Origin of the sequence: Pseudarthrobacter sp. NCCP-2145, assembly GCF_023708005.1 — a bacterium.
Classification (GTDB): domain Bacteria; phylum Actinomycetota; class Actinomycetes; order Actinomycetales; family Micrococcaceae; genus Arthrobacter; species Arthrobacter oxydans.
Genome location: NZ_BRCG01000018.1, coordinates 1 through 92,992, shown reverse-complemented (window position 1 = coordinate 92,992; position 92,992 = coordinate 1). Strand labels below are relative to the sequence as shown.

Sequence of the window (92,992 nt, the reverse complement as noted above, 5' to 3'; positions counted from 1 at the left end):
GGTTCCCACACTGAGAAAGGCTCCGTCCCGCTTGGGACGGAGCCTTTCCGTGAAAAGCCGATCACTGCCCGCTAGAGTGAAGATCTCACAAATTCGAGAGTCCAACTTTCGGGGACCAGTTCAAAAGGGGCCCGGCCCTTTTTGCACGCCGCCCCGCGCAGGCACGTCGAGGAAAACTTTCCCGCCCAAGAATGCGTTAGGCAGCCACCCTTATGTTGATTAGTTATCGTCGGTGGGAAAAGGGGTTTGAAAAGAGAATTTTTCATTCGGTTTGCCCCGAACCGATAACGGGTTTCTGTGCAATGACCGGGGCTACGCTCCCCCCGCAGGTCCGTTTGGGTTCCCTGACCGGACCCTTGGTCGACATGGCTGGAGACCACTCCTCTCTTCCGCGGTACCGGGAAAACGTCCTGTCTCTGCTCCGGGCCCCCAGCCCGGCGAAGGAGTCTCTTGTTGCGGCGCAGGAGCATTGATATTGGACTCTTGGTCTGGGGGTCGCAGTCATTGCCCGTTGCTGGGTTAATGCGTGAATACTATCTTTCCCATCAGGTTGCCGCCGAGCATCTTGCTGAATCCTTGGGCGGCGTGGTTTAGCGGGAGTACGGAGTCGATAGTTGGGCGTATCCCGGTTCCTACAAGGAAGCCGGTGAGTCTGTCGAGTTCGTCCCGGGTTCCCATGGTTGAGCCGAGGATTTTCAACTGGGTGAAGAACACGCGATTCAGCTCAGTCACTGCGGAGCTGCCTGAAGTTGCGCCGCAGGTAATGACGGCTCCGCCCGGCCGAACAGATTTCAGTGTGTGGTCCCACGTGGCCTGCCCGACTGAGTCAAAGACTGCGTCGACCCGCTTCGGGAGGCGGGTACCGGGGTCGAATACTTGATCGGCCCCGAGCGTCAGCGCGTGGACTTGCTTTTCCCTGCTGCGGCTGGTCACCCATACTCGAAATCCGGTGGCGGCAGCCATGGCGGTCAGCGCTGTGGACACCCCACCGCCTGCTCCTTGTATCAGGATGGTGGATCCTGGTTGCGCCGGGGAGACGGAGAAAAGCATCCTGTAGGCGGTGAGCCAAGACGTGGGAAGGCAGGCGGCCTCCTCCCAGCTCAGCTCTGCTGGTTTAGGGACAGTGCTGCCGGCGGGCACCCAGACATGGTCGGACATGGTTCCCGGATGGCGCTCCGAAAGTACGGTGCGTGTCGGGTCAAGGGTTTCGTCGCCGCGCCATCCAGGGCTTGCGATTACGGGATGGATAATCACCTCGTTGCCGGCCGCGTCCACTCCCGCGCCGTCACAGCCCAGCACCATCGGCAGATCCTCTTTGTCGAGTATGCCTTTGAGGGAGAACAGGTCGTGGTGATTCAGGGCGGAGGCTTTGAGCGTGATCTTCTCCCAGCCGTTGGCTGGAGCTTCTGTGTCCGGCAGGTCCCCGATCTCGAGTCCGGCAAGTGGGTCGTCAGGGGCGAGCGATGTTGCATAGACTGCACGCATTCTTGTCTGCCTTCTCGGGCTGAGTCTCTACCCGCCCCGTTTTGGGTAGGCATCTTGTGTGAGGGTTTAACGGTACGGACCAGCCACGGTCCGGGGGCACCGTGGATCAGGCGGGCAGCAGATCCAGAGGGTTCCGTTCCCTCCGGTCCCGCCTGATCCGTGCTCGGCGCATCCTGTCGTTCCGTCGTTGGTGCGCTTCCCGGAAGCGCCTCCTTTCGATGGTGTCGGAGGGCTTGAATTCGGGCACGGGCGTGGGTTTGTTGTTGTCGCCGATGGCCACCATGGTGAAGTACGAGCTGTTTGTGTGCCTGACGCTTTGCTCGTGGAGATTTTCGCTGAGCACCCGGATTCCGACTTCCAGTGACGTGCGGCCGGTGTAGTTGACGGAGGCCTGGAACGTTACGAGTTCACCGACCTGGATGGGGGCGATGAAGTCCACGCGGTCCACGGAAAGGGTGACGACGTAGGTGCCGGCGTAGCAGGTCCCGCAGATGTATGCGACCTGGTCGAGGTACTTGAGCAGGACTCCGCCGTGGACTTTCCCTGAAAATTAACCATGTCCGGCGTCATGAGTACCCTCATGGACAGCCTGCCCTTTTCGTCGACGACCTCCTCAAGAGGGTTTTCCGTGCGGTTCATTTCGTCGTCCTTGGATGTGTGGGCGTGCAGTATGGATTGTTGCGCGGACCCGGGCTGGAATCTGCTGGTGATGGTTTCGCGTCCCGGGACCGCGGCCGCGGGTGGATCGGTTGTCGAGACGCTGACGGGCGCCGCGCGAATACCACCATTCGGGTGTGTGGAAGCCATCCTGGGTTGCTACGGGGCTCGGGACCGGACCGCCGCCGGGAGCGTTCCCAACGGAGGTCCGATCCCGAGCCCGGTTGCCTGACGTGGGCAGGATTTTCGGACGTGCGGCTACGCGCCGGTAGGGGTTTCGGTTGGCCGGCCGGTCTTCCAGGAGGGCATGTAGGAGCCGCCGTGGCCGTCCTTGGCGAATGCGTTGACCAGTCGGCGTCCGAGCATTGTTTCGTGGATTTCGCTGGTGCCGTCGAAGATCTGGGTTGCTTTGGCATCCCGGTGCATCCGTTCGACCCGAGAATAGGCGATGAGGCCTGATGCGCCGAAGATCTGCATGGCCTGGTCCGTGTGTTCCCGGGCGAGGTCGCTGGCGGTCATCTTAGCTATCGAGATGATGTCCTGATCTCCCCCGGTGCCCTGCATGTAGGTTTCGGTGGCGCGCATCGCGAGTTCCCTGGCGGTGTGGTAGGCAGCGCGCATGCGGCCGAGCTTGATCTGGATGCTGGGCAGGTCGCCGATGCGCTTGCCGAATGCGGTGCGTGTAGCTGCTCGTTCCACGCTGACTTCCAGGGCGCCGCGCAGCAGACCGCAGGCGTAGGAGGCGGCGTCAATGCGTGCCATGTTCAGGCCGTCCATCATGCCGGCGAAGCCGTCCACCTGGAGGGCATTCCCCGCGGGGACCACGACGTTGTCGAAGCGGAGGGCGCCGTTGGTCAGGCCGCGGAAACCCGAGAGCTCGGGGCCTGGCTCGCCCGAGGCTCCCTTGCTGGACATGTCGACCACGAGCGCGATGGTGGGGGCGTCTCTGTCGGTGGACTCCAGCTTGCACAGAACGATGGCGTAGGAAGCTACGGGAGCGAACCCGACCCAGCATTTCTGTCCGCTGAGGATGTAATTGTCACCGTCCCTGCGCGCCACGGTCAGCATGCCGCGAAGGTCCGTTCCTGCCTGCGGCTCCGTGAGGGCGAAGGAGCCGTAGGCGCGGCCTTCGATGGTGGGCCGCAGCCAGCGTTCTTTGACGGCCGGAGGTGCATACCGCGAGAGCAGATAGGCCACGAGCCGCATGACGCCAAGTTCCATGGCTACAGGGGGGCAGATACTGGCGATGCGCTCCGTCACGTCATGAACCAGCGGCATCCGCGACAGGTCCAGGTCCAGATTCTCGTCGAAGATCAGTTTCACGAGGCCCAGCGCTGCGCCTTCGTCCAGAATCTGCTTGTCGAATTTGGCGTTTCTATCCATGGTCTCTGCCCGCTCGGCCAATTTGGTGGCGAAGTCTTCGACGTGGGCCAGGACCTGCTCGGTGGCGAAGGCGGTCGCGATGCTCATGCGCCTGCTCCGATGCCGCGGGTACCGGGGGTTACGGTGGTGATCGTTGTCATTTGTCTCTCTCCTGGATAGTTCGATTCATGTGTGATGGCCGGGCTCGTCGTGGATCCCGGATGCGTAGTCAGATTGGTCATTGGGCGGCCGGTCCATGGCTCTGCGGGTCCGCCCTGCGCTCAGGGACGACGGCCGCCGGGCTGTGGCTCCGGATTTCGGTGCGGAAGGACGTTTCCCAGAAGCGGGCAAGCTCGCCGGCCAACTGCTGGGTCAAAGCACTGCGGCGGATTTTACCCACGCTTGTGGAGGGCATCTCGGATCCGAAGATGACGACTTTCGGGCACATGTGCGGCTCGAGCCGTTCGGCGCACCAGGCAAGAAGCTCTGCTTCGGTCAGGTCCCCGCTGGCGATCACGAACACGGCGATTTCCTCGCCCTGCCAGCGGTTGGCGAAGGGAACCGCTGCGGCGCTCTGGACCAGCGGGTGAGTTGCGACGACCTCGTCGATCAGCTGGGGCGCGATATTCAGGCCGCCACGGACGATACTTTCCTTCAGGCGTCCTTCCAGGAAATACCAGATCTTTCCATCGGCCGCGCGTTCCCAGTATCCCCGGTCGCCGGTGTGGAACCAGCCGCCACTGAATGCTTCGGCGTTCGCGGTGTCATTGTTGGCGTAGCCGGTCATGAGCATGCCGCCGCGTGCCACTATTTCCCCCCGCACGCCTTGGCCGCACGGGATCCCGTCGGAGTCTACGACGTCCACCTGGGCGTGAGGAACGGCCGTGCCGATGGATTTCCGAAGCCCGGGCTCAAGATATCCGCCCGTCCGTGGCGGTGTGGCGGTCAAGACGGCAGTGGTCTCCGACAGGCCGTACAGCTGCCGAACCGGCATCCCGAAACGCTGCTCGAATTCGGATGCGGCAGTGGAGCGCAGCGGACCGCTTCCGGAGATCACCTCCTTCATCAGCGGCGCAGGGTGGTCCCCGGCCTCACCGGCGAGCAGATATTCCAGCACGGTCGGCACGATGCTGCTTGTCGTGGCCCGTGTTTCAGCGGCGATGGGCCAGAACGTGCTTCCTCGGAACTTGTCAACCAGCACCGTCGATCCCCCGACAAACCAGGGCAGGAAGCTGTTGATGAGCAAACCGTTGGCGTGGCTTATGGGCAGCACGGTCAGCACCCTCGTTTCCTGCGTCCAGCCGAACGCTTCCTGCATTGCATGGCAATTGAGCAGAATGCTGCGCATCGGGATGACGATTGCTTTGGGGCGGCCACTTGTTCCGCTGCTGTGCATGCGCAGGGCCGGAGCGTCCAGCGGTCCCCCGATCACGGAGGGACGTTCCCGCCGCTGAGTGGACATCAGACCGCCAACAACGATCGCGTCCGCAGACGCATGGCGACCCACCCGGGCAACCGATTCCACACCCGAATCCACGCCTATCCATCGCGCCCCGCACTCCTGCAGGATTTCCTCATGTCTCTCGTCGCCGTCCCGCGGGTCAAGAGGTACCAGGCAGCCGCCGAGCAGCCAGACCGCGAAGGTCAGGGCCAGCGTCTCGGCGGAGTTGTGGGCCAGAACGGCCACACTGTCACCGGCCCTAACGCCATGCCGGGTCAGCTGGTCGGCCACGTTGTAGACCGCATTCCGCCACTGACCTACGCTCCATTCCGCCCGCGTTCCCTGGCCTCGGCTGACAGCGATCAGGAACGTCCGGTCATCGTCCTTCCGGCTGCGGAAGAACGCCGCAAAATCCGCCCAGGGCGGCGTGTAATCGTCGATATCGCGCCGTGCAACAGGTTCGGCTGCCGTCGGCCGGCAGCGCTGCTCAGTCATCATGTGGAACCTTTTCTGAATGCGGAACACTGGTCGCGTTGATCGCGCCCGAACTGCAAATAGTCGTGAAATCAGAGTGCTCGAAAGTGGATTTCCCCCCGCCGCGTCTGACATATCGATCAGTGAATGATATGTAGAACGCTAGCGTGGGTTCGATCACGTCGCAAGTGGGCGGCCGACCCTCACGGCAGGAATCTGTGTCCGGGAAGTCACCGACCGGCGGGCCTCGCTGGTGTCAGACTTTGCAGTCTGGGTTCTGAAGTCGGCCGTCTACCCTGCGGGGGATGCGCAGGGGGTTGGTGTCCTGCAGCTGGCTTGGCAGGAGGTGCTGGGGCAGGCCCTGGTAGGCGACGGGTCGCAGGAAGCGGAAGATCGAGGCGGTTCCGACGGACGTGGATGTCACTGCGGTGGTCGCCGGGTAGGGGCCGCCGTGTTGCTGGGCGTGGGTGACCGACACGCCGGTCGGCCATTGGTTCCACAGGATGCGCCCGGATTTGCGGGCGAGCAGGCGAACCAGTTGCGGGGCGATGCCATCGTCGTCTTCCCCGTGCACGGTGGAAGTCAGCTGTCCGTCGATGATCCGGGCGATCTGGAGCAGTTCGGATTCGTCCTCATAGGTGACCACGAGGGCTGCCGGGCCAAAGCACTCTGCGAGGAGTTTCTCGGGTTCGGCCAGTACACGGGCTGCGGTTGTGAGCAGGAGGGTCGGCGTCGGCGGGTTCTCATACGCTGCCGGCCCCAGGACCAGGGGCTCGACGTCTTCGTGTCCGCTGAGTGTCTGCAGGGCTTCGACGTAGCCGGACTGGATGCGCTCGTTCAGAAGCATGGCGGCGGCGGGGTGCGGGGCTGCAGCGAGGGTGCCAGCGATGTCTGATTCGGCAGGTACGAGCAGGATGCCCGGTTTTGTGCAGAACTGGCCCGCTCCGACCGTGTAGGAGTTCACGAAGTCGGTCACGATCTGTCCGCTCCTCTTTTGGGCGGCCGCGCGGGTGATGAAGGTGGGGTTGACGCTGCCCAGTTCTCCGTAGAAGGGAATCGGGTCAGGCCTGGAGTTCGCCAGGTCGAACAGTGCCCGCCCGCCAGGGATGGAGCCGGTGAATGAGCTGGCCTTCACCCTTGGATCAAGCAGCGCATCGCGTCCGGCCTGGGTGCCGAAGATGACGTCGAAAAGCCCTGCGGGGGCTCCGGCATGCGCGAGGGCGGCTGCCACGACGTCTCCCGTTCGCTCCGAGAGCCGGGGATGACCCGAATGTGCTTTGACGATGACGGGGCAACCTGCGGCCAGAGCGGAGGCGGTGTCCCCCCCTGCGACGCTGAAGGCAAACGGAAAGTTGCTGGCGGAGAACACGAGAACGGGACCCAAGGGCTCCAGAGTGCGCCGGATCTCGGGCCGCGGCCCCATGCCCCAGGCCGGATCGGCCTGATCGATCCGTGCGTCCAAGTAGCTTCCTTCATTCAGGACTTCGCCGAATAGCCGGAGCTGGAAGGTGGTGCGTTTCAGTTCGCCTTTCAGCCGTGCCTGGGAGAGGTGGGTTTCCTCGTGGGCGATCTCGATGAGCTCGTCCGCCGCGCTGTCCAGGTGGTCGGCAACGGACAGGAGTACTACGGCGCGCTCCTGGGGCGTGGTCTCAGCCCAGATGACGGCCGCGTCTGCTGCCCGGGCAAGAATGCTGTTGAGCCTGTCGGTGCTGGTGGGGGCGGGTGTGGTGCTAGTCAGTGCCATGGGTTCCTCGATGGTCATTGGCGGGAGTCGGCGCACCGCAATGCACGGCGCTCCGCGGGGGATTTGGACTGGATAGTTTGCCGGTTCCGGTTTACAGGGGCGGCCAGCTGAGGCCGGTGACGGCTGTGCGTTCGCTCTGGGCCGCGACCCTGGCTGCCAGTTCAGGGTCAAGACCCTGACGGACCAGCACCTTTTCGGTGCGCGGCTCCATGTCGGTCTGCCGGCGTTCCGGACCGTCCTGGAACGCGGGAATCACGGGTACCGAATCCAGGGTGAAGCCGGGATCCCGACTGATGATCTGTTCAAACGATGCCAGTTCATGTGGCTCCAGGACGGGGGTGACGCAGGCGTCGACCTCGGCGAAGATTCCGGCCCACTCCCCCATCGTTTTTGTGCCGAATGCGCCAGTGAGTGACTCTTCTATGGACGGCCACGTTGCCCTGTCGAAATGGTCCGGCACTGCCCCCAGGTCAAGCGTGTTCCACAGTTCCGCGAAGAAGGCCGTTTCGAGGGCTCCGACCGCTACATAGCGGTTGTCTGAGCAGCTGTAGCACCGGTAGAACGGTGTGGTGCCTGTCAGGACACCCTCGCCCCGGCGGGGCAGGGTCGGTGTGTGCCAGTCAGCAAAGTTCATCGCCATCATGGACAGGACACCGTCCACCATGGCCGAGTCGATGTAGCGGCCCTTGCCCGTCTTGGACCGCTCGTAAAGGGCGCTGACGATGCCGAAGGCAGAGAGCATGCCTCCGCCGCCCAGATCGGCGACAAGATTCAGCGGCGGAACCGGCGGCTGGTCGGACGGCCCAAACGTGCCCAGGGCACCGGCAGCGGCAAGGTAGTTGATGTCATGACCGGCGCGCTGGGCCAGCGGTCCGGTCTGGCCGTAACCCGTGACGCTGCAGTAAACGAGGCCGGGATTGATTTCGGACAGCTCCTCGTAGCCTGCACCCAACCTGTCCACCACCCCTGGACGAAAGCCCTCCATGAAGACATCGGCTTCTGAGACGAGCTGCCGCAAGGCCTGCCGACCGTCGTCGCTCTTGAGGTCAAGGGCGATGAATTCCTTCCCCCGTGACAGTGACGGAACGGGGAGGCCGGAGCGGCCGCCGCCGATGACGATAACTTCAGCGCCCAGGTCGCCAAGAAGCATGCTCGCGTAGGGCCCGGGCGCGAGACGGGTCATGTCCAGCACCCGGATTCCGGCCAAGGGGCCTGCCGGGTCGCTGATTTCCGCGCCGCTAATCTGTGGGCTGTCGATTGCTCGTGTGGATGCTTCAATCACGTGGTTACTCCTTGTTCATGCGATGTCTGGTCGCGGGCGCGGATGCTTTGCCCGCGCTGGCGGCGGCTGCGGGGGGCGTCTGTGCCGGGTTTCGGTGCCGCGGTGGTTTCTAGCTGGCGGTTTTTAGGTGCTGGCTGGTTGTGTCGGCGTGGGGCGTGCTGTCCGCGTCGGCGGCCGGGGGCTCCTGGTCGTATTTCTTGCCGAGTTCGGAAAGATCCAGCCGGTTGGTCTCCTTCATGGCGATCACGCAGATCACCGAGATGACGCACATGGCCATCATGAACAGGGCCACACCCTCGTAGGATCCGGTCTCGGCAATCACCCATGCGGCCACAATGGGCGTCGGGGCGCTGGCGGCCAGGGTGCCGATCGTGTAGCCGAAGGAGATTCCGGTGTAGCGGATTTTCGTCTCGAAAGCCTCGGCGAAGAACGCGGCCAGCGGTCCATAGGACGTGGAGAATGCGAGGCAGAAGACCACGAACCCGAGCAGTGCCAGCACGTAGGACCCGGTGTTGACCAGCCAGAACCACGGGAAGGTAAAGAGGAGCATGGCGATGACGCCGCCGAGAAAGACGGGTTTGCGGCCGAGTTTGTCCGAGAGCCTTCCGAACAGCGGCAGGGCGAAGAACGTGACGCCCATGGAAATCAGGACGATGCCCAGCATTTCGTTGCGCGAGAAACCCACGGTCTGGACACCGTAGCTGAGGCCGAACACCGTGGCTCCGTAGAAGGTGACGCCGATTGCGAAGTAGGATCCGCAGATCAGGAGAATCTGCTTCGGGTAGTGGCGAAGGACGACGGCGATGGGCATCTTCTCGGTCTTTTCCTGCTTTTTCAGTTGATCAAATACCGGGCTTTCCACGACCTTCAGCCGAACAACCAGACCGATCACGACGAAGACGCCGCCAACCAGGAACGGGATGCGCCATCCCCAGGCGAGGAAGGCCTCGGACGACAGGCCTGCCATGAGAAGGAAGACAGCGTTGCCCAGCATCAGACCGGCGGGAACGCCCATCTGCACCCAGCTGCCGTAGTAGCCGCGCTTGTTGGCAGGGGCGTGCTCCACGGTCATCAGGATGGCACCGCCGACCTCGCCGCCCAGCGCAAGTCCCTGCACGAAGCGCAAGGAGACCAAGATAATGGGCGCCGCGACGCCGATGGTCTGGTAGGTGGGAAGAAGGCCGATGGCCAGGGTGGTCAGGCCCATCAGCGTCAGGGTGATGATGAGCATGGACTTCCGGCCGATCCGGTCCCCGAAATGCCCGAACAGGACCCCGCCCAAGGGGCGCGCTACGAAAGCCGCGGAAAACGTGGCGAACGCCAGCAGCGTCCCGACCAACGGGTCAAAATCGGGGAAAAAGATCTTGTTGAACACAAGCCCTGCGGCCGTGCCGTAGATAAAGAAGTCGTACCATTCGACCGTGGTGCCCACACCACTGGCCAAACCGACTTTCTGCATTTGGGACATTCTGGACATGTGATGGCCTCCTTGCCATTTGGGTGGGAAGGCTTAGAAATCTGCGTTCCCGAAAAATCCACCGAACCGCTCGTCTCATATTTCAGACGGGTTCTGGTATATGGACAAATCGTTGCATGGGGCGAGTCGTGAGGTCAACCCCCTCGTCTTGCTTGTCGGTAGGCGGCGACATGGAAGAGCCGAGCGGGGGGCAGGCGGGATTACGCCGACCCCCGAAGTGCTTGACGGCGCCGGGAATGATTACTAGGCTGTTTGTTATTCCAGACACTGTCTGAAATTTCGTACATAATCGGGAAAGGCCCGATTGATCCGGGCGACTGTGGATGGGGACGCAGAGTTGCGGAACCAACTAACCACAGCGTAGGGACGCACCAGAGGGGCCAGAGGCATGAACCGCAAAGCGGTGCCACTCTGGCCGCCGGAACGATCCACACCACGAGGAGACCACCATGAAAGCAGCCGTCCTATTTGAGGCCAGGACCCCGCTCCGCATCGAAGAAGTAGATCTGGAGCCTCCCCGCCGAGGCGAAGTCAGGATCCGCATCCAGGCGGCGGGGGTGTGCCACAGCGACCTTCACTATATGAACGGGGACCTGAACGGGAAGCTTCCTGCCGTCCTGGGGCATGAGGGGGCTGGCATTGTGGTAAGCGTCGGTGAAGGCGTGACACGCGTTTCCCCCGGGGATTCTGTCATCACTACCTGGCGTCCCCGCTGCGGCGACTGTGAATTCTGCACCAGCGGGCGCCCCGCCTTGTGCGTGGCCGGCAAGGTGCAGGCAACCACGGGCGGGCTCGTGGACGGAACTTCGCGCCTGAGTCTGAACGGGCAGAAGGTCCACCACCTCATGGGCGTTTCGTGTTTCGCTGAAGAATGTGTGGTCTCCGAGCGCTCCGTGATCCGCATTTCATCGGAGATACCGCCGGAAATCGCCGCCATTACCGGATGCGCCGTCATTACCGGTGTTGGAGCAGCACTGAATCTGATGAAGGACTCCACCGGGGAGGCGGCCCTCGTCATCGGAGCCGGCGGAGTCGGACTGAGCGCCATCATGGGCCTGAACCTTATCGGTGCGCATCCCATCATCGCGGTGGACACCGTCGACGCCCGGCTCGACCTTGCCCGCGAGGTCGGCGCTACGCACACGATCAACTCCGTGACGCAGGATCTGGAAGCGGAGATCGCACGAATCTGCCCAAGCGGGCTCAAATGGGCGCTGGATGCCGTGGGAATCCCCGCCACTCTCTCCCAGGCAGTGAACAACGTCGGAACCTCCGGCACCGTAGTGGCCGTGGGCCTGGGCCGGGCTGGAACATCCTTCGAGGTTCCCGTCAACGCCCTCGTCCAGCAGGAAAAGCGCATCATCGGAAGCCTCTACGGGTCATCCAACACCCTGGTGCAGGTACCGAAGATCCTCGAGCTGTACACGGCGGGCAAGCTGCCGCTGGAGCGGCTGGTCGGCGACAGGTTCGACCTTTCGCAGATCAACGAAGCGTACGAAGCGCTGTCCACCGGGGCCACGGGACGCGCCGTCATCCTGCCCTCGGCCGACGCTCCGGACTATCGTGTGGACAGCGACCCCAGGTTCGTCGAAATCTCCCGCGCCCCCTTGACGACCAGCTTGACGTAGTCTTCCTTCTGCTTCTCGCCCCACCGCAGGGTGGGAGTGGAGATGCTCATCGCAGCAACGCAGGCGCCCGAGCGGTCATAGATGGGAGCGGCCACGCAGGCGACATTCTCATTGGATTCACTGTTCTCCTCGGACCATCCCCGTTCCCGCGCCGTCGCCAGCTCAGCCAACAGACGCTTCTTGCTGTTAATGCTTTGCGCAGTCATGGCAGGAAGAGCCGCATCATCAGGGAACAGGGCGTCCAGCTCCTCCGAGGGCAGTGACGACAGCAGCATCTTGCCTCCGGCGGTGCAGTGGGCGGGGAGGCTGCTTCCCACGTCGGAGACAAGGCGAATGGAATGCGTACTGTCAATGCGCACGATGAACACAGCAAACCGTCCCTCCCTGATGACAATCTGCACGGTCTCCCCGCACTCCGCGGCGATCTTGCGGGCACTCTCACGGCCCAGGGCAGCCAGGTCCAGCCCGCGTTCGTAGGCACCACCCAGACGGAATGCGCGGACTCCGAGGACGTAACGGCTGGGCGGTTCCGAAACTGCCTGAAGGTAGCCGCGTTCCGCCAGGGCACCAACCAGCTCGTGGGCGCTGGCCCGGGGAATGCCGAGTTTCTCGGTGATCTCGGGCACGCGAAGCCCGTTATTGCGTTCGAGGAACAGTTCGAGAATGTCAAGGCCCCGGCGAAGCGCGGGGGCGGTGGTGCGGTTCATGGCTTTCCAATCCTGAGTCGGCACCGCCGGCCGGTAGACCCTGCACCGGCCAGACAGTAAACTTTATAAATATCGGACACCGTCTGAAGTATCAGACAGAATCATACACCCGTTCACAACCAACAGACGGTACCAGACACGATCTAACCGACTGGACAAAGGAGTTGCATGTCGTCGTCACAGTTTTTGGAAGCTCAGTCGCGGATGCTCACACGCATTCAGGCCACCAGAGACTCCGGGCGGCCCGGTGTTCCGCACTGGGCCGACACAGAGACCGGAGAATGGACCACCACCCCCGACGGGGACTGGACCGGTGGCGGCTGGGTTGGACAGCTGTGGCTGGCCCACAGCATCGACCCGGTCAGGTTCAGCCTCACGGACGCACACCGCGCCCTTGAGCTGATCACACCACGGATGTTCAAGCAGACCGTCTTTAAGGGGTACGGCTTCTACTGCGGTGCCGCAATAGGACACCTCCTCACCGGCGATCCGCACGCCCGCGAAACAGCCCTGCAGGCGGCAAAGTCCCTCGCCGAAATGTTCGATGAACGGCTCGGACTCATACCCTTGGGCGAGGATGCCGAGGAGGCATCCTCGACCGGTGCGGCTGAAAGCAGCATCGACTCTCTTCTGGCCAGCCCCCTCCTGTTCTGGGCAGCATCCGAACTGGGCGATGACCGCTTGGAGGAAGTTGCCATCCGCCACACTCAAAGAGTGCTCGAGAATCACGTGAGGGAGGACGGATCGGTCGTCCAGTCATCCACCCTGGACCCCTCGACAGGTGCAGTCCTGAAAACCCACACCCATAAGGGCTACAGTGACACCAGCACCTGGGGCCGCGCCCAAGCGTGGGCCATGATTTTCAGCGCCCACGCTGCGGTCGTGCGCCCCACTGAACCCATGTGGCGCGAATACGCACGTCGCACGGCTGACTGGTGGATCGCCAACGTTCCGGCGGACAAAATTTCCTTCTGGGATTTCGCGGACCCGGCCATACCGGACACAAGCCGCGATACGGCCGCCAGCGCCATCGCCACTGCGGCCTTCCTCCGGCTCAGTCATGCCCTGGGGGCAAAGGACGGCTCACGCTACGCACAAATGGCCCGCGAGACGGCGTCAGCACTCGTCTCCGGCTACCTGACGCCCTGCCGCCCGGACGACACCCGGCCCAGCGGCATCCTGACCGGAGGATGCTTCACCCGCAGGAGCACAGTCAGAAGCGTAGACGCCGCAACCGACGTTGAACTCATCTTCGGCAGCTACTTCCTGTTCGAATCGTTGGCCGTTCTCGCCGGGTCAATCCCCGCCGGCCGCATATAACCCCGCCCCGAAACCCAGGCACAGGAGCAGAACCACCATGACCGCTATCCGATCACTCCCGCTGGCAGGCATCCGCATTCTGGACTTCAGCCAAGTGCAGTTCGGCCCGATGGCAACGCAGATCCTCGCCGACTTCGGCGCCGAGGTAACAAAGGTCGAGCGTCCGAAGCTCGGTGACATAAGCCGTACCATCGACGTCCGATCCAGCGGCATTGAAGACAGTGCCAGCTTTCTGGCAGTCAACCGCAACAAACGCTCGCTCGTCCTCGACATGAAGAATCCACGTGCCATGGGCATCGTTCACGAGCTGCTGGAGAAAACAGATGTCATCGTCATGAACTTCCGCGCAGGCGTGGCCGAACGCATGGGCCTCGGCTACGACTCCCTGGAGGAGAAGTACCCGGGCCTGATCTACGCCTCGGGAACAGGCTTTGGCGAGAGCGGTCCCATGAAAAACATGGGCGGACAGGACATGGCGCTCCAGTCCTTCAGCGGATCCACCTGGCACAACAGAGACGACACAGGCCGCCCGGGAATATTCCCGATCCCCTTCGTCGACTTCGGCGCAGGCATGGCCCTCGTGCAGGGGATCCTGATGGCCCTCGTCGAGCGATCTGTCTCGGGCAAAGGTCAACGAGTCGACGTATCCCTGCTGGACACCGCGCTGTTCGCCCAAATGAACGAATACACCCAGTGGATGATGAGGCGCTTCGAGATCAACTGGGAAAGGGACAACCTCGTCGGCTCATTCAAAACCTCCGACGGATGGGTCAACATCGTCGGCCTCTTCCGCCCGGACCCCCTCGAAGCCGTATGTGATGCTCTGGGCATCGACAACCTCACCACCCGACCCCAATTTGCAACCTCGGAACTCCAGATGCAAAACAGGGAAGCCCTGTGGTCGATTCTGGACCACGAACTGAGCAGGTTCACCACCGACGAAGCCGTCCAGAAACTCAGCGCCCGCAGCGTCCTCTGCGCACCGGTGCTGGACTACGACGAAGTACTGGCCCACCCCCAGGTCATAAACAACGACATCATCCGGACAGTGGACCACCCAACCGCCGGACCCATCAAAGTCATCGACAACCCGATCCGCCTGTCCGCCGCAGGCAGCAGGGAGTACTCCCCCGCACCACTGCTCGGACAACACTCGGAGGAAATCCTGGCCGAGCTCGGCTACTCATCCGCCGAGATCGATGAACTTCGCGTCGACGGCCTCATAAGCAGCCCCTCCCGACCCAGCTTCGCTTAAGGCAACAACGCCATGCCCCCGGCAAGAACTGCCCGGGCAGCGCTCCGCCAACGCCGACGCCGATGGCAGATCCCACGAACGTCGGAGCATCTATGGGGAACAGCAAATCGCTGTAAACCGGAAAGGCTTCGATGGCGGCGCATACGCCGTCATCGACGCCTCCACAACGCCAACCAGAGCATGCGAACAATAGAACCAGGAACGCCAATGAATCCCCAGTCGTCATCCTTTCCTGCTCCGGTTTTTATCAGCAGCTGTGACATCCAAAGGGCTGTCCCTTTCCCGGATGCCGTCAAATTGCTCGAGAGTTTCCTCTTGGCAGGCTTTGATCCTGAACGTGATGGCCTGCGTTCGAGTCTAAAGACCGACCGGGGGCTTTTCCTACAGATGCCCTCCACCTCGGGAAACTACACAGGAACGAAGCTGCTCACCATAAGCCCCGAAAATGCATCCTCCAACCGGCCCGTGATTCAAGGCCTCTACGCACTTTTCGGCGGCGCGGACCAGCGCCCGCTGGCGGTCCTTGATGGTACGGCACTGACAAATATTCGCACTCCCGCCGTATCTGCCTTAGGCGCCTTACGACTGACCTCACCAGGGCCCAAGAATCTCCTGATTTTCGGTACCGGACCACAAGCCTGGGAACACATCAAGGCCTTCAGCACCGTACTAACACTGAACCATGTCGGCATCGTAGGGCGGAACCCAGGTGCTGCAAAGTCATTGTCTGCCCGCGCAGCCGGACTCGGGCTAAAGTCCAAGGTCTGCAGCACCGAAGAGGTCGCGAATGCCGATCTGATCATCTGTTGCACCGGCTCAGCCGAGCCACTCTTTGACGGTTCACAGGTAAAAGAAACCGCAGTCGTCATCGCCATAGGCTCACATGAACCGGCACGACGCGAACTGGATGACGCCCTCATGGCACACGCGAGCATCTGCGTCGAATCACTACGCACTTCACAGCTCGAAGCAGGCGACATCATCCAGGCGATGGAATCTGGCGCGATCGAAGGCCCGGAAAGCCTCATCACACTGGCGGACATCGTGTCCGGCCTTAAGCACATCCCACATGGGCGACCCGCCGTGCTAAAGACCACCGGCATGCCCTGGCAAGATCTAGCCATCGCCACCGCTGCCTACGAGGCAATCGCCTCGGAAGTCAGCGACTCTGTCTTGGTTTCATGACAGTTCATGAATGCGCCCCGTACAGGGTGGCGCACGACACTCCAGGTCTTTGGCTACTCGTGTGGCCTGTTCTCCGCTGTCTGTTGCCATCGGCGGCCCAGGTCCTTGCCGGCGGCACGCTTCTTCCTCAGGTTGTCGTTGATCCGTTCCCGCTTGATCGCCAGCTCCATATACGCCAACGCGGCCATGGCGGTGAACGCTATGCTGCCCATCGGAGTGCCGGTGTCGACGTTGCCGCCATCGAGGTTCAAGACACGGAGATTGACGCCCCGCCTGCGCAGCTCGTCGGAGAAGCCGATCATTGCTCTGGCTTCCGCAGCGTCCACAGCAAAGCAGATGTAGCAGGAAGCGGTGAACTGCAGCGGGCATCCTCTCTGACGGAACCATGGGAGACGCTTGCACGTTTGGCGACTGCCTTAAAGGACCTTGATCGTAGCTCCCGGCTCTTTCTTATTTCCCTGGCACTGCTCGCATTGGCAGGGGCCGCTCTCGGCGTTGACAGCATCAGCGACGCGGTCAGAGACGCCATTCCCGCCGCCGGCTGAGTCAGATCTGCCCTTGGTGCAGCCAGGCAAACAGCTACAGACGCCGGCAGCCACACTGCGCGGAGTCACAGGGCCCCTCTTAGCTCGCCTGCTTTCAAAGGTCGCCGTTCGGTTAGAGCGAGGGTCTATCCGGCCCCAATTCCCGGTTGCAGGCTGTCTGTTTGAGCTACACCCAGAGCTGACCCGCGGCTCCTTGCTGTGGTCCTCGGAACAACCGGAATTTATCCACGTTTGAACGAGAAGTCCGGTCCGCCCGCCCACAGCCGGGGACAATTCTTGTAGGTTATCCACCGCTACTGCTGCCAGGGAGCTACCCCAACGGCTCCTACTTCCAGCCGTGGATAACCTGAATTGACCCCAGCCATGTACGGATCAGAGCCACCAGCAGTTCCGGCCGCGTGATCAGCAAGCACGAGTCTGCTCTGCTGAGGCAGGTTGACGGAATATCCATTATCGGCTGACGCCGTGGCCCGTGGCGGGGACGGCGGCCACCTCTATCGGGAGCCGATTGGGGAATCATCGTCTTCAAAGTTTATTCAGCGCTTCCACGGGGGTCCCGGTACCAGATGACCACCGCGCATCTTCTTCCGGCACGAGAATCAGGTCGAGGTAGCCCTTGAGGATGCCGGGCACGTCCACATTGTCAGGGTTCAGGAGCCACTCGGTTTGGATTCCTTCCCAGAGGGCTACGATGGTGGGTCCCGCCACGTCCGGGTCGACGCCTGGCCGGAGCCGGCCAATGCTCGCGAGGTAGCGCAGCTCCCCACTATATTCATTCCGAAGCCGGGCGAAGCGCTGGACGAAGTAGTCGCGGGCCGGGTGGTCCTCGGTGGTTGCTTCTCCGGAGAGTACGGAGTAGAGCTCTACGAGGTGGGGTAGGCCCTCGTTGTGCTCCGCCTGCCGCACGATGGTTTCCGCAAACCGCTCGCGCGTGCCCGGGGTGCTCGTGGAGATACGGTCGCGGTATTCGAGTACCGCCACGAGCAGCTGAGCCTTGGTGGGGAAATGGTGGAGGAGCGTGGTCTGGTTGATCCCTGCCCGGTCCGCGACGTCCTGGATGCTGCCGCCGTTGTAGCCCCGCGACCCGAAGACCTCTATAGCGGCTTCAAGGATTTGCCGTTGACGCTCAGCGGTCTTGGCATACGGGCCGCGCGTGCCGGAGCGTGCCGTCGCATTGTTGGTCATGGATTCCAGTCTAGTTTCATTAAAAACTGAGTAGGTACTCAGCTTTTATGTTAGCCTTGTCACGTCGGGCCATACAGCCCCGGCGCCGTATCCGCGGCGCTGACCATAACGAAGTGGGACTCATGCCATCTTTGACACGACGACAACTCCTTTGCGGCGGCCTTGGCGCCTCCGCCTTTGCCCTTCTCACCGGTTGCGCCACTCCGGGCACTGTTTCCGTCAATGCCGCACCTGCCATTCCCGCAGTCAGCACCGGCGAAAAAGTGACCCTTACGTACTGGTCCTGGCTCAAGAACGTTCAGAAGGTTGCCGACATCTGGAACGCGAGCCACCCGAACGTCCAGGTTGAGACCGTATGGATCCCCAGCGGCAACCGTGGCGGGTACTCCAAGCTTTACGCCGCGCTAGCGGCGGGCGGTGGCCCTGACCTAGCACAGGTTGAAATGCGTACCGTCCCTGAGTTCATGCTCGTCAACGGGCTCGTGGATCTCTCTCGCTACGGTGCCCGTGAATACGCGCACCGTTATGACCCCGCACTTTGGAGCCAAGTGAGCTTCTCCGGGGGCGTCTACGGCATTCCCCAAGACTCGGGGCCGATGGCCACGTTCTACCGCCCCGACGTCCTGGCCAAAGTAGGCGCGGCGGCACCTGCGACTTGGCAGGAGTGGGCAGCCGTCGGGAAGGAGCTCCGCGGTGCCAACGCCTACATCGACTGCTTCTCTCTCGCGGACACCTCTTACTTTGTCTCTTTCGCCGCGCAGGCTGGCGCTTGCTGGCTGCGCCCGGCCGAGGACGGATGGGTTATCAACATGACCGATGACTCAACGCTGAACGTCGCGCGGTTCTTTGACCGGGCGATCGACGACGGCATCGTCACCACCGCCTATGGACCCTTCACCCCCGGCTGGTACGCTGCGGCTGCGAAGGGGGAGCTCGCGTCGCTCACGAGCGGCAGCTGGGCGGATGCCCTTGTGCAGAGCGTCAGCGGCGGAGCGGGCAAGTGGCGCGTGGCGCCCATGCCCATTTGGGACTCCAGAGGATATGGCTCGAGCTACCTCGGGGGGTCCACCGCGGCGGTCCTGGCTAACAGCAAGCACCCCCGCGAGGCCCTCGAGTTCGCTGTCTGGATGACGTCCACGCAGGCCGGCATCGACGCCGAGATCGCCAACAGTGGCATCGGATGGTCCCCCGTGCCGGGCATGATCGGTACAAAACGCGAGGAGCCCTCCGACTTTTTCGGGGGGCAGAACTACAACCAGGACGTGATCGTGCCGGCGAGTAAGTCGCAGAACATGGACTGGTCTTGGTGGCCGGTCACCACGCAGTCTTTCAACATCCTGGGCGACGGGTTCCGCCGTAAGGCATCGGGCACGAGCCTCGTCGACACCGTAGTAGACGCCGAACAGCAGATCATGACCGCCTTCAGGAACAAGGGTCTGACGATTAGGAAGGAGCAGGCATGAGCGCCACCGCAGGTACCGCACGTCCGTCAGCACTCCAGCGGGAGGGGGGCGGACGGGCAAGGCAGCAGCGCCGTGCCGTCACCCGTGCACCCTGGATCCTGCTTGCGCCCTTCCTGGCGCTCTTTGCCCTCACGTTCATCTTCCCGATCATCGCTGCTGTCGGTTCCAGCTTCACGAAAGTGACCCGCAGTGGCCTCTTCGGCGAGACGGGCGTCCACTCCGGGTTTGCGGGGTTCGAGAACTATGCCCGCGCTCTCGGGGATGGAAGCTTCCTCGCCTCGATCGGCCGCGTGCTGCTCTTCGGGGTGGTCCAGGTTCCTGTCATGATCGCCCTATGTACAGTCCTCGCACTCCTGCTGGAGTCGGCCTCGGCTAAGTGGCCCGGGTTCTTCCGCGCGGCATACTTCATGCCGTATGGCGTGCCGGGCGTCATCGCGACCATTCTCTGGTCTTTTCTCTACGTCCCGGGCCTGAGCCCACTGGTGGACGCCGCCAAATCCGTAGGCCTCACCGTGAACTTCCTCGGCCCCGACACCGTGCTGTGGTCGATCGCCAACATCGTTACGTGGAGCTACACCGGCTACAACATGCTGATCATCATAGCCCAGCTCAAGTCCATCCCCAGTGAGATATATGAAGCTGCGCGCGTGGACGGTGCCGGACCCTTCCGTGTCGCGTGGACCATTCAGCTGCCCCTTATCCGGCCCGCCCTCGTGCTCACCACGGTGTTCTCGATCATCGGCACGCTTCAGCTGTTCGCCGAGGCACAAGTTCTCCAGACCGTTGCGCCGGCCGTCGACAGCCAGTACACCCCGAACCTCTCCGCCTACACCACGGCCTTTGCATACAACGACTACAACGTCGCCGCAGCCCAGGCCGTGCTCATCGCCCTCGCGGCCTTCATCCTCTCCTTCACCTTCCTCCGGTTCACGAACAGGAAGTCCTCATGACTGCCACCCCCACCCTTAGCCGGCCCAAGAACATCGCCGAGAATCCGCCTGTGCCCCGGCGCCGGCGCCCCGGCTCCACAACAATTCTCGTCACCGGGCTACTTGTAGTCGCCGCGCTCTACTTCCTGGTCCCCGTCTATTGGGTGGTGGTCGCCGCGACAAAGACCAGCGGGGACCTGTTCGCGACCAACGGGTTCCTGTTCGCCCCGCAGGTTGTCCTGTGGGACAACCTTGCGAACGTCCTCGCATACGGGAACGGCGTGTTTGTGCGCTGGTTCCTCAACTCGATTCTGTATGCAGGGGTGGGCGCACTCGCCGCGACTTACTTCGCCGCCGCGGGCGGCTACGCGCTGGCCAAGTACCGTTTCCGGGGCAACAGTCTCATCTTCGGGCTCATCCTCGGCGGCGTCCTCGTCCCCGGCACCGCCACGGCCCTGCCCCTGTTCCTGTTCTTCAGCCAGCTCGGCATCGCCAACACCTACTGGAGCGTCCTGCTGCCCTCCCTCGTCTCGCCGTTTGGCCTGTTTCTGTGCCGGGTTTACGCGCAGGCAACGGTGGATCCGGCGCTACTGGAGGCCGCGCGCATCGACGGCGCGGGCGAGCTGCGCATCTTCCACTCCGTGGGGCTGCGGGTTCTCACTCCCGCCCTGGTGACAGTGTTCTTGTTCCAGCTCGTGGGCATCTGGAACAACTACTTCCTGCCGCTCGTGATGCTCTCCGACTCGAAGCTGTTCCCCATCACGGTGGGTCTGAACAACTGGCTTAGCCAGGCCGACCGGCTCCCAGAGTTCTACGAGCTGACCACCGGCGGCGTACTGCTGTCTGTCATCCCGCTCGCCATCGCCATGATCGTCCTTCAGCGCTTCTGGCGCGGAGGCCTCACAGAAGGAGCCGTCAAATGAGCCCCCGCGCAGCGGAGGCCGCGGCCTCCACCGCCTACGTCACAGACCCGGGCCCCGGAGGGGGGCGGCGAATGCCGGCCCGTTCCTGGCTTCGCACCGACGCCCCGTCCCTGTCCCTCGACGGGCAATGGCGATTCCGGCTCCTCAACGGAGTCCCCGGGACACCCGGCGGGCGCGGGGTGCTGCCCCGAGGGGAAGCCGCGGAGGCGATGGCCGCTGCGGAGTACGACGACTCTACGTGGGAGGCGCTCCCCGTGCCCTCCCACTGGGTGCTCCAGGGCAACGGCTTGTACGGCCGCCCGATCTACACGAACGTGCAGTTCCCGTTCCCAATCGACCCGCCGTTCGTCCCTGATGAGAACCCCACCGGAGACTATCGCCGCACGTTCGAGCTGCCCGGCGGCTGGAAGGAGGCCGGCGGCACAGCGGGCACGGGCCGCGTCGTCTTGCGCTTTGACGGCGTCGAATCCAGGTACAAGGTATGGGTTAACGGCACAGAGATAGGCTGGGGTACCGGCAGCCGCCACGCCCAGGAGTTCGACGTCACTGACGCTGTCAGCGCTGGCACCAACACCATCGCAGTCCGTGTCCATCAATGGTCCGCTTCCAGCTACCTCGAAGACCAGGACCAGTGGTGGCTGCCGGGCATTTTCCGATCCGTGACCCTCTTGTCCCGGCCGGCCGGCGGCATCGAGGACGTCTGGCTCCGGGCCGGCTACAACAGCGGGGCGGGGACCATAGAACCCGAAGTGAAAGCGTCAGCATCGTCCTACCCTGTTCGCCTCCGCGTACCCGAGCTCGGCATCGACGTCGAGTGGTCCAACTCCGGTGATGTTGCACCGGTACCTGTTTCTGACGTCGAGCCCTGGACCGCCGAAACCCCACGGCTCTACGATGCGACCGTGGCCAACAAGGCCGAGACCGTGTCACTGCGGATCGGCTTCCGCACCGTAGAAATCGTCGGAGACCAGTTCCTGGTCAACGGACGCAAAGTTGTGTTCCACGGAGTCAATCGCCACGAGACCCACCCCACGCTCGGCCGCGTCTTCGACGAGGACTTCGCCCGCGAGGACCTCGCGCTCATGAAGCGCTCCAACGTCAACGCAATCCGTACCAGCCACTACCCGCCCCACCCGAGACTGCTCGAACTCGCAGACGAAATGGGCTTCTGGGTAATCCTCGAGTGCGACCTCGAGACGCACGGATTCGAGCGGCACGGCTGGGCCCGGAACCCGAGCGACGAGCCGATGTGGCGCGAGGCGCTCCTTGACCGGATCGAACGGACCGTGGAGCGGGACAAGAACCGACCTTCGATCGTCATGTGGTCCCTCGGCAACGAGTCCGGCACAGGACAAAATCTCGCCGCTATGTCCGCGTGGGTGCATGCACGGGATACGGGCCGACCAGTCCACTACGAAAACGACTACGCCGGCGCGTACACCGACGTGTACTCCCGTATGTACGCGACGCTGCCCGAGGTGGAGACGATCGGGCGCGACGGCGACACAACACCGCTGCTGGGCTGCTCCCCTGCCGAGGGGGCGCGGCAGCGGACCAAGCCGTTCCTTCTATGCGAGTACGTCCACGCCATGGGCAACGGGCCCGGGAACATATCGCTGTACGAGGACCTCGTCACGAAATACCCGCGGCTGCACGGCGGGTTCGTCTGGGAATGGCGCGACCACGGTATCGCCGCCCACGCTGCGGACGGCACCGAATTCTTCGCCTACGGCGGCGACTTCGGTGAGGAGATCCATGACGGCAACTTCGTGCTCGACGGCCTCGTCCTCTCCGACTCGACGCCCTCCCCGGGACTATATGAGTTCAAGACCGTCGTGGCGCCCGTGGGGCTTGCCTTTGAGGGGCTCGAGCCGGGCGGCAAGCCCCTTGTACGGGTGACAAACCTGCGACACAGCGCGGATCTGGGAGACCTGGTCTTTCGCTGGCGGATCGAGGACGACGGCGAACCAGTCGCCTCCGGTGAGCTCACCGTCGAGGGGCTCGACGGTGGGCCGCTCGCCCCTGGCGCCTCGGCCGCAGTCCCCCTTCCAGTGTCCGCCGAGGGATGCACTGGAGAGGTATGGGTGACCCTCGAGGCAGTCCTCGAACACGATGCCGGGTGGGCACCTTCCGGGCACGAAGTCGCCTCAGCACAGGGCCGTCTCGCGCCGCCCAAGAAGCACCCGCTGCCCTTCGCAGCCGGGCTCCCGGGCGGTGATTGGCGGCCGGGAGAAGGCGCTGGCCTCCTCGAGCTCGGCCCAGCAGTCTTCGACGAAGGGCGGCTCGTTAAGCTCGCGGGCCTCCCTGTGGACGGGCCCCGGCTAGAGCTGTTCCGGGCGCCCACGGACAATGACCGCGGCGAATCCCGGGGCGGCTACATCAACACCGACCCCTGGGCACCAGACGCAGACGGCATCCCGGGCGTAGGAGCTCCCGGGCCGTCGTCGGCAGCGCGTTGGCACACGGCCGGACTCGACCGGCTGCACGGGCGCGTTGAGACCGTCGATGTACTGGATGACCGTGCCCTCCGCGTGCGCACCCGGTACGCCGCGGCGGACCAGGCCCGCACCGTCACCGTCGAGGAGCAATGGCTCCTCGACCCCGAAGGTCTGTGGTTGCGGGTGGACATTCTGCCATCCTCCGATTGGGACGGCGTGTGGCCCCGCGTCGGCGTCCGATTCGGGCTGCCCACCGACGTGGACGCAGCGTCATGGTTCGGGCTGGGCCCGCACGAATCCTACCCGGACAGCCTCGAAGCCGCGCATGTAAGACGGTACGTAGCCGCGATCGATCAGCTCGCCGTGCCGTACGCGCGCCCGCAGGAGACCGGTCACCGCGGGGGCATGCGCTCCCTCGACCTGCTCCGCGGCTCAGAGCCGTGGGTACGGATCGACGCGTACCCGGACGCACGGGGCCGCCTGCCGGGCTTCACCCTGAGCCGCTACACGGCCCAGGAGCTAGCCGCAGCCACACACCCGCACGAGTTGCCTCCCGCCACGCGTTCATGGTTATACCTCGACGCGGCTCAGCACGGACTCGGCACCCGCTCGTGTGGCCCGGATGTCTGGCCGGAGTCCGCCTTGGCGCCGGAGGCGCGGACGCTCACCTTCCGCCTGGCGGCCTCCGAATGACCAGCCTCGTGATGTCCAGAATGAGCACCAATACCGTCCCGATCTCAGGTAGACAGACCACGCTGCGCTGCGGCCCCTACACCGCCGAAATAGCCAGCGTCGGTGCATCGTTGCGCTCCTTGCGCCACACCGGCAGGGACCTGATTCTCCCCTTTTCGGAACATCAGGTCCGCCCCGCCTATCGAGGGGCAGTCTTGGCGCCGTGGCCTAACAGGGTTATCGCGGGACGGTATGAATTCGAAGGCGTGGAATACCAGCTCGGTATCAACGAACCGAGCCGGGGCCATGCACTCCATGGACTATTGGCCTGGCAAGACTGGTGCCCCGTGCAATCCGACGAGTCATCGACCACTCTGTCCACCGTCGTTCAAGCGAGAAGCGGTTACCCCTTCCGTTTGGACGTACAGGTGTCCTACCAGCTGGATCATTCCGGGCTGCACACCACTGTTACAGCCACCAACACCGGCCCCGGATCAGCACCATACGGGGCCGCCGCGCACCCATACCTGGTCGCCGGCGAGGGCCGGGTCGACGACTGGATTCTCGAGCTGCCCGCACGAAAAGTTCAGCAAGTCACCCCGGACCTTCTGATACCTACAGGCGTTAACGACGTTTCAGAGGATCGACACTATGACTTTGTTGCCCCCCGACCCATCAGTTCCACAACGCTCGATCATGCCTTCACTGATCTCATACGTGACAACGAAGGTCACTCAACCGCACGCCTGACGACATGGGACGGGTCCGGAACTTCGATGACATGGGGTCGTGACTGTCCCTGGGTTCAGATACACACAGCCGACCTCCCGGATGCGGAATCCAGCAGAGCTGGCCTGGCAGTAGAACCAATGACCTGTCCGCCTAATGCCTTCAACACTAGGACAGACCTCATAGTCCTCCTTCCGGGGCAGAGTCATACCGCGAGCTGGAACATCGAAGCGATCCCAGTCAACCCAGCCCACACTCGCTCATGAAAATCTTGGTCACAGGGGGCACGGGCTACATCGGTTCCCACACTGTTCTTTCCCTGCAGGAAGCCGGCCACGACGTGGTCGTCATCGACAACCTGGTCAACTCCAGCGAGGAATCGCTGCGCCGCGTAGCCGAACTCAGCGGCAAGACCGCGGAGTTCCATCACGTAGACCTGGTGAACGAGGCAGCCGTCGAAAAGGTCTTCGCCGGCAACGCCATCGACGCTGTCATCCACTTCGCGGGCCTCAAGGCCGTGGGTGAATCGGTACAGGAGCCGTTGAAGTACTACTACAACAACCTGGTGGGCACCCTGAACCTGATCCGTGTGATGGACAGGCATGACGTCCGCTCCATCGTCTTCAGCTCCTCAGCCACCGTTTACGGCGAACACAACCCCATCCCCTACGTGGAAAAGATGGAGATCGGCGCCAACAACCCCTATGGGCCCACCAAGGAACAGATCGAGGACATCCTCTCCGACCTCGGCGCGGCTGACTCCCGCTGGCACATCGCCCTGCTGCGCTACTTCAACCCGGTGGGCGCACACCCCTCAGGCCGCATCGGCGAGGATCCCGGGGCATCCCCAACAACCTGGTCCCGTTCATTGCCCAGGTGGCCGTGGGCCGCCGCGAGAGGCTCATGGTCTTCGGCGGCGACTACGACACCCCCGACGGCACCTGCCTGCGCGACTACATCCACGTGGTGGACCTCGCCGAAGGCCACGCCGCGGCCCTGAACCACATCGCGGACCGCACCGGTGTCTTCCGCTGGAACTTGGGCTCCGGCAAGGGCTCCTCCGTCCTGGAGGCCCTGCGCTCCTTTGAGAAGGCCGTGGGCAAGCCTATCCCCTACGAGATCACAGGCCGCCGCGCCGGAGACCTTCCCGCCTTCTGGGCCGATGCCACTTCCGCCCTGGCGGCCCTGAACTGGTCCACCACCAAGTCCGTTGACCAGATGTGCGAAGACCACTGGCGCTGGCAGAAGAACAACCCCCAGGGCTATATATCCCACCGCGAATGAACTGTAGGAGCAGTGGATAAATGCAGACAGAGAATTCCACCTGCACGGATTTTCATGAGCATGAACGCACGCAACACAATTCCATCACCATCCACGCGCACACGCGATCCCATTTGGAGGCCGCCGTGGAGGCCGCCGTCCAAGAACTCTCTGTTTGTGCGAGGTATGGGAAACAGGGAATTCTGGTAACCCGGACGGCTCCGGGAACGGTCATCGTAAGCCTTGACCCAAACGTTCCCTGCGGCATGAGCTACGAACGAACAACCTGGTAGTACACGAAGGCGATAGGGCGAAATCAGCCTTATGCCTGTCTTGGGTTTTTCTGATGGCCCCTTTCCAACATGGCAACTGAACCTAGGAATTACGCATGAAAATTGGAATCCTTACCAGCGGTGGCGACTGCCCCGGACTGAATGCGGTTATCCGCGGAGCCGTGCTCAAGGGCATTGCCATCCACGGCCACGAGTTCGTCGGTTTCCTCGACAGCTGGCGCGGCGTTGTTGAGGGCGACATCATCGACATTCCCCGCACGATGGTCCGCGGCATTGCCAAGCAGGGCGGCACGATCCTGGGTACCTCCCGCACCAACCCGTTCGAAAACGGCGGCGGCGCCAAGGTCATCAAGGCCCACATGGAGCGCCTGGGCATCGATGCCATCATCGCCATCGGTGGTGAGGGTACGCTCGCGGCGGCCAAGCGGCTCACCGACGCCGGGCTGAAGATCGTCGGTGTTCCCAAGACCGTTGACAACGACCTCGACGCCACCGACTACACCTTCGGTTTCGACACCGCCGTGCAGATCGCCACCGAAGCCATCGACCGCCTCCGGACCACCGGCGAATCCCATCACCGGTGCATGATCGCCGAAGTCATGGGCCGGCACGTGGGCTGGATCGCGCTTCACGCCGGCATGGCCGCCGGCGCCCACGCCATCCTCATCCCCGAACAAAAAGTCAGGATCGAGCAAATCACCCAGTGGGTAAAGGAAGCCCACCACCGTGGCCGCGCACCCCTCGTGGTCGTCGCCGAAGGCTTCATTCCCGAACATATGGACGGGGCTTATTCCGATCGTGGCCTCGACACCTCCGGCCGGCCCCGCCTGGGCGGCATCGCCGACCAGCTCGCCCCGGACCTGGAAGCCCGCACCGGCATCGAAACCCGTTCGACGATCCTGGGCCACATCCAGCGGGGCCGGCGTCCCGTCCGCCTACGACCGTGTCCTGGCCACCCGGCTCGGCATGGCCGCCATCGACTCCGTGGTCGAAGGCTACTGGGGCACCATGGTGGCCCTGAAGGGAACGGACATCGAACACGTGGGCTTCCATGAAGCCCTGGGCCAGCTCAAAACCGTCCCGCAGAACCGCTACGACGAAGCGGCCGTCCTGTTCGGGTAAACGCCGAAAAGACAAACATCATTCGCGAACGCTAGCGCTCCCCGTCACAAATTTGCTCAGGGTTCTGCTGCCATGAAACTCGAGGACGACTTGCCAACAAGCACCACGCCGAATCAAGCCCAAACAAACGTCCACTCTTTCGCACTGTGGCAGCCTGTTGACGACTGGACTGTGCTGACCGACCAGGACGTCGAAGTTCATACTCAGGGCAGCGTGACCGACCGCGGGCGGGTCGAAGCTGTCATGGCCGACGGATCACTCCTGTGGCTGATACAGGACGGACCCCACAGCAGGCGCGTCGTAGAACAACAACCAGGAACCTACATCCGCCGTACCTGGAACTGATAGCGATCGTGTCGGGGGGAACTAGACCTGCGCACTCAAGCTTCAACGGCCAGCGGCTCCCACCCCATGGAGTCCGGATGATATAGCTCCGAGGGCATCTCGTCATTGAAGGGCACACCCCAACCTGACGTTGGAGCCGTCCGACATGGGAAGACTCGCCCCGTGCACGGTGAATGGGTCTGACGCCCTGTGCCGGCAGAGCCGCAACAGGTGGCATCGCGCCGTTCGTCCCGAGTGGGTGTCATCATTTCCTGATGCTTTGGCCTGTTTCGACCGTTCTCGAGCCGATGGACGTGCTTGCGTTGGTTGCGGACTGTCAGCTTGAGATCTGAGATGATCCGCAGCACCTGTCAGTACATCGATTCTGGACATTATTCTTACGCAATGCACCGCTTGAGGCGTCAGATATGCCCTTATTTTCAGCTCGTCAGGGCGGCTGCCCAGGCAATGGCGTTCCGTTGCCGGTAGTCCAGCACATCGATGTCCTGATCGCTCTGGACAAGGGCCAAGTCGATCGATGCCAGCCGCTGCTGCAGAACTACTGGGTCAATCAGCCGGGCGTCCACCAGTGCTCGAACGAACTCGAAGTCCTTTTCGCGGTGTGCCATGAGTTTCGCAACGCATAGGTCATGGGGGTCCAGGCAGAGCCCTGTGGCGTTGTTTGTGGCTTCGCTGCGCACTCCGACCAGACGGTATTCCCAGTCGGGAGGCAGGATCGCGGTTCTTTTGCCGACCCCTTCGATGTAGAAGCCGTAGGTTGCATGGAACTCCGACCACTCCCCCACGTCGAAGCTGAGCTGATCACTCAGGGCATCGGCGTCCGCATCACGCATCGGCGCGATGTCAATCTCCGGGGACATCGTGGCCTCGGCGGGCAGCTGATCCTCAGTGTAGGAACCGAGGATCGACTGGCTGCCGATGATGATGACCTGGTCATCTTTGATGATCTGCGTCGCGGCACGGATTGCGTGCTCGAGTTCATCCCTTCGCAAGTAACTGCGCCTTCTTCATCGCAACCAGCCTGTCCTCGGGGCTTAGTGCCCCGGCAAAGGGGCTGATCTGGCGCAGGTCCCTTCCCTCCTCGTCATCGGCCAGCATCGCCTTCTCCAGCTCGTCATCAGGCAAGCGAAGAAGTTCTTCCCACCGGTCCAGCCACCGCTCAGCGACAGCCGCCCGCGGAGTGCGACGCAGACGTTCAAGATTCTCCCGCGCGAGGCTCCGCAGCCGCGACGGATTCTCCCGCAACCTCATCCCCAGCATGACATGCAGTTCAAACGGGAACCGCTCCTCACGCCGCGCTTGCGGATGCCGTCCCTTGGCTGTGCGGATCGCGTCCTGGATCACCGAAGCACTGCTTCCCAACCGCTCGGCGATTCCCCGCACCGACAGGCCCGAGGCGTGAAGACCCAGAATGCACTCCTGCCGGCCACGGGCCAGGACCAGCATCCGCTGCCGGGCCACCTCCGACTCCTCAGCCAAAGCCCTGGCCTCTGCCGATAGCCGCGTGATCACATCATCCATACATGTATGGTACCCCCATACAGTCGCTTCCAGCTTTACGGAATCACGGTTATCGGCGTTTCGTCGAGATGTTGTTAGACGACAGAATCCCGCATCTAATGGAAGCCTAGGAAGTCACTCGTAAAAAGCCTCCCGCAGAACCTCGGCCCGCCGCAGCATTTCATCACCAAGGGTTTTAGACGAGTAGGGAAGCAAAGGCGTGATTCAGTGCGACTCTGACGGCCCCGAGCAGGGGTGCGTGATCAGTTAGCGTCGAGGCGGCGAGGTGTGGATGAGCCGAGTTGAGGCCGTCTAACTCTTTGTTAAGCGATGGAATGAGGACATCTCCTGCGCCCGCTGGACCGCCTGAAAGCACGATCATCTGTGGGTCCAGGAAGGTGGCGACCACGGCGATAACCCGTGCGGTACGTTCAGTCACCACCTCTAGCACTTCCCGGGCTGCCGGATCACCCTTTCGGGCTGCGTTGATGACCATCTCGGCCTCCATTGAGGCAGGTATTCCCCCACACTGTTGCAGAAGCTCGCTGTCATTTGCATGTCCGGGGCGTTCTCCATCTAGTATTTCGGCCGCGGCTATGGCCCCTAGTTCACGGCACATACCGCCAATTGCATCTGTATTTCCAACGCCCTCCACTAATTCCAAAAACCGCATTTCGCCCGCTGCCCCGCCACCTCGGATGAGCTGACCACCGAGGTAGATTCCGGCGCCAAGCCTTTCGCCGGATAGGAGCACGACGACGTCGTCAACGTCCTGGGCAATGCCAAGCCAGCGCTCAGCGATAACAGCGAGGTTGGCGTCGTTATCGACAATCAAGGGCCAATCGAAGTCCGGGAGCAACGCGAGACGCAGATCCAAGGCGGCAAGCCCGGGAAGGTACGACTCCAGGGCAACCGCGTGACCGTTTGGCCTTACTGGCGCAGGTACAGCCATTCCGGCCGCCATCACCCTTGATGGTTCTACACCCGCTTGCGCCAGGACCTCCCATGCGGCCCGGCGGGCAACCATCAGGCGTTCGGGTGCCCCAACGTGCTCGTCCCGCCACCTTTCAGAGTGTTCCGAGACGATGGTGCCAGCAAGATCTGCCAAGCAGATCTGAAGTTTCGTGGCCCCCAGGTCGATGCCCAGCACATATCCTGCAGCGGCATTCAGCGTGAACCGTCGGGATGGCCGTCCGCTTCGCGCAGCCAACCGGGAAGATGTCTCGATTTCGCTTACCCAGCCGAGCTTGAGCAATTCGTCGCAGACTGTCAGCACTGTGGGTCTGGAAAGGCCGGTCGCCTCCATAAGACCTGTGGCGTCAAGCGTTGCGCCTGAGACAAGAGCCCGCATGACTGCAGAGGCTGAGATCTTGCGCAAAACCGGGAGCGTGGCCTCTGTTTTTCTTGTGCTGCTTTTCAACGCCAACCCCTTGACCGATGCGACTTCTGATCCACATACTAGTGGGGCGTTTATTAACGCCTTTTATATATTTCCTCACCAGTGGTACTGGCGGAAATTCTAGTGCCCAGAATCCCCAGGAGAGCAATGAAGCATCACCTCAGAACGACCTGTGCTGCGGCGGCCCTTGCGGTCGCAGCATCGGCGGCCGCCTTCTCCCCCGCCGTCGCAGAAGCCGAACCAGCGCCGGGGGCGCCGGGGGCTTCGGCAACGTGGACAAAAGGTGACAAGGAAGGCGTTGGAACGTCGGTCAGTACGGCGTCGAAGGTCTGGTACACCCTCACCGAGGGAACTCTCAGCGAGGTGTACTACCCGCGGGCCGATACCCCCAATACCCGGGAACTCCAATTCGCCGTCAGCGACGGATCACGCACGCAGCGCGAGAATGAGGACACGACCCGGCGGGTGGAGCTCGCTGACCCACAAGCGCTGAGCTATCGGCAGATCACTGAAGACAGTGCCGGTCGCTGGCGGCTGACGAAGACTTACGTGACAGACCCGCAACGTTCTGCTGTGGTGCTCGGGGTTACCTTCGAGGTACTCGATGGTGGGGATTACCAGCTTCATGCCTTATTCGATCCTTCCCTGGCCGGGACCTCCGGCGGGGACTCCGGCAGGACTGTCGGTACTGCCCTGGTGGCAGAGGACCTCTCGATTCCGGACACCCCGGTTGCCTCTGCATTGGTTTCGAGCTCAGGATTCAGCACCACCAGCACCGGATATGTCGGCACCAGCGACGGAGGAACCGACCTTGGCGCAGATGGCAAACTTGACGGCGCCTACACCGACGCCGGGCCGGGAAATATCGCCCAGACGGGAACGATCGCGCTGACAGGAGCAAAGACGGAATTCTCTCTTGCGCTGGGCTTTGGCGCGAATGGGCAGGAGGCGCTCGACACCGCTAACGCGAGCGTGAAGCGGGGCTTCCCCAAGGTGTCCAAGGACTACACGAAAGAGTGGAAGCAGTACCTGCAGTCCCTGGACAAGCCGGCCAAATCCCTGGACGGTGACCTCGGGACTCAATACAACGTCTCCCTGATGACGGTCAAAGCCCATGAAGACAAGACCTTTCCCGGCGCTTTCATCGCATCGCTGACTACGCCGTGGGGGCAAGTGGCGAACGCGGAGCAGCACCGTGAGGGGTACCACGCTGTGTGGGCACGTGACATGTACCAGTCGGTGACTGCCCTGCTGGCTGCCGGGGACGAGGAAGCTGCCCGCCGCGGCGTTGAGTGGCTGTTCAAGTATCAGCAGTTGCCGGACGGACATTTCCCCCAGACTTCCAAGGTTGACGGGACCGTTGGCCAAAATGGGATTCAGTTGGATGAAACAGCGTTCCCCATCCTGCTGGCGAACCAAATCGGACGCACAGATGCTGACTTCTACGCGAATGAGCTCAAGCCAGCCGCGGACTACCTGGTCGCCGCCGGTCCCAAGACCCCGCAGGAACGCTGGGAGGAAACAGGCGGATATTCAACGTCGACGCTGGCCTCGCAGATTGCCGCGCTGGCGGCCGCGGGAGACATTGCAGAAATGAACGGTGATGCCGGTTCCGCTGCGATTTACCGGGCGACCGCGGACGAGTGGCAGCGCAATACGGAAAAGTGGATGTTCACGACCAATGGACCGGTAGGTGACGGCAACTACTACCTGCGCATCAGCGGAAGCGGTAACCCTAACGATGGCGCAGTCCGCGACTGGGGCAACGGCGCAGGCGTACATCCGGAAAACGCCGTGTTGGACGCCGGCTTCCTGGAGTTTGTTCGGCTTGGTGTGAAGCCGCCCACCGACACGCACGTAGCGGACTCTCTTGCCGAGACAGACGCCTCCATTTCACAGGACACTCCGGGGGGCCGGATGTGGCACCGCTACACCTATGACGGCTACGGGGAAAAGGCCGACGGTTCTCCTTGGGACGGCACCGGCATCGGGCGGCTCTGGCCGCTGCTGACAGGCGAGCGGGGCGAATACGAACTGGCGAACGGCAAGGATGCGCTCCCCTACCTGGCAACTATGCACTCCGCAGCCAATGACGGCTTCATGATTCCCGAGCAGGTTTGGGACCAGGATGAACCGACTGCATACGGTCATGAACTGGGCCGCAGCACCGGCTCTGCCTCGCCGCTCTCGTGGGCGATGGCACAGTATGTGCGGCTTGCTGCGGGCATGAAGAACGGAGCACCTGTCGAAACTCCGCAGAACGTCGCCCAGCGATACGCCTCAGGTGCTGTCGCCGAACCCGCACTTACGATCAGTTCGCCCGCCCAGCTCACTACCTCCGGCTCCCCCACTACCACTGTTGCGGGTACCACGGCGGCAGAGAAGGTTTACATTTCCGTCAACGGCAAGATCACCGAGGCCCCGCTTACCGCCGCGGGCGACGGCACATCCACGTTCTCATTGGACGTTTCCCTTCCCGGCACCAAGAACACCGTGACCGTGGCCGCGGTGGGAGCCGATGGAGGCACTGCCGTCGAGGACCGGACCGTCCTGCATTACGGCACACGAATCGGCGGACTGCAGGACCCCTCTGGAGACGATAACGGCCCCGGCAGCTACACCTACCCGACCAACCCGGTCTACGCCCCGGGCACTTTCGACCTCACCGGCGTCGACGTCTACGACGCCGGTGACAAGTATGCATTCGTGAGCACCATTGCCGGTGACGTCACCAACCCCTGGGGCGGCCAGGGTATCTCGCACCAGCGCATCAACGTCTACCTCAGCAACGGCGACGCAACCGCCACCCCTGCCCTGCCCGGCACGAACGTCAACGTTGAGCACACCTGGGATTCCGTCATCGTCACCGACGGCCGGTTTGACGGCGCCGGCGTTTACAGCCCGGACGGCACCCGCACCTCGGCGGTCAGTCTGCTGGCAGTACCCGAAGCCAAGCAGATTGTGACCATGGTGCCCAAGGAAGCGCTCGGAACACTCGATCCAGCGTCGGTAAAGTTCGCCGTGGCCATGTTCGGCAACGCCGAAGCCGGCGAGGGCATCGGCAACGTCCGCCCCGTCTATGACGGCGCGTACTGGGCTGCCGGCGACCCGTCCTGGATCAAGGAGTGGCGCTTCGGCGGCGGAGCCGGTGTCTTCGACGGCGGCATCGCCTCCCGGGATACGGACACCAGCGATCCGAACGCACTGGACGTGATTGTCCGTGACGGCCAAAGCCAGGCCGACGTGCTCAACTGGCAGGCGGGCTCGCCCGTGGTGATTCCTATGGTGGGAATGACGCCGTAACCCAAATTCCCAAGGCGGGGCCGGAAATTCCGGCCCCGCCTTTCCCATCCATGCCCCAATTGGAACCAAAAGAAAGACCCAGACAGTTGTAACTGGAATGATTTAGAACAGGGGAAAGCAATGAAGCATTACCTCCGTCTATTGGCCTCAGCATTTGCGCTGCTGCTCCTGCTGCCGGCTGCCGGCCAGGAGCCAGCCGCTGCGACAGAACAGACCGGTTTCACTGCCACCGGACCCGACCTTCGGACCTGGTGGCACAACAACTACGAATACAACCCAACCTCACCCACCCAGAACGGCACAGTCCGCCGGTCATCCTTTTACGAGGTGCAAGTAGCCACAGCAACGGCACCAGGAACGCGCTACGACTCCTTCGCCTACATGAGCATTCCCCGCAGCGGAAAGGGGAAGACCGGCTACACGGAGCCGGACGGAGCAGAGTTCTCTTCGTCAGCGAACCTCTCAATGAGCTGGTCCAGCTTTGAGTACTCAACGGACGTCTGGGTGGACGTCAAACTCACGACAGGCCAAACGATCACGTCTGTGGATCAGGTAACGATCCGGCCCAGCAAGTACACCTTCGAGAAAGAGCTGGTGAACCCCAGCACCATCCGGGTCAAAGTCCCCTACTCGTCGACGGGCTACCGGCTCTCAGTGGAATTCGCGCCCCAGCTCTTCACTGCATACAACGACATGTCCGGAACGGCAGGGGTGTTGACTGAAACCGGTGGCGGGGATCACCGCGCCATCCATACCGAACCACGGAATTCCATGATGATCTTCGCCGAGCCGACCCTGGGCGGCGGCGAGGCGGAGCGGTTGATTCCCACCTCCGCATCCGGAGCTATCAACTATCCGCAGGAAGGCCTGGTCGATAACCTGGGGTCGGTCACCGAGGAGATCATCTACTTCCGGCCCGGGACGTATTACATGGGATCGGACCACCGGGCCTCGATGCCGCCCAACGTCAAATGGATCTACCTGGCTCCCGGGGCGTATGTCAAAGGTGCCTTCTACTTCCCCAACTCGACGCAGGGCGTCTACAAGGTCACTGGCCGCGGCGTGCTCTCCGGCGAACAGTACGTCTATGAAGCCGATACAACCACCAGCGGGTACACGCATTCAACCGGCGCTAATTGCCACAACACCTGCGTGAAGATGCTGGAATTCACGTCTTCATCGACCATGCAGCAGTACTTGGACGTGGAGGGAATCACCATCAGCGAACCTCCCTACCACTCCTTTGTCATTTACGGGCCGCAAAACGCCTATGAGATGGAAATGCGGGTGGATAACTACAAGCAGGTGGGCAGCTGGTACTGGCAGACCGACGGGATGGAACTCTACGAGGGCGGGCGGATGAACAACACCTTTTTCCACTCCAATGATGACGTCCTGAAGCTCTACCACAGCAACGTGACGGTGGATAACACGGTGATCTGGAAGAACGAGAACGGTCCGGTCATCCAGTGGGGTTGGGCGCCGTACAACATTGACAATGTGGTCGTCACCAACACAGACGTCATCCACAACCGCATGTATTGGAAGGACGTCAAATACAACACCTGCATCATCAACTCGTCCTCCCACTACGCGGACATGGGCTCCTCCACCACGGCGAACCCCGCCACCACGATCAGGAATTTCCGGCTGGAGAACATTACTGTCGAAGGAATGACCAACTGCGCCCTCAGGATCTATGCGCTTTCCAACACCGAGAACATCCACATCAAGAACCTGAATATCGGAAGCTGGAACGGGTTGGACCACACGTCCCAGGTGAGCCACCTGAAGCGCTATTCAGACACTGCCAACAACAAGGTCTGGCTGGGCAACGAGACTGTCGACAGCAGAGGCATCAAGCTCGAGAACTACACCGTCGGCGGGGCCAGGATCGACAAAACCACGACCAACTGGAGCGATAACCAGGCGGGCCGTCTCGGCTTCGACGGCGAAAACTGGGATAACTGGAACGCATGGTGAGACCGAAGACTTCCTAACCCGAAGCCTTTCCGGCGGCTGGGGAGCTCATGTCCGGGCTCCCCAGCGGTCCAACCCCGCGCTGATCTTCCGGGGACTTACACCCCGGGCAGCGTGCCGTGCACAAATGCCTGGATGGCCAGGACAGCAGCACCACGGCACCAATCGACATTGTTCTTGGTTCCGAGAACGATAGGAGGCGTCGAGGCGCGCGGGTCGCGGTCCCTGGCAATGCCTTCCCTTATGGCGTCAGCGACAATGGAGGCGAGCCGGACGCCTTCACCGGCGATGATGATCCGCTGCGGAAGCGTCAGGTTACACACGGCGGCGATGAGCCGGCCAAGTCCCCGCCCTGCGTCCTCTGTCACACGTCTGGCCGCGGGGTCACCGGCTTCCGCCAGGTCCAGAGCCTGCTCATAGTCCACTGGGCGTCCCAATGCATCGGAGACATGGCGCGCGATGGAATCTGAGTTAAGCACACTGGTGGCGCAGCCGCGGTGACCGGCGAAGCACAGCGGTCCCGCTGGATCCAGCGGCCAATGTCCCACTAATCCAATCCCGTAGTCCTGGCCGGTAACGATTGCACCATTAGCCACCAGCCCGAATCCGGTGCCGGCTCCCAACGTGATGACGGCGAACCTGTCATCGTCACGGCCCTCGCCGAACCAGTGCTCATACTCGGTGAAGGCAACAAGGTCATTGTCGACGAGCGTCGGGATTCCGGTCGCCTCACCTACAAGCTTGGCCAAAGGCACGCCACTCCAGCCAAGGAACGTCGCATCCACTACGTACTCACGATTCCGAATAAGTCCGCCGATACCAATACCGATGCCGTTGATCGGCGCGTCTGCACCCAGTTCCCCAGCTAGTTGGGCAATTTGCCGAACCACCGCTTCCGGTGTCCTATCGCCGATACTCACTGATTCTTGATGCTGGATCTCTCCCCGCAGATTGGTTCGGGCCGCGATGATCTCGTGCTCGCGGAGCTTCATGCCCACAAAGTGCTTCGAATCGATGTCTACGTCCAACAGCCGTGTAGGCCGGCCGACGCGGCCATCGTTGTGCTCACCAACCTCCCGGAGCAGACCGCCCTCCAGCAGTGGGGCACTCAGCCGGGTCAACGACCCAGGCGAAAGCTGAAGCCGACGGGCTATCGCCGCCCGGGAAATGGGACCTCTTCGGAGAACTTCGATAGCCACAGGCAGGGAAGCATTCGTCGGAGCGACCGACCACGTTGAGGGGCTCTTCACCCCTCCATCATGGCATGCGCAGATACTTTTGTCACAAAAGATATTTCTCGTTATGCACTTGCCAAAAGTGATGTTTAGCACTTTGAATAGTTCCGCATCAGAATAAACTGCAGCCCCTAGACGGGCTTCCTCAGACCAACGGAGCTCACCGATGTTCAACCACAACAAACTCTCGCGGCGGGCCTTCACGGCCCTGGCAACAACTGCGGCCGCCGCACTCGCCCTGTCCGCATGTTCTGCACCGCAAGCCGCGCCCGAGGCAAAAACCCTCAAGGTTTGGTGGTGGGAAAACGACGACAGCGCACTGGCCACTGGCTGGAACCGGGCCATCGAAATCTTCAAGGAAAAGCACCCTGACGTGGAGGTGCAGTTCGAGCTCAAAACCTACGAACAGATGCAGCAGTCCGGCCAGCTCCTGCTGGACTCCAACGACGCACCGGACGTCCTGGAGTACCTGAAGGGCAACGCCACGGCCGGGGTGGTCTCGCAGGCCGGACTCCTGACTGACTTGACGGACGTGGCTAAGGAACGCGGCTGGGATCTGGACAGCTCGGCCCAGGATGTGGGCCTGTACGAGGATGGTGTGATGGGTTCGGGCCAGCGGTATGGCCTCACCAACTACGGCGAATACGTTTCGGTCTGGTACAACAAGGACCTCTTCGCCCAGCAGAACCTGCAGGTCCCCACCTCGCTCCAGGAACTGGAACAGGCGATGGACAAGTTCACCGGTGCAGGCATCACTCCGCTGGCCCTCGGTTCCCAGGACTACCCCGGAACCCACCTGCTGTACGAACTGGCACTGGCCAACATGGATAAGGACGCCTGGTCCGCCTACCAGAAGTTCGAAAGCGACGTGGATTGGACTGCCTGGGAAAAGGCTGCCCGGACTGTGCAGGACTGGACGCAGAAGGGCTTCATCAGTAAGGACTCCACCGGTATCGCAGCCCAGGACGCCGGCAACGCCTTCGTGGCCGGACAGTACCCGATCTTTGTCTCCGGAACCTGGTGGGCCGGCAGCTTCGCGGATGAAATCAAGGACTTCGAATTCGACCAGTTCCTCTTCCCGTCAACGGACCTGCACCCGGGCTCCGGCGGCAACCTGTGGGTCGTGCCCGAGAAGGCACGCAACAAGGAACTCGCCTATGACTTCATGGAAATCACCATGAGCCCGGAGATCCAGAACCTCCTGGGCAACGAAGGCGCCGTCCCCGTAGCCGCAGATGAGTCCGCCATCACCACCCCCATCGGCAAGCTCACCACGCCGCGGTTCAACGAACTGCTCAACAGCAATGACGCCGGCCTTGGCTGGTACCCCGACTGGCCCGTGGCCGGACTCAACGACGTCCTGGTGGCCCAGACCAGCGACCTGGTCCAGGGCAACGTAACCCCTGAAAAGGCCGTCGAAAACATCAAGGCAGCATACGAACAGGGCAAACCCAGCAAGTAGCCGGCACCAACACGTGTGGCGGCGCACCGGACGGGTGCGCCGCCACATCCCAAAGGACACGTCATGACCGCAGTTACCCCTGCCCCACCGGCCACCGCCACCCGAAAAATCCAGCGCACGACAAGAACCCCGAAACGATCTGCACGGGAGAGCTCGCGCGGCTATTGGATCTACCTCATTCCCGGTGCCGTCGGTTTCTTGGCCGTTGTGGCCGTTCCGTTCGGAATGAACCTCTACTACAGCCTCACCAGCTGGCGCGGCGTCGGGACCCCAAAATTCGTCGGCCTGGACAACTACGTCCGGCTCATGGCCGATCCCGCGTTCTGGGCATCCTTCCTGCACAGCACCGCATTCATCCTGGCCATGGCGGTCATTCCCACCGCCCTGGGCGTCTTCCTGGCTGCCGTCCTCTTCGACTACATCGCTCCCAAGTTCGGCTCCCGCGCAGCCAGCATCCTCCGAGCCACCTTTTACCTCCCGCAGATCCTCCCCATCGTGGTCGCCGGCGTCCTGTGGAAATGGCTCTACCAGCCCCAGTACGGAATCATCAACACGGTCCTGGACGGGCTGGGCCTTAGCTGGCTGCAACAGAACTGGCTCGGCGACTCGGACACCGCAATGCTCGCCGTCATGAATGTTCTGATCTGGCTGCAGATCGGCTACACCGTCGTGGTCTTCATGGCAGGGCTTTCCCGCGTTGACCCCGCCCTCTACGAAGCCGCCGAGATCGACGGTGCCGGCTGGTTCCAGCGCTTCTGGAGCATCACAATCCCGCAGCTGCGCCCGGAGATCGCCGTCGTCCTGATCACCACCTCCGTGGCAGCGCTGAAGGTCTTCGCCCCGATCTACGTCCTCACCAAGGGCGGACCCGGGACCAGCACCATCGTCCCGGCCTACTTCTCGTACTCAAACTTCTTCACCACCACACAGGTGGGCTACGGCGCCGCCGTCGCCTCACTCCTGGCGCTGCTCGTCACCATCATCGCGATCGTCCTGCTGCGCTACCAGACCCGCAACGCCGAGGGATTCGAAAAGTGACCACCACAGCCCCCGCCCCTGAAACAGACCGACCAACGCGCGAACCGCGGCAAAAGCCGGAGCGCACCAACAGGAGCGCCAGGTCCCGGCGCGGCATCAGCGGCTGGACCATCCTGATCCTCCTGGCCGGGGCAGCTGCCCTGATGATTTTTCCGTTCTGGCTGGCCCTCATCAACGCATTCAAACCCTCCGCGGAGTACATCGCCGACGGCCCGATCGGAATTCCCACCGAGCTCGACTTCACAGCGATCATCGACTTCTGGATCGGAGTGAACTTCAACCAGAAACTGCTTAACAGCGTCATCCTCTCCGGCAGCGTTGCCCTGATCGCAGCCACGCTGAGCCTGCTCAGCGCCTTCGCCATCGGCATCGGCCGGATTAAGGGCAGGGTATGGATCCTGGCTGTCTTTATGCTTGCCTTCACCATCCCGCAGGAAGCCCTGGTCTACCCGCTCTTCGTCCTCTCCCGGGAACTTAACCTCTATGACTCCCTGCTCGGCGTGACCATTATCCTGGCCGTCCTGCAGAGCGCGTTCGGCACCTACATGCTCGCCTCAGTGCTCGGATCCTTCCCCATGGAAGTCCTCGAGGCAGCACGGCTGGACGGGGCAAGCCGCTTCCAGATCCTCCGGCTCATCGTCCTGCCCCTCACCCGCCCAACCCTGGCCGTGCTGGTCACCTTCTTCTTCATCTGGACCTGGAACGACTTCTTCCTCCCACTGGTCCTGCTGCCATCTGCCTCCAACCAGACCGTCTCCGTGTCCCTGGGCGCCCTCAGCGGCCAGTACACCAGCGACCCCACCGCACTGGCCGCGGCATCCATGGCCGGCATCCTGCCCGCCCTGATCTTCTTCCTTCTCTTCCAGCGCACCCTCATGCGCGGCGTAAACATCGGAGCCATCAAGTGACCACCCTCCAGCCCGTCCTCCGGCACTCCAGCCTCCGCCCCAGCGATGAATGGTGGAAAGCCGCCGTCGTCTACCAGGTCTATCCACGCAGCTTCGCCGACTCCAACGGCGACGGCGTCGGCGACATCCGCGGCATCATCAACCGCCTGGACCACCTGGAAGACCTTGGCATCGACGTCGTCTGGCTCTCCCCCGTCTACGCCTCACCCCAGGACGACAACGGCTACGACATCAGCGACTACTACGCCGTGGACCCCACCTTCGGGACCCTGCAGGACCTCGACGAACTCATCGCCGCCCTTCATGCCCGCGGCATGAAGCTGGTCATGGACCTCGTGGTCAACCACACCTCCGACGAGCACGCCTGGTTCCAGGAATCCCGAACCAGCAGAACCAGCGCCAAACGCGACTGGTACATCTGGCGCGACCCCAAGGAAGGCGCCGAACCAAACAACTGGGGCTCCTTCTTCTCCGGCTCCGCCTGGGAACTGGACCAACCCAGCGGGCAGTACTTCCTCCACCTGTTTTCCCGGAAACAGCCGGACCTGAACTGGGACCACCCGGAAGTCCGCGCTGCCATCTACCAGATGATGAATTGGTGGCTGGACCGCGGCATCGATGGTTTCCGAATGGACGTCATCAGCTTCATCTCCAAGCACCCCGCCCTCCCCGACGGCCCAGTGGAGGACGGCGGAACCTGGGGCAACGGCATCCCGTTCTACGGGTCGGGGCCGCGGGTCCATGAATATCTCCAGGAGATGCACCGCGAAGTCTTCGGACATCGGGAGGCTGACCTGATGACCGTGGGCGAAATGGTGGACGCCACCCCGGAGCTCGCCCGGCTCTATACCGACCAGGACCGTCGGGAGCTGGACATGGTGTTCCAGTTCGAGCACGTGGGCCTGGATCACGGTACGGGGGGCAAGTTCACCCGGAAGCCCCTGGACCTGGTGGCCGTGAAGCACTCCTTCGCCCGGTGGCAGGAAGCCTTGGCGGACGTCGGCTGGAACAGCCTGTACTGGAACAACCATGACCAGCCTCGTGCCGTCTCCCGCTTCGGCAATGACACCGGCTACTGGTACGAATCCGCAACGGCCCTTGCGACGGTGCTGCACCTGATGCGCGGCACGCCCTACATCTACCAGGGCGAAGAGCTGGGCATGACCAACATGCCCTTTTCCAGCATCGACGACTTCCGCGACCTGGAAAGCCTGAACTACTACCGCGAAGCCCTCGCCGGCAGCGACGGCAGCGAGGCCGCCGAACTCCTTGCCGGCATCGCCGTGGGCGGACGCGACAACGCCCGGACACCCGTGCAGTGGGACGCCACACCGAACGCCGGCTTCACGACCGGCGAGCCCTGGATCCCGGTGAACCCCAACCACACCTGGCTCAACGCCGCGACCCAGAGGACCGACCCCGGTTCCGTCTTCGCCTGGTACCGCTCCCTGGTCCGGCTCCGGCACGAAGAGGCTGTCCTGATCGACGGGCGCTTCACCCTCCTGTACCCGGAGGACCCGCAGCTGTTCGCCTACACGCGCACCAACGAAACCACCAGCCTGCTGGTCCTGGCGAACTGCTCAACCAAGCCAATGGCACTGAACATTCAGCTGGCCCGTGAGCTGGCCACGGAGTGGGCGCCAGCGGAAGTGGTCCTGCATAACCACCCCGGCCAACCCTGGGACCGCCAGGAATTGCAGCCCTGGGAGGTGGCAGTCCTCCGCCGCCTCCTATGAGGCCCTTCCAGTACCAGTCCATCCGACGAAAGGAACCATTATGCCCGGAACAGGGCTGGGCCGATTGGCCAAACGCATGACAGCGGCCGCCGCCGTCTTCCTTATCAGCAGTGGCGCCGTCCTCCCGGCGCAGGCAGCCACGACAGCGGGGCACACCCCCTCTACGGCGCCTGCTGCGCCTACCGACAAACACGCCATTACCACTGCGGACAACGGCAACCTTCACACCTGGTGGCATGACAACGCCGTTTTCAACACCACCGGCCCAACTGGCAACGACGAAGTGCGGCGGTCCTCCTTCTACGACCTGCAGGTGGCCCAGGAGAACCAGCCGGACAAGGCTTATGACGCCTTCACTTACATGAGCATCCCCCGCAGCGGCAAGGACAAGATCGGCTACACCAAGGAAGACGGCGCCGAATTCTCCTCCCAGGCCGGCCTTACCATGAGCTGGTCCAGCTTCGAATATGCCAAAGACGTCTGGGTGGACGTAAGCCTCCGCACCGGCCAGACCATCACCTCAGCGGACCAGGTGCAGATCCGCCCCAGCAGCTACAACTTCGAAAAGCAGCTCGTTGACGCGGACACCGTCAAAATCAAAGTGCCCTACTCCGATGCCGGCTACCGGTTCTCAGTGGAATTCGAGCCACAGTTGTATACGGCCTACAACGACATGTCCGGGGACAGCGGCAAGCTGACCACCGAAGCCGAGGGCAACCGCGCCATCCACACCGAACCCCGCAATTCAATGATGATCTTCGCGGAACCTAAACTCCGCGGAGAGCAAAAGGAACGATTGGTTCCCACAGAGGAGTCGGGCAGCATCCATTACCCTGCCGAAGGTGAGGTGACCAACCTCAATGCCGTTACCGAGGAAATCATCTACTTCAAGCCCGGCACCTACAGCATGGGATCGGACTACCACGCGGTCCTGCCGCCCAACGTCAAGTGGGTCTACCTGGCACCGGGCGCTTACGTAAAGGGAGCCTTCCGGTTCCTCCATGACAACCAGAGCCAGTACAAGGTCACCGGCTACGGTGTCCTCTCCGGCGAGCAGTACGTGTACGAGGCAGACACCAATAACAACTACAACCACCTCAGCGGAGCGTCCAACTGCCACTCGTCGTGCGTGAAGATGCTGCAGTTCGCTTCCGCCGATGCCGAGCAGAAGCTGGACCTTCAGGGCGTTACTGTCGCCGAGCCCCCGTACCACTCCTTTGTGGTCTACGGAAACGAGCAGACCTTCCACATGAACGTTGAGAACTACAAGCAGGTGGGCAGCTGGTACTGGCAGACCGACGGCATCGAACTGTACAAGGGCAGCACCATGAAGAACACCTTCTTCAACGCGAACGACGACGTGCTGAAGATGTACCACAGCGACGTCACCATCGATAACACCGTGATTTGGAAGAACGAGAACGGACCCGTGATCCAGTGGGGCTGGACGCCCCGGAACATCGACAACGTGAACGTCACCAACACCACGGTCATCCACAACCGGATGTACTGGAAGGACGTCAAGTACAACACCTGCATCCTGAACTCCTCGTCGCACTGGGAAGACATGGGTTCCACCACCAAGGCGGATCCCAACACCACCGTGAAGAACATGCGCTTCGAGAACATCACGGTGGAGGGCATGACCAACTGTGCCATCCGCGTCTATGCCCTCTCCGATACCGAGAACATCCACGTGAAAAACCTCAACATCGACGCTTGGAACGGGCTGGACTGGACCTCACAGGTCAGCCACCTCAAGCGCTACACCAACCCTGCCGGCGAAAAAGTCACAATCGGAAACGAGATTCCTGACGGCAACGGACTAGCCCTGGAGAACTACTCCGTGGGCGGCGAAGTGATCGAAAAAACCGCCGACAACTGGGCCGACCACCAGCTGGGCCGCATCGGCTTCGACGGCGAAAACTGGAACAGCTGGAACGCCTGGCGGACCACCCCGTAGCAGCGGCGGAACATGGACCGATCCTAAAACTCTGCGAACCCAAGGAAGTGGGCAGCGCCAAAACGAGCCGCTGCCCACTTCCGGCACACAACGAACATGCATCAGCCGCCGCACTCCCACGCGTTTCGGTCTTTGCCCGGAGAGGGTGTGCATCCAAACGAATGAGCTCCCTATGGACACGCAGGGCACACCACCGGGCCAGTCGCCCCACCCTTGCATTGGCTCGCATGCAAAGGCTCCCCCTAGCAGCGGCTACTTACCCGCCTAGGTCCTATAAGTTCGCCCGTATCCAACGTCCTAGTTCATCCCCCGAGGAGGGCACATGTCTCACCTTGTTCACAACCCCCGCAGCGATGAGGACAGCTCCATCACAGCCACAGAACGACTCCCACTGTCCCTTGAAGTCACGACGGACAACGACCCGCTAAGCCGGGACAACAAGCTCAGCGAAGCGGTCGACCTGCTAATACCTGCCGCGTTCGAACGCAGACACGGCATACTCGTCACCCAACGCGGCTGGGGCAGGTACACCATCCAGGTTGATCCTGGCGTGCCGTGCGGCACTATCCACGAAAAGCGCTGCTGAACTGCGCCCTTTGGGCACATAACTACACCAAAAGGGTCGGGGGCCGATCACTTCCCGCCGCCATGCCGACCCCTGTCTTGAACGGAAGCTCAATGGACGAGATGTTGCAACAGAATCCTCCACTGATCGGCATCGACATCGGTGGAACCGGAATCAAAGGAGGCATCGTCGACCCCAAAAGCGGCATTCTTTTAAGTGAAACGATCCGTGTACCCACCCCTCAGCCCGCAACCCCGGAAGCTGTTACCGCGGCAGTGGCAGTGGTGGTCGCCGAGCTTTCGACATCTCCCCAGGCACCAGAAGCCCGTTCCCCGGTAGGCGTCACTTTCCCCGGCATCATCCAGCACGGCGTAGTCCACTCGGCTGCCAATGTGGACAAGAGTTGGCTCCATACCGATATCGATTCGCTCCTGACCGCCCAGCTGAGCCGACCCGTAAAGGTCATCAACGACGCCGATGCCGCCGGCCTGGCCGAAGCACGCTACGGCGCCGGCAAGGGCGTGACGGGCAGCGTGCTGGTGATCACCCTGGGCACCGGAATCGGCTCAGCCTTCATCTTTGACGGCAAACTCGTCCCGAACGCCGAACTTGGCCACCTGGAAATCGACGGCTTCGACGCCGAGACCCAATCGTCCGCTGTGGCTCGGGAACGGAACGGACTGTCCTGGGCTGAATACAGCGTGCTGCTGCAGCGTTACTTCTCACATGTGGAGTTCCTATTCTCCCCGGAGCTATTCATCGTCGGCGGCGGCATCTCCATGCGTGCCGACGAGTACCTTCCCAGGCTCAAGCTGCGCACCCCCATCGTCCCCGCGGTCCTCCGGAATGAAGCAGGCATCGTGGGTGCCACCATCGACATTGGGCTGAAGCTCAACTTCGCCGTATTGCGGGCAAGTTAGGAATTGCAGCATTGGGCACTTACTCGCGCTATGTCAGCCTCTCGCACGCCCAGTTACGGCTCCTGGAGTTAAGCCCTCAAGTATGCGAATGATGCAGGAGAGTCGCCGTCTTTGGGGTGAAGCGCAGATAGTGTCATCCAGACGTACACCCCAACCTGACACAGACGGCCTTGTTGGGCCCCAGAAATAAGGGAATTCAATCCGAGTCCACTGAGAGGCTGGGTTCCACCGCCGCCCACACCCAGGGACAATTCTCATGGGTTTCCACCGCTACTGCTGCTCCGGGAGCTAATCCAGGGGCTCCCAATATTCAATTCAGCCGTGGATAACCCAAATTGACCCCAACTGTGGACGGAACAAAGTCATCAGCGCAGCTTGTCCGAGCCTCGCCGGGTTGACGGAATATCCATTATCGGCTCTTGAAGGGGACGAGTAGAAGTAGATGAGAGAACTCGTCTCAGACTGCTCATGCGTGTTTTCGCGAATCGCTGCACTTCAGGCTCAGCGAGCGGGCCGGAGCTTTTTCGTGTTCCGATCCTTGTGGAGTTGCGTCCGAAAATGAATGGGGCGCAGTCCTAGACTTTAGGTATGCACCCCTTAGTGGCGATCGGCCTGGTGTTCCTTACAGGGCTTGCTTGGATGGTCACCATCCTGACCTTGTTGATTGTTCTGACCAAAGCCCGGCGCCGGCCTCCTTCTGCAGTCGGGAGCGCAGTCCACGCTGAGGCCCAAACGACTGATGGCGAGGCAGCGTAGAGGATGTGCCGCCGTTCGACTAGGGCTGCCTAATTTAGAAGCGATGGCAGCTAGCGTGTGGCTGTTGCTAACGCGGGATAAGCAGCATCACCATGGATCATGGTGACAACCGGGCAGGTCCCGTGGGAACAGACGCATGCCCAGTGGTACATCTCGGCCATGCCATGACGGCTAGAACACTTCTTCAGGCGACATTAGATCGGTGGCTTCTCCCTTGTGGAACAGCTTGGGAGGCAGTGAGTAGGCGGTGCCCCTGCATCGACACAGCCGAGAGGATGAGTTCACCGTCGTAATCGCATGCCGGACCGGGGGCCCTGTCCGGAAGCCGCGCGGGCAGGGGCACACTTTACGAACCTGCCCAGGTGCTTGAGATCATTTCCCCGCCGGGTTCGAGCACTATTTTCAGTAGATCGGATCCCTGTTGCAGAATGGCGCACCTGACCTTGGGAACGTTGCCCTGGTGGCCAAGAAATATGGATTAGAGCTGGACTTTGAGTCTCTTCCCCATCTGCTGAAAAGGTATGGCCTGGTCGGTTCTTCGGAAAACGACGGGCCGTCTACCTAGAGCCCCGCAATCTTCGGTCCATTCGCTGGTTGGCCTTAGTTCTTGAGGTACCGACCAAAGAATTCTTCGATACGTTGCCAGCCTTCAGGCGCCGCCTCAGGGCTAGGCCCTATACCCATGACCCGCATCAGCGGCTTCAAGAATGCGGGGCCCAGATCCTGGTCATTGAGGAAGGCATGTCCGGCCCCGGGGAACTCCTTCACGTCGTGCTCGACGCCGAGACGGTCCAGTGTCTTTTCCAGTTTGGCCGCGGCACCCTTCAGCATCCGGTCTTCGGCCCCATAGTTGGCAACGATCGGGCAGGCATCTTGCAAAGCACTCTCCAGATCCCTGGGCAGCTGGCCGTAATTGACGGACGCTGCGTCATAGCCGTCATTGGCCAGCAACAGCGCGAAGCCCCCTCCCATGCAAAATCCAATGACACCTGTCCTGCCGTTGCTCTGCGGCGAGGCAACGATCCATGCCCTGGCAACGTCAATGTCGGTGAAGGCTCTGCCGCTCCCCCGGGCCATGCTTCGTATCGTCGCGGCAAGACACCGACGAGCCCCTCCGCTGGCGAACAAATCCAACGCAAAGGTGAGATACCCGGCGCGCGCGAGCCTGTCAGCGTGCCCTCGGGTCATGTCGTTCAGCCCAAAGATCTCGTGGATCATCAGGACAGCAGGAAACGGGCCTGCACCGGCGGGGGTAGCAAGGTATCCACGAAGGCCGGGAGAACCGCCTGCCGCGGTGCTTTCAGCACTGAGGTCAATGTAGGTCATGAATGAGATCACCGCTTCCTCGATGAGATGCCCCTTGATTCCGATCCTCATCAGGCGATTAAGATAGGTGCTTGCCCGACAAATCCGCTAGGGGCAACTAGCCCCATTCTTAGGGGAGCACTACCCAGGAAGCGTGAAGAAGCTCTTCGGGTCCCTGGCGATCATCTCTTTACCTCCACTCAGGGTCAAAGGCTCAGGCGCATGCGTTCGATGCCTGGTCGCGGCCCCGAGGGGTTGCCTGTCCTCACGGGAGCGGCGCTCAGTGGAAATTGAACAACGGCCCGGCGACGACCAGACCGAGATCATCCCCGAGCCCGGCGAATACCGCGAACATCACCAGCGCGGCGCCGGCCAGCGCCATATCCTTCATAAACTGGCTTTGCTCGACGGCTTGCATCTGAGCGTCGTTTTCTTTCCAGAAGGGATGCATCAGAACGGCCGTCGGCACCAGGAATATTACGAGAAGCAGTGCGCCGAGGTCCTGCCAGATGCCCAGGAGAATCATCAACGCACCTAGGATGATCTGCACTCCCGTGGCGGGCACTAGCAGTCGGGCCAAGGGAACGCCCTTGCCAGTGGCATAAGCGGTCATCATCTGCCGCCGCGCAAGATGTGCGTAGCCAGAGGTGAGAAATATGGCGGAGAATAGGATACGACCAATGAGGACAAGGACGTCCATAGTGATTTCCTTCGAGATGCCCTTACTATTAGTAATTACTAATAGTAAGTCGATTCGGTGGCTATGGAAAGGGCCCAGGATTCTGGAATGGACGAAACGAGCGGACGGTACTGCGAGTCCTTTCATCACGCGATCGAGCTGCTGGGGCGCCGCTGGAACGGCGTGATCATCCTTGCCCTGCTGAGCGGAACTGAACGGTTCAACGGCATCCGCGCAGCCGTCCCTGGCCTGTCCGACCGCATGCTCACCGAGCGCCTTCAGCAGCTCGAATGCGAAGGACTTCTGATGCGCTGCGGGGAGCCTGCGGCGGCTCCAAGGTATGTACTCACCGAAAAAGGGCAGAGTCTGCGTCCGGTCATCGAAGCCATCTATACATGGGCAGCGACACTGGACAATTACGCCTAGAAGCCGGAGGCATCTCAGTGATGTCGTCCACGGACTCCTGCGGCTGGTTTAGGGGTTTGCGGAGGAAATAAGCGAAGCGAAGCGCCGACACAAGGCAGCCGTTGTCCATGCAGTGCGCTTGTTCACCTCCACAATATCGACGCCGCACCCAGCAAATGCCAGGTCAGGCCGGCCCCGCAGGGCAGTCTCGGGAAGTTCGGGGCTCAGTGATATCGGGTCGTGCCGGAAACATGGTTCAGGCGTTCATGGGGCTTACCAAGAGCTATGAAGAAAATTCGGGGCGGTCAGCAAAACTGCGCCCCGAGGCGATATGCGGGTGCCAGAGCTTTGTTGTCGGCATCCTTTTCCAGCTCTGATCTTTCTGGCCTGCGGTTTCCGGTCCCATTAGGATCGTGTCAAGACGAGCCTGGGGCGGATGAATAGATGGAACCGATCGTGGTTGAGGGCGGCAAAGCCACCGTGGCGCTCGAGAACAACGAACTCATTCATCTTCTCTGGAAGCCCAAAGTCAAAATCGACGCCGCCGACGCCAGAGCCGCCTTGGCGGCCGTAAACACCATTGCGCAAGAATCGAAATACCCACTGCTCGTGAACATGGCCGCCACTGAGTCCCTGAGCCGCCAGGCTCGCTCGGTCTTCGCCATTCGATGCGCCGCTTCACGCATCGCCTTGCTGGGCACCAGCCCAGTGGACCAGGTACTCGCCACTTGGTCCCTTGGCGGCTCACAAAACTATCCCTGCCCGACACGCTTCTTCACGTCCAGAACCGAGGCCATGAAATGGCTGCTCCATTAGGCCTTGATGGCCCGGCAGGACTCCACCTTGATGCATAGGAAACTCACGGTTCGGCAGGGGGCAGGAGATAATGGCCGGATCGGGGATGGGCTGCCCGTAACCAGGACCTCCTGCCCGCTCCTGGCAACTATTTCCGGAGGCAGCTGTGATCACTGATGCTGGCACGGTGACTTTCACAACGTCGGCGGCAGCGGTGATGTGCCTGCAGACGGACCAAATGAGGTCGATGGCTATGACCTCCGCGGCGCCGGCTTCTGCAGGGCATGCCAGTGACACAGCCTCGCCTGTGATGGCCGACTCGCTGCACTCACAGCCTGAGCGTGCCTGCTGCTTTGAGCAGGAAGACACACCGCAAGCCATAGCCCAGCCTACCGGTCTTACCCTGACCCCGCGTCTGATGCACTGGTGCAACTGACGAACAAGCTCAAGAAAGACTTCCTGGGCAGCGGGGACACTCCGGGTCAAGTGATAGCTACCTATGCGGCGGCCCACGGACAAACCCCGCGGAGTTGAACCGCCTGGGCCGGGAACGGATCGCCCGCTCATTGTGGTGTATCGACGCCTCTCGCCGGGAGGGACTACCGACCGACGGGGAGAAGCCATTTTCCAGATAGGTCGGGAACTATTTTCCAGATAGGTTCTGTGGAGGGGGCGTGGGATCGGGGTGTTCGCGGAGGTAGGTGTTCAGGGTTCGGGAGAGCTGGCCGAGGACTTCGGAGGTGTTCCGTGCCTCGGTTTCTGGCCAGCTGGCAAGGGCGCTTCGTAGCAGCACTGACCGGTTGTCCCCGGCTTCTTGCAGCTCGGCGAATCCTGCCGGGGTGAGCGTGATCAGCTGTGAGCGTCCGTCCTTGGGGTCGGGGCGGCGGACGGCGAGACGGCGCTCTTCGAGGTCGGCGATGTGGCGGCTCAGCACGGGGGCGCCGACCCCGAGGTCCGTGCAAAGGTCCCGGGCCCGGCATTCACCTGACTCGGCGATCATGCGCATTACAGTCTGCAGGGCCGCGCCCGGCCGGCCAGGCCTCATGCTGGCGACGGTCAGGCGCCGCAAAACCCGCTGGAGGGTAACAATATTTTCTTCCAGGGCCGCAACGGTTGCCTCCTGCAATGTCATGGTGCTCTCGCTTCCTTTCGGGAGGCCCGGATGGTGGCCTGAGCTGGTTCATTGAGGGCCGGTTGTCGGGGGCCACGTTCGGCAGGCTGGAGACATCGCGTCAGGCGCTTGTGCTGGCCAGTTCACGGGCTGAGGGCCGTGATACTCCGGCCGCGGCGATGTCGTCCACGGTAAACCGGCCCGGGCCCTTGGCGCGGACCAGATTCATTGCCGTCTCCCCGCAATCGCGTTGCGGATCGCGGTTCGGAGCGCACTGTGTCCGAAGAAGCACTCATGGGAAAAAGCCTACCCGCAGCTTTGCACGGAGTGCAAAACCTGCGGGCAGGGTGTGGCAGTTGGATTTACCGACCGGAGCTGGCCGCCTGGGCGGGGGCATCGTCTTCGCATCGTCGGCGGTAATCAAGATGTTGCCCTCGGAAATCGATTCTGACAGCACGTCATGCTCCACCGCGGTGGCCAGCGGCTTCTCCGTGACAAAGCACAGTAGTACGGGCGATCAGCGTCAGGGGAACCATCCAAATGAAGAAGGGTGCCAGGGCGTCGTTATAGGAGGAGTTGATGGCCTCCTTGATTGGTGCCCGCGGGGTGTTGACTACTGCAGGCGATCGGCATCCAGTTGTACCGTCCGGTTTTGGGCACCAGTTGACCCGATACGACCGAGGCGACGAGCAGGGCTCCCATCATCGAAATCATCAGCAGCCCCGAATCGGTGGCGTTGACGCTGAAGGCCATCTGAAGATACGTCGGAAGGCAGCCGATATGGCGCCGACCATCGCCACACCTATCAGCGGGCCGGCGTTGGTGGCCATGGTCTCCGGCAGTGCCCTATCAGTCCGCGCGGTTGTGCCGACGCGGCACAAACGCGCGCACGACGGCATCAATGGGTGCGCGCACGTCCGCATCCGGGTCTACAGTCATCCGCTGAATAATCATTCCTTCGCCGACTGCGGTGATGGCAGTCGCCGCCCCGGCAGGATCATGGGCTCCGAGGCTCTCCATCGAGGTTTCGATGAAGGATCGGATGTACGCACGTCCGGGGAGCAGGGGGCGGCGGACGTCTTCGTTGTGCGTACCTTCGAGGAAGAGCACATACCGGGCAACGGTCCGGGGCCTGGATGCTGTGGTGGCGGCTTCAATGCAGTGGGCCAGCAGAGCGACAAAGGCGCCAACATTAGCCGGCGGGCTTGGCCGCCGAACCAGAACAGCCAGGTCCTGGTCCTGGTCCGCAAGCCACTCAACCACACCGGTCAGGAGCGCGGCGCGAGTGCGGAAATAGTTCGATGTCGAACCTTTAGGAACCCCTGCGGCCACATCAACCCTGATATGTGTGAGCGCCTTCAGGCCCTGTGTGCCAAGCAGCTCTACGGCAGCATCCAGGATCCGTGCACGAGTGAACATACTCCATACTACTTATGTAGTGACTGGGTGGCACTGCTGATAGCGGCGGCATCGTTCAGCTGCTGTTGCTGCTCGTCCGTCCTCTCGATACGCAAGCTGCGTCGAACAAAGACCCGGGCAGCTCATGGACCCTGAACCGACGAACAGCCAACCACCGACCGGAGCCTGCTGCCACCGGCATGGAGCGGCGCCACTCCTGCCGTGCTGAAGCCCGAATGTTCAGTTCGATGAAGCCGTCCGCAGCTTTTTGGTAAGGCTCCCATTAGTTGAGCCACCCTTGCTGAAGTGGCTGGTGCCTGCAGCTATGGGAGCGTGGACTAGCGGTCGCCCGCCGGGAAGCGGTTCAGGTTTCCTTGGGGAAGCCGGAAATTCCCTGCCAGGCCAAGCTGTAGATGAGGCCGCTGGCCGTCTTGAGGTTCAGGTTTCCGTTGGTCTCCAACCAATAGCGTGCGCTTACCTGGGTTAAGCCTGCCAGCCCTCTGGCCAGCAGTTCTGCCTCTGCTACCGGTAGTTTTGTATCTTCGTTGATGGCCCGGGCAATGGCACCGGCAAAGGCGTTGTTGAATGTCTCAAGGCGCGAATTTACGTCAGGGTCGTTTATGAGGCCGGATTCAAAGACGAGGCGGTGGGCCCGGTTGTCACTGTCGATGAAGCGGTAGAACGCATGTATGGCTGCCTGTACCCTTTCCTTATTGTCCTTCGTGGAGTTGAGGGTTCGCAGCAGGAGATCGGTCAAGGTACTGAGGTTGATGTCCAGCAGCTCTATGTAGAGCTCCCGCTTGGAGGGAAAGTGCTGGTAGAGTACCGGCTTGCTTACTCCGGCCGCCCGGGCAATTTCATTCATGCCGGCGCCGTGATAGCCCCTATCTGCGAACACTTCCTGAGCCGCACTTAGGAACTGCGTGCGTGTTTCGTCCCGGGACAGTTTGTCCCGTCCGTGATTGGAATACTGCGGGCCACCGCCGGATGGTTGAGCGTCCATTGCATGACCGGTCACTTCCTGCCTTCTTTCCGGAGTCGCTTCGCTTTATACATTTGGGCTAAGCAGGCCGGCGCTGTGCTTCCTCGCCGATGCCGCAGCATTGGTAGCCTCGCTCTTTTGGCTTACTGAGGCTTTCCCACTCCGGAGGCCACCACGAACGTTGGTTGGTTGCCCAGGGAAGAACAACCGAGACGCTGAGTCCCCTGCCTCCCTGGGGCTTGTCCTGCCTGCTACGGCGACCCGACAGTTCGTAGCCTGAAAAACTGTCGGGCTCCCTGCCGCGTCCGGCGCAGGGAAGTCCGGCGGTTTTTCCAAACAGCGGCAGGGCATTGTCCGCTTAGTCCCGCGGCTGCGGGAAGGGGCATGGATCATGCGTTACGGATCCAATCTTTTCCAGCGGTCCCGCGACGCAACATGCCCACAGGAGACCTGCTGCAGGGCAGAAAAGGTGCCTTCCTGAGCGACAGCGGCCTGGGGCAATGTTCAAGGCGGCACCTGAGATCCTGCTCAGTCGCGTGTGCTGACCAGTACAGGGGCTGACGGTCCGGTGGCGGCGGGGGCGGCCGGTAGTTTGGCGCCTTCGACGTCGACGTCGGGCAGGATGCGGTCCAGCCAGCGGGGGATCCACCAGGCTTTTTCGGCGAGGAGGTGCATCGCTGCGGGGATGATGGTCATCCGGATCAGGAATGCGTCGACCAAAACGCCGAAGGAGAGGCTGAACCCGATCGGGCGGACCATGGTCAGTCCGGAGAAGATGAACCCTGCGAAGACGGCTGTCATGATGATCGCGGCGGCGGTCACGACGCGTGCACCGTGGCTGAAGCCGGTCCGGACGGCGGTCCGGGCGTCTTCTCCGTGGATGTGGGATTCGCGCATGCCCGAGACCAGGAAGACCTGGTAGTCCATGGCCAGGCCGAACAGCACGCCGATGAGGATGATCGGCAGGAAGCTCAGGACCGCCGCCGGGTTGTGGACCCCGAAGATCTCGCCGAGCCAGCCCCACTGGTAGACGGCGACGATGGCGCCGAAGGTCGCTGCCATGGAGAGCAGGAACCCGCCCGTTGCCAGCAGCGGGACCAGGATGGAGCGGAAGACCAGCAGCAACAGCACCAGGGAGAGTCCGATGACGACGCCCAGGTACAGGGGAAGGGCGTTGAACAGTTTCTCGGAGACGTCGATGTTGGCTGCTGTCTGGCCGGTCAGGCCGATGCTCACCCGGGTGTCCGTTTCGATGTCTGCGGCGGCGCTGCGCAGGTCCGCGACGACCTGTTCGGTACTGGCGCTGGCCGGCCCCTCGGCCGGGATGACCTGGAAGATCGCGGTCCGGCCGTCCTCGCTGAGGAGGGCGGGCAGGGCGGCGGTGACGTTTTTTACGTCCCGGAGCCGGTCCGCGACGTCGTACTGCAGTTTCTCTGATTCGGCGGCGCTTAGCCCTTCGGGGAGTTTGCCGACGGCGATGATCGGGCCGTTGACGCCTTCGCCGAAGGACTCGCCAAGGGTGGAGTAGGCCTTGTAGGCGTCGGAGTTCACCGGCTCGGTGCCTCCGTCGGGCAGGGCTACCCGGAGCTGGGCCGCCGGAAGGGCGGTAATGGCCAGTGCCAGGACCGTCACGGTGAGAACGATGATGGGATGGCGGGTGACGAACGCGCCCCAGCCGTGGCGGCTGTGTTCCTGGTCCTCGGCTTCTTCCAGGGCTTCGGCCGATGTCCCGGCCCGGGTCGCTTTCTCGGCAGCGGCGGCAGCCGCGGCACGTGCCTTGTCCCATGCCCGTTTGGACAGGATTCGGGTTCCGATGAATCCGAGCATTGCGGGGGTCAGGGTCAGGGCGACGAGCACGGCCAGGGCGACGGTGCCGGCACCTGCCAGGCCCATGATGGTCAGGAACGGAAGGCCGGGTACGGCCAGGGCGGCCAGGGCGATGACGACGGTCAGCCCGGCGAACAGCACCGAATTTCCTGACGTACCCGTGGCCCGGGCCACGGATTCCTCCATGGCCATCCCGTGCAGCAGCTGGGTCCGGTGCCTGTTGACGATGAAGAGTGAGTAGTCGATGCCGACAGCGAGTCCGAGCATCAGGGCCAGGAATACCGACACGGATGCCATTTCGATCACACCGGAGAGCGCAAACGTGGCGCCGACACCGACGGCTACGCCGATGATGGCCATCAGCAGCGGCAGGCCGGCAGCGACCAGGGTTCCGAGCATGACGATCAGGACCAGGGCCGCGACGCCCACACCAATGATTTCGGCTGTGCCGAGGACTTCTGAGACATCCTGGGTGATGCTCTGGCTCAGATACACCTCCACCCCGGAGGCGGAGGCAGCCGTGATGGTTTCCTTCACCTCTTCACGGACTTCGGGAGCGACTTCGTAGATCGATTGGGTGAACTGGATCTGTGTGACGGCTGATTTTCGGTCCGCGGACACGGTCCGCATCCCGGCTGAGGCATCCAGCTTGCGCTGGCCTAAGGCCAGAGCTTCCTCGTTGGCGGCGATTTCCTTCGCACCGGCGTCCAGCTGCTCACGGGCTGTTTTCAGCTGGGCGAGGGCCTGGTCCATGCCGGGGACCCCGGCGGCTGCAGCGGCGTCCAACTGGGCCTGCTGCGCGTCCAGCTGCAGGCGGCCTTCAGTGATTTGTTTCCCGGCAGCGTCCAGCTGGGCCTTGCCCTCGGCGAGCTGGGCTGCTCCGGCGTCGATCTGGTTCTGCAGTTCGAAAGGGCTGGCAGCTGACTGGACTTCCGGAATGTCCTTCAGCCGCTCCAGGGCATCTCCGATGGCCTTTTCCTGGTCGGGCGTGAAAGTGCCGGAGGTGGCATGGAAGACCACGGCGCCGCTGCCTCCGGCTGCTTCTGGCAGTTCCTCTTCGAGCTGGTCCAGGACGCGCTGGCTTTCGGTGCCCGGAATGCTGAAGTTGTTGCTCATGGTGCCGTGGAACGCGGCCGCGGCGCCACCGGTGCCCAGCACCACGGCTATCCACAGCGCCAGGACCCACCAGCGGCGACGATAGGCCAACCGGCCCAAGTGGTAAAGCATGGATGCCATGGATTTCAGCCGTTCTGATAAAAGGGGGGGATTAATAGGTTGGACTACAGGGTGAAGCCGTGGCGCAGGTATCCGACCACGTCGACCAGGAGCTGGCGCAGGAGTGTCAGGGACTCCTCGGTAACATCACCGCCGGTGCGGCGGTACCACTGGGACAGTGCGGCTTTCCCTGAGGAGAGCACCGAGCCGACCAGGGCGCTGGCATACAGGGGATCGTGATCCGCTCCCGGGCGCTGACTGATAGCGGTGACCAGCCTCTCGGCGCAGTTCTCCCAGCCTTGGAGCTGGAACCGGTTCATCTGCGCGTCAGTATCGGCCAGGCCGTACACCTCGGCCATCGCGGCCAGGTGGATCGGATCCGCCAGGGCGGTCAGCACCTCGTACATGGACTCGACCAGCGGCTCTTCGGCAGGGCGGGCCAGGAACTGGTCCGCCGCATGGTCCAGGAACTCCTCGATGCTGACCACCAGGGCCGCCTCACGGCTGGGGAAGTAATTGAAAAAAGTCCGCCGTGACACCCCGGCGGCCGCGGCGATGTCGTCCACTGTAAACCGGCCCGGGCCCTTGACCCGGACAAGATTCAACGCCGTGTCCACAATGGCGTTGCGGGTCGCGGTTTTGTTCGCTTCCCATCCGGGCTGGACGGACCGGACCGTGCCCGGAGAAACACTCATGGAAAAAGCCTACCCGCAGGTTTGCACGGCGTGCAAACCTGCGGGCAGGTGTCAGGGACTTTAGCGGCCGGAGCTGGCCGCCTGGGCAGGGGCGTCGTCTTCGGCGTCGTCGGCGGTGATCAGGATGTTGCCCTCGGAAATCGATTCTGACAGCACGTCGTGTTCAACGGCGGTGGCCAGCGGCTTCTCCTTAACAAAGCACAGCAGCACGGTCGCGATCAGCGCCAGGGGAACCATCCAGACGAAGATGGGCGTCAGGGCATCGTTGTAGGAGGAGATGATGGCCTCCTTGATCGGCGCCGGGAGGGCGTTGACTACTGCCGGCGTCAGCGAGTTGGACCCGCCTGGCGCCCCGCCGCCGGCGGCCGCTGCCGGGAGGCGTTCAATCAGCAGGTCGTGCAGGCGGCTCGCGAAGAGGCTTCCCACGACAGCTGATCCCAGGGTGGCGCCGATCTGGCGGAAGAAGTTGTTCGATGCTGTTGCCGTGCCGACCTCCCGCAGCGGGAAGGAGTTCTGGACGATCAGGACCAGGATCTGCATGTTCAGGCCCAGGCCCAGGCCCATGACGGCCAGATAGGCGCAGATCTCCCATAGCGGCTGCTCCGGTTTGAGGGTGGAGAGCAGAGCCAATGCCGCCGCCACGATGACTCCGCCGGCGATCGGCATCCATTTGTACCGGCCGGTTTTGGACACCAGCTGACCCGAGACGACCGAGGCGACGAGAAGGGCGCCCATCATCGGGATCATCAGCAGTCCCGAATCCGTGGCGTTGACGCTGAAAGCCATCTGAAGATACGTCGGAAGGTAGCCGATGGCGCCGAACATCGCCACTCCAATCAGCAGGCCGGCGATGGTGGTGAGGTTGAAGTTGCGGTCCTTGAACAGGTGCAGGGGAATGATCGGCTCGGCCGTGCGGCGTTCAACGAGGACAAAAGCCACGGCCGCCACGATGGTGCCGGCAATCAGAGCCAGGATGATGGGATCGTTCCACTCATACTTGCTCCCGCCCCAGGTGGCAAAGAGCACCAGGCAGGTCGTCGCAACGGCAATCAGCACCATGCCGCCCAGATCCAGACGCGGTTTCCCGCTGCGCCTGGGGAGTTTGAGGAAGAACGCAGCGCCGGCCAGTGCCAGCAGGCCCAGCGGAATGTTGATCCAGAAGACCCAGCGCCACCCCGGGCCCTCGGTGAACCAGCCGCCCAGCAGCGGGCCGGCAACGGAAGAAATAGCGAAAACGCCACCCATGACGCCCATGTATTTGCCGCGTTCGCGGGCCGGAACAACATCGGCGATGATCGCCTGCGACAGGATCATCAGGCCACCTCCACCCAGTCCCTGGATGACACGGGCGGTGATCAGAACACCCATATTCTCTGCCAGCGCGCCGACCACGGAACCGGCCATAAACAGCACGATCGCGGCCATTAAAAGGGCTTTGCGGCCCATCAGGTCGCCCAGCTTGCCGTAAACCGGCATCGTGATGGTTGAGGCGAGGATGAACGCGGTAATGACCCAGAGCATGTCGCTCACACCATTAAGCTCCCCCACGATCGTGGGCAGCGCGGTGCTGAGCACTGTCTGGTTCAGCGCGGCCAGGAGCATGGAAAGCATCAGCCCGACGAACAGCAGGATGATGTGCTGCTTTCCCTCGGCCGTCGCGGCCTGGCGGGCAGGGATGTTAGTCATAAAAGTTTCCTTTGAATTTGGCGAAGAAGGGCCAGGGAGGGATCAAGGTCTTGCGGTCTGAGGCCCCTGACAGGGTCGTAGCCCGCGGAGGTGAGATTGAATCGGACGGGGACGCCGGCGATCATGACAAGCATCCGCGCCGTATCGTCAGCGCCGAATCCCTCGTCTCCGGCAGCCCATGAAGGATCGCTGGCGAGTACGCTGGCCACGGCCTCGCAGACCAGTGCCTCGGCTTTGACCATGTATTCCATCTGACGCTGGGCCAGATGGGGATACGCGGCCATGAGCTGACGGCGTCGGAGCGCGTCAGTGCTCCCCAGAGCCGTCCGCGCCACCGCCACCAGCAGCCGCGAAACCTGCCCTACCAGATCAACGCCGGGGGACATCCGGGACAGCAGCTGCGGATCCAGTACAGGCTCCTGGAGGCCCAGGACGGCATCCTCCTTGGCCCGGAAATAGTTGAAAAATGTCCGGGATGATACGCCGGCACTGTCGGCGATGGCCCCCACCGTCGCGTGCTCAAGGCCACGCTCCAGAGCCAGCGACGCGGCAGCCTCATGGAGGGCAGTCCAGGTTTCGGCCTTCCGACGCTCCCGCAGGGAGGGGGTCGCAGTTTTGGTCATGCATAGATAATTGCATGAATGCATTTTCTGCACAAATGCATACTTGAAATTCCGCGCAGCGATGCGGCGAAGGGCCCGCGAAGCTAGGCCTGATGAACGCCATGGCATGGGCGGCACATCAGTCTTTTGTGTTCTTCAGCACAGGAGCACCAGTAACCGGCTTCCTCGGCAACTTCATCCGTTCATCACCGCTGTCGGACAGGGCGCTGCAATCAGCGGCGCCCTCTCCCGGGACCGCTCCGAATAGCTCGAAGGCCTGCAGATCCTTGCCCTCTCCCCTTGGAACCCAGCCGCGGTGTCAGCCTCCTGGTCCAGGAGCCATCGCCTTCATCGGCCGCCACCCTCCCAACCTGGCGCGCAGCAAGCCGAGACCCATTAACTCCCTCCGCCACGAACAGGCCAGCCGGCGAAGATCAGCAGGATGTGGCGCTTGGACGCCGCATCGGCGCCAGCTACCGGCGCGTTCGGGAGCGTATCGATCGTGGTTTTGGTGCCATGCGGTTCTGGGGTTGCGACGCATCGTTCGTGATGCGGTGGATCAGCTTGATGGACCTGCGCAACAGCTCCGACGTGGAGGCCGCCGGCGAGGCGCTCAACCGCTGACGCATCACGTAATGCATAACGCCGGTGCTCAGGGAGACGACCATGCGCGCCTCGTCTTCGAGGTCTGGATCGGCAGCCCGGTCGCGTCCCTGAGCCTCGTAGCGGGTATGGACGATCGCGACAAACTGCTCCTCGAATTCGGCCATCCGCGCCGTTTGCTTGTTCAGCAGTTCCGGAGTCTGCATGATCACTGTCCGGCGGGCCATGACCACGTCGGCGTCGGGCTCCTGGTCCAGGAGCCACTCCACGACCAACGTCAGGAAGTCTCCCAACACGTCCGTTCCCGCCTTCCGGGCGAAGGCGTCGATCTGCTGATCGGAGGGCAGTGGCGGGATCACCCCGAGGATGACGCCTTCCTTGGAACCGAAGTAATTGAAAAAGGTGCGCTGCGAGACCATGCTGGATTCGCAGATCATGTCTACAGTGATGTTGTCGTAGCCGTGTTCAAGTGCGAGATTGATCGCAGCGCGTTCGATCGCGGCCTGCGTAGCCGCCCGTTTGCGTTCCCGTAACCCGTCTACAGCCATGGTGTGCTCCCTACTCGGAACACGGCGCTACGATCGGGTTGTGCCGGGATGCCCGGCCGGCGGGCAACGTGCGGCCAAGGAACGCGATAAGCATGACCACAGGATAATCCTGCCCACAGAAGGGTGGGCGCGAAATCCAGCATCTGATGTCCTGCAGGTGCGACAGGAGCGTGTCCGCGGGGTCGTTGCCGATCAGCGAACAGACCCCAAGGACACTCGGCGCCCTGCGTCAAAGCAGGCCACGCACGATAGTGCAGTTGGAAGAAATATGCAGTAACTGCACACTCTTCCGCTGGCTGCGCACCGGGTCTAGACTCAAATTCACTTGATCGTGAATGGAATCGACGCCTTCCCGGACCCCCTCCATGCTCTGAGATGAGCGGCCCGCTCGAATCGGGCGAGGCGTCGGCCCCACGGCAGAGGAAAGCCGGCAGGACGGAGAAACCGGCATGAGGATCGTCGTCGATCTCAATAAATGCCAGGGTTACGCACAATGTGCCTTCCTCGCACCGGATGTCTTCACCATCCAGGGAGACGAGGCACTCACCTACGACCCCGACCCCGACGGGACGCAGCGCACCAGGATCCGCCGGGCAGCCGCTGCATGTCCGGTCCAGGCCATCAGACTCGAACACGCGGACGGACAGACCGGGTCGCTGCACCCGGGCACCAAGGCGGGAACACCGGACACGGCCAGGGACGACTGGGAGGGCTCCGAAACGTTCAGGAAGACGGGACGGATCGTCATCGTCGGTGCATCGCTGACTGGGCTGCACGCAGCAGAGCGGCTGCGGGAGGAAGGCTTCACCGGCTCCCTGACCCTGGTCGGGCAGGAACCGCACCAACCCTACGACCGGCCGCCCCTCTCCAAACAGCTGTTGTCCGGGTCCGCGCGGTCGGACGATACAACACTGCCACGCCGCCGCGACATCGACGCCGACTGGCGGCTGGGCGTAGCGGCCACGAGTCTGGACCTGGCCGCGAAGCAGCTTCACCTCGCCGACGGCGCCCGGATCGGATTCGACAAGCTGTTGATCGCCACCGGCCTGCGCGCCCGACCCTGGCCCAACGCAGCGGAGGCAGCCCTGAGAGGAGTGCTCACGCTGCGCACGCGGGAGGATTCAGCGAAGCTGCGCGACCTCCTCGCCCGGGGGCCACGCAGGGTGCTGGTCATCGGCGCGGGGTTCATCGGGTGCGAGGTCGCTTCCGTGTGCCGTGAACTCGGCCTGCAGGTCACCGTCGCGGAGGCCGGCCCGGCACCGCTCGTTGCCGCCCTCGGCGGGGTGATCGGCACAGTCGCCGGGGAGCTGCAGCTCGAGAAAGGTGTGGATCTGCGCTGCGGTGTCCGGGTCCTGACCCTTGAGGGTGACGCCACCGGGCAGCTGCGCCGGGCCGTCCTGTCCGATGGCACTACGCTGGAGGTGGACGTGGCGGTCGCCGCGCTCGGCGCCGTCCGCAATGTCGAATGGTTGGAAGATTCAGGCCTGGCCTGCGGCGTATGGGGCGTCGCATGCGACACCGGTTGCCGCGCCTTCGACGCGAACGGCCTGGTCACCGATGACGTCTTCGTCGCCGGCGACATAGCGCGCGCCCCGCAGCCGATGTACGGCTATCAGTACCTCGCCGTCGAGCACTGGGGCAACGCCATCTCCCAGGCCGAGGTCGCGGCGCACAACATGGTCAGCCGCGAGACGGAACGGTGGCCGCACCTAGCGATGCCAAAATTCTGGTCCGTCCAGTTCGGCACCGAAATCAAGAGCGTCGGCGTGCCTTCGGTCGCCGATGAGGTAGCCATCGTCCAGGGATCGGTGGCCTTGAAACGTTTCGTCGCTGTCTATGGCTACAAGGGGCGTATCGTTGCGGCCGTCGCCTTCAACCAGAACAAATGGCTCGAATTCTACGAACCGCTGATTGAGCAGGCCGCCCCCTTCCCGCCGTCGTTTAGCCACGTCGACGAGTCAGCCGATGCCCGGCCCGTGCCGGCGAAGTTCCGGCCAATAACCAGCCCCACCCAGGACGCGACAGTCGTCGTGACCGGTCACGATCCCAATGAACGCCGCGCCAGATTAACCCGCCTCGCCGCCGGTGACATGCCGTCGCGAAGGACCGCAGAAACCGCGTTCCACGAATAAAGGAGCCTCCACCATGAGCCAGGCCACCCTCTGGGAGCAGATCCTCGATCCCTCCAACAGGGCAAACCCCTACCCGTTCTACGCGGAACTCCGCAAGAATCCGGTGACAAAGCTTCCGGACGAAAGCTACGTCGTCAGCACTTACGCGGAGATCGCCGCCCTGCTGCATGACCCGCGGGTAAGTTCTGACCTCAGCCGCAACCCGGCTGCCGCTGCCGCAGCCGCTGGCGCCGCCGGTGACGATGACGACGACGGGGGCATCCTGGGCATGACTCCGACGTTCCTGAGCATGGATCCGCCCGACCACGACAAATTCCGGCGGATCGCCATGCGCGACTTCGGACCGCCCACGACGCCGGGCCGGGTCGCCGGAATGGAGCCAAGGATGACGGAAATCGTCACCGAACTGATCGACAACATGGCTGACCGCACCAGGATCGACGTCGTCGATGACCTTGCGTATCCACTGCCCGTCACCGTGATCTGCGAACTTCTCGGCGTCCCCCCGGGCGACGAACAGCGTTTCCGGGTCTGGGTGGACGTTGCCCTGCAATCCACGGATCCCGGCCTCGATCCGGAAACACAACAAAAGAAGAGGGCTGAGGCCGGCAAGGAACTGCGCGCATTCATGGAAGAACTAGTCGAGGCCCACCGGCAGGCACCAGGCAATGACATGCTCTCGGCGATGGCCACGGGCGACGGCCCGGAAGGCCGCATGCCCGCCGACCAGTTGGTCAGCACCGGGCTTCTCCTGCTCATCGCAGGACACGAAACCACCGTGAACCTCATCTCCAACGGCGCGCTGACACTGCTACGCCACCCGCAGGAGCTTCAGAAACTGCGCAACGATCCCGACCTGGCCATTCCGATGGTCGAGGAGCTGCTGCGCTACGAGCCCCCGGTACATTTCCTTCCCTTCCGCACAGCCCTCGACGATATCGACGTCGCCGGCACGACCATTCCCGCAGGCGCCTCCATCACGATGCTCCTGGCCGCAGGCAACCGTGACCCCGCACACGTCACCGACCCCGACCTGTTCATCCCGGACCGACCCAACAACCAACACCTCGGCTTTGGCAGCGGCATCCACATCTGCTTCGGCGCACCCCTCGCCCGACTCGAAGCCCAAATCGCCCTCACCGCATTCGCCAGCAGACTGAAGAACCCGCGGCTGGTCGCCGACCCACCACCCTACCGACCGAGCCCTTTCCTGCGCGGACCTTCGCACCTGCCGGTCGACATTGACGGCATTGCCGCGGCAACCAAGACGGCCCACTCCACCGCTGACACATAAAGCGTCCGGCATTTCAGCCGGAATCGTGCTATCCATCGCACTCGATGCAGTACGAGTGGCCTTCTTTTCGCGCGCGAGCTGGGACCGGCGCCGGAACAGGAAACAGAAGCAACAGGTGAGCCAGTCCCCGGCCTTGGGGTGACATGAACGATGAGTTCCTCGCCGACGAACTCGCGGCCGGGGTCATGGCCTCACCGAGCGCGGGCGGATACGTCCAGCTCCCGGAGGGGTCGCCGACGTCCAGTCGGGTGTTCCAGTCGACCTCGTCGAAGCCAAGGCGTGGTCAGCAACGGATTCCGACCACCAATGAAAATAGCTGCAGCATCCCTTACAGCTTCACATCGACGTCGAACTTATCCGCTGGCCGGCCTGTCAGTGCAGCGGCCGCCGCCTGCACTGCCTGAGGAATGTCCTCAAAAGCTTTCGCATACGCCTCTAGACCGGGCAGCTCAAGGACCTCCAAGGCAAGCCACCCATCAGCAGCCGATCTAATCCGTGTTGTGAGCTTCATCCTGCACAAATCCCGTCTGTCCTGCCTTCATAGAGCAGGGTATCGAAGCGGAAACTTCGTCCCTAAAGCCCTCCACCCGCACTAAGGGCGTTGATGCAGCCGATGGTCGTCCACATACTCGAAGTCGACCAGGACGCCATCGAGGAACTCGAATCAGTCATCAGGAGACGAACCCTCCACTTGATTGAGGCTGCGGTTGACTGTACCGCGAAGACCTGGGACGCGTCCCCCGGCTCGTACAACGTTCTGTGCTGCGCTCCCTCCAAAACGTCTTAAAACGGCACGGACTCCGGTAACGACAAGCGGAGCAAGGAACGTCGGTTCGCCTGAGGGAAGTTCAAAAGCTTGCATGCCTACATGTCGTCACTTCTTATGGCACACGCTTATCCACGGGTATTAGGCAAAAAACCTTCTTAGTGTTTAAGAGAATGAGTGTAGAAGGATTAGCGCCCACCTTATGCAGGGTTGGTACCCCTGACTAATCCATGCTTGTAAAGCACGAGACAAGTCATCGGAGATACTACGGGGCATAAGAGCCCCGTGTATCCCACGGCTATACACTTCCGTTCCCCCTTCCCGCATCATTCGTAGCGCAGGGAATCGATGGGGTGCTGCTTCGCGGCCTGCCTGGCGGGCAGGGTCCCGGCCAGGAAAGCGATCGCCATAATCAACAGGATCACCCCGGCCACGGTGACAGGCTCGAAGAGCATGATCGTCAACCCCGGCAACCCGGAAAGTGCCCCGCCGGCCAGTAGGGAGCTGATCGTGGATCCGAGGGCCACGGCAGCGGCGGCGCCAATCGCGCTGCCAAGGAAACCGATGACGACGGCCTCGAGGCTGAACAGGGTAAAAATCCTTCCCCCGCTCATGCCCATGGCCTTCATCAGTCCGATCTCCCGGGTGCGTTCCTGCACGCTCATCAGCAAGGTATTGATGATCCCGAAGCCTGCCGCTACCAGGGCGATCACGGCGAAAGCGTTAAGAATTCCGACGATACCGTTGATGACGGTCTGGACCATTCCGAGTTGATCCTCGATGGTTTGGGCGGTGAACCCGTCCGCTTCGAGGGAGGACTTGAGCGCATCAACCTCTTCACCGGGCAGGGATGTGTCGAAACGGGCAATGACAGCGGCATAACCGGGCGTCCCGCTGTCGATACCGGCGGACTGGACCCCTGAGAGCTCTGCAAGCAGGGCCTCGTTCATGCTTGCCCCGGAAGCCAAAAGACTCTCCCTGGAGACGCCAACCACGGTTGCCTCCACTGTGTCCTGTTTCCCGAGCACATCAGTGATGCCCAACTGGACAGCCGACCCGATGGTTTCTTCGGCGGAGCCGAAGCCCAGCGGCGCCACGTACGTGGTGGGAATGACAATCTGGTACTCCTCGGAGGCCCGGTCAAGCTGCTGACCGGCCTCGAGATCAGCACGGGCGATGCTGCCCACCCGGTTCGCCGTGAACTGGTAAGCGGTTCCACCCTCACGCGCGATGTAATCCGGGGCGACCAGGCGCAACGGGTCCGCACCAACGACGCCGGCCGTGCTCCGTATCGTCTTGAGGTCCTCATCGGTCAGCGGATCACTCTGACGGGGACCCGGCACGCGGGCACTGCGGGCGGCCTCCGGGTCGTACACCTCCGGTCGCTCGCCCGAGGCGGTGTCCCCGGTAGCCTTCTGGACGAAGAGCATGTCCTCTGACCCCATGGCCGAGACCTGCTTGTCCACGTAGTCCGAAACCCCTGCACCGACCGCGTTGGTGATAGTCAGGGTGAAAGCTCCCACGAAGATCGCCAACACAGTCAAAGTGGTGCGCAACTTGGAACGAAACGTGTTGGCCACCGCTGAGGAGACCAGGTCAGGGGCGTTCACACCTGCCTCCCTACAGCCGCACCATCGTGCGTTGACCGGCTCGTGCGCTCGATCAGCCCGTCTCGGAGGAATACCTGCCGGTCGCAGCGGGCGGCCAGATCCACGTCGTGGGTTACCACGATGAGGGTGATGCCGTTGTCTTTGTTCAACCCGAACAAAATGTCCTCCACTGTCGCGCCGGTGGCTGTGTCCAGGTTCCCGGTTGGCTCGTCGGCGAAGATGATGCTGGGCTTGTTTATCAGCGCACGGGCGATCACCGCCCGCTGCTTCTGCCCGCCCGACAGATCTGTGGCCTTGTTCGCAGCCTTGTCTGCCAGTTCCAGTTGCTCCAACACCGCCATGCCTGAACGGCGCCGCTCGGAGGGGCTGACTCCCGCGATCTTGAGCGGAAGTACGACATTATCCAACACCGTGGTATTCGGAGTGAGGAAGAACTGCTGAAACACGAACCCGAACTCCCGGTTACGCAAAGCGTTCAGTTGCTTCGCCGATAACTCCCGGGCGTCCGCCCCGGTGACCCGCAAAGACCCGGCGTCCGGCTCGTCCAAAAGAGCGAGGATATGCATCAGCGTGGACTTACCCGAACCACTCTTCCCGACAATGGCCACACTCTCCCCCGCAACGATCTGAAGGGACACGCCCTTCAAAGCGTCGAAACGCGACAACCCCGCACCATAGGACTTGGTGATGCCTTCGGCATCAATCACGAAACGGCCGCTCACTGCCCGTCTCTCCTCATATCACTCCACCTTCTCAAAGCACCCCGCCCTATGCAGTCACTGCATATTTCGCTTTATTCACTGCAACCTACGGACTGTTCCTGACAATGGGCTGTGAACCCCTTTCGCGCCACCTGCCGAGCTGTATGGGTGGATGCTGGACCATAGCCAATGAAGTGTTCAAGACAGGAAGGGCTTGCACCGCGCTGCCCCTCGGACAACTGGCCCCGTTGTGCCGCCGCCCGCTGAACGATGGGAGTCGATGAGGATGCCGGCACGAGCAGATGGATGGGAGGAAACACGAGGACCCAGCACCTGAGATCATCCGGGCTGCTGCCTGTCTATTTCCGGGATTGTGGCGGCACCAGCGGGTTCCCACTTGCGGAGCTGTGGGACAAGCCGGTCCTAATTCGCCCTAACGCCGTCGGGCCTTGCCGGTTTGCCACCGGCGATCCAGCCAGTAGCCCACAGCGATCAACCCCAGCATTCCGCCGCTGGCGAACCGCTCATCGATCCACACGCCCCGGACCCGCGGGACCCTCTCGGGGAACTCGGACTGCAAGCCTGCAGTACGAGGAAACCCGAAGGCGGCACCCATCGACGCCCAGAAGAAAGCGGGCAATATCGCTCCCATTGCTGTGTTTCGCTGTGGGGCGGAGCCCTTGCGGTTCAACGCGTACAGACCGCCCAGCCCCAGCAGCGCCGCCATGGCGATCGTCTGTGCGTCATGGAACTTCGCGTGCGGGGGCCAGTTCGGGTTGAACAAATGGGTCCGATTCCAGTCGGCCGCGAATCCGCCAATAGCGGTGGCACCAGCGACGATATTGAGAACCTTCCGACCTGCAGGCACTCCCCTGCCCCTTCCCGACTCACTCCTCAACGAGCTGCGCCAATCGAAGCTCCGATTCAAGGCCATACCGAAAACCAAAACCACTGGAGACAGCAACAAAAGCGGCGCAGCCCGACCCATCTGTTTGGCCTTGAACATTACGCCATGCCCCTGCCGCCTGTCTCTAGATCATCTATTTCCGGCGCTGGGACAGGCGAGGCTGGGAAACGATGCCCGGGGGCAGAAGCACCTGGGTCATGCTGTTTTACGAATGAAGACCAGTCCTCCATTGATAAGCCCGCGAGTGCATGGCAAATAGCACACTCGGCTGCGTTCTGCTGCCGCGGTAACCCCCTGTACAGGGCTGTGGCGATCTGCCCATCACCGTTGGGGCTTAGCTGCTAGGACTGAGCCCGTGCTGCTGCGTGGGCCGGAAATGGGGCAAAGTCTCAGGGCCTTCCCTGAGGGTGCCAGGACGGAACGGTTTGGTGAGGTAAGCGGCCGCTCCCGAAGCCAATCCGGAAAAGACATCGTCTTCCTCTGCCCTGCCCGTGAGGAACAACAACGGTGCCGGGCTCAGGGCCTGCAGGGCATGCGCCACCTCCTGCCCATCCATGCAGGCCGTCGTTTAAGTTGTTGACCACGCCCGCCTGGCTCATGGCGGCCAGCTCTCCGCCGCCGGGCGTGAAGCCGAGGCCTAACGTGTCAGCGAATGGTTGCGTACCAGATCAGCAGCATCGTGACGAAGAACCCGGTCACGTAGTTCAGCCACAGGAAGCGTTCCCAGCCGCGGTGGGCGAACTCAGCGTCGTCGTCCTTCAAGGATGCGAACGGGACGATGTTCAGCACGTACGGCAACACCAGGAGGGCTGCCAGCGGGCCGGGCCAGGGGGTGAACAGCATCAGCGCCCCGCCGAGCAGGTAGGCGGCGATGGCGAACCGGACGGTCGCGGAGGCACCGGTGACGGTGGCAATCGAGGCGATGCCTCCTTCGCGGTCAGCGACGACGTCCTGCACCGCCCCGAAGGCCTGGCTCGCTATGCCCCAGAGGAAGAAGGAGCCTAAAAGTGCCCAGAGCGCGGGCGTGAAGTCGGCCTGCGCCAGGACCAGTCCGTAGAGCGCAGGGCTGACGAAGTGGGTGCTGGACGTGGCCGAGTCGAGGAAGGGGCGTTCCTTGAAGCGCAGGCCCGGCGCGCTGTATGCGATCACCGCGAAAATGCTGATGGCCAGCACCAGCCACGACAGGGGTCCGCCGAGCAGCACCAGCACGGCAAGGAACGGCACGTTCGTGGCAACCGCGGCGAGCAGCGTGGTCCTGTGCATGGACCGCTCGAGCACGGCACCTTCCACACCCCCCTTACGCGGGTTCCGGAGATCCGATTCGTAGTCGAACACGTCATTGATCCCGTACATCGCCAGGTTGTATGGAACCAGGAAGTACAGGGTCCCCACGATCCAGGCAAGGTCTATCTGTCCGGCCGTGAGCAGGTAGGCCGCCGCAAACGGGTAGGCGGTGTTCACCCAGGACAGCGGGCGCGAGGAGACCAGCAGGGTGCGGAGGGTCTTCATGGCCGCCGCTTCCGGGAGCGTTCGCCGAGGACAATCCACAGCGATGGCAGCAGCAGCACCGCGGCCACCGGGTAGGCGAAGTCCTCCAGCGGCGCCAGTCCGACGGAGGCGCCTGAGATTCGGTCAGACGAGTAGTTGAAGAGTCCTGCTGCGATCATCAGGTTGTCGAACACGGCCGTCAGCACCAGGACGACGGCGGCGGCGCCACCTGCCGCGGCCAGCACCACTTTGCGTCGGGCAGCAGTCAGCACGCGCACCGCGGCGATGGCCACGGCGAGTGCCACCGTGAGGAACACTGCGTTTAGTGCCCAGTACGTCACGAGCGTTCCTCCGCGTGCTCAGTCCGGCGTGCCCGCATCTCAAGGCCCCGGCGGAACAGCAGGAACAGGTTCATGACCAGATAGCTGAGGAAGACCAGGAAGACGGGCTCCTCCACGGGCAGTTCGGGGGCGAGTTCGATGCCGATCGTCTCGTTGTGTCCGCGAAAGAAAATGCCGAGCCCGATGCCGCCCAGGTCCCAGGCGAGGAAGAAGACCAATCCGGCGGCAAGGACTGCAGCCGCGCGGCGGGCATCATGCCAGAAAAAGAGGCGCAGCCGCTGGTCGAGCAGCACCATGCAGCCCAGCGAGACCAGGAGCAACGACAAGTAGGCTGCAGCGATCATCTGACCGTTTCCTCCCGCACCTTGTCCGGGCGCAGCGGGACCGGCAGCGGTCCTGTGCTCACGTCATGGCGCAGCCGCTTGATGACGAGTTCCGCGCTGATCAGGCACATGGGAATGCCGATGCCCGGAATCGTGGAACCGCCCGCGTAGTAGAGCCCCTGGACTTTCCGGCTGGCATTGCCGGCGCGGAAGAAGGCGCTCTGCCGCAGCGTGTGGGCCGGTCCCAGGGAGGTGCCTTTCCATGAGTGGTAGTCGCGCTCAAAATCGGCAGGCCCGTAGCTGCGGCGCAGGACGATGCGCTCCGCAAGGTCCGGTATGTCGGCCCAGTCGCTGAGTTGTTGGATCACGGCGTCGGCCACGCGTTCGATTTGCTCTTCTCCGCTGCCGCCGAGGCCTGGATCCGCCGGGATGGGCACCAGGACGAAGACGTTCTCATGTCCGTCCGGTGCCACGGTGGGATCGGTGGCGCTGGGCTTGCACACGTACATTGAGGCGGGGGTGGGGATGAAGGTCTTCCGGCCGAAGATGGCCCGGAAGTTTTCCTCCCAGTCGCCGGTGAAGAGGAGGGTGTGGTGCTCCAGTTGGGGCAGCTCACCGCGTACGCCCAGGTACAGGAGCAGGGCGCTGGGCCCGGCGGTGCTGCGCGACCAGTAACGCTGAGGGTAGGTTTGCAGGTTCCGCGGAAGGAGTGTGGTTTCCGTGTGGTGCAGGTCGGCGGCGGAAACAACGATGTCGGCCGCTACTGTATGTTCGGTTCCGTCCCCGGTGCGGTAGCGCACGCCCCGTACCGCCGCGGGACGCCGCCGGGACCCGGTGGATCCGGTGTCGATCGCAAGTACTTCGGCACCTGTCACGATGGTGGCTCCGGTGTCCCGGGCAAGCCTCTCCAGGGCGTCCACAAGCCGGGCGAAGCCGCCCATCGGATAGAGCACGCCGTCGTCGAGGTCCAGGTGGCTCATCAGGTGGTACATGCTCGGCGCAGTGAAGGGCGAGGTTCCCAGGAACACCGCGGGGTACTCAAGGATCTGCTGCAGGCGCGGGTTGGACACGTGGCCCCGGACGTAGCTGTGCAGCGGCTGCAGCAGCAGGCGGCCAAGGCGGGGCAGACGGCCCAGCACGTCCGGCGTCAGCAGCGGGGCGAACGACTCGAATGTGGAGTACAGGAAGCGGCGGGTGGCCATGGTGTAGGTCTCGGCAGCCGAATCAAGATACCTCTCCAGCCGTTCGCCCGCTCCAAGTTCCAGCCGCTCGAAGAGCTCCACTACGCGGCGCCGCCCGGCCGGGACGTCCACGGGTCCAGCGAAGCCCTCCGAAAGGAGCCGGTAGCCCGGATCGAGTTTCACCAGGTCCAGCTGCTCATCAGCTGAGGTTCCCAGCAGCCGGAAGTAGTGGTCAATCACCTCCGGCATCAGGTACCAGGAGGGACCTGCGTCGAACCGGAAACCGTCCTGGCTCCAGGAATGGGCGCGCCCTCCTACCCTGTCCTGCTGCTCAAGCACCGTGACGCGGTGCCCCTCCGCGGACAGCAGCGCGGCAACTGCCAGGCCACTGATGCCGCCACCGATCACGACGGCGGTGCCTCCGGAGGGGACGGGGGGCTTCACGGTGCCTCTACCCGGGCGGTGTCCGGGCTGGAGGGGGCCAGTCCCCGCCTGCCGGTCAGGACTGCGGCGGCGATCTGCACTTTCACCGGGTTTGGCACGCTGACCCGGGCCCGGATCAGCTCCGGCGCGGGGGTGGCGCGGATGCGCCCAGCAAGTTCAGCGAAGAGCTCCTGGGCCAGGGCGACGGCCAGCCGGCTGGAGCGTGGCAGCCGGCGCAGCACTGCGCGGGACTCCTGCAGGTCGTGGTCGATGTCGTCCAGCAGCCGGTTCTTGTGGGCTTCATCGAAGTTGGCCGGCGAGACGCCCGGGAAATAGCTGCGCCCCAGGGAGGTGAAGTCCTCACCCAGGTCCCGCAGGAAGTTGACCTTTTGGAAGGCTGCACCGAGGTGGCGGGCGCCGCGCTCCAGCCGGGCCATTTCTTCCGCGCTCAACGAATGCCCGTGCAGGAAGCACTTAAGGCACATCAGGCCCACCACTTCCGCCGAACCGTAGATGTATGCGGCGAAGGACTCCGGCGTGTGTTCCACCTGGTCGAGGTCTGCCCGCATCGAGGAAAAGAACGGACGGGTGAGGTCCGTTCCGATGCCCGTGCGGCGGGCAGTGTCGGCAAAGGCGTGGACCACCAGATTGGTGCTGTAACCGGTGGCCATGGCCTGTTCGGTCTCGTGTTCGAACCCGTCCAGCCGGCACCGGCTCTCGTCAGGTTCCAGGCCTGCGGCGGACGCCACGCCGTCGACAATTTCGTCTGCAACCCGCACCAGCGCGTAAACGGACTCCACCTGGCGGCGCACGCAGGCCCCGAACAGCCGTGATGCCAGGCCGAAGGAGGTCGAGTAGGACCGCAGCACTACAGCGGAGGACTTCAAAGCCGCACTTGTGTAATCGGCAAGGGGGTCACGGTTCCGGCTCATGCTGGTATCCGTTCAGTGACGACGGCGGAAATGGGCGCCAGCCCGTCGCGTAAGGCCTGTGGCACGAATGGCTGGTCGAGGGCCCGCAGCGCGTGTTCGGTGAGGTCGGCGGCGAGCTGCATGGTCCGGTCGCGGGCACCTGCTTCAATCAGCAGGCCGCGCACTTCCGCCGCATCGGCTGCGGTCAGGTCCGGGCCGGACAGCAGCTCGGCGATCCTTGGCCACTGCGGCTCGGCTGCCGCATGCGAGATGAGGGCAGTGCGTTTGCCCTCGCGCAGGTCGCCCCACCCGACTTTGCCGGTCCGGGATTCATCGCCGAACACGCCGGTCAAATCATCGGCCACCTGGTAGGCAATGCCGATGAAGCGGCCAAACTCCCCCAGCGCCGCCACCAGCCTCTCGTCAGCGCCGGCAAGGACAGCACCGGCCAGCAACGGCGCCTCGAAGGAGTACACGGCGGTTTTCAGGCGTGCCATCGTGAGTACTTCGGCAACGGGCTGGGGCGTGGGGTCGAGGGGGGCAAGCACGTCCAGCAACTCGCCGGCCGCGGAGGCAAAGACGGCTTCGTCGAGAATCTCAGCGAGCCGCTGCCGGGTGAGGAGGTCAACGTCCACCTCGCCCATCAGCCGGTAGGCGTTGGAAAGGGCCAGATCACCGGCAATGACTCCTACCGACATCCCCGTGTGTTCTGCGCGTTCAGGGCTGCTTCCCTGGGCTGCGGCGAGGTTGCGGTAGGTTCCTGAAACATTCGGTACGCCGCGGCGGGCGAAGTCCCGGTCCACTACGTCGTCGTGCACAATCAGCGCCGTATGCAGCAGTTCGAAGGCCGCGGCGACAGTGGCCGCCGTGGCTGTATCATTTCCGTCGAGCAGACGGTAGACAGTCATCACCAGACGGGGGCGGAAACGCTTCCCACCCACTGTGCAGGTTTCCAGGTGTTCCCACATGGCGTGGTAGGCGGGGTGCAGCGCTGCGGCCCGGGCCTTTGACCGGGCGAAAAAGGACGTCAGGACCTCATTGACCAAGCGGCTCTCGGTTGCACTCACCGGTGTGGTCTCCTCATCCATAGGTAAAGTAAACACGGGCGAACCATTGGAGGGAAATGAACCGCGGTGCAGAGCTTGTTGTTCTGGCGGCCGAAGACGGAACACCTGTCGGCGCCCAGGAGAAGGCCACGGTTCACTCCGCGTCCACGCCGCTGCATCTGGCCTTTTCGACACATGTGTACAACGACGAAGGCCGCCTCCTCATCACCCGGCGCGCTTTGTCGAAGCGGACGTGGCCCGGTGTCTGGACCAACTCCTTTTGCGGGCACCCCTACCCGGGCGAGGCAACCGAAGACGCGGTGGCGCGCCGCGCTGAGCAAGAGCTTGGACTACGGCTCGAATGCGTGGAGCTCCGCCTGCCGGACTTCCGTTACCGGGCTGTGGACGCATCAGGAGTGGTCGAGAACGAAATCTGCCCCGTCTACACAGCGCGCGCAGCGTCCCTCTTGGATCCCAGCGATGACGAGGTGATGGAGTGGCGGTGGGTAGATCCGCTGCAGGTCACCGCCGCCGTCGCTGCGGCCCCCTGGGCCTTCAGCCCGTGGCTGACCCTCCAGTTGCCTCTGCTCTACCCAGAACAGTTTGGCCCCACGATGCAGTGATTCACTACTGGTGGTCACCGCGGATGTCATGTCCGACGACGGTCCCGTCCCACACTGAGGGTCCGGCGCCAGCGCTCCCAGGGCGGCACCTCGCGCCAGTGCAGGGCCAGTGTGTGGAACGCGCGGCGCAGCCGTCGGCGGCCGGCGGCACCTCCTGCAAGGGAACGCGCCGAGATACCGACCCGCAGCCGGCGGTCATACGCGGTGCGTTGGGCGGGCGCGAGGACAAAGCCGAGGTCGACGTCGTCGTGCACGTTTGGATCGTGGCGATGGATCCGGTGGCGGACCTTTACCCAGTCCGCACGCCGGAACGCAGAGTTCGAGCCGAAAGGTGGCCAACGGCCCATGGCGGCGCCCATGAAGAGGAAATAGGCCTGCATATAGCCGAGCCCGGCAAGCCGGGCCCTGACCGGACCGGCGTCGTAAAAGTCACCCGGGCCGGTCAGGAGCGCCACGTCCGAATCGAGAGTGAAGCGGTGGGCGATGCGTTCCAGCCAATCGCATGGCGGAAGCGTGTCGGCATCGCAGCGGACAATCACGTCCCCAAGGGCGGCATCGTAACCGGTGGAAGCAGCGGCAGCGATCCCCGGTGCTGTCTCGCTGAACACCCGTGCACCATACCCGGCCGCTACCCGCGCGCTGTCATCGCTTGAGTTGTTGTCCACCACGATGACCTCCAGTGGAGCCACCGTTTGTGCCTTGAGCGCTTCAAGGCACCGGGACAAGGGACCTGCGTCGTCCTTGCACGGAATCACGACGGACAGGGACAGATTCACGGGAAGAGCCCGACGTTTTCGCCTCGCAGGCTGGCACGAAACCCGTCATCCCTGACGGTAACGTCCTGCAGCACCATGCCCACCGACAGGCCCCCGATGGGGACAAAGGTGCAACCGAAGGCCGCATTACCCTCCGAAAAAAACTGCGGCCCACTTAACTCGATTGAGGGCGGCACGAGAACCAGCGCACAGGTGGCCTTCATGAGAAAACCATAGCTGCAGCAACCCTAAGAAATTCAGGAACTCCGTCTAGCGCGTGCAGAATGGTGAGGCATTCGTTCATTCAAACTCCGGCATAACTGACTAATCAAACGAGTCGGCACAGGCCCGGGACCTCCAGGTGGCAGCGGTCAAAGAAGCAACGAGGAAACTGCCCTTTACCGATGGCAAAACCATCTGCCAGCTGAGGTACACCCAAAGCTGACACACGGCTCCTTGCTTGTCCTCCGAACAGCTCGCCCCGCCCATAGCCGGGGACAATTCTCATAGGTTATCCACGGCTACTGCTGCTAGGGAGCTACCCTAACGGCTCGCAATTTCCAGCCGTGGATAGCCTGAATTGACCCCAGCTATGGACAAAGGACCAAAGCTACAGCCTGGCGTAGGCCCAGCCGTCCCATTGGCGCCGGGCCAGGTGGGCGATGGCTGCGGGCACCGTGCCCACGCCCGGGGCCAGGTCTTCGTCGTCCATGCCTGATGAGCGCATGCTGTTGCCGCAGGCGAGGATGCCCACGTGCAGCTGTCCGGCGTTGGTGATGGCCTCAGTGGCGGCTGAATTTTTGGCAAGGAGCTTAACCCCTGGCCCCTGGACCACCACTTCAATGCTGGCTCCCTGGCCGAGCGCGGCACGGGCGTTGGCGGCACTGCGCAGGATGGCGGCCAGGGCATCCTCCTCGAGCGGACCCGCGGAATGGATGAGCAGTCCGGGTTGGGCCTGCACAGCCTCCGGAACCGTTGCGTTCGCGGACATCCCTACTTCGCCGCTTCGCCCAGGTCGGCGAGGGCTTTTCGAAGGCGGGTCCCGGCGTCGTCGGCTACTTCTTTGACTGACGGGGCGCCGCTGAGCTGGACCATGGTCTGCGGGTCAATGGCTTCCACCGTGGTTATCTCTGCATCCTTGCCCCGGCGCACCACGACATTGCACGGCAGCAGCGCGCCGATTTCCGGTTCCGCAGCGAGGGCGCGGCTGGCCAGGGCCGGGTTGCAGGCCCCGAGAATGACGTAGTCCCCGACCGCGTCCGCGGCTTCGGCGCCAAGCTTGGCCTCGAAGGTGGAACGGACGTTGATCTCGGTGAGGATCCCGAACCCCTGGGCGGACAGGGCATCCCGGGTGCGGTCCAGGGCCTCGGCCCATGGAAGGTCAACGGTGGCGGTCAGGGTGTACGTCATGGTTCTCCTTGGACTGATCGACAACAGGTCTGGTTAGGCGAGGGAGAGGAAGAGCTTCTCCAGGTCCTTCTTGTCCATCGTTGCGTCTTTTTGGACAATGCACTGCTCAAGGCCAGTGGCGATGATGGCGAACCCGGCCCGGTCCAGCGCCTTCGATACGGCGGCGAGCTGGGTCACGACGTCCTTGCAGTCCCGGCCTTCTTCAAGCATGCGGGTGACAGCGGACAGCTGGCCCTGGGCGCGCTTCAGGCGGTTGATGACTGGGGTCAGTTCAGAGGGATTGAGTTCCACGGGTTTCTCCAAATATTGGGGGCTTATATCGATTCTATACCCCCTAGGGTGTTTTGACTACCCCGGGGGGTATCTGTAATACTCGGTGGGGTATTCACCTTCCCCCTTCCGAGAGGCCAGCACATGACTTCCCCTTCCACGGCACCGGCCGTCACCGCCCTTGCTCCTGAAACCCTCCAGTCCTGGTTCAAAGAGCACCAGGACCTCGTGGTGATCGACGTCCGCTCCGCCGCTGAGTTCGAGTCCATGCACATCCGCGGCTCCTACAACGTGCCGCTGCCGCTCTTGTCCGAGCACACCGATGAGCTCGCCGCCCGTCTCGGCTCCCGTGTAGTCCTGGTCTGCCAGTCCGGCGTGCGCGCCGAGCAGGCACGCCAGCGCCTTGCCAAGGCCGGAATCGAGACCGCCTACGTGCTGACCGGCGGCGCACCCGGCTTCGCCGCCGCCGGCGGGGACGTCGTGAAGGGCAAGGACCGCTGGGACCTTGAACGGCAGGTCCGCCTTGTGGCCGGTTCCCTGGTGGTCCTGGGCCTGGCCGGCGGCAAGTTCGTCTCCCCGAAGATCCGGACCCTTGCCGGGGTCATCGGCACGGGCCTGACCTTCTCTGCCGCCACCAACACCTGCGCCATGGGCAAGGCCATCTCGGCCATGCCGTGGAACAAGGCCGCCAAGGAACCCACCCGCGAAAGCGCCATCCTCGCCCTGCCCGCCGTCAGCAACAAGAGCACGGAAGCCGCAGCCTAATGACCCTCACCCTCGTCCTGGTTCTCGCCCTGTCGGTAGTCATCGGACTCTCGCTCGGCGTGCTGGGCGGCGGTGGATCGATCCTGACGGTCCCGATCCTGGTGTATGTGGCCGGGTTTGAGGCCAAGGAAGCCATCGCTGCGTCCCTGTTCGTCGTCGGCATCACGTCCGCGGTCAGCGTGATCAGCCACGCCCGCGGGGGAAGGGTGATGTGGCGAACCGGCCTGATCTTCGGTGCGGCCGGCATGGCCGGCGCGTTCATCGGCGGCCTATTGGGCGGGCACATTCCCGGCCAGATCCTGCTCATCGCCTTCGCCATCATGATGGTGGCCACGTCCGTGGCCATGCTCCGCGGCCGGAAGAAGAAGAAGAACGACGACGGCGCCGCACCGGTCAAGCATGAACTGCCCCTGGGCAGGGTGCTGCTGGACGGGGCCGTTGTCGGGCTCATTACCGGCCTGGTCGGCGCGGGCGGCGGATTCCTCGTGGTCCCGGCCCTGGCACTCTTGGGCGGCCTGCCGATGTCCGTCGCCGTGGGCACCTCCCTGGTGGTCATTGCCATGAAGTCCTTCGCCGGGCTCGCCGGATATCTCACCACCGTCCAGCTCGACTGGGGCATCACCCTCGGCGTTACGGCCGCCGCGATCGTTGGCAGCCTGATCGGTTCAAAGCTGGCAGGCCGCATCCCGGAAGCCGCCCTACGCAAAGCCTTCGGCTGGTTCGTCCTGGCCATGGGAACCTTCGTCCTCATTCAGCAGGCACCGGCAGACCTGCGCTGGTTCATCGCAGCCGGAGTCGCAGCCCTCGCCGCAGCAACGGCCGGCATCTGCTGGTTCTTCATCAGCTCCTGCCCCCTGCGCAACCGCACCGGCCCCCGCAGCAAGATACCCTCACCCGTCTAAACCCGCCACCACCAAGGAGAACATCATGGGCCTCATCAGCTCCCTGAAAAAAGCGTTCAGCAAGCCCTACACAACGGTCTCAGTAGCTGAGGCCAAGGACCTCCTGTCCTCAGGCGCCGCGCTGGTCGACGTCCGCTCCGCACAGGAATGGCGTACCGGAAGGGCACCCCAGGCCAAGCACATTCCGCTGGACCGGCTGCAGACCGGCACCGCCGGAATCAATAAGAACCGGGCAGTGATAGCCATGTGCCAGTCTGGGGTCCGCTCCGCTTCAGCGGCCCGGCTCCTCGCTTCCCAGGGGTACGAGGCCTACTCCCTGCGCGGCGGCATGGGCGCCTGGCGCTCGGCCGGCGAACCCGTCCGCTAGCAACAGCCCACTATTTCGAAGGAGAATCCCATGGCTGAAATCAACATCACCGAGGCCGACCAGCGCCGTGCCACCGCCCGCATCCTCGATGTCCGCGAGGACTTCGAGGTCGCCGAAGGCATGATCCCCGGCTCACTGCACATCCCCATGGGCCAGCTGCAGGCACGCCTTTCCGAACTGGACCCCGCAGTGCCCGTCATCGCCGTCTGCCGCAGCGGCAACCGTTCAGCCCGCGTGGCCGACGCCCTCAACGGAGCCGGCTACACCGCCGACACCATGGCCGGCGGCATGATCGCCTGGACCCGCGCCGGCCTCCCCACGACTTAAGCCTTACCGCTCGGCGCACACGCACACGCAGACCAAGACAACTCCCGAAAGGACACGAAAGACGATGGCAACCATCGACCTCACCGAAAAAAGCTTTGCCGAGACCCTGGAGAGCAACGAGATCGTCTTCATTGACTTCTGGGCAGCATGGTGCGGCCCCTGCCGCATGTTCGCCCCCACCTACGGGGCCGCGGCAGAGCGCCACCCGGACATCACCTTTGCCAAGGTGGACACCGAAGCCGAACAGGCACTTGCCGCAGCAGCGAACATCACCTCCATCCCCACCCTGATGGCCTTCAAGGACAAGACCCTGGTCTTCTCCCAGCCCGGCGCTCTCAACGCCACCGGCCTCGAAGAAGTCATCCAGGCCGTCAAGAACGTTGACATGAACGAACTCCGCGCCCAGGCCGGCCCCCAAAGCGTGTGACGGCAATGCCAGGGGACCTTGCGTACCGCACTGTCTCGGCAGGCGAACTCGCCACAGTGTGGCCCCAGGCAACACTGGTGGACGTTCGGAGCAGGGAAGAGCATGCGACCGCACACGTCCCGGGTAGCCTGAACATTCCCCTGGACGAATGCCCTCCCGGCTTGCCGACCTCCCCGGCGGCACGCTTTACCTCATGTGCGGGTCAGGAAAACGCAGCAGCCAGGCCGCACGGATCCTTACCGACCGCGGATACCAGGCCGTCAATGTGGCCGGCGGGATCACCGAGTGGTACCGCAACGGCCACCCCGTCACCTATCAACCCACCCCGGAAGTCCCGTCGCGACAACAGCCGGGCCATGCCCCGGCCGGCCTGCGCAGGCTCCTCCACCGGCTGCTCCGCAGGAAAAACACCTAGGCCCCAGTCCACTTGTGCGATACCCCCCGGGGTATCTGGATTCAGAACAAACCTCCAAACCCCTTTCAACCGAAGGAGATCACCAGATGCTTATCGAGCGCATTTACGATGAAGACCTCGCCCAGGCCAGCTACCTGATCGGTTGCCAGGCCAACGGCACCGCCATCGTCGTTGACGGCCGCCGCGACATCGCGGTCTACCAGGACCTGGCTGAAAAGAACGGCATGAAGATCGTGGCCGTTACCGAAACCCACATCCACGCCGACTACCTGTCCGGCACGCGCGAACTCGCCGCTGCCACCGGCGCGAAGATCTACGTCTCCGGTGAGGGCGGGCCGGACTGGCAGTACGAATTCGACGGCGAACGCCTTTACGACGGCGATAAGATCACCATCGGCAACATCAGCATCCAGGCAGTGCACACCCCGGGCCACACCCCCGAGCACCTGTCCTTCCTGGTCACCGACGGTGCCTTTAGCGACCAGCCCGGTTACCTGCTCTCGGGTGACTTCGTCTTCTCCGGGGACCTGGGCCGGCCGGACCTGCTGGACGAGGCAGCCGGCGGCATCGACACCCGCTTCGAAGGCGCCAAGCAGCTGTTCGCCAGCCTGCGGGACAAGTTCCTGACGCTGCCGGACTACGTCCAGGTCCACCCGGCGCACGGCGCCGGCAGCGCCTGCGGCAAGGCCCTCGGTGCCATCCCGTCCTCCACGGTTGGCTACGAGCGGCTCTACTCCTGGTGGGGCCCCTACCTCGCCGCCAACGACGAGCAGGGCTTCATCGATGAGCTCCTCGACGGCCAGCCCGACGCGCACGCCTACTTCGGCCGGATGAAGCGCGAAAACCGTGAAGGCCCCGCCGTCATGGGAGAACGCGCTCCGCTCGAGGAACTGGACACCGCTGACGTCGCAAAGGACCTGGCGGCGGACAAGGTCACGTTCATTGACACCCGGCCCAACAGCGAGGTCCACGAAGGAACGGTAGCCCGTTCCCTGAACGTACCGGCCGGGAAGTCCGTGGCCAGCTACGGCGCCTGGGTAGTGAACCCCGAGACGGACAAGAACCCGCTGGTGCTGCTCGCGGCAGACCAGGAGCAGGCCATGGACATGTGGGACCACTTGGTCCGGGTCGGCATCGATAATGTCGCCGGTTACGTCACCAGCATCGAAGGGCTCCCCGTGACCACCCCGAAGCTGATCCAGCCGGAAGAGCTGCAGGGTTTTGACGCCGCGATGGTCGTGGACGTCCGTAACCGCAGCGAACACATCGCCGGGAACATCCCCGGCTCGTACCAGCTCAGCGGCGGCCGGGTTATGTGGCACTTGGACAAGCTCCCCACGGACGGAACCATCGTGACCTACTGCCAGTCGGGCGTGCGGAACTCGGTGGCAGCCAGCGCCCTGCGCCGGGCCGGGTACGACGTCGTCGAACTCGACGGCAGCTACGCCGCCTGGGACGCCTTCCAGCAGACCCGACAGAACGCCGTGTCAGCAAAGTAAACCCCTAAGACCGCCCGGGCAGGACCCCCCTCCTGCCCGGGCCCGCCCGGACGCGTCCCCCCCGCGTCCGGGCATCTTTATGTCCCCGGCACGAAAGCGAGCATCACGGAATGGCCAGAACAAAGACGGGAAGGACACTGGACTCCGTCGGTGTCGTGCTGGGCCTGCGGCAAAATCTGGCGCAGTTCATGCTGCTGGTGGCAGTGAACGCCCTGGTGGGCGCCACCCTGGGCCAGGAGCGCACCGTGCTGCCGCTGCTTGCGGACCAAGTCTTTGGCGTGGGCCAGTACACGGCCGCCCTGACGTACATCGCGGCGTTCGGGCTGGCCAAAGCTGCCACCAACTACTTCGCCGGAACCTTCTCGGACCGCTACGGCCGCAAACCCGTCCTGGTCGCTGGTTGGCTTATCGCCCTCCCCGTGCCGCTGCTGCTGATCTTCGCCCCTTCCTGGGGGTGGATCGTCGCGGCCAACGTCGTCCTGGGCGTCAGCCAGGGCCTGACCTGGTCCACCACAGTCATGATGAAAATGGATCTCGTCGGTCCCGAACGCCGCGGCCTGGCCATGGGGCTCAACGAAGCTGCCGGCTACCTCGGCGTTGCGGGCACTGCGCTGGCCACCGGCTACATCGCTTCAACCTACGGTTTGCGTCCAGGTCCCTTCCTCCTCGGTGCCGCCTTCATCGCCGTCGGCCTCGGACTCTCAGTCCTGACCGTCCGGGAAACCCACCACCATGCCAAAGCCGAAGCTGCTACCCATGTCCCGGTCCATGCCGGCAGTCATGGGGGGCTGAGCAACCGGGACGTCTTCACCCTGACCAGCTTCCGCGACAAATCCCTGTCCTCCGTCAGCCAGGCCGGCCTGGTCAATAACCTCAACGACGGGCTGGCCTGGGGCCTGTTCCCCGTCCTGTTCGCCGCAGCAGGGCTCAGCATCGAACTTATCGGCATCCTCGCCGCCGTCTACCCTGCCGTCTGGGGCGCCGGGCAACTGATCACCGGCCCCCTCTCGGACCGGATCGGCCGCAAACCGCTCATCGCCGGGGGCATGCTCGTTCAAGCCCTGGCCCTGGCCCTGATCGCCGCAGGAGAAGACTTCGGAACCTGGTTCGCCGCCGTCATCCTGCTCGGCGCCGGAACGGCCATGGTCTACCCCACACTGCTGGCCGCTATCGGCGACGTTGCCCACCCTGCCTGGCGGGCCCGCTCAGTCGGGATCTACCGGTTATGGCGCGACGGGGGCTTCGCTGTAGGCGCCCTGCTCTCCGGCCTCATCGCCGATGTCTACGGCATCCCGGCAGCCGTCACAGCAGTCGCTGCCCTCACCGTCGCCTCGGGGGTCCTGGTCGCCCTCCGGATGCGCGGAACCGACCACAATATCCCCGCAGGTCAGACGGACAAAGGCGTGGACCCCGAAAGATAGTAAGCATACTGTGTAAACAGTGGGTGCAACTCCGAGGATTACCCAAACGATGAGAACGGAGCGAACATGTCAAACCCAGCAGCAACACCTGACAGGAATCACGAAACCGCGCCCAAAGCGATCACCCTTCCCGGGATCATTCTCGGGGTCGGGCTTGGCGGGTTCGTTGACGGGATCCTGCTGCACCAGATCCTGCAGTGGCACCACATGCTCTCCAGCTCCGAGACCGCAAACGTCGACATCGGCGCATACCCGGTCACCACCGTCCACGGGCTGCAGATGAACACCCTCTGGGACGGGTTCTTCCACACCATCACCTGGCTCGCGGTACTCATCGGGCTCGGCATCCTGTACTCCCGGATCCGCGGATCCCGCGGCCGGATCTGGGCCTCGAAAGTCCTCTGGGGCTGGGTACTGGTCGGCTGGGGGATCTTCAACGTCACCGAAGGCATCCTGGACCATCACCTGCTCGGCATCCACCACGTCGTCACAGGTGAGTTCCAGACGGTGGCGGACATCCTGTTCCTGATCTTCGGGGTGCTCCTGATCGCTGGCGGCTGGGCGCTGCAGCGCACCGGCCAGGTCCTGGACCTGGCCGCAGGTGACCGGCGGGCGGCAGCCGGCAGCCGATGACACCTGGCCATGACACCCACGCCCACCAGGGCGCAGGGGCACTCGAGGCAGGGGTGCCGCTGGTCCTGCTCGTCCTCATCGTCCTGGGATACGTGGTCCTCGCTTACGCCCGGAGCACCGAGCCGCGCGGCTGGAACCCCTGGCGCACCACAGCCTTCGTCACGGGCGCTGTGCTCCTCGCCCTGGGCCTGATGCCCCAGACCGCCCCGTACCCGCCAGGCAGCCTGCCCTCCCACATGTACCAGCACCTGCTGATCGGCATGTACGCACCGATCGGACTCGTCCTGGGGGCGCCGGTCACCCTGCTGCTACGCTCCCTGCCACGCCGGACCGGAAAAACCATCGGCCGGGCATTCAGATCCCGCCCGCTGCACCTCCTCGCCCACCCTGTCACCGCACTGGTCCTGAACGTCGGCGGCCTCGCTGTCCTGTACTTCACCCCGCTCTACACCGCAGCAACGCAGGCGCCGGGCCTGCACTGGCTCATCCACATGCACTTCCTGCTCGCCGGATACCTCTTCGCCTGGGTCATCGCCGGGCCCGACCCCGCACCCCGACGGCCCACAGTCCCGGCCAGACTCGTCATCCTCGGCGTAGCGATCGCCGCGCACGCCATCATCTCCCAACTGCTCTACGCCGGCCTGTACGTCCAGGTCACAGCCACCGCCTTGGAGCTCCGCCAGGCCGGGGAACTGATGTACTACGCCGGAGACATCGCCGAACTGATCCTGGCCTTCGCCATGGTCACCACCTGGCGCCCCAGCCCAACCGGCAAGCATCCACGAAACCTGCAAGAAACCGTACCGGGAACGGCTTGACGCAGCGCACCGGCTGCGTTCCTACCCCGGGCCGCCAGCGCTCATGCGCCCCATGTGCCGGCAGTGTCCTGCACCTTTGGAGCGCGAGTTCGCCCAGTTGGTGAACACCTCAACCTGACGTCAGGAAACGCTGAAAAGTCCGTCAGAATAGGGTTCGTAAGCGAGTTTCTGCACATGCCCAGTGGAAAGTCTTAGATTCAATCCTGACGGCCGCCCCGATTGTTGAGCCTTTGTCGACGGGTGCCTGGCAATTGAGCAACAGCGTGTTGCGCAACTGCCTAGCTGCCATTTGGGCAACGTTGCGCAACTGCCTAGCTGCCATTTGGGCAACTAGGAATCCGAGCTGCAGGTTTAAGCGTCCGAGCCTGCCTGTCCTCCCTCTGCGCCAATAGCGCCAGAAGCTGAGGCACTATTCAGCAGTCCGGCCCCATCCTCCACCGCCCAGTGTCGATAACGATGCCACAGTTATCGTTTGCCTCCACACCTGCCCGTCACCATCAACTCCTCACACCTCTGGCATCCAAGGTCATCGGCGTCAGGACAGCTCACGTCTGGTCATGTCGAAACCGGGGCCCGGACTGATGAACCTTCGTGACCGTCAAGATTTGCGAAGAGTGTGCGGCCGGCTTCGAGCCTTCCCGCAGAATCCAGCGCTTCTGTTCAATCCGTTGCGGCAACCGGAAGCGGGATCGTATACGTCGAACTGCCCGCCGACCCGCCGTGCCGGTAGCGGCTGACGCCGGAGCCGTAGTTGTCAAGGACGAACTGAAGGCATTGCAGCGCAAGCTGGCAACTAGAACGAAGATCTGCCAACGCCGCGTCGAGATTCTCCAGTCCAAGCTCCGCTCCCAGTCCTGTGAGATTGACCGGCTTGAGGCGGAGAACTCCGAGATGCGTCAAAACAACAATGTCCTCCAGCTCGAAGTAGCCCGGCTGAAGCGTGCACAACGGACCAACGTGCAGGACCTCGCGCACCTCGCAGCATGGCTGGTCTCGCTTGCGAACGCAAAGGGCGTCGCCCTGGACCCCGCAACGCTGGACATCCTCAGCCGCCGCGGATGGCATCCATCCAAGCGCCAGGCAAGAGCGGCGCGGCCATGACGATGTCTATTGCTCGCCTCTCGGCCCAATCAGGTCTGCGCTACCTGTTCAAGACCACGATGATGGATGACCTCACCACCGCTCCCCCGGACGCCACCACCTACTACATGAAAGCCGGGACGCCTGAAGGCCGCTGGATCGGCAGCGGACTACAAGGGATCAACAGAGGTGCCGGCGACGTCGTGACCGAAACAGACGCGAAAGCAGTGTTCGACTTAGCGGTACATCCGGACACCAACGCTCCGCTGGGCCGCCCGCACGGCCAACCCACCGCCGTCGAAAACAAATCCGGTCCGCCAACGGTGAGGTACGCCGTCGTTGGTTTTGACCTGACCTTCAGCGTGCCGAAGTCAGTGTCAGTCCTCTGGGCACTCAGCCCTCGCAGCATGCAAGAGCAAATCCTGCGCACCCATCACCACGCAGTGGAAGCAACCCTTGCCTGGTTGGAAGAGCACGTCATCCACACCCGCGCCGGACGAAACGGCGTCGCCCACGTCGGCACAATGGGCGCGATCGCCGCCGCGTTCGACCATTGGGAATCCCGCACCGGCGACCCTCAACTTCACACGCATCTTGTCATTGCCAACCGTATCCAGCGCATCACCGACGGCGCCTGGGTGACCCTCGACTCCCGCACCCTGTACAAGGCTGCGGTCGCTGCCAGCGAACACTACAACGGCCTCCTATTCGACGCTCTCCAGTGCCACCTCGGGAGCGACACGGACATCCGCGTCCCCGTCGTCAACACGGGCAACCCCAGCCAGCAGCTCATCGGGATCGACGAGGACCTCATCCGCGAGTTCTCGAACCGGTCCCGGCTGATCAACGTGGAAACAGACCGTCTCGTCGCGGGGTGGACAACGGAACACGGCCATCCGCCAAGCACAGCAACAGTCATCAAGCTGCGGCAGCAAGCGACCCTGGCCACACGCGTCCCCAAGTCCGAGCTCCCCACGCCCCTGCACGAGCTATCCAGAGAATGGAAGGCACGCGCCAGTGCCAAAGGATTCCAACCGGACGACGTCATCGCGGCAACGACTAACCGTTCCAGAATTACCCCATTTGGCTTCACTGATTTGACCCCTGACTGGATCACCACCGTCGCAACCCTGACACGTGTGCGGGTCGCTCACAAACGCTCCACTTGGAACCGCTGGAATCTCCTTGCGGAAGCCGGACGCGTCTGCGCCCAGCTGCGTTGCCGCACGGCGGCGGATAGGAGCTCGCTCATGGACGCCATCGCCACCGCGGCCGAGCAGCAGTCCGTGCCGCTGAATGATTACCGGTACACCGTCCCCGCCCACGCCGAGGCAGACGTCCGGCGTGGACCACGAAGCGTTTTCGACTTTCACGGATCGCGCCTCTACACCGATACGTCCACGCTCGCCTGCGAGGCCGCGGTCATGGCGGCCAGGAACGACGGCGGCGGCCCGGCAGTCTGCGCCGACGTCATCATGGATCTGCTTGACCGAGTTCAACAGCCGGAGAGCCGAGTGCTTCACTCCGACCAGCGCGCCGCGGTCGCCGACGTAGTCCTGAGCGGCAACCGACTGGACGCCATCGTGGGGCCAGCGGGCACGGGAAAGACGACAACGTTGGGTGCAGTGAAGGCAGTATGGGAAGCGGAGTACGGCGCCGGCAGCGTTGTTGGGCTCGCCCCGGCAGCTGCCAGCGCCGAAGTGCTGGGCCGCGAACTCGGTATGGCAACGGAGAACGTCACCAAGTGGCTGCACGAGTCGGCCGGCCAGGGGGCTAGCTCAAGGGCGGGGCGCTTCTTCAATGTGCAGTCGCAACTGACCACGGCTCGTGTTGGCGAGCGCTGGGGCATCGCGTTACCGCAGGAGGCGGCGCAGCTCGCTGCCATCCAGCGACGCTGGTGCTTCCGAGCGAATCAGCTCATCATCGTTGATGAAGCGTCAATGGTCTCGACTTTCCAGCTCGCGGCTCTCGTACAGCAAGCTCAGGACGCCGGTGCCAAGATCCTCCTTGTGGGAGACCCGGGACAGCTGGACGCGATCGACGCCGGCGGTGTACTTGGCTGGCTGGACCGGCAGGGTCAGGCAACACGGCTCAGCACGATCTGGAGATTCCATGAGGAGTGGGAGCGTGCATCGTCGCTGAAGCTTCGGAAGGGTGACTATTCAGCCGTCGCCGACTACGCGCACCATGGAAGGATCCGGCATGGCACCTACCTGGATATGGCTGACCAGGCTTACCTCGCCTGGCAGGCAGATGCCCGAGCAGGAAAGTCGTCCATCCTCATTGCCGCCGACAATGAAACGGTCGGCATGCTCAATGAACGGGCACAGGCGGACCGGGTGGCGCAGGGCGAGGTGAATCCTGAGCAAACGATGCTACTCAGTGATGGCCTATGGGCGGGATCCGGTGACACGGTCATCGCCCGCGGAAACAACCGAAAGCTAGTCGACAGCGACGGGAATTTCGTGAGGAACGGCACCCTGTTCGACGTCGAACAGGTCAGTCGTCGCGACAGCTCGGTGCTGGCACGACGGCGGGACACAGGCGCGAGTGTCCTACTCCCCGGAGCCTATCTGGAGTCATCCGTCGAGCTGGGCTATGCAACTACAGCCCACCGCTCCCAAGGCATCACGGTGGACACCGGCCACACCGTAGTCACTCAGGGCCGGCTCACCCGCGAGCTGCTGTATGTGAGCATGACCCGTGGCCGCTCCGGCAACTTTGCCTACGTCAGCGAAGGTGACGACGCCGACCATCCGGCAGTCGATCCATCACTGCAGCTATCATGGCAGGGCATCCTCGGCGAGGTACTCGCTGCGGAAGGCGCTGAGCGGACCGCCCACGAGATTCGTGACGCGGAGCTTGGGAAGGCGGACAGCCTTGAGCGGCTTTACGCGGAGTATGACTACCTCGCCCAGATCGCGGCAGGGCTGGATCTTAGGCAGCAGATGGACGAACGTGCTCTTGGCGCCTCACAGGAATTCGAACAATCTCCGTCGTGGGGCGCAGCTGTCGCGGCATGGCGGAAAGCCACAGCCGTCAGCCGGCAGGATACCGAGCGCATACTGAGCCAGTACTGCCAGGAAACTAGCACGGCCAATGATCGTTGCGCTGTCCTCAGCATGCGCTTACGCCGGTTCATGAAAGGAAGGACGACGGCGGTTGAGGAACCGCTGGTTGAAAAGCTCACCATTCCCCGCCCTGACTTAGCGGCAATGATTCAGCAGGTCAGGGAACGTATCTCCCAAAGGACGGAGATCGTGAGTATAGCAGCGCTGACAACCGATCCTGAGTGGAAACGTGCTTTGCTCGATGCCGTCGGAGATAGCACCAGCGGCAAAACCTGGCAGCTGGTCCGTGACGTTGCCGTCTTTCGCGACAGGTGGGCGCTGCCGGACTCTCCCCTCCCCCTGGGCCCGTCTCCGGCGGATTACGAATGGGAGCAACGGGGCCAGCGTGAACGAATCAATGCAGCAATCAACAATGCTCGTCGCCGTGGCGCCGCTCAGCTAGATGAGTCACCTGTGGATTCAGCCCTTTCTCAGCAAGTCGTCCTTACAAGTGCCGGCTGGCAGCTCTAATCTGGTAAGGAGGTAATGCGAATGGTCGTCAATCCGGCGGTAAGACCCAAGGTAGCGACAACCGGACTAGTGTTAGCCACCGCGGTTGTCTTCATAGTCTTTGCCCTCTCTTTCATAGCCTTGGCCGCCACGGAACTTCCTCTCGTCATGAAGGTCATCGTTGGCAGCTTTTTGCTGGCGAGTGTTCTATTGCTGGCGCTGTTATGGGGGAAAAGATCCGTCCGGCGGCGGACCTGGCTGGCCAACGCAGCAAACAGATGGCGATCCTTTGACAACGCTCAGCTGGCCAGCGGGACCACGACAGAGGTGACCCTCCTCAGCGTCGACGTGGTGCAACCCACCGGCGCGTGGGTCACCATCATGTGGAACCGCTTCAACCACGTACAGCGTGCTTGGATAGAGGCACTACCCGAACCACTATGGCCAGGATCCGTCCTGCTCATCGCCCCCGACCCCGCTCAGGTAATGCCCAGCACACCGTGGCCAGAGACGTACTTCATTCGAGCCGCGGACTGCCTAGCTTGGGCACCCGCGGAGGGCCGGCACCCCTAAGCGGCATCTCCTGTTAGGACGCTCCGGCGATACAAACATTCGAACGTATGTTCTAAAATGACTTCATGATCAAGTCCGGCTCCCCTGAAGATGTCGAGCGAATCATGATTCGCATGGACGCCGAAGCAAGCCGGCCGATAGACGACCCGGCACCCATCCGAGATTTCCCGAAGTATGGGCGTCCGCTTGTGTACGTCAGCGGAATTTACGGTAAAGCCGTTGGGTGGACCCACAAGTACGGCCTCATCGAGTGGCTGGTGGCTGTGACAGGTTTGGATGGCCCCGGTAGGACGGTTATATCTGGCCCCACTTCATGACTCGCCGGGCACCTTGCGACGGTTATTTGTGGCCCCACCTTCAACGTTGGATCCATCAGTGGATGGATGCGGCGGAAGGCTGGTCTGGATGGAGTCGAGAGTGGAGTTGTTCGCACGGATCCGAAGGGACGCCCGGGTTGAAGGGCTGTCTGTTCGTGCGTTGGCGGTCCGGCACGGAGTTCACAGACGAACAGTGAGGCAGGCACTGGATTCAGCTGCCCCACCGGAGCGCAAACCCAGGCAGGGTGTGGCCTGGCGGCTAGAGCCGTTCAAGGACGCGATCGACGCGATGCTGATCGACGATACGACGGCTCCGCGGAAGCAGCGTCATACCGCCCGCAGGATCCTGGCCCGGCTCACCGAAGAGCACGGTGCGCAGGAGCTGTCGTACTCCACGGTCCGTGATTACGTAAAAGTCCGCCGGGCCCAGATTGACGTGGAGGCCGGACGCCGCGTTGAGGTGTTTGTTCCGCAGGAACACGCACCGGGCGCAGAAGCCGAGGTGGACTTCGGCGAGGTCTATGTCGTGCTGAACGGCGTGAAGACGAAGTGCCACATGTTCGTCTTCCGGCTATCGCATTCAGGCAAGGCGATTCACCGGATCTACCCGACCCAGGCCCAGGAAGCCTTTCTCGAAGGGCACGTAGAGGCCTTCAACGTCCTTGGCGGCATCCCCACCAAACACATCCGCTATGACAACCTCACCAGCGCGGTCACCGCGGTGGTGTTCGGGCAGGGCCGGCAACGCCGGGAGAACGACCGGTGGGTGTTGTTCCGTTCGTTCTACGGCTTCGATCCCTTCTATTGCCAGTCCGGCATCGCAGGGGCCCATGAAAAGGGCGGGGTTGAAGGAGAAGTGGGCCGGTTCCGGCGCAACAGACTCTCGCCCATGCCTGTCGCTCAATCCCTGGACGAGCTCAACAACCGCATCCGCGAATGGGAAGCCCAAGACGACGGACGACGCATCAATGACAGGATCCGCACCATCGGTCAGGACTTCGAGATTGAACGGCCGTTCCTGGCCCCCTTGCCGGCGGAGGAATTTGATCCAGGTCTGGTCTTGAACCCCAGAGTTGATAGGTCCTCGATGATCACGGTCAGGATGGTGAAGTACTCCGTCCCGGCCCGGTTCATCGGCCGGAGGGTCCGGGTCTCGCTGCGGGCGTCCGAGGTCGTGGTGTTCGACGGCCGCACCGTGGCCGCCAGGCATCAGCGAGTCGCCGCCCGGTCCGGTCAATCGGTCCAGCTGGATCACTATCTCGAAGTCCTCAAAACCAAACCCGGAGCCCTCCCCGGCTCCACCGCCTTGGCCAGGGCGCGGGAATCCGGGACGTTCACGTCCGCCCACGAAGCATTCTGGGCCGCCTCCCGCCGGATCAACGGCGATGCCAACGGGACCCGCGAACTGATCGACGTCATGCTCCTCCACCGGTCGATGGACGCCGGAGACATCCATGCAGGGATCACCGCGGCGCTGGGAGTGGGCGCGGTCAGCGCAGATGTCGTCGCGGTCGAAGCCCGCAGACACGCCGCGACATCGTCCCGGGATGGGGCCAGTTCAGACCGTCATCCCGGTGCTCACAGCGAATTGAAAGTGCAACGAGTTGTCAGTCTCACTCAGCGCCGACTGATGGACCCCGCCGCCGTCATCGCCGGACTCCCGCCGGACACACGGCCCCTGCCCTCGGTCAATGCCTATGACGAGCTGCTGGCCAAACGCACCGAACACCCTGCAGGAACCGCGTCGAAGGAGAACATCTCATGAGCCCCACCGCACCGGCCACCACCATCACCCCGACCCTGCGCCGGCGGCGCGGCCTGACCGAGCAGGCCGCGGTCGCCGCCGTGGACCAGGCCTGCCGCCGGCTACGCCTGCCCACGATTCGTGCGGTCCTGGACGAAGCCCTGACCGTCGCCGGGAAGGAACAACTCTCCTACCAGGGCTTCCTGGCCGAGCTGCTGCTGGCCGAGTGCGACGACAGGGACCGGCGCTCCTCGATCCGCCGCGTGAAAGCCGCAAACTTTCCCCGGGACAAATGGCTCGGGGACTTTGATTTCGATTCAAACCCGAACATCAACCCCGCCACCATCCACACCCTGGCCACCGGGGAATGGATCCGCAAAGGACAACCCCTCTGCCTCATCGGAGACTCTGGGACCGGCAAATCCCACCTGCTCATCGGACTCGGCACTACCGCCGCCGAGAAGGGCTACAGGGTCAAATACACCCTCGCCACCCGGCTCGTAAACGAACTCGTCGAAGCTGCAGACGAGAAAGTCCTGGCAAAGACCATCGCCCGCTACGGGCGGGTCGATCTGCTTTGCATCGACGAACTGGGCTACATGGAACTGGACCGCCGAGGCGCTGAACTCCTCTTCCAGGTCCTCACCGAGCGAGAAGAGAAAAACTCCATCGCCATCGCCTCCAACGAATCCTTCTCCGGCTGGACCAAAACCTTCAGCGACCCACGTCTCTGCGCCGCCATAGTGGACCGGCTGACCTTCAACGGAACCATCATCGAAACCGGCACCGACTCCTACCGCCTCGCCCACACCCTCAACCAACAAACAGCGAGCTAAATCGCTGGACCCATGCCGGCTTCCCGGTTGCCGGTGCCTCCGATCTCTTGGTGGCCAGCCACAAAGCGGACGTGGTGGCGGCGATCCTCAAAAGCGCCGGAGGCCTCGACTAGTGCAGACCGGCGTCCCGGAGGACGAACCCTCAATGGTCATTCCCCCTGTGCCGTTGGCTGAACCATCTGCATCAAATCCGGCATCTCCTGATTAGCGGTCCAGCGCTGCTGTCGCGCCGTGGTGGGAGAAGGTTGTGCGTGCCTCGGGGGTTTCGTCTGTGGCGGTGGGCGCATGCCGGGGCGGATCATGGAGGTGTCTGTCACGGTTGACGCCGGTTCTTCCTTGGTGCTGTGTTTGAGCCTGCTGACTAGCGTGGCGCGGAGGGCTTCCACGGGAACCGTGGATTGTTGCCTTGGTGCACGAGTGTTAGATTCCTGAATTTGTCCCTGTCCTCCCCGCGGCAGACGCCCAGATTATTGGTTCAGGGTGGTCAGGAGGAGCAGTCATGGATATCGTGCACGAGCGGGCAGCTGGTTTGGACATTTCCAAACACGACGCGAAGCTCTGTCTGAGGGTTCCCGGGCTCCGGGCCG

General features: G+C 63.0%; 76 protein-coding genes and 3 pseudogenes. 41 read left to right on the top strand and 38 right to left on the bottom strand.

Annotated features, from left to right (window positions below):
* Window positions 1–519: 519 nt before the first annotated feature.
* From NFU08_RS15635 to NFU08_RS15605, 7 genes are all read right to left on the bottom strand, one after another.
* Window positions 520–1,485, bottom strand: a complete 966-nt coding sequence (locus NFU08_RS15635; RefSeq protein WP_251424555.1) for a zinc-binding dehydrogenase — start codon at window positions 1,483–1,485, stop codon at window positions 520–522.
* Between the two features lie 106 nt (window positions 1,486–1,591).
* Entirely contained in the window at window positions 1,592–1,978 is a 387-nt protein-coding gene (locus NFU08_RS15630) for an acyl-CoA thioesterase (protein WP_251424559.1), read from the bottom strand.
* A 422-nt stretch (window positions 1,979–2,400) separates the two neighbouring features.
* On the bottom strand, window positions 2,401–3,612 hold the full coding sequence (locus NFU08_RS15625) for an acyl-CoA dehydrogenase family protein (RefSeq protein WP_251424553.1): 1,212 nt from the start codon (window positions 3,610–3,612) through the stop codon (window positions 2,401–2,403).
* Between the two features lie 130 nt (window positions 3,613–3,742).
* On the bottom strand, window positions 3,743–5,440 hold the full coding sequence (locus tag NFU08_RS15620; RefSeq protein WP_251424551.1) for a class I adenylate-forming enzyme family protein: 1,698 nt from the start codon (window positions 5,438–5,440) through the stop codon (window positions 3,743–3,745).
* 235 nt (window positions 5,441–5,675) lie between these two features.
* Window positions 5,676–7,181: an aldehyde dehydrogenase (NADP(+)) gene (locus NFU08_RS15615; protein WP_251424550.1), complete on the bottom strand. Its 1,506-nt coding sequence runs from the start codon at window positions 7,179–7,181 to the stop codon at window positions 5,676–5,678.
* Window positions 7,182–7,254: 73 nt separating this feature from the next.
* A complete protein-coding gene (locus NFU08_RS15610) occupies window positions 7,255–8,445 on the bottom strand; it encodes a CaiB/BaiF CoA-transferase family protein (protein WP_251424548.1) in 1,191 nt (396 codons plus the stop codon).
* Between the two features lie 109 nt (window positions 8,446–8,554).
* A complete protein-coding gene (locus NFU08_RS15605) occupies window positions 8,555–9,904 on the bottom strand; it encodes an MFS transporter (protein WP_251424546.1) in 1,350 nt (449 codons plus the stop codon).
* A 467-nt stretch (window positions 9,905–10,371) separates the two neighbouring features.
* Between NFU08_RS15605 and NFU08_RS15600 the strand changes: the two genes are divergently transcribed.
* A complete protein-coding gene (locus tag NFU08_RS15600; RefSeq protein ID WP_251424544.1) occupies window positions 10,372–11,550 on the top strand; it encodes a zinc-binding dehydrogenase in 1,179 nt (392 codons plus the stop codon).
* Here the strand turns inward: NFU08_RS15600 and NFU08_RS15595 are convergent.
* Window positions 11,481–12,257 (bottom strand): IclR family transcriptional regulator, encoded by a 777-nt coding sequence (locus NFU08_RS15595; protein ID WP_251424542.1) that lies wholly within the window; start codon window positions 12,255–12,257, stop codon window positions 11,481–11,483. The two genes, NFU08_RS15600 and NFU08_RS15595, sit on opposite strands and share 70 nt — an antisense overlap.
* 204 nt (window positions 12,258–12,461) lie before the next feature.
* Between NFU08_RS15595 and NFU08_RS15590 the strand changes: the two genes are divergently transcribed.
* The 3 genes from NFU08_RS15590 (at window position 12,462) to NFU08_RS15580 (ending at window position 16,017) form a co-directional block, all read left to right on the top strand.
* A complete protein-coding gene (locus NFU08_RS15590) occupies window positions 12,462–13,577 on the top strand; it encodes a glycoside hydrolase family 88 protein (protein ID WP_251424540.1) in 1,116 nt (371 codons plus the stop codon).
* A 37-nt stretch (window positions 13,578–13,614) separates the two neighbouring features.
* Window positions 13,615–14,832 (top strand): CaiB/BaiF CoA-transferase family protein, encoded by a 1,218-nt coding sequence (locus NFU08_RS15585; RefSeq protein ID WP_251424538.1) that lies wholly within the window; start codon window positions 13,615–13,617, stop codon window positions 14,830–14,832.
* A 207-nt stretch (window positions 14,833–15,039) separates the two neighbouring features.
* Window positions 15,040–16,017: an ornithine cyclodeaminase family protein gene (locus NFU08_RS15580; RefSeq protein WP_251424536.1), complete on the top strand. Its 978-nt coding sequence runs from the start codon at window positions 15,040–15,042 to the stop codon at window positions 16,015–16,017.
* A gap of 53 nt (window positions 16,018–16,070) precedes the next feature.
* Here the strand turns inward: NFU08_RS15580 and NFU08_RS15575 are convergent, their stop codons facing one another.
* Window positions 16,071–16,319, bottom strand: a complete 249-nt coding sequence (locus tag NFU08_RS15575) for a recombinase family protein (protein WP_309296843.1) — start codon at window positions 16,317–16,319, stop codon at window positions 16,071–16,073.
* 768 nt (window positions 16,320–17,087) lie between these two features.
* Complete coding sequence (locus tag NFU08_RS15570) at window positions 17,088–17,747, bottom strand: TetR/AcrR family transcriptional regulator (protein WP_141001228.1); 660 nt, start codon at window positions 17,745–17,747, stop codon at window positions 17,088–17,090.
* A 122-nt stretch (window positions 17,748–17,869) separates the two neighbouring features.
* Here NFU08_RS15570 and NFU08_RS15565 point away from each other — a divergent pair, with 122 nt between their 5' ends.
* The 8 genes and pseudogenes from NFU08_RS15565 to NFU08_RS15530 all read left to right on the top strand — a co-directional run bounded on the left by NFU08_RS15565 (window position 17,870) and on the right by NFU08_RS15530 (window position 27,924).
* Window positions 17,870–19,210: an ABC transporter substrate-binding protein gene (locus NFU08_RS15565; protein ID WP_251424534.1), complete on the top strand. Its 1,341-nt coding sequence runs from the start codon at window positions 17,870–17,872 to the stop codon at window positions 19,208–19,210.
* A complete protein-coding gene (locus tag NFU08_RS15560) occupies window positions 19,207–20,160 on the top strand; it encodes a carbohydrate ABC transporter permease (protein WP_141001230.1) in 954 nt (317 codons plus the stop codon). Before NFU08_RS15565 ends, NFU08_RS15560 begins: the two co-directional genes overlap by 4 nt.
* A complete protein-coding gene (locus tag NFU08_RS15555) occupies window positions 20,157–21,062 on the top strand; it encodes a carbohydrate ABC transporter permease (RefSeq protein ID WP_251424532.1) in 906 nt (301 codons plus the stop codon). The genes NFU08_RS15560 and NFU08_RS15555 overlap by 4 nt, the downstream gene beginning before the upstream one ends.
* On the top strand, window positions 21,059–24,193 hold the full coding sequence (locus NFU08_RS15550) for a glycoside hydrolase family 2 TIM barrel-domain containing protein (RefSeq protein ID WP_251424530.1): 3,135 nt from the start codon (window positions 21,059–21,061) through the stop codon (window positions 24,191–24,193). The genes NFU08_RS15555 and NFU08_RS15550 overlap by 4 nt, the downstream gene beginning before the upstream one ends.
* Window positions 24,190–25,167, top strand: a complete 978-nt coding sequence (locus NFU08_RS15545) for an aldose 1-epimerase family protein (protein WP_309296842.1) — start codon at window positions 24,190–24,192, stop codon at window positions 25,165–25,167. The genes NFU08_RS15550 and NFU08_RS15545 overlap by 4 nt, the downstream gene beginning before the upstream one ends.
* A pseudogene (gene galE / locus NFU08_RS15540) lies at window positions 25,164–26,185 on the top strand (UDP-glucose 4-epimerase GalE). The gene NFU08_RS15545 and the pseudogene galE overlap by 4 nt, the downstream one beginning before the upstream one ends.
* A gap of 367 nt (window positions 26,186–26,552) precedes the next feature.
* A pseudogene (locus NFU08_RS15535) lies at window positions 26,553–27,579 on the top strand (ATP-dependent 6-phosphofructokinase).
* A gap of 72 nt (window positions 27,580–27,651) precedes the next feature.
* Window positions 27,652–27,924, top strand: a complete 273-nt coding sequence (locus NFU08_RS15530; RefSeq protein WP_141001239.1) for a hypothetical protein — start codon at window positions 27,652–27,654, stop codon at window positions 27,922–27,924.
* Between the two features lie 419 nt (window positions 27,925–28,343).
* Here NFU08_RS15530 and NFU08_RS15525 read toward each other — a convergent pair whose 3' ends face one another.
* The 3 genes from NFU08_RS15525 to NFU08_RS15515 all read right to left on the bottom strand — a co-directional run bounded on the left by NFU08_RS15525 (window position 28,344) and on the right by NFU08_RS15515 (window position 30,844).
* Window positions 28,344–28,916 (bottom strand): DUF6036 family nucleotidyltransferase, encoded by a 573-nt coding sequence (locus NFU08_RS15525; protein WP_251424526.1) that lies wholly within the window; start codon window positions 28,914–28,916, stop codon window positions 28,344–28,346.
* On the bottom strand, window positions 28,903–29,445 hold the full coding sequence (locus NFU08_RS15520) for a hypothetical protein (protein ID WP_174181943.1): 543 nt from the start codon (window positions 29,443–29,445) through the stop codon (window positions 28,903–28,905). The genes NFU08_RS15525 and NFU08_RS15520 overlap by 14 nt, the downstream gene beginning before the upstream one ends.
* A 175-nt stretch (window positions 29,446–29,620) precedes the next feature.
* Window positions 29,621–30,844, bottom strand: coding sequence for an ROK family protein (locus tag NFU08_RS15515; protein ID WP_141001163.1), 1,224 nt, complete (start codon window positions 30,842–30,844; stop codon window positions 29,621–29,623).
* 126 nt (window positions 30,845–30,970) lie between these two features.
* On the opposite strand from NFU08_RS15515, the gene NFU08_RS15510 reads away from it, so the two are divergent.
* A complete protein-coding gene (locus NFU08_RS15510) occupies window positions 30,971–34,126 on the top strand; it encodes a glucan 1,4-alpha-glucosidase (RefSeq protein ID WP_251424524.1) in 3,156 nt (1,051 codons plus the stop codon).
* Between the two features lie 120 nt (window positions 34,127–34,246).
* On the top strand, window positions 34,247–36,109 hold the full coding sequence (locus NFU08_RS15505) for a family 49 glycosyl hydrolase (protein WP_141001165.1): 1,863 nt from the start codon (window positions 34,247–34,249) through the stop codon (window positions 36,107–36,109).
* Window positions 36,110–36,204: 95 nt separating this feature from the next.
* Here the strand turns inward: NFU08_RS15505 and NFU08_RS15500 are convergent, their stop codons facing one another.
* The gene (locus NFU08_RS15500) at window positions 36,205–37,134 is read right to left on the bottom strand and encodes an ROK family protein (protein WP_219994802.1); all 930 of its coding nucleotides are present in this window, start codon (window positions 37,132–37,134) and stop codon (window positions 36,205–36,207) included.
* A 373-nt stretch (window positions 37,135–37,507) separates the two neighbouring features.
* On the opposite strand from NFU08_RS15500, the gene NFU08_RS15495 reads away from it, so the two are divergent.
* The 7 genes from NFU08_RS15495 to ppgK all read left to right on the top strand — a co-directional run bounded on the left by NFU08_RS15495 (window position 37,508) and on the right by ppgK (window position 45,933).
* Complete coding sequence (locus NFU08_RS15495; protein ID WP_251424522.1) at window positions 37,508–38,803, top strand: ABC transporter substrate-binding protein; 1,296 nt, start codon at window positions 37,508–37,510, stop codon at window positions 38,801–38,803.
* A 63-nt stretch (window positions 38,804–38,866) separates the two neighbouring features.
* Window positions 38,867–39,841, top strand: a complete 975-nt coding sequence (locus tag NFU08_RS15490; protein ID WP_141001168.1) for a carbohydrate ABC transporter permease — start codon at window positions 38,867–38,869, stop codon at window positions 39,839–39,841.
* Entirely contained in the window at window positions 39,838–40,749 is a 912-nt protein-coding gene (locus NFU08_RS15485; protein WP_219994803.1) for a carbohydrate ABC transporter permease, read from the top strand. Before NFU08_RS15490 ends, NFU08_RS15485 begins: the two co-directional genes overlap by 4 nt.
* Entirely contained in the window at window positions 40,746–42,485 is a 1,740-nt protein-coding gene (locus tag NFU08_RS15480) for an alpha-glucosidase (RefSeq protein ID WP_251424520.1), read from the top strand. The genes NFU08_RS15485 and NFU08_RS15480 overlap by 4 nt, the downstream gene beginning before the upstream one ends.
* 40 nt (window positions 42,486–42,525) lie before the next feature.
* A complete protein-coding gene (locus tag NFU08_RS15475; protein WP_246084659.1) occupies window positions 42,526–44,448 on the top strand; it encodes a family 49 glycosyl hydrolase in 1,923 nt (640 codons plus the stop codon).
* A gap of 322 nt (window positions 44,449–44,770) precedes the next feature.
* The gene (locus tag NFU08_RS15470; protein WP_246256537.1) at window positions 44,771–45,034 is read left to right on the top strand and encodes a hypothetical protein; all 264 of its coding nucleotides are present in this window, start codon (window positions 44,771–44,773) and stop codon (window positions 45,032–45,034) included.
* Window positions 45,035–45,126: 92 nt separating this feature from the next.
* The gene (ppgK, locus tag NFU08_RS15465) at window positions 45,127–45,933 is read left to right on the top strand and encodes a polyphosphate--glucose phosphotransferase (RefSeq protein WP_174182042.1); all 807 of its coding nucleotides are present in this window, start codon (window positions 45,127–45,129) and stop codon (window positions 45,931–45,933) included.
* Window positions 45,934–47,289: 1,356 nt separating this feature from the next.
* On the opposite strand, the gene NFU08_RS15460 is transcribed toward ppgK, so the two are convergent.
* Both NFU08_RS15460 and NFU08_RS15455 read right to left on the bottom strand, forming a co-directional pair.
* Window positions 47,290–48,015, bottom strand: a complete 726-nt coding sequence (locus NFU08_RS15460; RefSeq protein WP_104443622.1) for a dienelactone hydrolase family protein — start codon at window positions 48,013–48,015, stop codon at window positions 47,290–47,292.
* Between the two features lie 259 nt (window positions 48,016–48,274).
* Entirely contained in the window at window positions 48,275–48,694 is a 420-nt protein-coding gene (locus tag NFU08_RS15455) for a DoxX family protein (RefSeq protein WP_059279687.1), read from the bottom strand.
* 87 nt (window positions 48,695–48,781) lie between these two features.
* On the opposite strand from NFU08_RS15455, the gene NFU08_RS15450 reads away from it, so the two are divergent.
* The gene (locus NFU08_RS15450; protein ID WP_104443602.1) at window positions 48,782–49,099 is read left to right on the top strand and encodes a helix-turn-helix domain-containing protein; all 318 of its coding nucleotides are present in this window, start codon (window positions 48,782–48,784) and stop codon (window positions 49,097–49,099) included.
* A gap of 423 nt (window positions 49,100–49,522) precedes the next feature.
* Window positions 49,523–49,894, top strand: coding sequence for an STAS/SEC14 domain-containing protein (locus NFU08_RS15445; RefSeq protein WP_104443601.1), 372 nt, complete (start codon window positions 49,523–49,525; stop codon window positions 49,892–49,894).
* Between the two features lie 622 nt (window positions 49,895–50,516).
* Here the strand turns inward: NFU08_RS15445 and NFU08_RS15440 are convergent.
* The 9 genes from NFU08_RS15440 to NFU08_RS15400 all read right to left on the bottom strand — a co-directional run bounded on the left by NFU08_RS15440 (window position 50,517) and on the right by NFU08_RS15400 (window position 60,540).
* Window positions 50,517–51,005 carry a MarR family winged helix-turn-helix transcriptional regulator gene (locus NFU08_RS15440; protein WP_104443599.1) on the bottom strand — a complete coding sequence of 163 codons (489 nt, stop codon included), beginning with the start codon at window positions 51,003–51,005 and terminating at the stop codon, window positions 50,517–50,519.
* A gap of 543 nt (window positions 51,006–51,548) precedes the next feature.
* Window positions 51,549–51,737, bottom strand: a complete 189-nt coding sequence (locus NFU08_RS15435; RefSeq protein WP_146088610.1) for an MFS transporter — start codon at window positions 51,735–51,737, stop codon at window positions 51,549–51,551.
* Window positions 51,738–51,833: 96 nt separating this feature from the next.
* Window positions 51,834–52,403 (bottom strand): TetR/AcrR family transcriptional regulator, encoded by a 570-nt coding sequence (locus NFU08_RS15430; protein ID WP_104443598.1) that lies wholly within the window; start codon window positions 52,401–52,403, stop codon window positions 51,834–51,836.
* A 343-nt stretch (window positions 52,404–52,746) separates the two neighbouring features.
* Window positions 52,747–53,385: a TetR/AcrR family transcriptional regulator gene (locus NFU08_RS15425; protein WP_104443597.1), complete on the bottom strand. Its 639-nt coding sequence runs from the start codon at window positions 53,383–53,385 to the stop codon at window positions 52,747–52,749.
* 507 nt (window positions 53,386–53,892) lie between these two features.
* The gene (locus NFU08_RS15420) at window positions 53,893–56,427 is read right to left on the bottom strand and encodes an MMPL family transporter (protein ID WP_104443596.1); all 2,535 of its coding nucleotides are present in this window, start codon (window positions 56,425–56,427) and stop codon (window positions 53,893–53,895) included.
* 44 nt (window positions 56,428–56,471) lie between these two features.
* Window positions 56,472–57,101, bottom strand: a complete 630-nt coding sequence (locus NFU08_RS15415; protein ID WP_104443595.1) for a TetR/AcrR family transcriptional regulator — start codon at window positions 57,099–57,101, stop codon at window positions 56,472–56,474.
* 60 nt (window positions 57,102–57,161) lie between these two features.
* Complete coding sequence (locus NFU08_RS15410) at window positions 57,162–58,787, bottom strand: MDR family MFS transporter (protein WP_104443594.1); 1,626 nt, start codon at window positions 58,785–58,787, stop codon at window positions 57,162–57,164.
* On the bottom strand, window positions 58,784–59,410 hold the full coding sequence (locus tag NFU08_RS15405; RefSeq protein ID WP_238340858.1) for a TetR/AcrR family transcriptional regulator: 627 nt from the start codon (window positions 59,408–59,410) through the stop codon (window positions 58,784–58,786). Before NFU08_RS15405 ends, NFU08_RS15410 begins: the two co-directional genes overlap by 4 nt.
* A gap of 452 nt (window positions 59,411–59,862) precedes the next feature.
* Window positions 59,863–60,540 (bottom strand): TetR/AcrR family transcriptional regulator, encoded by a 678-nt coding sequence (locus tag NFU08_RS15400; RefSeq protein WP_104443592.1) that lies wholly within the window; start codon window positions 60,538–60,540, stop codon window positions 59,863–59,865.
* A 449-nt stretch (window positions 60,541–60,989) separates the two neighbouring features.
* Between NFU08_RS15400 and NFU08_RS15395 the strand changes: the two genes are divergently transcribed.
* Together NFU08_RS15395 and NFU08_RS15390 are read left to right on the top strand one after the other, a co-directional pair.
* Window positions 60,990–62,672 (top strand): FAD-dependent oxidoreductase, encoded by a 1,683-nt coding sequence (locus tag NFU08_RS15395; protein ID WP_104443591.1) that lies wholly within the window; start codon window positions 60,990–60,992, stop codon window positions 62,670–62,672.
* 13 nt (window positions 62,673–62,685) lie between these two features.
* A complete protein-coding gene (locus NFU08_RS15390; protein ID WP_104443590.1) occupies window positions 62,686–63,966 on the top strand; it encodes a cytochrome P450 in 1,281 nt (426 codons plus the stop codon).
* A 1,092-nt stretch (window positions 63,967–65,058) separates the two neighbouring features.
* On the opposite strand, the gene NFU08_RS15385 is transcribed toward NFU08_RS15390, so the two are convergent.
* The 9 genes from NFU08_RS15385 to NFU08_RS15345 all read right to left on the bottom strand — a co-directional run bounded on the left by NFU08_RS15385 (window position 65,059) and on the right by NFU08_RS15345 (window position 73,684).
* Window positions 65,059–66,342, bottom strand: coding sequence for an ABC transporter permease (locus tag NFU08_RS15385; RefSeq protein ID WP_104443587.1), 1,284 nt, complete (start codon window positions 66,340–66,342; stop codon window positions 65,059–65,061).
* Window positions 66,339–67,064, bottom strand: coding sequence for an ABC transporter ATP-binding protein (locus NFU08_RS15380; protein WP_251424517.1), 726 nt, complete (start codon window positions 67,062–67,064; stop codon window positions 66,339–66,341). The genes NFU08_RS15385 and NFU08_RS15380 overlap by 4 nt, the downstream gene beginning before the upstream one ends.
* Before the next feature lie 412 nt (window positions 67,065–67,476).
* Window positions 67,477–68,049, bottom strand: a complete 573-nt coding sequence (locus NFU08_RS15375; RefSeq protein ID WP_219821792.1) for a DUF6640 family protein — start codon at window positions 68,047–68,049, stop codon at window positions 67,477–67,479.
* A gap of 546 nt (window positions 68,050–68,595) precedes the next feature.
* Complete coding sequence (locus tag NFU08_RS15370; protein ID WP_104443585.1) at window positions 68,596–69,459, bottom strand: prenyltransferase; 864 nt, start codon at window positions 69,457–69,459, stop codon at window positions 68,596–68,598.
* Complete coding sequence (locus NFU08_RS15365) at window positions 69,456–69,779, bottom strand: lycopene cyclase domain-containing protein (protein ID WP_104443584.1); 324 nt, start codon at window positions 69,777–69,779, stop codon at window positions 69,456–69,458. The genes NFU08_RS15370 and NFU08_RS15365 overlap by 4 nt, the downstream gene beginning before the upstream one ends.
* Entirely contained in the window at window positions 69,776–70,123 is a 348-nt protein-coding gene (locus NFU08_RS15360; protein WP_192044166.1) for a lycopene cyclase domain-containing protein, read from the bottom strand. Before NFU08_RS15360 ends, NFU08_RS15365 begins: the two co-directional genes overlap by 4 nt.
* Window positions 70,120–71,727 (bottom strand): phytoene desaturase family protein, encoded by a 1,608-nt coding sequence (gene crtI / locus NFU08_RS15355; RefSeq protein ID WP_104443583.1) that lies wholly within the window; start codon window positions 71,725–71,727, stop codon window positions 70,120–70,122. Before crtI ends, NFU08_RS15360 begins: the two co-directional genes overlap by 4 nt.
* Window positions 71,724–72,638, bottom strand: coding sequence for a phytoene/squalene synthase family protein (locus NFU08_RS15350; RefSeq protein ID WP_104443582.1), 915 nt, complete (start codon window positions 72,636–72,638; stop codon window positions 71,724–71,726). The genes crtI and NFU08_RS15350 overlap by 4 nt, the downstream gene beginning before the upstream one ends.
* Window positions 72,635–73,684 carry a polyprenyl synthetase family protein gene (locus NFU08_RS15345; protein WP_251424515.1) on the bottom strand — a complete coding sequence of 350 codons (1,050 nt, stop codon included), beginning with the start codon at window positions 73,682–73,684 and terminating at the stop codon, window positions 72,635–72,637. Before NFU08_RS15345 ends, NFU08_RS15350 begins: the two co-directional genes overlap by 4 nt.
* Window positions 73,685–73,740: 56 nt before the next feature.
* Here NFU08_RS15345 and idi point away from each other — a divergent pair, with 56 nt between their 5' ends.
* Complete coding sequence (gene idi / locus NFU08_RS15340; protein WP_104443580.1) at window positions 73,741–74,286, top strand: isopentenyl-diphosphate Delta-isomerase; 546 nt, start codon at window positions 73,741–73,743, stop codon at window positions 74,284–74,286.
* A gap of 26 nt (window positions 74,287–74,312) precedes the next feature.
* Here the strand turns inward: idi and NFU08_RS15335 are convergent, their stop codons facing one another.
* The 4 genes from NFU08_RS15335 to NFU08_RS15320 all read right to left on the bottom strand — a co-directional run bounded on the left by NFU08_RS15335 (window position 74,313) and on the right by NFU08_RS15320 (window position 76,742).
* The gene (locus NFU08_RS15335) at window positions 74,313–75,041 is read right to left on the bottom strand and encodes a glycosyltransferase family 2 protein (RefSeq protein ID WP_251424557.1); all 729 of its coding nucleotides are present in this window, start codon (window positions 75,039–75,041) and stop codon (window positions 74,313–74,315) included.
* Window positions 75,042–75,651: 610 nt separating this feature from the next.
* Window positions 75,652–76,032, bottom strand: a complete 381-nt coding sequence (locus tag NFU08_RS15330) for a DsrE family protein (RefSeq protein ID WP_104443578.1) — start codon at window positions 76,030–76,032, stop codon at window positions 75,652–75,654.
* A 2-nt stretch (window positions 76,033–76,034) separates the two neighbouring features.
* Window positions 76,035–76,451: a DUF302 domain-containing protein gene (locus tag NFU08_RS15325; RefSeq protein ID WP_104443577.1), complete on the bottom strand. Its 417-nt coding sequence runs from the start codon at window positions 76,449–76,451 to the stop codon at window positions 76,035–76,037.
* A gap of 33 nt (window positions 76,452–76,484) precedes the next feature.
* Complete coding sequence (locus tag NFU08_RS15320) at window positions 76,485–76,742, bottom strand: metal-sensitive transcriptional regulator (RefSeq protein ID WP_014920545.1); 258 nt, start codon at window positions 76,740–76,742, stop codon at window positions 76,485–76,487.
* Between the two features lie 123 nt (window positions 76,743–76,865).
* On the opposite strand from NFU08_RS15320, the gene NFU08_RS15315 reads away from it, so the two are divergent.
* The 15 genes and pseudogenes from NFU08_RS15315 to istB all read left to right on the top strand — a co-directional run bounded on the left by NFU08_RS15315 (window position 76,866) and on the right by istB (window position 92,405).
* Entirely contained in the window at window positions 76,866–77,486 is a 621-nt protein-coding gene (locus NFU08_RS15315; RefSeq protein ID WP_104443576.1) for a rhodanese-like domain-containing protein, read from the top strand.
* Window positions 77,486–78,388 (top strand): sulfite exporter TauE/SafE family protein, encoded by a 903-nt coding sequence (locus tag NFU08_RS15310; protein WP_104443575.1) that lies wholly within the window; start codon window positions 77,486–77,488, stop codon window positions 78,386–78,388. The genes NFU08_RS15315 and NFU08_RS15310 overlap by 1 nt, the downstream gene beginning before the upstream one ends.
* 25 nt (window positions 78,389–78,413) lie before the next feature.
* A complete protein-coding gene (locus NFU08_RS15305) occupies window positions 78,414–78,755 on the top strand; it encodes a rhodanese-like domain-containing protein (RefSeq protein WP_104443574.1) in 342 nt (113 codons plus the stop codon).
* 30 nt (window positions 78,756–78,785) lie between these two features.
* A complete protein-coding gene (locus NFU08_RS15300) occupies window positions 78,786–79,082 on the top strand; it encodes a rhodanese-like domain-containing protein (protein ID WP_104443573.1) in 297 nt (98 codons plus the stop codon).
* Between the two features lie 64 nt (window positions 79,083–79,146).
* Window positions 79,147–79,509: a thioredoxin gene (gene trxA, locus NFU08_RS15295; protein ID WP_104443572.1), complete on the top strand. Its 363-nt coding sequence runs from the start codon at window positions 79,147–79,149 to the stop codon at window positions 79,507–79,509.
* A 5-nt stretch (window positions 79,510–79,514) separates the two neighbouring features.
* Window positions 79,515–79,924, top strand: a pseudogene (locus tag NFU08_RS15290) (rhodanese-like domain-containing protein).
* Between the two features lie 86 nt (window positions 79,925–80,010).
* Window positions 80,011–81,423 (top strand): rhodanese-like domain-containing protein, encoded by a 1,413-nt coding sequence (locus NFU08_RS15285; RefSeq protein ID WP_104443571.1) that lies wholly within the window; start codon window positions 80,011–80,013, stop codon window positions 81,421–81,423.
* 110 nt (window positions 81,424–81,533) lie between these two features.
* Window positions 81,534–82,844: an MFS transporter gene (locus NFU08_RS15280; RefSeq protein WP_181039492.1), complete on the top strand. Its 1,311-nt coding sequence runs from the start codon at window positions 81,534–81,536 to the stop codon at window positions 82,842–82,844.
* A 66-nt stretch (window positions 82,845–82,910) separates the two neighbouring features.
* The gene (locus NFU08_RS15275) at window positions 82,911–83,477 is read left to right on the top strand and encodes a DUF2243 domain-containing protein (RefSeq protein WP_104443570.1); all 567 of its coding nucleotides are present in this window, start codon (window positions 82,911–82,913) and stop codon (window positions 83,475–83,477) included.
* Window positions 83,474–84,295, top strand: coding sequence for a cytochrome c oxidase assembly protein (locus NFU08_RS15270; protein ID WP_104443569.1), 822 nt, complete (start codon window positions 83,474–83,476; stop codon window positions 84,293–84,295). Before NFU08_RS15275 ends, NFU08_RS15270 begins: the two co-directional genes overlap by 4 nt.
* Window positions 84,296–85,015: 720 nt before the next feature.
* Window positions 85,016–85,396: a hypothetical protein gene (locus NFU08_RS15265; RefSeq protein WP_251424512.1), complete on the top strand. Its 381-nt coding sequence runs from the start codon at window positions 85,016–85,018 to the stop codon at window positions 85,394–85,396.
* Entirely contained in the window at window positions 85,354–88,956 is a 3,603-nt protein-coding gene (gene mobF / locus NFU08_RS15260; RefSeq protein WP_251424510.1) for a MobF family relaxase, read from the top strand. The genes NFU08_RS15265 and mobF overlap by 43 nt, the downstream gene beginning before the upstream one ends.
* A 21-nt stretch (window positions 88,957–88,977) precedes the next feature.
* Entirely contained in the window at window positions 88,978–89,508 is a 531-nt protein-coding gene (locus tag NFU08_RS15255) for a hypothetical protein (RefSeq protein ID WP_251424508.1), read from the top strand.
* Between the two features lie 405 nt (window positions 89,509–89,913).
* Window positions 89,914–91,590, top strand: a complete 1,677-nt coding sequence (gene istA, locus NFU08_RS15250) for an IS21 family transposase (RefSeq protein WP_251424506.1) — start codon at window positions 89,914–89,916, stop codon at window positions 91,588–91,590.
* On the top strand, window positions 91,587–92,405 hold the full coding sequence (gene istB / locus NFU08_RS15245) for an IS21-like element helper ATPase IstB (protein ID WP_251424504.1): 819 nt from the start codon (window positions 91,587–91,589) through the stop codon (window positions 92,403–92,405). Before istA ends, istB begins: the two co-directional genes overlap by 4 nt.
* The last annotated feature ends 587 nt before the right edge of the window (window positions 92,406–92,992 follow it).

Bases quoted from the DNA above. Each gene is read 5' to 3' on its own strand.
- NFU08_RS15635 (WP_251424555.1), bottom strand. From the start codon at position 1,485: ATGCGTGCAGTCTATGCAACATCGCTCGCCCCTGACGACCCACTTGCC.
- NFU08_RS15625 (WP_251424553.1), bottom strand. From the start codon at position 3,612: ATGAGCATCGCGACCGCCTTCGCCACCGAGCAGGTCCTGGCCCACGTC.
- NFU08_RS15620 (WP_251424551.1), bottom strand. From the start codon at position 5,440: ATGACTGAGCAGCGCTGCCGGCCGACGGCAGCCGAACCTGTTGCACGG.
- NFU08_RS15615 (WP_251424550.1), bottom strand. From the start codon at position 7,181: ATGACCATCGAGGAACCCATGGCACTGACTAGCACCACACCCGCCCCC.
- NFU08_RS15605 (WP_251424546.1), bottom strand. From the start codon at position 9,904: ATGCAGAAAGTCGGTTTGGCCAGTGGTGTGGGCACCACGGTCGAATGG.
- NFU08_RS15600 (WP_251424544.1), top strand. From the start codon at position 10,372: ATGAAAGCAGCCGTCCTATTTGAGGCCAGGACCCCGCTCCGCATCGAA.
- NFU08_RS15595 (WP_251424542.1), bottom strand. From the start codon at position 12,257: ATGAACCGCACCACCGCCCCCGCGCTTCGCCGGGGCCTTGACATTCTC.
- NFU08_RS15590 (WP_251424540.1), top strand. From the start codon at position 12,462: ATGCTCACACGCATTCAGGCCACCAGAGACTCCGGGCGGCCCGGTGTT.
- NFU08_RS15585 (WP_251424538.1), top strand. From the start codon at position 13,615: ATGACCGCTATCCGATCACTCCCGCTGGCAGGCATCCGCATTCTGGAC.
- NFU08_RS15580 (WP_251424536.1), top strand. From the start codon at position 15,040: ATGAATCCCCAGTCGTCATCCTTTCCTGCTCCGGTTTTTATCAGCAGC.
- NFU08_RS15575 (WP_309296843.1), bottom strand. From the start codon at position 16,319: ATGATCGGCTTCTCCGACGAGCTGCGCAGGCGGGGCGTCAATCTCCGT.
- NFU08_RS15570 (WP_141001228.1), bottom strand. From the start codon at position 17,747: ATGACCAACAATGCGACGGCACGCTCCGGCACGCGCGGCCCGTATGCC.
- NFU08_RS15565 (WP_251424534.1), top strand. From the start codon at position 17,870: ATGCCATCTTTGACACGACGACAACTCCTTTGCGGCGGCCTTGGCGCC.
- NFU08_RS15560 (WP_141001230.1), top strand. From the start codon at position 19,207: ATGAGCGCCACCGCAGGTACCGCACGTCCGTCAGCACTCCAGCGGGAG.
- NFU08_RS15555 (WP_251424532.1), top strand. From the start codon at position 20,157: ATGACTGCCACCCCCACCCTTAGCCGGCCCAAGAACATCGCCGAGAAT.
- NFU08_RS15550 (WP_251424530.1), top strand. From the start codon at position 21,059: ATGAGCCCCCGCGCAGCGGAGGCCGCGGCCTCCACCGCCTACGTCACA.
- NFU08_RS15545 (WP_309296842.1), top strand. From the start codon at position 24,190: ATGACCAGCCTCGTGATGTCCAGAATGAGCACCAATACCGTCCCGATC.
- NFU08_RS15530 (WP_141001239.1), top strand. From the start codon at position 27,652: ATGAAACTCGAGGACGACTTGCCAACAAGCACCACGCCGAATCAAGCC.
- NFU08_RS15520 (WP_174181943.1), bottom strand. From the start codon at position 29,445: ATGGATGATGTGATCACGCGGCTATCGGCAGAGGCCAGGGCTTTGGCT.
- NFU08_RS15510 (WP_251424524.1), top strand. From the start codon at position 30,971: ATGAAGCATCACCTCAGAACGACCTGTGCTGCGGCGGCCCTTGCGGTC.
- NFU08_RS15505 (WP_141001165.1), top strand. From the start codon at position 34,247: ATGAAGCATTACCTCCGTCTATTGGCCTCAGCATTTGCGCTGCTGCTC.
- NFU08_RS15495 (WP_251424522.1), top strand. From the start codon at position 37,508: ATGTTCAACCACAACAAACTCTCGCGGCGGGCCTTCACGGCCCTGGCA.
- NFU08_RS15490 (WP_141001168.1), top strand. From the start codon at position 38,867: ATGACCGCAGTTACCCCTGCCCCACCGGCCACCGCCACCCGAAAAATC.
- NFU08_RS15475 (WP_246084659.1), top strand. From the start codon at position 42,526: ATGCCCGGAACAGGGCTGGGCCGATTGGCCAAACGCATGACAGCGGCC.
- NFU08_RS15470 (WP_246256537.1), top strand. From the start codon at position 44,771: ATGTCTCACCTTGTTCACAACCCCCGCAGCGATGAGGACAGCTCCATC.
- ppgK (WP_174182042.1), top strand. From the start codon at position 45,127: ATGGACGAGATGTTGCAACAGAATCCTCCACTGATCGGCATCGACATC.
- NFU08_RS15460 (WP_104443622.1), bottom strand. From the start codon at position 48,015: ATGACCTACATTGACCTCAGTGCTGAAAGCACCGCGGCAGGCGGTTCT.
- NFU08_RS15455 (WP_059279687.1), bottom strand. From the start codon at position 48,694: ATGGACGTCCTTGTCCTCATTGGTCGTATCCTATTCTCCGCCATATTT.
- NFU08_RS15450 (WP_104443602.1), top strand. From the start codon at position 48,782: ATGGACGAAACGAGCGGACGGTACTGCGAGTCCTTTCATCACGCGATC.
- NFU08_RS15445 (WP_104443601.1), top strand. From the start codon at position 49,523: ATGGAACCGATCGTGGTTGAGGGCGGCAAAGCCACCGTGGCGCTCGAG.
- NFU08_RS15440 (WP_104443599.1), bottom strand. From the start codon at position 51,005: ATGACATTGCAGGAGGCAACCGTTGCGGCCCTGGAAGAAAATATTGTT.
- NFU08_RS15435 (WP_146088610.1), bottom strand. From the start codon at position 51,737: ATGGCCTTCAGCGTCAACGCCACCGATTCGGGGCTGCTGATGATTTCG.
- NFU08_RS15430 (WP_104443598.1), bottom strand. From the start codon at position 52,403: ATGTTCACTCGTGCACGGATCCTGGATGCTGCCGTAGAGCTGCTTGGC.
- NFU08_RS15425 (WP_104443597.1), bottom strand. From the start codon at position 53,385: ATGGACGCTCAACCATCCGGCGGTGGCCCGCAGTATTCCAATCACGGA.
- NFU08_RS15420 (WP_104443596.1), bottom strand. From the start codon at position 56,427: ATGGCATCCATGCTTTACCACTTGGGCCGGTTGGCCTATCGTCGCCGC.
- NFU08_RS15415 (WP_104443595.1), bottom strand. From the start codon at position 57,101: ATGAGTGTTTCTCCGGGCACGGTCCGGTCCGTCCAGCCCGGATGGGAA.
- NFU08_RS15410 (WP_104443594.1), bottom strand. From the start codon at position 58,787: ATGACTAACATCCCTGCCCGCCAGGCCGCGACGGCCGAGGGAAAGCAG.
- NFU08_RS15405 (WP_238340858.1), bottom strand. From the start codon at position 59,410: ATGACCAAAACTGCGACCCCCTCCCTGCGGGAGCGTCGGAAGGCCGAA.
- NFU08_RS15400 (WP_104443592.1), bottom strand. From the start codon at position 60,540: ATGGCTGTAGACGGGTTACGGGAACGCAAACGGGCGGCTACGCAGGCC.
- NFU08_RS15395 (WP_104443591.1), top strand. From the start codon at position 60,990: ATGAGGATCGTCGTCGATCTCAATAAATGCCAGGGTTACGCACAATGT.
- NFU08_RS15390 (WP_104443590.1), top strand. From the start codon at position 62,686: ATGAGCCAGGCCACCCTCTGGGAGCAGATCCTCGATCCCTCCAACAGG.
- NFU08_RS15375 (WP_219821792.1), bottom strand. From the start codon at position 68,049: ATGTTCAAGGCCAAACAGATGGGTCGGGCTGCGCCGCTTTTGTTGCTG.
- NFU08_RS15370 (WP_104443585.1), bottom strand. From the start codon at position 69,459: ATGAAGACCCTCCGCACCCTGCTGGTCTCCTCGCGCCCGCTGTCCTGG.
- NFU08_RS15360 (WP_192044166.1), bottom strand. From the start codon at position 70,123: ATGATCGCTGCAGCCTACTTGTCGTTGCTCCTGGTCTCGCTGGGCTGC.
- NFU08_RS15350 (WP_104443582.1), bottom strand. From the start codon at position 72,638: ATGAGCCGGAACCGTGACCCCCTTGCCGATTACACAAGTGCGGCTTTG.
- idi (WP_104443580.1), top strand. From the start codon at position 73,741: ATGAACCGCGGTGCAGAGCTTGTTGTTCTGGCGGCCGAAGACGGAACA.
- NFU08_RS15330 (WP_104443578.1), bottom strand. From the start codon at position 76,032: ATGTCCGCGAACGCAACGGTTCCGGAGGCTGTGCAGGCCCAACCCGGA.
- NFU08_RS15325 (WP_104443577.1), bottom strand. From the start codon at position 76,451: ATGACGTACACCCTGACCGCCACCGTTGACCTTCCATGGGCCGAGGCC.
- NFU08_RS15315 (WP_104443576.1), top strand. From the start codon at position 76,866: ATGACTTCCCCTTCCACGGCACCGGCCGTCACCGCCCTTGCTCCTGAA.
- NFU08_RS15310 (WP_104443575.1), top strand. From the start codon at position 77,486: ATGACCCTCACCCTCGTCCTGGTTCTCGCCCTGTCGGTAGTCATCGGA.
- NFU08_RS15305 (WP_104443574.1), top strand. From the start codon at position 78,414: ATGGGCCTCATCAGCTCCCTGAAAAAAGCGTTCAGCAAGCCCTACACA.
- NFU08_RS15300 (WP_104443573.1), top strand. From the start codon at position 78,786: ATGGCTGAAATCAACATCACCGAGGCCGACCAGCGCCGTGCCACCGCC.
- trxA (WP_104443572.1), top strand. From the start codon at position 79,147: ATGGCAACCATCGACCTCACCGAAAAAAGCTTTGCCGAGACCCTGGAG.
- NFU08_RS15285 (WP_104443571.1), top strand. From the start codon at position 80,011: ATGCTTATCGAGCGCATTTACGATGAAGACCTCGCCCAGGCCAGCTAC.
- NFU08_RS15280 (WP_181039492.1), top strand. From the start codon at position 81,534: ATGGCCAGAACAAAGACGGGAAGGACACTGGACTCCGTCGGTGTCGTG.
- NFU08_RS15275 (WP_104443570.1), top strand. From the start codon at position 82,911: ATGTCAAACCCAGCAGCAACACCTGACAGGAATCACGAAACCGCGCCC.
- NFU08_RS15270 (WP_104443569.1), top strand. From the start codon at position 83,474: ATGACACCTGGCCATGACACCCACGCCCACCAGGGCGCAGGGGCACTC.
- mobF (WP_251424510.1), top strand. From the start codon at position 85,354: ATGGCATCCATCCAAGCGCCAGGCAAGAGCGGCGCGGCCATGACGATG.
- NFU08_RS15255 (WP_251424508.1), top strand. From the start codon at position 88,978: ATGGTCGTCAATCCGGCGGTAAGACCCAAGGTAGCGACAACCGGACTA.
- istA (WP_251424506.1), top strand. From the start codon at position 89,914: ATGGAGTCGAGAGTGGAGTTGTTCGCACGGATCCGAAGGGACGCCCGG.
- istB (WP_251424504.1), top strand. From the start codon at position 91,587: ATGAGCCCCACCGCACCGGCCACCACCATCACCCCGACCCTGCGCCGG.